A 115,343-nucleotide genomic window follows, 5' to 3' on the forward strand; every position below is an offset into this window, starting at 1 on the left:
GGGATCAGGGACTCGTCCACGCCCCAGACCTTGGCGATGTGGGCGCGCGCAGCGGGGTCGGTGATTTTGCGGTAGCCGGGAAGCTGGTCTGCCTTCTGGCCGTGCTCACGGCCGCCCTGGCCATTGCCTTGGCCGGTGAGTGTGCCGTAGCCGCTGCGGGCCGAGCCGGGCAGGCCCAGGAGGAGGCTGAGGTTGATGGCAGCGGTTGCGGTGTCCGTCCCATCGACGTGCTGTTCCACGCCGCGGCCGCTGAGGATGTAGCTGCCGCCGTTGCGGGCGCCTTGTGCCAGGCGCCGGGCGGTCTCACGGATGAGGGTGGCAGGGACGCCGGTGATGGACTGGACGCGCTCGGGCCAGAAGGCGTTGAGGCTGCGAACCACGGAAGCATAACCCTTGGTGTTTGCCTCGATGTAGCTGGTGTCGGCCAGGCTTTCGTGGACCACAACGTGGCTGATGCCCAAAAGGAGGGCCAAATCTGTGCCGGGCGTTGGCTGCAAATGGATGCCGCCGCCGTCGCCCGTGAAAGCCGCCGTGGCCGAACGCCGGGGGTCCACCACGATCAGCCCGCCGGCGTCGCGCGCGCCCTGAAGGTGCTGGACGAACGGAGGCATGGTCTCGGCGACGTTCGAGCCGAGCATGAGGATCACGGAAGCGGAGTCCAGGTCAGTGACGGGGAAGGGGAGGCCGCGGTCCACGCCGAAGGCGCGGTTGCCTGCGGCCGCTGCCGAAGACATGCAGAAGCGGCCGTTGTAATCGATGCGTGAGGTGCGCAATGCCAGCCGGGCGAACTTGCCCAGCATGTACGCCTTCTCGTTGGTGAGGCCGCCACCGCCGAAAACTCCGACGGCGTCGTTTCCGTACTGCTTCTGGGTGTCCTTCACAGCAGCCGTGATCAGCATGAGCGCCTGGTCCCAGGAGATCGGCCGGTGGACGCCGTCGGATCCTTTGAGCATCGGTTCGGTGACGCGGCCGTTGTGACGCAACAACGACGCCGATGTCCAGCCTTTGCGGCACAGCCCGCCCCGGTTGGTGGGGAAATCGCGCCCTGAAACTTCCAGGGGCACGGCACCTTCACCGGGGACTGTGTTTGCTGCAGGGCTTGCCGGTGCTGCGTCGGACGAGGGCGCGGGCGCTGCCCCGGCGGCCGAGGCAGCCGGGGTCAGCGTCATGGCGCACTGGAGCGCGCAGTAGGGGCAGTGGGTATCGGCGCCGTTGGGCATCTAGATGTGTCCGATCGTGTTGCGCTTCTGGGCGGGGCGGATGTAGCAGACCCAGCAGACGGCGAGCATCAGGACGTAGGCTCCAACAAATCCGTAGAACGCCGGGGTGTAGGAGCCGCTTGATGAGCTCGACGCGTTCAGCACCTGAGGGATCACGAATCCGCCGTAGGCACCGATCGCCGAGATCAGGCCCAGTGAGGAGGACGCCAACCGTGCCGTTGAGGCGCTGGGGGCGCCTGAGCGGGCTGCCCGGCTGGAGGTCGCGAAGATCACCGGGATCATTCGGTAGGTAGCGCCGTTACCGAAGCCGCTCGCCACGAAGAGCACCAGGAACAAGGTCAGGAACAACCAGAAGTTCTTCAGTGGCAGGGTCCAGATCATGGTCAGGGTGATGACAGCCATGGAGGCGAACGAAACGATGGTCATCCGGGCGCCGCCCATGCGGTCTGCCATGCGGCCACCGTAAGGACGGGCCAGCGAACCGACCAGCGGGCCCAGGAATGCCAGGGACAAGGCCACTGCACCGAGGTGGATGGAGGAGAAATCGGGGAAGTAGTCCTTGATCAGTTTCGGGAAGACGCCGGCGAAGCCGATGAACGAACCGAACGTTCCGATGTAAAGGAAGGCCATGATCCACAGGTGCGGTTCTTTGAGGGCCGCTACGGATCCGGCCACATCACCCTTGGCGCTGGTGAGGTTGTTCATGTACTTCCAGGCACCGAATGCCGCGATCAGGATCAGCGGGATCCAGATGATGCCGGCCATCGGCAGGTTCACCGTTCCAGCTGCGAGCAGGGTGATGGCGATGGGAACCACAAGCTGCGCGACGGCGGCACCAAGGTTTCCGCCCGCGGCGTTCAGGCCCAGGGCCCAGCCCTTTTCGCGTGCCGGGTAGAAGAAGGTGATGTTGGCCATCGAGCTGGCGAAGTTACCTCCGCCGAAGCCGGCGAGGGCTGCTACCAGGAGCATGACACCGAACGGCGTTTCCGGAGTGGAAACACAGATCGCCAGGCCACTGGCGGGAATCAGGAGGAGCAGTGCCGAGACGATGGTCCAGTTGCGGCCACCGAACTTCGGCACCATGAAGGTGTAGGGGATTCGCAGCGTGGCGCCTACGAGGCTGGGGATGGAGATGAGCCAGAAGATCTGGTTGGTATCGAACTTGAAACCTGCCGCGGGGAGCTGGACGACAACGATCGACCAGAGCTGCCATACGACAAAGCCGAGGAATTCGGCGAAGATCGACCAGTACAAATTGCGCTTGGCGATGGACCGGCCTTCGGCTTCCCACTGGCCCTTGTCCTCGGCGTCCCAGTTGGCGATCCAGCGGCCGGGGCGGTGTTCAAGGGCGGGAACGGCGGTAGCAGTGGACTGGGCGGGGGCCAGTTCTTCTGCAGTGCGGTCAACAGTCACGGAGTGCCTCCTTTGTGGGGACGTTGTTCTACCAAGGTAGGTTTCACGCGTTTCGCGGACCGTCGCGCTTTGTAAACGTGCTGTGACATTTCCCTATCGGCGGGGTCACCGGCGCGTGAGGCAATGGTGAGGTAATGTGGCCCGGACCACAGAGTGAGACTTTTCCAGTGGTCCGCATTGTGGACTTAGTTGTCCAGTCAATGGACTGCGGGAACTATTATTGAACTCTCGAATAATCCTTCGCCGGCAGGCTCCCAGGGGCATCGGCCGGTGTGAACGAAAGCTGCTACTACATGTCTTCCACCGCACCATCCAAGGAAGGTGAGTTCACTAAGCCCGTGAACTCACGGGGACGGGTGATTGTTGCCAGCCTTATTGGCACGACGATCGAGTTCTACGACTTCTACGTCTACGCCACAGCGGCGGTCCTCGTCTTCCCGCGATTGTTCTTCCCCAGCCTGAACGAGACCACCCAGCTCCTGAGCTCCTTCGCTGTGTTTGGGGTCGCGTTCATCGCGCGCCCTCTGGGCTCGATCATCTTTGGACACTTTGGTGACAAATTTGGACGCAAAGGCACTCTGGTTGCGTCCCTGCTGACAATGGGCATAGCGACCTTCCTGATTGGTTGCCTGCCCACCGCCGCCGTTCCCGGCTGGACCATTCTGGCCCCGGCTCTCCTGGTGGTCATGCGCTTTGCGCAAGGGCTTGCCCTGGGCGGGGAGTGGAGTGGTGCAGCACTGCTGGCCACCGAAAATGCGCCCGCCAACAAGCGCGCCATTTATGGAACGTTCCCGCAACTGGGCGCGCCCATCGGCTTCATCGTGGCCAACATCATCTTCCTGGTCTTCAACTACACCCTTTCCCCGGAAGCGTTCGAAGCCTGGGGCTGGCGGGTGCCATTCCTGCTCAGCGCCGTCATGGTGATCATTGGCCTGTACGTTCGCCTCAAACTCATCGAGACTCCTGCCTTTACCAAGGTGGTCGAGTCCAATGAAGTTGCCAAGTTGCCAATTGGCCGTGTCTTCAAGAGCAGCTGGCGTCAACTCATTCTCGGTACCTTCATCATGTTGGCCACGTACGTGCTCTTCTATCTGATGACCACCTTCACGCTGACTTACGGCACGAAACCGACGCTGGCGGGGGCGCAGGCTGCGGCTGAGAAGGCCGGAAAGCCTTTGTCGGAAGCGGCGGCCGCGGCGTTCGTTCCTGGCCTTGGCTACACGCGGAACGAGTTCCTGTGGATGCTCATTGCGGGCGTGGTGTTCTTCGGCATCTTCACCCTGGTGGCGGGCCCGCTCGCAGAAAAGTTCGGACGCCGCAAGACGCTCCTGACAGTGACCGCGGGCATCTTCGTCTTTGGGTTGCTGTTCGTACCGCTCTTTGGCGCAGGATTCGCAGGCGCCATGGCGCTGCTGATTATCGGCTTCACGCTGATGGGTCTGACATTCGGGCCCATGGGTGCTCTGCTGCCCGAACTGTTCCCCACGAACGTCCGGTATACGGGGTCGGCTGTCAGCTACAACGTCTCCAGCATCCTGGGTGCAGCCGTGGCCCCGTTCATTGCCGTGTGGCTGTGGGAAGTCGGAAAGGGCAGCACCGTCCTGGTGGGCGTCTACCTCAGCGCGATGGCTGTGCTGACACTTATTGCGCTGTTCATCTCCAAGGAAACCAAGGACACGGACTACGAGAACAACGTCGCCTGACCTTCGGGGAATTAACGACGTCGGCCCCGCACCTTCCAGTGCGGGGCCGACGTCGTTAAGTTTGGGTTCTTAGTCCTCGATGGTGGCGATGACAGCGCCGGCAGCGACCGTCTCACCCGCTGTGGCTGCCAGGCCGCGAACAGTGCCGGACTTGTGTGCGGTCAATGGCTGCTCCATCTTCATGGCTTCCAGGACAACGATCAGATCGCCCTCGGCCACGATATCGCCTTCGGCAGCTGCGACCTTGACGATGGTACCCTGCATCGGCGAGGTCAGTGCATCTCCGCCGGCGGCAGCGGCTGCGGCCCCTGCCGAGCGGGAACGCTTCTTGGACTTGCCCGACTTGGTGCCCGAGCCGCTGGAAACAGCGGCGACGCTGGCGCCCAGGCCGGTCGGCAGAACGACCTCAAGCCGCTTGCCGCCAACCTCGACCACGACGCGCTGGCGCTCACCGGCGTCGGGCGTTTCCGTACCCGCGCCGCTGGCCGTCCAGGCGGGGATGTTGTTGACGAATTCGGTTTCGATCCAGCGGGTGTGGACGCTGAACGGTCCCTCCACAGGTGCGAAGGCGGGGTCCGTGACAACGGCGAGGTCGAAGGGGATGACGGTGGGAATGCCTTCCACCACCATCTCCTCAAGGGCGCGGCGCGAGCGCTGGAGGGCTTGCTCGCGGGTGGCGCCGGTGACGATCAGCTTGGACAGCATGGAGTCGAAGTTTCCGCTGATGACGTCGCCCTGCTCAATGCCGGAGTCCACGCGGATGCCGGGGCCCGTGGGGTTCTTCAACGTGCTGACCGTGCCGGGTGCGGGCATGAAGTTGCGGCCCGGGTCTTCGCCGGTGATGCGGAATTCGAAGGAGTGGCCGCGGACCTCGGGGTCCTCGTAGCCAAGAGCCTCCCCACGCGCAATGCGGAACTGTTCGCGGACGAGGTCGATGCCCGTAACTTCCTCGGAAACACAGTGCTCTACCTGGAGACGGGTGTTGACCTCGAGGAAGGAGATAGTGCCGTCCTGGCCCACGAGGAACTCGCAGGTACCGGCACCGAGGTAGTTGGCTTCCTTCAGGATCGCCTTGGAAGATTCGTAGAGCCGCTTGTTCTGTTCCTCGCTCAGGTAGGGAGCCGGGGCTTCCTCGACGAGTTTCTGGTTGCGGCGTTGCAGCGAGCAGTCGCGGGTGGAGACAACCACAACGTTGCCGTAAGCGTCCGCCAGGCACTGGGTCTCGACGTGGCGCGGGGCGTCCAGGAAGCGCTCGATGAAGCACTCGCCCCGGCCGAAAGCTGCTATCGCCTCACGGACTGCGGATTCGTACAGCTCCGGAATCTCTTCCATGGTGCGGGCAACCTTGATGCCGCGTCCACCGCCGCCGAAAGCAGCCTTAATGGCGATGGGCAGGCCGAATTCCTCCGCAAACTTCAGGATCTCGTCCGCTGATTCCACGGGATCGGCTGTTCCGGGGACCAGCGGGGCGCCTACTTTTTCGGCGATGTGACGCGCCTGGACCTTGTCGCCCAAGGCAGAGATCGCCTCGGGGGAGGGGCCGATCCAGGTGATGCCGGCGTCGATCACTTTGGCGGCGAATTCTGCATTTTCGGCGAGGAAACCGTACCCGGGGTGGATCCCATCGGCGCCGGCCTGCTTGGCGACGTCGATGATTTTCTCCATGACCAGGTAGGACTCAGCTGCGGTGTTGCCGCCAAGGGCATACGCTTCGTCGGCGAGGCGGACATGCAGGGCGTCACGGTCCGGGTCTGCGTACACGGCAACGGAGGCGATGCCTTCGTCCCGGGCGGCTCGGATGATGCGGACCGCGATTTCGCCACGGTTGGCAATCAAGACCTTGGTAAGAGGGCTGGAAATGGGCTGCGCCGGGTTAGCTGACAAGTTGTTGACTCCTTCTGTCCTTGAGGAGCCTAGCGTGATTGTGAGGGTTCCGCCCATATTGATGGGGGATTCCGTGTGTGAGGAGAGGTTCCTTTGTAGGGTTGCTACAAATTACTTCTACTGGCTCTTCGCGTCCCACAGCTCCGTGATGCCCACATTCGCATGGACCAGCAGGTCCCGGAGCGTGGAGATGGAAAGCCCGACGACGGCGTGCGGGTCACCGTCCACCTTGCGGATAAAGGCGCCGCCCAGGCCGTCGATGGTGAATGAGCCCGCGCAGTGCAGGGGTTCTCCGGTGGCGATGTAGGCGTCGATGTCGTTGGTGCTCATCTCTGCGAAATGAACCTCGGCGCTGGAGACGGCTCCGACGGTGGCTCCAGTGCCTTCTGTTTCGTCAGCGGACTCGTCGTCTACGTCCGCGGCGGTGTCCCGGCAATCGACCAACCAGTGACCGGTGTGGAGAACTCCCTTGGATCCGCTCATGCGCAGCATCCGCTCGCGGGCAACCTCCGCTGTATAGGGCTTGCCGTGGGATTCGCCGTCGAACTCGAAAACCGAATCGCAGCCGATCACCAGGGCACCCTCGGCTTCGGGGAGCGCGGCCACAGCTTCAGCCTTTGCCCGGGCCAGCAGCAGCGCGGTGTCATGCGCATCCGTCACGCCGTAATGCGCCTGCACCGCGTCCTCGTCCACGTCTGAAACCAGGACGTCATGCTGGATCCCCGCTTCCGTCAGTAACTTGGCGCGGGCAGGGGATTGCGAGGCAAGGATCAATCGGGTCACCGTCCCAGCCTAATACGATGTTCTCTCACGTCCTGCCCGTTTCCGGCGGACGTTCTCGCACTTCCTGCCGGTTTCCGGCGGATGTTCTCTCATATCACCTCGATGTGCCGCCGCCAACCCTCACTCGCCACAGTGCGGCCGAGGTAATCAATGCTCTGGTTCAGCTCGAGGCCAGGCACGACCTGATCCCGTGACGCGGGCACCTGCCAACAATGCACGCAGAAATGCCCGACGTCGGCACCCAAGTTGAGTGCCGACGTCGGGCTTTCTGGGGGATGTGAGAGAACGTCGGTCAGATCGCCGGTGGATGTGAGAGAACGTCGGTCAGATCGCCGATGGATGTGAGAGAGGGTTAGTGGACGAGTGCCTCGGAGCCGGTCTTCGGGCGGTCGGTGCGGTTCAGTTTGGCGCCTTCGACGTCCACGTCCGGCAGGATGCGCTGCAGCCACTTTGGCAACCACCACGACTTCTCGCCGAGCAGGTACATGACGGCGGGAACGATGGTCATGCGGACAACGAACGCATCAATCAGCACACCGAACGCCATTGCGAAGCCCAACGGCCGGACCATGGTGAGGTGGCTGAATATGAAGCCGGAGAATACACTGACCATGATGATCGCGGCCGCCGTGACCACTGCTGCGGCGTGGCTGAAGCCGGTGCGAACAGCGTGTTTGGCGTTCTCACCGTGCATGAAGGATTCACGCATGCCTGATGTGATGAACACCTGATAGTCCATCGCGAGGCCAAACAGCACACCGATCAGGATGATCGGCAGGAAGCTCAGGACGGCGCCCGGGTTGGCGACGTCGAAAATCGCTCCCAGCCAACCCCACTGGTAAACGGCCACGACGGCGCCAAATGCGGCAGCCAGTGACAACAGGAAACCACCCGTGGCGAGCAGAGGTACAACAATCGAGCGGAACACCAGCAGCAACAGGATCAGCGAAAGCCCGACGACGATCGCCAAGTATGGCGGGAGGGCAGCCCCGAGCTTGGCGGAAACGTCGATGTTGCCGGCCGTCTGACCGGTGAGGCCGATGCTGACATCGAGGTCCTGGCGGATTTGGGTGCCCTTGGCGCGGACGTCGGAAACTACCTGGACTGTGCTGGCGCTTGCTGGTCCTTCTTTGGGAATGACCTGGAAGACGGCCGTCTGGCGATCTGCGCTCAGTGCCACCGGCACCGCGGCCGTGACGTTCTCCACGCTGCGCAGCTGATCCGCGACGTCGAACTGCTTGTTCTTGGCATCCGTTTCGCTGAGGCCTTCCGGGAACCCTGCGACGACGACGATCGGCCCCGTGACGCCCTCGCCGAAGCTGTTGCGTGTGAGGTCGTAGGCTTTGAAGGCTTGCGAATCGACCGGCTCGGATCCGCCGTCGGGAAGTGCCAAACGCAGCTGGGAAGCCGGCAGCGCCAAGGCGCCCAACAGCACCACGCTGGCCACGAGGGAAACCCACGGATGCCGTGTGACCAACCCGCCCCAGCCACTGCTGCTGCGCTTCTCTTCCAGGGCCCGGTCCGCGGCTTCGTGGCCCGGCTCGGCATTGTGCTTGGCAGCCTTGGCCCATGCACGCTTGGAAATCAGTCTGCGGCCGATCAAGGCGAGGATGGCGGGGGTCAGCGTCAAAGCCACGACGACGGCGACGGCAACTGTCGCTGCGGCGGCAACCCCCATCACAGCCAGGAACGGCAGCCCCGGGACCACAAGTGCCGCCAGGGCGATGATGACGGTGAGGCCCGCGAACAGCACGGCGTTTCCGGATGTTCCGGTGGCGAGGGCTGCGGATTCCTCGCCGTCCATCCCGGCCAGAAGCTGGTTACGGTGGCGGTTGACGATGAACAGGGAGTAGTCGATGCCCACTGCAAGCCCAAGCATCAGAGCGAGCATCGGGGAAATGGAGCTCATGGTGATCACGCCGGTTAGGGCGAACGTTCCGCCGACGCCTACAGCCACGCCGATCAGGGCCATGACGAGGGGCAGGCCGGCTGCGATGAGTGTGCCCAGCATAAGGATCAGAACGAGAGCTGCCACGGCGACACCGACGATTTCCGCGACTCCGAAGATCTGCGAGACGTCCTCGGTGATTTCCTTGCTGGCATATGCTGTGACACCCGCGGAGGATACGCCCTGAACGATCTCCTGAACTTGCTTGCGGACGGCGGGATCAACAGCGTTGATGGAGGTCTTGAATTGGACCTGGGCGATGGCGGCTTTGTTGTCGCTGGACACAAAGCGCATCCCCTGGGAGGCCTCCAGCTGGCGCTTTCCGGCTGCGAGTTCAGCGAGTTGCGGAGCCAGCTGGGCCTCGATCTGCGCCGGCGGGAGACCTGCCGCGGCCATCTGCGTCTTGCCTTCGGCGGCCTTCGCTTCACCAGCAGCAATCTCGCCCGCGGCCTTGTCCAACTGGTCCTGGGTGGTGAACGGATTCACCGTCCCTTGCACGTCCGGCATGGCTTCGAGCTTGTTGAGCGCAGTGGCTACGGCGTCCTTCTTGGCTTGGTCGAAACCAGAGTCTCCGGCGTCGAAGGCCACGCTCGCCGAGCCGCCGGACGCATCGGGCAGGGCTTCTTTGAGCTTGTCGGCCATTCTCTGCGTTTCGGTGCCGGGGATGCTGAAGTTGTTGGACATGGTGCCGTGGAAGGCTGCGGCCGAACCTCCCACGGCCACCAGGACTGCCAGCCACAGCGAGATGACCAGCCAGCGGCGGCGATAAGAAAACTTGCCCAGGCGGTAGAGGAACGAGGCCATGTCAGAACCGATCTGTGGAGGTGGAGTGGAATGATGCGTTCGCGGCTGACGCCGCTTGCGGGGTGACTTCCGACGACGGCGCGAAGCCGGCTCCCAGGAGGCCCATGGCGTCGATGAGGTGCTGGCGAAGAACCTCAAGCGAATCGGGCGATAGGTCAGGGCCTCGCTCGGCGAACCAGACTGTCATGGCCGCCTTGCCGCATGAGATGACAGATCCGGCAAGGGCATGCAGGTAGAGCTCGCTGGTGTCTGATCCGAGTCTGCTGCGGGCAGCGTCGATAATCTGCCCTGTGCAGTGTTCCCATGCTTCGAGTTCGGAACGGGCCAGGGAGCGGTTGTCCTGAGTGAGGCTGAAAAGTTCGGCCATGGGTGCTACCGACATGGGATCTGCGAGGGCCATCAGCGCGGCCTGCGCGGATTCGAGGATCGATTCCTCCGCCGGGCGCAATCGGAATTGCTCGAGGGCGCGATCCATGAAGCCGTCGGCGACGGACGCGAGGGCAGCTTCGAGGCTCGCGAAGTAGTTGAAGAAGGTCCGTCGGGAAACGCCTGCGCTGGCGGTGATGTCCTCCACCGTGAAATTGCCGGGGCCGTTGCTGCGTAGAAGGTCCAGTGCCGCGGTAGCAATGGAGGCACGAGTTGCTGCCTTGTTGAGCTCGCGGCGGGAAGGGCCGCTGGTTTCGGCGGGCTCCACGGGGGTGGGCTGATTGTTTACTGGGGTCACATACTTACACTAAGTGCAACTTTGCACTCTGCGCAATGTTTTCTGGGAGGGCGCCGAAAAATCTGGTTCGCATTGCACGCAAACTCAATCCGACGCGGGGCGAGCACGGCTTCTCCTGTGCGCAAAATCTGGGGGCTAATAATGTCCGTGCCCACTGGAAGAGTGTGTGTATGCAGCAGAACCGGGAGGGAAAACAATGACAGCAGTCGCGTCGCCACGTGTTCCTGCTCGCTTAATCCCTCCCGTTCCGGCAAGCGTGGTGAGCGGGGACCTCATTGATCAGTTGCGTGTGCTGGAAGACATGAAGTCCGCTATAGCCGGTTTGCAGGCCAAGATTGCTGTGGCGTTCGACCTCGCCCAGCGCCAAGCCCAGGCCGAGATGGATGTCCCCTCCGCTGAGCGTGGTCAGGGTGTGGGTGCGCAGATCGCGTTGGCCCGGCGCGAATCACCCAACAAAGGGTCCCGGCTCCTCGGACTGGCCAAGGCGCTGGTGTCGGAAATGCCGCGCACCATGGCCGCCCTGGAAACCGGGCAACTGAACGAATGGCGCGCCACTCTGTTGGTGAAGGAAACCGCGTGCCTGTCCGTCGAAGACCGGGCAGCCGTCGATGAGGAACTCGCGGCCGACACCGGTACCTTCGACGGCGCGGGAGACAAAACCATCATCGCCGCCGCACGAGCCGCCGCTTACCGGCGGGACCCGCGCTCGGTGACCCAACGAGCAGCCCATGCCGCGTCCGAACGGCACGTCAGCCTCCGCCCAGCCCCTGACACTATGACCATCCTCACCGCACTGCTCCCCGTTGCCCAGGGTGTCGCCGCCTACGCCGCGCTGACCCGGCACGCCGATTCGGCCCGCTCCGGCGGGGACACCCGGAACCGCGGTCAGGTCATGGCGGACACCCTCGTCGAACGCCTCACCGGCACCCCCGGCGGGATCAGCGGGATTGATCTGCAGCTCGTCATGACCGACCGCACCCTCTTCCAAGGCGACAGCGAACCAGCCCGCCTCCAGGGCTACGGAATCGTCCCCGCAGAATGGGCCAGAACGCTCGTTGCCGGAGGCAGCAACCAGACGAACGCAGCACCCGGGGCCGTCCAGACGGACGGGGAGTCGCGAATCAATGGTCAGAGCGGAAGCGGCGGCCAGACAGGGGCCACCGGGCGGGCCAGAATCGGAGGTCAGGCCGGGGCCAGCGAGCAAGAGTCCAAGGAAGATAAGGAGTTCAAAGTCTCGCTCCGCCGCCTCTACACCGCACCGGCCAGTGGTGAACTGCTGGCCATGGACTCCAAAGCCCGGCTCTTCCCACCCGGAATGCGGCGCTTCATCGAAACCCGGGACGACACCTGCCGCACCCCGTACTGCGACGCGCCCATCCGCCACATAGACCACGTGGTTCCCTGGCACAACGGCGGCGCCACGAGCCTGGCCAACGGCGCGGGACTCTGCGAAGCATGCAACCACACGAAAGAAAACCCCGGCTGGAACACAAAAACAATCCTCGGCGGCAGACATGAACTCGAAGTCAACACACCCACCGGACATACATATCAATCCAAGGCCCCACCTTTGCCGGGTCACCCACCACGGTCAACATCGCCGTCCGAAACCTAGGCCAGCAACAGGAAAATTCACCTCCGGCACGACGAATCCCGCACTTGTTCGCTCTATTCACCGTTCAACTGCGAGTAGAGCGTACAAGGGCGGGACGCGTGGCGCGAAGGGAAGTAGGTCAGAACTGGTGCGGGGGTGCCTGCGGCGCAGGGTGAGTCGGCTGTGCTGGCTGTTGCTGACCCTGCTGTGGTGCCTGCTGCCCTTGTCCCGGCTGGGACGCGGTCTTGGTCAAGTACACGGACTGCCCAGTGGCGCCGGGTTCGCCTTCGCCGAGTGGAAGCACATAAACGGCCGTGCCATAGGCGCAGACTTCAGTCCAGTTGGTCCCCATTTCGGAGGTGTCGAAGCGCATGGCGACAATTGCGTTGGCGCCGCGCTGCTGGGCCTCGTTGACCATCCGGGCCATGACTTCTTGCCGGCTTTCGTAGAGTGCCCTGGTCATTTCGGGCAGCTCGCCGCCACCGAGGGAGCGGAAACCGGCCAGCATCTGGGAGCCGATATCGCGGGAACGGACAGTGAGGCCCATGACTTCGCCGAAGACGGCGTCGATGCGGTGGCCGGGTATCTCATTGGAGGTGACGATCAACATGCTCCGAGCCTATCCAGCTTTCGCCGTTAAACCGCGCAATCCCCGGGGGAGAAGTCCCCAAGGGATTGCGCGGTGCGAAAAGCCAGCTGGTGCTATGCCTTGGAATCGGCCAGTTCGCGCGCCTCGTTCTCGGCAGCAGCCGTGTCGTTGGCGAACTCGTCAGCGAACGCGGCGCCATTGCGGGGCGCGTTGTACAGCGATTCGTCCAGGATGCCCTGGCGCTTGGCGACGATAGCGGGGATGAGCGCCTGGCCTGCCACGTTGACGGCCGTGCGGCCCATGTCCAGGATGGGGTCGATCGCCAGCAGGAGTCCGACGCCGGCCAACGGCAGTCCCAACGTGGACAGGGTCAGCGTGAGCATGACGACGGCGCCCGTGGTGCCTGCCGTGGCAGCGGAACCCAGCACGGAGACCAGCACAATGAGGAGGTATTGGCTGAAGTCCAGGTTGATACCGAAGAACTGGGCCACGAAGATCGCTGCGATGGCCGGGTAGATCGCCGCGCAACCGTCCATTTTGGTGGTGGCGCCGAGCGGGACGGCAAAGGAAGCGTAGCCCGAGGGAACGCCGAGGTTACGCTCGGCAACGCGCTGCGTGAGCGGCAGCGTACCGATCGAGGAACGGGAGACGAAGGCCAACTGCACGGCCGGCCATACACCGGAGAAGTACTGCTTGATGGAAAGGCCGTGGACGCGGACCAGAATCGGATACAGGACGAAGAGCACCAGTGCCAGGCCGATGTAGATGGCGGCGGTGAACTTTCCAAGGGAGCCGATGGTGTCCCAGCCGTAGATGGCCACGGCGTTACCGATCAGACCGATGGTGCCCAGTGGGGCGATGCGGATGATCCACCACAGCACCTTCTGGATGACGGCCAATGCGGAGGCGTTGAAGGTCAGGAACGCTTCTGCCTGCTTGCCGACCTTGAGGGCAGCGACACCGACGGCGATCGCGACCACCAGGATCTGGAGCACATTGAAGCTGACGGAGGTGCTGACCGTGGTGGCGGCATTAGCGCCCTCCGTGACAGTGGAGCTCGCGCCGAGTCCGAGGAAGTTCTTCGGGAAAAGCCCGATCAGGAACGCCCACCAGTCACCGGTCTTGCCGGCGTACTCGGCCTTCTGCGTGATCCCGGTAGCTGCACCAGGCTGCAGGAGCACACCCAGGCCGATGCCGATGAGCACCGAAACCAGTGAGGTGATGGCAAACCAAAGCAGCGTGTTCCAGGCGAGGCGGGCCGCATTGGAAACCTCGCGAAGGTTGGCGATGGAGCTCACCACCGCGGTGAAGATCAAAGGAACGACGGCGGTCTGCAGCAACGAGACGTAGCTGGAGCCAATCGTTTGAAGGGTCGCGCCGAGGCCGTTGGGGGCGGTCTTGGTACTGCCGGTGTACTTGGCGATGAGGCCAAGGACAAGGCCGATGATGAGGGCGGCAATGATCTGGACGCCGAAGGATCCTGCCCACTTGGGAAGCTGGAAGCCGCTCTTTCCAGGCGCTGAAGTGATGTTATTTGAGGTGCTCACAAGAACACGCTAGGTGCACCCCAAATAACATAGCGAACGGACGTTTAGAAATATTACGCCGCTATAGGCTCACCCAGCCCACGGAGGATGGCCGGCCTTCGGCCGTGGCACACCGGAAGCTCACCCAAGCAACGCCCGCCGCAGCACGTCCAAACCGACCGAGCCAATGTTTAGTGCCTTGCTGTGGAAGGACTTTAGATCGAACCCTTCGCGGGTTTCAAGCTCGGCCCGGATCTGTTCCCAGAGCCGCTGCCCCACCTTGTACGAGGGTGCTTGCCCGGGCCAGCCGAGGTAGCGGGTGAATTCGAATTGGAGTTGGCCTTCGCTGATGTCCAGGTTGGCCTTGAGGAAGTCAAAGCCCTTTTCTGGCGTCCAGGTGCCGGTACCCCAGCGTTCGGGGACGGTTAGTTCCAGGTGTACGCCGATGTCGAAGACGACGCGGGCTGCACGCATGCGTTGGCCGTCCAGCATGCCCATGTGGTCGCCCGGGTCTTTTAAGTAGCCCAGTTCCAGCGTGAGCTGCTCGGCGTAGAGTGCCCAGCCTTCGCCGTGTCCGGAGACCCAGCAGACGTTGCGGCGCCAGTTGTTGAGGAGTTCGCGGCGGTAGGTGGCGGTGGCGACTTGGAGGTGGTGGCCGGGGACGCCTTCGTGGAAGACGGTGGTTGTTTCGGACCAGGTGGTGAAGGTGTCTTCGCCGGCGGGAACGGACCACCACATGCGGCCGGGCCGGGAGAAGTCGTCGGACGGGCCGGTGTAGTAGATGCCGCCTTCGTCGGTGGGGGCGATCATGCATTCGAGGGTTTTCATGACGTCCGGGATGTCGAAGTGGACGTCTGCGAGCTCGGATACTGCGCGGTCCGAGAGTTCCTGCATCCACGCCTTCAGGGCGTCCGTTCCCTTGATCTGGCGGGCGGGATCGTTGTTGAGGATGCTTTTGGCTTCTTCGATGCTGGCGCCGGGCTTGATCTGCGCGGCTACCTTTTCCTGTTCGCTGATGAGCCGTTCCAGCTCCTGAACGCCCCACGCATACGTTTCTTCCAGATCGACTTCGGCGCCAATAAATGAGCGGGAGGCCAGGGCATACCGTTCCCGCCCTACCGCGTCCTTTTCCGGGGCAACGGGGAGAAGCTCGTCCTGGAGGAAGGTACCCAACGATTCGTAAGCTGATCGGGCAGCGGAGGCACCGGCGTCGAGCTTGGACTGAACGTCTGCTGGAAGCGGTTGCCCACCAAGGGCAGCGGATGAAGCCATCTTGGCGAAGAATCCGTCCTCGGCGGCGTACCGGGCAGTTTGTTCGATGACGATTCGAACCTGGCGCGCGGCCGCTACTTTGCCGTGTTCCTTGGCGGCACGAAGCGAGGAAATGTAGCCCTCGATGGCGCCGGGAACGTTGGCGGCACGGCCGGCAATGTGCTCCCATTGCTCCACGGTGTCCGTGGGCATGAGGTCGAAGATGGCGCGGATGTCCTGCGCCGGCGAGGCGATGTTGTTGAGGTCGGCAGCATCCCAGCCGGTTTCGTGGATCTCCAGCTCCAGGCCGAGCCGCTCGCGCATTGCGTCCAGGGTGACGACGTCGGACTCGTCGGTCGGTTCCAGCGCCGCCAACGATTCCAACGCCTGCCGGGCAGCCTGCGCATGGGCCTCGGCTCCTGCAGGCGAGAAGTCCTGATATTCAGTCTCGTGCCCCGGCAACCCCAACGTGGTGGCGAAGCTGGGGTTGAGTTCGATCAGCTTTTCCGTGTACGCGTCAGCAACGGAATCGATGGCGGTCTTGGGTCGTGCAGGCGTGTTTGCAGTAGTCACCCACAGAGCCTAACCGTGAGTCGGCTCACGTGAAAGGGTTGTTGCACTTTCTCGCGCCACCGCGATGAAGCGAACTATCCGCGGCTGCGCTTCCACGCGCCCGGACCCGGCGTGGGGTCCAGGCGCAACTGCTGACGGCGTACCCAATGACGAACGTTCGGCTTTGCAGGCTCCGTCGTCGGGGGTACTCCGACAGAAGCGACGACGGCGGCAAGGGCCGCGAGCTCCTCGGCGGTGGGTTCTCCCTTGACCACGGAGAACATGGGAGCGACGGGTTCGGGCGCTGAAGGGTTATCGTCTGCCCGATGCTTAGCCGGGCTCATAGCGGGATGTTCCCGTGCTTCTTGGTGGGCAGGCTGGCGCGTTTGTCGCGAAGGGCGCGCAGGCCGCGGATGATCTGGAGACGCGTGTCAGAGGGTGCAATGACGGCGTCCACATAGCCCAGCTGAGCTGCCTGGTAAGGGTTGAGGAGTTCTTCCTCGTAGCCCTGGATAATCTCTGCGCGCTTGGCTTCGACATCGCCGCCGGCCTCGGCAACCGCTGCGAGGTCGCGACGGTAGAGGATGTTCACCGCACCCTGGGCGCCCATGACGCCGATCTGGGCCGTGGGCCACGCGAGGTTCAGGTCTGCGCCGAGCTTCTTGGAGCCCATCACGATGTATGCGCCGCCGTAGGCCTTGCGGGTGATGACGGTGAGCTTGGGCACGGTGGCCTCAGCGTAGGCATACAGGAGTTTGGCGCCTCGACGGATGATTCCCTGGAATTCCTGGTCCTTGCCGGGGAGGAAGCCGGGCACGTCCACCAGCGTGATGATGGGGATGTTGAAAGCGTCGCAGTGCCGGACAAACCGTGCGGCTTTCTCGGATGCGGAGATGTCCAGGGTGCCTGCGAACTGCATCGGCTGGTTCGCAACGATGCCGACGGTGTGACCTTCGACCCGCCCGTAGCCAATGATCACGTTGGGGGCATACAGCGACTGCATTTCAAGGAAGTGGGCGTCGTCCACGATCTGCTCAATGACCTTGCGCATGTCGTACGGCTGATTGGCCGAATCCGGGATCAGTCCATCCAAGGCGAGGTCGTCGTCGTCGAGTTCCAATTCCTGGTCGTGTTCTACAACCGGCGCCTCGGAAAGGTTGTTGGAAGGCAGGAAGTCCAGGAGTTCGCGGACGAATTCAATGGCATCGGCTTCGTCGGAGGCAAGGTAAGTGGACGTACCGGTGGTGGCGTTGTGCTGGCGGGCACCGCCCAGCGTTTCCATATCCACGTCCTCGCCCGTGACGGTCTTGATGACATCGGGGCCGGTGATGAACATGTGGGAAGTCTTGTCCACCATGACCACGTAGTCGGTCAGCGCGGGGGAGTAGGCGGCGCCGCCGGCGCACGGGCCCATGATGAGCGAGATCTGGGGGACGACGCCCGAGGCATGGACGTTGTTGCGGAAGATATCCGCGAACATGGCAAGGGAGGCCACGCCTTCCTGGATGCGCGCGCCGCCGCCGTCGTTGATGCCCACCACGGGGCAGCCGTTGCGGAGGGCGAATTCCTGGACCTTGACGATCTTCTCGCCGTTGACCTGGCTCAAGGAGCCGCCGTAGACGCTGAAGTCCTGGCTGTAGATGGCAACGAGGCGCCCGTCCACTGTGCCGTAACCGGAGACGACGCCGTCGCCCAGGGGCTTCTTTTTCTCCATGCCGAAGGCTGTGGAGCGGTGGACGGCGAGGGCGTCGAACTCAACGAATGATTCGGGATCGACCAGGAGGTCGATGCGTTCGCGGGCAGTGTTCTTACCGCGTGCGTGTTGCTTTTCGATCGCTTCCGGGCCGGAAGGCTGCTCTGCACGGGCCTGGCGGTCGCGGAAGTCTGCAATCTTTCCCGCTGTCGTTGTCAGATCGTGGCTCATCAAGTGTCTCCGGCTCTGTAGCTGATTTTCGCTGGCGCAGTTCTGTTGCGAACAAGTAGCTGACTTAAGTAGCTTCCGTACAAAGAAAAGGCCCCGCTGGCCAGTCTAGTGACGCCATTGCCGCGAACCGCTGTAGAAACCCTACAATTTTCAGCGCCCAAGCCAAAGCTGTCGCTATGTTACCCGTCAGTAACATACTTGGGTTAGAGTGTCTGCATGACTCCAACCCCTTATGTAGCCAGCGGTTCACTCAAGGGCCGCACCATCATCATGTCCGGAGGCAGCCGTGGAATCGGATTGGCCATCGCCACCCGTGCCGCACGCGACGGCGCCAATATCGTCCTGATGGCCAAGACCGGAGAACCCCACCCGAAACTGGAAGGAACCGTCTTCACAGCGGCCGATCAACTGGTTGCGGCAGGTGGCCAGGCGCTGCCGCTCGTGGGCGATGTACGCAATGACGACGACGTCGCCGCGGCGGTGAGTGCCGCCGTCGAGCGCTTTGGGGGAATCGACGTCGTCATCAACAACGCGTCAGCGATTGACCTCTCCCGCACGGATGCAATTGACATGAAGCGTTACGACCTCATGCAGGACATCAACGTCCGTGGAACCTTCCTGCTCTCCAAGCTGTCCCTCCCTGCGCTGCGGGAATCCGGGAACGGGCACATCCTCACGCTGTCGCCACCGCTGAACCTCGATCCAAAATGGGCCGGGATGCATCTGGCCTACACCATGGCCAAGTACGGAATGAGCCTCACTACCCTGGGACTCGCCGAGGAGCTTAAGGACGACGGCGTCTCGGTCAACTCGCTCTGGCCTTGCACCCTGATCGATACCGCGGCGATCCGGAACATGCCTGGCGGGCAGCAGATTGTGAAGGCCGCCCGCGGACCGGAGATCATGGCAGATGCTGCGCACGCTGTGCTGACCGGCGCCAACGGTGTCACGGGTTCGGGTAACTTCTACACCGACGAAGAAGTCCTCAGGGCTGCCGGTGTGAAGGAGTTTGCGCCATACAGCCTCGGCGCGCCTGAGGACCGCCTGGTGCAAGACATCTTCCTCTAAGCGGATTCCCATGTTTCGGGCAAGTTCTGCGGGCCGCAACTGGATAGGATTCAGCTATGGATGCCGAACAGCCTGCCAGCAGCGAACCCCTCGACCCCAGGCCAGGGGAAGACCGGCCGTCATTGGACCGCGAGGCACTGCTCCAGCCTGATTTCCTGTCGGCAACCGGAATTTCCCAAGTGAATATTGTCGAGTCCACGGGATCCACCAATCAGGACCTCGTGCGTGCCGTAACTTCGGAGCCCAAAAAATGGGCCGACCTTGCTGTGTTGACCGCCGAACACCAGACGGCGGCACGCGGACGGCTGGACAGGCACTGGGAATCGCCCGAGCGCTCCGCCGTCTCCGTTTCCATGGTGCTGCGACCCGTCACAGCCGAAGGCATGCCCGTGCCGACGCAGAGTTACTCGTGGCTCTCACTGCTTGCAGCTGTTGCCCTGCGCGAAGCATTGCAGGAAACGGCCGGCATAACTGCAGAGATCAAGTGGCCCAACGACGTCCTGATTAATGGACGGAAGGTCGCCGGAATCCTGGCCCAGATGACGCCACTGGGCGACGGGTCGGTCCCTGCAGTGATCCTGGGCGTTGGCCTCAACGTCTCGCTGGCGGAGGATGAATTGCCGGTACCAACCGCCACATCGCTGGCCTTGGAAGGGGCCACGACGACGGACCGCACCGCGCTGCTGAAGAGCTACCTTTCCCGCTTCAGCAGGCTTTACCGCAGCTTCTGCAACTCAGAAGGCGATCCCGCGGCAGGGTTGGCAGGTGGCCCCTCGCTGCATAAGCGCGTTGAGTCGGCAATGGTCACCTTGGGACGCGAAGTGCGCGCGCACCTGCCCGGCGACCACGAAATAGTGGGACATGCCTCCCGTTTGGACGAGCACGGATCGCTCCTGGTGGTGGACCACGGCGGCCGGGAACATGTTGTGACGGCAGGTGATGTGGTGCATCTGCGCGCCACGGAAAGCGGTTATGCGTAAAGAGTTGCTTCCGGGGGAGCAGGTCATCACCATCACGCGGCAACAGGCCCGCTCGCTGTTCTTGCCAACGCTGGCCTTCATCGTGATTCCTGCCCTGGCGGCGTACGCCTGTGCATGGATCGTCAAAGGAAATCCGCAGCGCCTTGCCCCGTTCATTACAGTGGAATGGACGCCATGGCTTGTGGGTACCTGTGTGGGCCTGGCAGCGCTCGTCCTGGTGGCCTACAGCGTGAAGCGGCTGTTGAAATGGCGTTCAGTCAGGTTCATCCTGACCAGCCGCCGGATAATTGCCAAGTATGGAATGTTTCGCCGCGGTGACTGGCAGGTGTCATTGATGGCGGTTCGCAGCGTGGGGGTCCACCAGAACCTGCTGCAGCGGACATTGCACTCCGGGAATATATCCTTGGATACCGGGCCCTCCGGCGAAGCCGTTTTGACGGACGTACCGGAGGTCGGAAAATTCAGGGGCTTCATTCTTGACGCCATGGATGAACTGCCCAAGGGTGGGGTTTTTGAGGGTGAAGTCCTGTCGGATTTTGATGGGTTGCCGTGGGAATTGAGAGAAGGTGGAAGAGATGAGCGTTGAGGATCAGCAGTCCGGCGAGGACCTGGACGAGGAGTTCGACGCCGTACCCGAACCTTCAGTGGATGAGGACACGGAACCAGCGCCCATCCAGGCGCCCGTGACCACCGGCCCGCCCACCGGCGTGATGTCCGCCGAACGCCTGGCGATTAAAGCGCTTGAGGCGAGGTTGCTTGGTGGCGAACGCAAGCTCCGCCGTCGTGAAGTTGCTGCAGGTGCCGGTGTCTCCATTCTTTCCGCTCGGAAGTTGTGGAGGGCTTTAGGCTTCCCCAACTTCGGCGACGACGACGTCGCTTTCACCGAACGTGACCAAGCAGCTTTGTCCACCATTCTTGACCTTGTCCGCGCGGGGATCCTCACCGAGGAAGCTGCCATATCCGTTACCCGCTCTATCGGCCAGATGACGGACCGTATGGTGGTCTGGCAGATCGAGGCGTTGGTTGAAGACATGGTCCAGGAGCAGGGGATTCCCGATGCCGTGGCCCGCAAGCAACTGGTGGGCCAGCTGCCGGCGCTGGTGGATTCCCTGGAAGAGATCCTGGTCTACTCGTATCGTCGTCAGCTCAATGCCGGTGTTCAGCGGCTTGCCGTTCGTGCCGAGGCCGGCCTGCAAGCGAGCGAAGAAGGCCGCGAAGGGGACGAGGACGATTCTCCTTTGCCTTTGGCGCGTGCCGTGGGGTTCGCCGACCTCGTTTCCTACACAAGCCTCTCCCGGCGGATGAACGAGAAAACCCTGGCCCAAATGGTGCAGCGCTTCGAGAACAAATGCGCCGAGATCATCTCCGTGGGCGGCGGGCGCCTGGTGAAGACCGTGGGCGACGAAGTTCTCTATATTGCCGAGACCCCTGCTGCGGGCGCGGAAATTTCGCTCGCTCTGGCACAAGCCTTCACGGAGGACGAGATCCTGCCCCAGGCCCGGGTGTCCATGGTGTGGGGTCGCATCCTGTCCCGACTCGGCGACATCTATGGCCCCACCGTGAACCTTGCGGCGCGGCTGACCACCCTGGCCCAGCCGGGGACGGTGCTGGTTGATGCGATGACCGCTGCTGCACTCGGACAGGACGAACGCTTCGTGCTGGTCCCGCAAAAGTCCGAGAATGTCCGTGGTTTCGGTGAGATCCACCCCGTGATGCTCGCCCGTGGCCGCGGCAAGGGCTTGGTTCTGGACTAACGTTCTCTCACGTCCTGCGGGTTTTTGCGCGTCCTTCTCTCACGTCCTGCGGGTTTTGCGCGTCCTTCTCTCACGTCCTGCGGGTTTTTGGGCATCCTTCTCTCACGTCCTGCGGGTTTTTGGCGATCGTTCTTTCACGTCCCGCCCTTACCGGTTTAGCCGCGAAAGCTTAAGCCCGACGTCGGGAGTTTGCGGTCCTTGGTTTTCCCGAGGCAAGCCTCATGCCCCGCGAAGAAGAAGACACGATCAAGGCTGCTCAACGGAACTCCCGCGCGTCGGCCAGAAACCGGTTGGACGTGAGAGAGGATCGGCCAGAAACCGGTTGGACGTGAGAGAGGATCGGCCAGAAACCGGTGGGACGTGAGAGAGGATCGGTAGCATTTAGCAAATCGATGGAATAACCTAGAATTCTGATGAGCGGGCGAGGGGAGTTCTCCCCATCGCCACCTGCCCGGGGGAGGCCATAGGCTGTCACAGCCAATGGAGAGTTCAATCTCGGGTTTCCTTGGCTACTCGTGCGGTGCGTGGGATAGTCTTAGGGACTGAAAATTCCGCCGCCGTATGGGGGTACTGCGGAATGCGTGGCTGCCGGCACATGCCGGTTGGCCTGGACGCCGCCTGGGGGCGGCTGTACAACAAGGGAATTTTGGGGCTGTGACATCTTTCTTCGGCAAGCTGGGGCTGAAAAAGCGTCGAAACAAGAAACTCGTATCTGCAACTGCTGTGACTGCGGCCGGCGCCTTGCTGGTAGCGGGCGCAGTTCTCTATCCAGGGTTCAAGACGGCCGAGGTCGATTTGAACGACGGCGGCGTGTGGGTTGTGAGCAAGACCAAGAATGCCGTAGGACGCCTGAATTATCCCTCCCGGGTTCTTGATGGGGCCGTGACACCGGCAACCACCACGTTCGATGTCCTGCAGCATGACGGCAACGTCTTTGTGGACGATGAGTCCGGCTCCACCATCAACCAGGTCTCGGCGGCGAACCTGAAGTTGGGTGGCGACAAGCAACTGCCCTCGTCCTCGCAAGTCAGCTACGGCTCCAGCGTCCTCTCAGTCACGGACCCCGCCCGTGGAAAGGTGTGGGCACTTTCGCCCTCCACCGTGAACGGCTTCGATGAAGAATCCACCGAACCCGTCCTCACTGGCTCGCAGAACATGGTGTCGGCCGTCGGACAGGACAACCGCATTTACACGGCGGACCCGGGCAAGGGCGAAATCACCATCACCACCGTGGACGCCAACGGCGAACGGACTGCCTCGGAAGTAACCAAGGTGGAGGAGCTCAAGGGCGCAGGTGATCTGCAGATTGCTGTTGTGGGCGACAAACCGGTAGTGCTGGATGCCGCGTCCGGAAATCTCTTCCTCCCCGGTGGCCGCAAGCTCCAGCTACAGGACGCCCGGGAAGCCAAGCTCCAGCAGAGCAGCGAAGACAGCGGCTATGTGGCCATCGCTACGCGCAAAGCCCTCCTGAAGCAGCCTTTGGACGGGTCCACGGCGGCAACAGTCAACGTGGATGGAGAGGGAGTTCCCGCCGCGCCCGTCCAGGTCAGCAAATGTGTTCACGCAGCGTGGGCAGGGGCCAACAAATACGTCCGTGATTGCGACAACGACGCAGACGACAAGAAAAACGATGTCCCCAAGGCCAGCGCATCGCCCAGCTACGTCTTCCGCGTGAACCGGGACCTCGTGGTCCTCAACGACATCAACTCCGGCAGCGTGTGGCTGGTCAACCAGAACATGCAGCTCGTGAACAACTGGGACGATGTTGTCCCGCCCAAGAACCAATCCGATGACCAGGACCAGGAATCCGCGGACAACAACACCATCAACGTCCTCCCGGACCGTACCAAGCCGAACCGTCCGCCCGAGACCAAACCCGATGAGTTCGGCGTTCGTCCCGGCCGCACTTCCGTTCTGAGCGTCCTGGACAACGATTCAGATCCCGACGGCGATGTCCTCACCGCCTCGGTTGGCGCCAATGGCCCGAAGTCGGGTGCGCTGGAGAACATTTACGGTGGCTCAGCATTCCAGATCAAGGTCCCTCCCACCGCGAAGCCCGGCACGGAGGTCTTCGACTACAACGCAGCGGACGGCCGTGGCCTGTCGGCTGGTGGCAAGGTGACGCTGCACGTCGTCGCGCCGGAAGAGAACAAGCCCCCACTGTTCAAGCGCGCCGAGCCCACTACTATGCTCGTGGAGCAGGGCAAGTCCGTTAGCCAAAACATCCTTACCGACTGGATGGATCCCGACGGCGACGACCTCGTCCTGCTGGACGCTAAGGCTGACAATGACCAAGACCAGGTCAAGGTCCGCCGCGATGGGTTGCTCACGTACCAGGATTCCGGCGCAGCGCCCGGCAAAAAGAACGTCACCATCACCGTCTGGGACGGCCGTGCCACCACCACGGGCCGGGTCGTCGTCAACGTGCAACCGCCCGGAGCCCTCGCACCGGTGGTTAACGCGGACCACGTCACAGCAGTGGTGGGCCAGGACCTGGTGATCTCCCCGTTGAAGAATGACGTTGACCCCAACGGCGGCGCCTTGCGCGTGGCCCATGTTGAGGCTGCGGGCCCGGCAGAGCTGGGCCCAGTGACCGACGGCGGAACCTTCACCTTCCGCAGCAACACCCCCGGCCCTGTGTATTTGAGCTACATCGCCAGCAACGGACCACAAAGCAGCCAAGGCTTGATCCGCGTGGACGTGGAGTCCGGCAAGGACGCCGGAGCCCCGGTTGCTGTCCATGACGTCGCCCTGTTGCCTGTGGGTGGAAGCGTGTTGGTTGATCCGTTGGCCAATGACTCCGATCCTTCCGGCGGAGTCCTCGTCCTCCAGTCGGTGACCGTGCCCGACGGGTCCTCGGCATCGGTCAGTGTGATCGACCACAGCGTCCTTCGCGTCACTGACGTCCTCGGCGCCAAGGAACCTTTTGTGTTCAGCTACACCATGTCCAACGGCCGCGCCTCGGCCACCGGAACGGTGGGCGTCGTCCCGGTGCCCGCCCCCGCCGTCGTCGAGGCTCCCCAGCCCAAACCCGACGAAGTGAACGTACGCGTCAACGACGTCGTCACGATTCCTGTCCTGGACAACGACACACATCCGCAGGGCGAAAAGCTTTCTGTTGACCCGGTGTTGGCCCAGCCCGTTGCCGAAGAAGACGGCAAGGCATTCATTTCCGAAGACACGCTGCGCTTCATCGCGGGTCCTGCCCCCAAGACCGTGCGCGCCATTTACAACGCCGTGGATCCGCAGGGTCAGAAGAGCGCCGCTGCAGTGACCATCCACATCCTCCCATTGGAAGGCGCCCAGAATTCGCGCCCACAGCCCAAGAACCTGACGGCGCGGGTAGTGGCTGGCGGCAGCGTCCGCATTCCGGTTCCGTTGGATGGCATAGACCCCGACGGCGACTCGGTCCAGCTCACCGGCATCGACAGCACACCCAGCATGGGAACCGCGACGGCGGGTAGCAACTTCATCGATTTCGTCGGGGCAGGCGACGGCGCAGGCACCGATACGTTCCGATACAAGGTGATTGACCGCCAAGGAGCGGTCAACACGGGAACTGTCACAGTCGGGGTTGCGCCGCGCGGTGAAGACAACCAGAAGCCGGCTCCGGTGGATGACGAAGTCAAGGTCCGTCCAGGCCGGCAGATTGCCGTGGATGCTACTGCTAACGACACCGATCCGGATGGTGACCTGATCCGGATCGTGGCCGATGGCATTGAAGCTGACGCCGGCTTGGACGCCCATGTGAGCAAGACCAGTGGCCGCATCCTTATTACAGCGCCCGCTGCAGAAGGCACCGTGAACGTCCGCTATTCCGTGGCCGACGACCGCGACGCCGTGGGCCACGCCAGCATCAGGGTGATCGTCAAGAACGATATCCCCCTGCAGGCCCCGATTGCCCGCGACGACCGCGTGACGTCGGCGCAAACTCTCGGGAAGACAGCCGTGGATGTCCCTGTCTTGAAGAACGACGAAGACCCCGATGGCATGGGGGAGAATCTCAAGATCAGTACCGGGTTGGAGACGGCCCGACCCGGATCTGAGGGCAACGTCATCGTTGACCTCACGGAGCAGCCTCAACTGGTGCCTTACACCGTAGAGGACGTGGACGGACAGAAGTCCACGGCTATTATCTGGGTGCCAGGCATCGGGCAGCAGGTTCCCACGTTGGCCAAGGACGAGGTGGTGGAGTTGGTATCGGGCCAGTCCGTCACCGTAAATTTGGCCGACTGGGTCAAGGTCCGTGATGGACGTTCACCCCGCCTCACTCAGGCGGACCGCATCAAGCTCATCGGGGCCGACGGCAGCGATCCTATTGCCAATGGTGGTACTGCAATCAAGTACACCGCAGGCGCAGAATACGTGGGCCCGGGATCCATCAGCTTTGAAGTCACGGATGGAACAGGTCCTGATGATCCCAACGGCTTGAAGTCCACGCTCAGCATCCGTACCAAGGTGCTTCCGGACCCCAATAAGAACAATCCGCCCACGCTGCTTGGCAGCCAGGTTGAGGTTCCCAAGGGGGACTCGGCGAGCCTGGACCTGGAGAAGCTGACCTCGGATCCTGATGCCGACGACGTCCAGAACATGAGCTACGAGCTGGTGGGCGCTGCGCCCGGTGGTTTCCGGGTGAACGTCGACGGTAAGACACTCAAGGTTTCCGCGAACGATTCCGTGCAGATTGGCCAGAGCGGCACAGTCCAGGTGAAAGCCAAGGACCGCCGCGGGCTGGAAGCACTAGCCACGTACAAGCTCTCCCTGTCCGCATCCAACCGGCCTAAACCTGTTGCCAATGATGACGTGGAACCTGATGCCCAATCTGGCAAACCGGTCACGGTCAATGCGCTGGCGAACGATTCGAACCCGTTCCCGGATACACCTCTGAAGATCGTCTCCGCTGTAACGGAGACTGGCCAGGGGACGGCGGATTCCAGTGGTGGAAACGTGACGGTGACGCCGGCAACGGGCTTCACCGGAACAATGGTTGTGGCATACACAGTGCAGGACAAGACGGGGGAGCTCTCGCGGTACGCCACAGCACGCATCCGGCTCACGGTGAAGGACAAACCGGCGGCCCCGACCACTCCGCTTGCACAGAGCGTCGGCGACCAAACAGCCTTGCTGACCTGGAATGCCCCTGCCGACCGTGGTTCGCCCATCACCAAATACACGGTGTACGGCGAAGGCGGCTTCAAACAGGACTGCCCTGCCAACACCTGCACGCTCACGGGCCTGACCAACAACGTGAAGTACCACTTCGCAGTGACGGCTACCAACGCCATCAACGAGTCCGATCGCTCGCCGCTGTCTGCCGAGGTTCGACCCGACGTCAAACCGGACACCCCCGTGGCGCCGACGCTCAAGTTCGGCGACAAGCAGTTGTCCGTAGCCTGGGTCCCGCCCGCCAGCAAGGGCTCGCCCATCAAGTCCTACGATCTTGAGATCTCCCCGGCTCCTGCGGGCCAGAATCCCCAGATCCAGAACCTCACCGGTGCAAGCTACGTCTGGAAAGGCCTGACGAACGGCGTTGCCTACCAGGTTCGCGTCCTGGCCAGGAACGACGCCAAAGAGCCCTCGGAGTGGAGTCCCTACTCGGCCGCCGAAACTCCGGCAGGGGTACCGGCAACACCGGCTGCTCCCTCCGTGTCCGGCGCAGGATCAGTAGGCAGCCAGAGCCAGTTGAAGGTCAGCTGGGTAGCTCCCAACAACAATGGCGACCCCGTGTCTGCCTACACGCTGACCACCTACCGGGGTGGCGCCGTCGTGGGTTCCCAATCTGTAGCCGCGACATCGCAGAATGTCACCGTGGCAAACGCTGAGGCTGATTACACGTTTACTGTTTCGGCTACCAACAAGGCCGGTGTCAGCGGAGTCAGCCAGCAGTCGGCTGCTATTCGTGCTGCGGGCAAACCCGGCACGGTGGGCAGTGGTTCGGTCGCTGCAACTGGCAGCAGTGGACAGCTCCGGGTGACGTTCACCCCGCTGACCGCCGCGGAACGCAACGGTTCGCAGGACAACGAGATCACCTACCGCTGGCAGACCGCCTACGGTTCGGGTCCGATTGGCCGGGGCGGCGGAGACATCGGTGGCCAGCCGAACGGCACCAACGTGGTGGTCAACATCATCGCCACTTCAGTGAAGAACGGCATGTCCGGCGATGCCAAGGCAATCGGCACGGGGAACCCCTATGGGCCTCCCAACGCGCCGAACGTCAACGGTGGAAAGTCCGCCAAGGGCGATGGTCAGGTGCACTGGACGTGGAACAACCCATCCATGAACGGCCGTCCCTTGGATCACTACGAGGTCAGCCTGGATGGTGGCGGTTGGAACGGCGTGGGGAAGGCCACGAGCTTTGATGCCTCCGGTGGCGGTTGGAACAACACCCGCAACCTGAAGGTCAGGGCTGTGACTGTTGTGGCCGGACCGGCAGGCAGTGCCAACTCCACCAGCGGCGACGACCCCACCCCACCGCCGCCAGCGTCACAGATCCAGGTGGACGCCAGCAGCGTCCGCACCTGCCCAGGCAAACCCAATCTGCCGGACTCCTACACTCCGGGCAGCCCTGCCGGTTGCGGCGTCGGCTGGGTGGAGCGCTCCTGGGGCAAGATCACCATCAATTGCACCAAGGACATTTACGGCAACGGCACCCCCTGGTACCGGCTCCAAGGCAGTGCCAAGGACGGCTGGTTCGTCAAGTCCACCACGGTGGATCTCTACGGACCCCGGCCCGGCGGTTGCTGAATTGCCCACAACACGTCATCCCAACCCGTCATACCCAGAAAAGGATTCAACCCCATGACCATGACAAACGAGCAGGCCGCGTGGTTTGCAGAAACGTTCGACAAGCTCGTTGCCAACGTGGGCCAGGCCGTTCTGGGCAAGGACCACGTGATCCGGCTGACCTTCACGGCGATGCTGGCTGAAGGCCACGTCCTGTTTGAAGATGCACCGGGTACCGGCAAGACCTCGCTTGCCCGTGCCTTGGCTGCGACTGTGCAGGGTTCCCACAACCGCATCCAGTTCACCCCGGACCTCCTGCCTTCGGACGTCACGGGTGTGACCATCTACGATCAGAAGACCCAGAAATTCGAGTTCCACAAGGGCCCGGTCTTCAACAACATCGTCCTGGCCGATGAGATCAACCGCGCCTCGCCGAAGACCCAATCGGCGTTGCTGGAGGTCATGGAGGAATCACGCGTCACTGTGGATGGCACCACGTACGAGGCAGGCCGTCCGTTCATGGTCCTGGCTACTCAGAACCCGATTGAACAGGCCGGTACGTACCGCCTGCCCGAGGCACAGTTGGACCGCTTCCTGATCAAAACATCCATAGGCTACCCGGACCATGCCTCCACCGTGCGGCTCCTGGGTGGGGCCAACTTGAAGGACCGTTCCAAGGACCTCGCTCCCATCATCACCACCCAGGCCGTGGCTGACATGGCGGACCTCGCCGCCACCACCCACGTGGACACTGCAGTGCTGGAATACATTTCACGGCTCTGCGAAGAGACGCGCAACGCTTCCGAGACCCGCCTTGGCGTCTCCGTCCGTGGTGCTTTGGCCATGGTGCGCGCCGCGAAGGTTTGGGCCGCCGGACAGGGACGCAACTTTGTGCTGCCGGACGACATTAAGGAACTCGCTCCCGTGGTCTGGACACACCGCCTGGTCATGGATCCCGAGGCCGAATTCTCGGGCGCGACGCCGGAGGTCGTGCTCACTCGTGTCCTGGCCGAGGTGGCGGCCCCGCAGCAACGCGCGAGCGCATAGGGCTGTGCGAACGCTTAACAAAGTAGCCAGTGCATTGCAGCGCAAACCCGGCATCCAGAAGGCTGGCAAACTCCATCCTTCGGCCGTATGGGCTGAAGCAGTGGGAACAGCAGGTGACGTTGTCGCACCGGCATGGGCCAAGGTGCGGGAACTGTGGCTTCGCTTCGCTTGGCCTGTCCTTTCCGTGGTGAGTGTGCTCGGCTGGGTGGTCCTTGCTGCGGCTATTGGGCTGTGGATCGCCGGCCAGGCCTGGGGTTGGCAAGAGGCGAAGTCTGCCGCGATGGTTGCTTTCCTGCTGTTTCTGTTGGCGGTCGGCTTCATCGTGGGCCGTTCGGCCTACGGCGTGGTCCTGGATCTGGCCCGCACCCGTGTGGCAGTGGGGGACGACGCAGTGGGCAGCATCTCCGTGTCCAACGTTTCGGCCAGGCCGCTGTTGCCCGCGGCGTTGGAGTTGCCGGTGGGCGCTGCGACCGCTGTCTTCCACTTGCCCCGCATGAAGCCTGCCCAGGTACATGAGGACCTTTTCACCATTCCGACGGCACGGCGTGCTGTGATTGTTGTCGGTCCCGTGCGATCCGTGCGTGCTGACCCGCTCCATCTCCTGCGGCGGCGCGTGCTCTGGACTGAGCCAGTGGACCTTTTCGTCCACCCGCGCACCGTACCCTTGGGAGGCTCGGCTGCCGGCTTCATCCGCGACCTTGAAGGCATGCCCACCACGGAACTTTCCAGCGCCGATGTGTCATTTCACGCATTGCGTGACTACGTTCCCGGGGACGATCGCCGTCACATTCACTGGAAGACCACGGCCCGCACCAACAAACTGATGGTCCGGCAGTTCGAGGAAACGCGCCGCGCGCACCTGGCTATTTCGCTCTCCATCAACACCGACGAGTACGATTCCGAACCCGAATTCGAAATGGCCATTTCCGTTGCCGCGTCCATAGGCCGACAAGCCATCCGGGAGCAGCGTGAACTGGACGTCATGACCCAAAAGGGACCGCTCCGCTGTGAAACCGGCCGCAACCTGCTGGACGACATGACCAGGATTGTTGGGGCACCCCTTCGGAAGACCGCCGTCGATCTCGCCCGGAACCTCTCGGATACCGTTCCCAACGCATCGGTGGTGTTCTTCGTGGTCGGGAGCCACGTCACGGCAACGCAGCTTCGCACCGCGGCGGCGTCCGTTCCGCCGGGCGTTCGGAGCCTGGCCGTCCGCGTCCAACCTGGAGCGGCGCCGTCGAGGGCCAACATTGCAGACCTGACGGTCCTCACCGTTGGCGACCTCGATGACCTGGCAATCGTGCTGAGAAAGGCGGCAGCATGAGCACCGCACCAAATCTTCGCGCGCGCCGCAGGGACAGCAGCAGTGGCGCCAGACGTGCCAACGCAGGCTCGGTATTCGCCGACGGCCGGCCCCTGTGGCATTTTGCCGTGGACTGCGGCGCCCTGGTGGTCCTGCTGTTCCTGGGCGTGCTTGGCTTCAGCCTGAGCTTCGGTGGCGACCCGCGTTACATCATCGCCGGCCTGGGCGGCATTTTCCTGGGGCTCGGTATCGCGATCCTGAACGCGCACCTCCCTTTGGGACTGCTGATCACCTCCGCACTGGGTTTCGGTGCGTACATGCTGTTCGGTTCGGCGTTGGCTGTGCCGGACTCAGCCGTCCTCGGGGTCCTGCCGAGCCTCGACTCGCTGCGGACCTTGCTCCTGGGCATCGTCTTTGCGTGGAAGGACATGCTCACGGTCGGCGTGCCGGTGGGAACAGCCAATGGCATGCTCATTGTGCCGTTCCTCAGTTCAATGATCACCGCGCTGGCTGCGGGTTTGTTGACCTGGCGTCTGAAGAGTCCGTACTGGCCGCTGCTGCCGGTCCTGGTCCTTTTCGTCACTGGCATCGCCTTCAGTACCAGCGCGGGCTTCCTTAATGTGGAGCGCGGCATTTCGCTGACTATTGTCTCGATCCTCTGGGCGACGTTCCGCCGTGACGCACTCCGGCAGAGCAGCACCAAGACCGTTTCGGCCAACAGGGCTGAGTCCGACGCCGGTGCTGCCCGCCGCGGGAAGCTTCGCCGCCTGGGGACTGCTGCTGCCGTGGTTGTAGCCGCCGTCGGAATCACGGCAGTCGCTTCGCCTTTGGTGACTGCGAGCGACGACCGGAAGGTACTGCGCAACACGATCGTTCCGCCGTTCGACCCCCGCGACTACATCACGCCGCTTGCCAGCTTTCGGAATTTCGTGAAGGACGAGAAAGACCAGACGCTGTTTACGGTGAAAGGTCTACCCAAGGACGCACGCGTGCGACTGGCGGCGCTGGATGCCTTTAACGGCCTGAACTACACCATGGATCCCAACAGTTCCGGCAACTTCAGCAAGGTGGGAGATGCCCGTTCGCTGAACACGCTGGCCGATACTGGAAGCCCTGTAGCCGGAACCAATTACACGCTGGAAATCAGCATCGAGGATTACCAGGGCTACTTCGTCCCGGGCGGCCGCCACACCACAGGTATGAGCTTCCTGCAGAGCTCCGCGGCGGCGTCCGGCCTGTACTTCAACGCCGGCACCGATACGGCAGTGACCACCAAGGGCCTGGCAAAGGGCGACAACTACACAGTCCAGGTTTCTGATCCGGGAACTCTTGAACATGGCCAGCTGACGCAGTACGACTTCGCCAAGCTCACGTTGCCCGAAGCCCAGGAAGTACCGCCGATTGTCGCCTCGCAGGCCAACGAGCTCTCGGCTGACGCTCCCACGGCCATCGACCGGGTGCGGCAGATCGAAGCCCATTTCCAGAAGAGCGGGGCGTTCAGCAACGGCCTGGTGGCTGACGGCCAGTTGCCTAGCTTGCCTGGTCACAGTGCGGCACGTGTTCGCAGCCTGCTGTCCGCCAAGCAAATGCTGGGCGATGACGAACAGTACGCCGTGGCGATGTCACTCATGCTGCGCCACCTGGGCATCCCTTCGCGCGTTGTCATGGGGTTCTATCCGGATCCCAAGAGCCCGGAAAACGGTGCAGGGGACGTCAAGATCCTGGGCAAGGACGTGCACGCGTGGGTGGAAGTGGCCTTCGATCGCGTCGGCTGGGTATCGTTCGATCCCACTCCGCCCAAGGACAATGTGCCTATCCCGCCGGACCCGGAGAACAAGTCCAAGCCCAAGCCTCAGGTGCTGCAGCCGCCGCCTCCGCCGCAGGAGCCCGCGGACCTCCCACCGGACTCCACCCCGGATGCCCTGGATGCTGATGAGAAGAAAAACAACCCGTGGCTGTTCTGGGGGCCGCTGCTTGCCGCGATCGGCGTGGCAATGATTCCGCTGGGGATTCTCGCCGTGCCGCTGCTGCTGATCCTCCTGCTGAAATCACGACGCCGGAAGGCACGTTTTCGTGACGGCCACCCCGCCCAGCGGGTCGGCGGTGGATGGAACGAGGTGTTGAGCCTTGCCACTGACATGGGCGCCTCGATTGACACCAAGTCCACGCGGCGGGAATCGGCTACTGTCATCGCCGATGCCTTCCCTGTTGCAGGGACGACCACCACGATGTTGGCGCACAGGGCTGACGCCGCGGTTTTCGGGGCGGGGCAACCCAGCGAGGAAGAGGTCAAGGAGTACTGGGAGATCGTGGATTCCTCGCTTGAGGACATCACCGGAAGCGTTGGTTTCTGGAAACGGCAGCAGGCCCGGTTCTCGCCGAGGTCGTTGCTTTCCGATGGCAGGGCCGCGCTGCGCCGGCGGGAACAGACACCCCCGGCCCCCACGAAGGGTGGCATGTTCACCGCGGGCAACCTGTTCAAGAAGAAGGGCAGCATTGATGAGTAGTGAAGCTGAGCTGTGCCCCGCCTGCAAACACCCGGTCCGCCCCGGCGCAGCTTTTTGTACTCATTGCGGATCGCCGCTGACCAATCGTGGAGCCCGGAAGGAACGCAACGTCAACCGTGCCCAGGCTGCGGCCCTTGATTTCGCAACCCGGCAAGGCCTGCCCGATCCCGGTAGTATCTCGGTAGTGCCGGCGTCAATAGCACCGATGCAGCCGGGACGTGAAGCAGCTGCAAACGTACATCCGGGGCCAGGGGGAGGGACCACAATGACTGCACAGCTCGAGCTGGTGCCGGCATCCGCAGGAAAACGACTGGGTGCGGCAGTGCTGGACTGGTTGGGACCTGTTGCCGTCCTGGCAACCACGTTCGCACTTGGCATCGCGGGCATCACCCAAAGCCGGCGGAACGGCTTCATCGTCTATGACACCTCCCTGCTGGTCCTCTTGGGGAGCATCGGCCTCGGTGTCACAGTTCTGTACGTGTTTGTGCTGCTCGGAATCGAAGCCCGGTCCGGAAACACCATCGGTAATCAACTGATGGGCATCCGCAGCTCCGATGCCGATGGCTACTCACCGGGCGCCGGCGTGGTTTTTGTCCGTGGCCTACTCACAGGCGGACTCCTTCTGCTCGGGACAATCCTGGGTGCTGTGCTGTTGGGCCTTGGCTTGCTTGGGTTGGTCCTGTGGATCACCCTCCCTCTCATGGTCCTTGGTGCGGTTTGGGCCGTCCTGGTGGTTGTTTCCAATGCCTGGGACAGGAACGGCAAGCTACGCGGCTGGCATGACAAGGCAGCGAAGTCCTTGGTGTTCGACGTCCACGCGGGCCGCAATCCGGTCGCTACTGGAGGGATCCAGGGGCCCTACAGCTTCGCGCCCGTGGAGCTACCGCCCGTGCAGCCAGTGGTGTCACCCATGCCATCAATGTCCAGGGCAACCGCAATGGCAAACCCGGTTCCAGCCCCAATACCAAAGCCAGCTCCCGTTGCCCATGCCCACCCGGACGACGACGTCGAACGGACGCAGATGCGCCCCGGAACTGCCCGGGCGGAGGCCGTGCTCCGCATCCGTGTTGACGACGGCCAGGACGTCGAGCTGGGTAGTACCGTCCTTGTTGGCCGCAATCCCGCACCCCAGCCTGGGGAAGCTGCGGAGCAGTTGTTGGCCGTCTCGGATCCTGGAAGGTCCATCTCCAAGACCCACTTGCACCTCCGGGTTGATCGAGATGGAGTGTGGGTTACAGACCGCAACTCAACCAATGGCAGCGCTGTCACTACCCCCGATGGCCTCCAGACCCGGCTTCAGCCCGGGGAAGCAGTTTTCGTCAGACCCGGTTCCACCGTTCACTTCGGGGACCGTTCCTTCCACCTAGGACAAGCATGAACTCACAGCCGGCCAGCCCCGCCGACGCCAACGCCGCTGGATCCGCCTTCCAACTCAGCTACGGATACGGCACGGACCGCGGACTGCGTCGCGAGCTGAACGAGGACTCCTTCATAGCTTCGGATCCCGTCTTCGCGGTGGCCGATGGCATGGGAGGCCATGAGGCAGGCGAGATCGCCAGTGGCGTGTGTGTGCGGACCTTGGGCAGTTCCCCTGTCCTCGCGGCAGGGGTCCGTTCGGCTTCGGCGGCGGACTTGCAGGAGTGCCTGTTGAAGGCCGACGCCAGCATCCGCGAAGCCACGGGAGGGCGTGCGGGCACCACGCTCTCCGGCGTCGTGGTGGTGGAACAAATGGGCGTGCCCTATTGGCTGGTCATGAACATCGGGGATTCCCGGACGTATCGCCTCAGCCAAGGGCATTTCGCCCAGATCAGCGTTGACCATTCAGAAGTCCAGGAGCTGGTGGACTCCGGTGACATCACAGCCGAGCAGGCTGCCGTTCATCCCCGCAGGCATGTGGTCACCCGCGCTTTGGGCACTGGCGACGAAACCGAGGCGGACTTCTGGTTGCTGCCCATCCAGGAGGGGGACCGGATCATGGTCTGCTCCGATGGGTTGAACGGCGAACTGGGGGATGACCATCTGTTCCGGATCCTCAGCACGGTGGCCCATCCGCAGGACGCAGTGGATGCCTTGATCCAGGCTGCACTGCGCAGTGGCGGACGGGACAACGTCACGGTGATTGTGGTTGACGCCAAGAACGTCCTTAACGACGCCGGCATCGCCACCACCGCGCCGCGCCCGGAGACCGAATCCGAGGTGGAGGAGGACACCCTCCCCAGGGCCTGGGTGACAGGAACTGATCAGGAGGAGGGCCTGGATGGGAAGCAATAGCAGCTCGCCCCACGCCCGATACCAGCGTGGAGACTGGTTCGGGGTCGTCCGTCAGCGCACTGTGGTGCTGCTCGGCCCGGATACGTCGCCTGCCCTGATCGATTCCGTGTGGGAGCTTCTCGCGTCCGCGCCCGAAGCCCATGAGGTCCTCCACGAGGTGACCGAGGCTTTCGGGGTTTCCCTTAGTCGCATCCCGCCCTTTGGCATCATCGACTCCAAAGACGCCTTGCGCGTGTTCCTTCGCGGCGACCTCGAACTCGTTGTGAAAATGTCCGCGGGGGAAGAGGTGCTCTCTGGACGCGACGTGACTACCTGGACGGAGCGCCGGCTCACCGCGGCTGATTCGTACAGCCTGCGGATAGGCTCAAACCCTGGTAAAACCTCGACGCCGGACGGCGGCTTGCCGCTGGAGGAGGGCGTGGTTCTGCTTGCCTCCCTCGACGTGGTGCTCCAACCCGGCACTGTGAAGGTTCCGGGGCTGGCAGTGGTTTCCGATGAAACAAGGATTGGCTACGCCGATGCCGACCTGGGTCTGACTATTGCGCCCGGGCATTCCGAAGGTCACCTGCAGCCGGAAGAGCCCGAAGGTCATGTTGAGCCGGAGAGTCCCGAACAGCCAGAAAGCGCTGAAGAATCCTCGGGCGTTCCCGTCCACACCAGCACCACGGATCCCATAGTTCCTTCGCTGGAGACCACCACCAACTACGACCACCTGTGGGACAAGACGGTCATGCGCAACATCGAAGACGCAGCTGTGCGCGTGGACGATGAATCTGACGATCACGATGCTCCGGCGGCCCATATCCCTGCGCCACAAACTCGGGCATCAGAATCTCGAGCACCAGAAGTTCGGGCACCAGAAACTCCAGCACCAGAATCTCCGGCGTTAGAAAGACCCACGGCAGCATCGGCATCAAGTCCTGGGCATGTGCCTGCACTGATCGAGTCCGTTCCCTGGCTGCGAAGCCCTGGCGAAGTGCCCGCAGCTGACGAACGGGTCGAATCGATTGCTCCGCCGCCAGCCCCTCCCGCTTCAGAGAATGGCAACAGGCCCGCGCCTCAGGTTCCGGCGGGATGGGAGTCGGCACCGGCGGGTTTGGCGTCGATGCCCGCGCTTCGGCCCAACACGACAACGAACAGCACGCCAACGAACAGCACGCCAACGAACAGCACGCCAACGAACAGCGCGCCAGTGGGCAACCTGCCTTTGGACGGTGTCCCCGCAGAGGGCGATGCTGATCATGACGGGCAGACGATCATGAAGAGCAGCATCGTCAGCCAGGACGCACAAGGTGCTGTGCCCGGGGTTGGACCGAAGGATGCCGCGGCTGGCAATGGTCCCAGCGTTTTAGCACGGGTGTGCTCCCAAGGTCATGCCAACCCGCCTACGTACTCCCAATGCGCCACGTGTGGTTCCGCCCTATCCGGTGACTCCCTCCAGGTCCCGCGTCCCCGCTTGGGCAGGATGCGGTTATCCACGGGTGAACTGATCGACTTGGATCAGTCACTCATCATTGGGAGGCAGCCGTCAGTGTCCCGCGTCCAAGGCGGCACGATGCCCAAGTTGTTGCAGGTGGAGAGCCCCGGCGGGGACATTTCCCGCTCACATGTCGAGGTTCGCTTGGAGGGTTGGCACGTCATGCTGTGCGACCTCAAAGCGACGAACGGAACCGTGCTCATTAGAGAAGGCCAAGCACCCCGACGACTGGCCCAAAACGAGATGGCCATCCTGCTTGATGGCGACATCGCTGAACTGGGTGACGACATTTCATTGCGTTTCGAGGAGATTCTTTGAGTTCCAAGAGGCCCCCCGCGCCGCCTCCACCCATCCCCGGTTTCAAGTACGTCAGCCTGCTGGGCTCCGGTGGCTTCTCTGACGTGTACCTGTACGAGCAGGACAGGCCGCGCCGTAAAGTAGCCGTCAAGGTGCTGCTGTCCGACTTGAAGACCGAGGGCGCACGCCGCCGATTCGAGTCCGAAGCGAACCTGATGGCGCAGTTGTCCTCGCACCCGTACATCGTGACGATTTTCGAAGCGGAAATCACGGAGAGCGGCCATTCCTACCTGGCCATGGAGTACTGCTCCCGGCCCAGCCTCGATGTCCGCTACCGCCGCCAGCGCTTCAGCGTGGATGAGGTCCTTGCCGTCGGCATCCAGGTGGCATCCGCCGTCGAGACCGCACACAGGGCCGGCATCGTGCATCGGGATATTAAGCCCGCCAACATCCTGGTCACCGACTACAACCGTCCCGCCCTTACCGACTTCGGCATTTCGGGGACCATTGGGGCCGATACCGAGGACGATGCCGGAATGTCCATCCCGTGGTCACCGCCGGAGCAATTCCGCGGCGGGGCCGTCGATGGCGTTCCGGTGGACATTTGGGCGCTTGGTGCCACGCTGTACACGCTCCTTGCGGGTCGTTCACCGTTTGTTCTTCCCGGCCAGGACAACTCGCAGCGGGAACTGATCTCCCGCATCACCAATTCGCCCCTGCCAAGGCTCGGCCGTGCCGACGTTCCAGAGTCCCTGGAACTCGTCCTGTCCACGTCAATGGCGAAGTCCCCGGAATCCCGCTATTCGTCGGCCCACGCTTTTGCCTTGGCGTTGCAGCGGATCCAGACTGAGCTGAACCTGTCCGTGACGCCCTTCGAGGTGCTTGAAGAACCGGGTCACGGGGACGAGCAACACCCTGACGACAACTTCGAGGAAACACGCGTCCGCAGCATCGCCTCGATCGATCCGGACGCGTCGGGAACTGCTACCACTGGCTCGGCTCCCACGTTTCCGGCACGGACCTTCCCGTCTACGGTTCCCGGCGCCACCCAGGCTCCAGCACAGCCTGGCCAGGCCCACGCCCAGTCAAACCCGGCCCAGCAAACCCCGCCGCAGTTCCACGTGCCAATCAGGGAATACCGACAGGCCGGGGAACCGGCGGTGGCGGAGTCGACGGTTCTCCGCGGCTGGCAGCCTTCGCGTCCGCAGGACGACGTAGGCGCAACGGTCCGGCGCTCGAAGGCACCTGCCGGCGCATCGCCGGCGTCCCAAGACGATGCGCCCGCTCTGGACCATGGCAAGCGCAATCTCTGGCTGGCGGCGACCGGTGCCACGGTTTTGGTGGTCGCCATTGTGGTTGGCGTGGTCCTGGGTGCCCAGGCGCAGCCGAAAGTGGCGCCCACGGAGACGTCAAGCAAGCAGCCCGTTGACGCCCTGGGCGATGGCGGGGTTCCTGACGTGGAAGGCTTGGTCGGCAAGCGCAGGGCGGACGAGCCCGACTTCGCCGATTTCGAGTGGAAGAACCCGCAGCCCAAGAAGGGCGACACGTACAAGTGGCGATACAAGACAGCCGTCCTCGACGGTGAATACAGCAGTTCCGAAGTGGAACCCCATGCACTGGCCTATGGCACGGAATCGCCTCTTTGCATCCAAGTGCTGATAGTACGTGCTGACGGCAGTGCCTCGTCCGGAGGACAGGGATCCATTGCCTGCGTGGATTAGCAGGAGTCACATGAAGCTCATTTACGGCCATCTGAGGAGGCACAGATCATGGGGGATCTAGCAATAGATTTCTGTGGCGAATGGTACGAACCATCCGACGAAGACGTCTTTGACATCGGTCGCGAAGGGGACCTGGAAGTCGACGACAACCCATACCTGCATCGGCGCTTTTTGCAAATTGCACGCTATGACGGCATGTGGTGGCTGAGCAACGTCGGCAGCATGCTCTCTGCAACCGTCGCGGACGGATCGGGCGGTATGCAGGCCTGGTTGGCTCCGGGCGCACGGATTCCGCTCGTTTTCAGCCACACCAACGTGATCTTCACCGCCGGGCCTACCACTTATGAGTTCGCCGTGCATCTGAAGACGCCGTCCTTCCGGCATGAAGCCAGGGACGAGGACCAAGCGGGGGACACCACCATTGGCCCTGTGGTCTTTACCGACTCGCAGAAAGCACTGATCGTCGCCCTCGCCGAGCCCATGCTGCGGCGGGACGGCACCGGCTTCAGCGCCATCCCGTCGTCGGCGGAGGCGGCCAAGAGGCTCGGGTGGGCCCTGACCCGCTTCAACCGCAAGCTGGACAACGTCTGCGACAAATTGGACCGCGTGGGCGTCGTGGGCCTGCGTGGTGGCGTGGGCAAACTCGCTACCAACCGCCGAGCCCGCCTGGTGGAGCACGCCGTGACCTCACACCTGGTGACAGCCGCGGATCTGTACCTTCTGGAAACCATGTCGGGAGCAGACGAAGCATGAAGTTCCGCTTGACCTTGCGGCGAGACCCCGCGGAAGCAAAGGACCTCGCCGTTACGGTGGATGGTCGCGCCACCGTGGCGGACATCGCCACCGAACTTTGGGCCGCCGACCCCGCACGCAAGGGGACCGAACCGCCGTCGAACCTGTCCATCAGCGTGGACGAAGCGTTCGTGGGCGGAGGGCTTTCAGGCCATGTCCTCAGGCCCTCGGATAATCTGCTCGAGTCCGGGCTGCGGCCAGGCTCCAAGGTTTCGCTCGCGCAGGTGAGCGAGCAGTTCGCCTCGAACGGCAACGGCGGTACCAACGGCCAAAACCGCGGACCAGCAGCGGCGACCCTGCGCGTTATGTCAGGGCCCGACGTCGGACGCGAATTTTCGCTGCCATTCGGCACCAGCTACATTGGCCGGGACAGGGACGCCGACGTCCGTCTCTCGGATCCGCTGACGTCCAAGCGCCACGCGCGCATCACCGTTGGCGAGACCGTGGAGATCGTGGACACGAACTCGGCCAACGGACTCCTCATGGAGGGCTTGCCGGTCACCCGGGCGACGCTTGAATCCTCGGATACGGTGACCCTGGGCGATACCACCGTGGGAGTTTTGTCATTGTCGCGGAACCATGGAGGCGGCCCGTCATCGCCGCTGGTCGACTTCAACCGCTCGCCTCGTGTGCTGCCGAGGTTCGAGTCTCCCAAGCGTGTGCCGCCAGCTGGCCCCAAACGTCCCGAACACCAACCATTCCCGTACATCATGTTGATCGCCCCGCTGCTGATGGGTGGCGTTCTTTTCGCATTCACCCAGAACCTGCTCTCGGTGCTTTTCATGGCCATGATGCCGCTGTTCATCGTTGGCCACTACGTGGATCACAAGATGCAGAGCAAGCGCCAGGTGAAGGAAGGCCATAAGCAGTTCCAGGCTTCCATGCTTGCGTTCCGCGAGGACATTGACAGGCAACAGAACATTGAACGGGCAGTGCGGCTTCAGGAAGCGCCGTCGGTCAGCGATACCGTGGATGCCATCTACAAACTCGGCCCGCTCCTGTGGACCAACCGGCCTGAGCATCAGCATTTCCTTGGAGTCCGGTTCGGACTCGGATCTGCGCCGTCGCGGATTGAGTTCGAAGAACCCGGTGCCAACGAAACCGAACCCCGGTACATGAGGGAAATCCAGGAATGCCTGCAGCAGGTCCGCGTCATTGATGGCGTGCCGATCGTGTCCCAGCTGCGCACTTCTGGTTCATTCGGCGTAGCAGGGGATCGCAGCGTGGTGGACGACGTCGCCCGGGGCATGGTGCTTCAGCTGGTGGGACTCCATTCGCCCGCGGAGGTCGTGTTAACTGCACTGACCTCGGCCCGCTCGCGTGAGCGTTGGGACTGGTTGCAGTGGCTCCCGCACGTTGGTTCCGGCCACAGCCCTCTATCCGGCGATCATCTGGCCGCAGGCCCCGCTGCTGGCGCCTCGCTGTTGTCGCGCCTGGAGGACCTGGTGGAGCAGCGCGAGGCCCAGGCCTCAGAGCCCGGTCCGCAGCCGCGTCCCGCGCTCAAGGACGAGCACGAAGAGATTCACGGCCCTGTGATCCCTGCCGTCCTGGTAGTTGTTGAGGACGATGCACCTGTAGACCGGGGGCGGCTGACGCGGCTGGTGGAACGCGGGCCGGACTTCGGCGTGCACGTTATGTGGGTGGCAGCGAATGTGCAGTCCCTGCCTGCTGCGTGCCGCGACTTCCTCTCTGTCGACGGCGATCACGGCACCACCACCGGCCAGGTCCGTCTTGGCCGCCACACCTACCCGGTGAGTTGCGAAAGCCTCGACGCCGATCTCGCCACGCAGCTGGCGCGCATGATGTCGCCGCTGGTAGACGTCGGAAATCCGCTCGAGGACGATTCGGACCTCCCGCGTGCCGTTTCCTACGCCACCTTGATCGGCAAGGAACTCATGGACAACCCGCAGGCCGTGGCCGAACGCTGGCAGGAGAACAACTCGGTCCATGCCACGGCGGTGCCCAACCGCAAGGACAACGGTAGCCTGCGTGCTTTGGTGGGCTCCAAGGGGGTTGAACCTTTCTATCTGGACCTCAAGAACGAAGGACCGCACGCGCTGGTGGGCGGAACCACTGGCGCAGGTAAGTCAGAGTTCCTTCAGTCATGGGTGATGGGAATGGCAGCGGCGTACAGCCCGGACCGAGTCAGCTTCCTGTTTGTGGACTACAAGGGTGGCGCTGCCTTTGCGGACTGCCTGCACCTGCCACACACCGTGGGGCTCGTCACCGACTTGTCTCCGCACCTGGTACGCAGGGCCCTGACCTCATTGCGTGCCGAACTTCACTATCGTGAACGCCTCCTGAACCGTAAAAAGGCCAAGGACCTTCTGGCGCTGCAGCGGGAAGCGGACCCCGAGGCGCCGCCGTACCTCATCATCATCGTGGACGAATTCGCGGCCTTGGCCACCGAGGTCCCGGAGTTCGTTGACGGCGTGGTGGACGTTGCTGCCCGTGGACGTTCCCTGGGGTTGCACCTGATCCTCGCCACGCAGCGCCCTGCGGGCGTCATTAAGGACAACCTGCGAGCAAACACGAACCTCCGCGTTGCGTTGCGCATGGCAGATGAAGTGGATGCGGTGGACATTCTTGGCGTCCCCACGGCCGCCTACTTCGATCCCTCCATTCCGGGCCGTGGCGCAGCCAAGACCGGGCCAGGGCGTATCCAAGGGTTCCAAACTGGATACGCCGGTGGCTGGACCACAGAGAAGCCGCAGCGCCCCCGGATCGACATCGTGGAGATGGCCTTCGGATCCGGTCCCTCCTGGGAGCCACCGCCTGCCGCAGCTGTGGAGGAAGAACCCGCAGGCCCCAACGACATCGCCAGAATGACCGGCAACATCATCCGGGCGGCGGACTTCCTTGCGATCGAACCACCACGGAAGCCGTGGCTGAACGAACTAGCCATGACCTACGATTTCTCCAAGCTGCCAAACCCCCGCACGGACGAGCGACTCCTGCTGGGCGTGGCCGACGACCCCGCACACCAAGACCAGCCCACCGTGTTCTACGAACCGGACAAGGACGGCAACATGGCCGTCTACGGTACTGGTGGTTCGGGCAAGTCAGCGGCGCTGCGCGGAATCGCCATCGCCGCTGCCGTCACGCCGCGTGGTGGGCCCGTCCACGTGTACGGCATCGACTGTGGTTCCTCAGGTTTGAAGATGCTGGACGGACTTCCGCACGTGGGGGAGGTCATCAACGGCGACGACGTCGAGCGGGTTGGCCGCCTGCTGCGCTGGCTCAAGGAGGTCGCCGATGACCGCGCGACGCGGTTCGCCGAGGTCAGGGCTTCCACGATTGTTGAATACCGGCAACTCGCCAACCGTCCGGACGAAAAGCGTATCTTCATCCTGGTGGACGGCATGTCCGCCTTCCGTGAAGGCTATGAGTACAGCAACCTGTCCGCACTGTGGGACATCTTCCTCCAGCTGGCAACCGATGGACGTCCCCTGGGTATCCACTTGGTAGTGAGCGGTGAACGAACCAACTCTGTTCCGGCGTCGCTCCTTGCCTCGATCCAAAAGCGTTTGGTCCTGCGTCTGAGCTCCGAAGACGACTACATGACACTCGATGTGCCCAAGGACGTCCTCAACGCAGCCTCGCCTCCGGGCCGCGGTTTGCTCGATGGGCTGGAAGTCCAACTGGCAGTGTTGGGTGGCAACTCGAACCTGGCGTTGCAGGCGCGCGAAGTGTCCAAACTCAGCCAGGCCATGGTGCGCCAGGGCCTGGAACAGGCACCACAAATCCAGCGCCTTCCGGAACTTGTGGACTTGGATATCCTGCCCACCGGTGTACCGGACAATCCTGTTATTGGTGTGGACGACGAGACCTTGGGTTCGGCCACCATCGCTGCCAAGGGTTCGCTCCTGCTGGCGGGGCCTCCAGGAGCCGGACGCACAGTTGCCTTGGTCACGTTGGCGTACGCGCTGCGGCGGTCCAACCCGCGGACAGATCTTATCTACATCGGCTCCCGCCGCTCTGCGGTTGCCTCGCTGAACATCTGGAGCAGGTCCCTGGTGGGGCCGGACGAGGTCTCGGACGTAGTGGATGACCTCATCGACAAAGCCACGGACAACCCGGGCAGCATGGCCATCTTCATCGAGGGACTGACTGAGTTCACGGACACGTTGGCAGAATCGGGCGTGGGACGGTTGGTCACGGCTGCCATCAAGGCCGATCAGTGGGTGGTGGGTGAGTCCGAAACGTCTACCTGGTCCCAGGCGTGGTCCTTGGCCCAGCCCTTCAAATCGGGCAGGCGTGGACTGTTGCTCAACCCTGGAGATGTGGAAGGGGACACCCTCCTGAACACCTCGTTGGGCCGGATCAGCAAGGACTTCATCCCTGGACGCGGTTACATCGTGGGACGCGGAAAGGTACGCAAGCTGCAGATCGCCATGCCGCCCGAGAACCGCAGCTAGGAATTGGCTGGCATGGGCTCACATCCGGACGGGTCAATAATGTCCGTGGGTTACGGCAAGATAGACCTGTGAGCACACCAGAGAATCCAGATCCGGTCCGCACCACAACCCAGGATGCCGCTGCGGCCTTGGTCGCAGAAGAGGGAACACCTCCGTCGGAGAGCCTGCGGGATGAGTATGAGCAGCTTGCGGACCTCGTGCGCAAGTACCGGTACGCCTATTACCAAGAGGACGCCCCCACGGTTTCCGACGCCGAGTTCGATGAACTCTACCGTCGCCTGGAGGAAATCGAGGCGCTGCACCCGGAACTCGTCTCCAACGACTCACCGACCCAGGAAGTCGGTGGTGAAGTCTCTGCCGCCTTCACCGCCGTCGCGCATCTACAGCGGATGTACAGCCTGGACGACGTCTTTTCCCTCGAGGAACTCGAAGCCTGGGTACGCAAGGCTGAAGCGTCGGTGGCCCGACTCGGGGACAGCGTCCCGCCCATTGCCTGGCTGACTGAACTGAAAATCGATGGACTCGCCGTCAACCTGCTGTACAGGGACGGAAAATTGGTCCGCGCGGCCACCCGCGGTGATGGCACAACCGGTGAGGACATCACTCACAACGTCCTCACCATCAAGGAGATCCCGCGCCAACTCAGCGGCTCGGGTTATCCCTCGGAAGTTGAAATCCGTGGGGAAGTATTCATTCCTTCCAAGGCCTTTGTTGAGTTCAATGAGGCCCTGGTTGCCGCTGGCAAAGCGCCCCTCGCCAATCCGCGCAATGCGGCCGCGGGCTCGCTCCGCCAGAAGGACCCTGCTGAAACAGCGAAGCGGCCACTGAGCATGTTCGTTCACGGCATCGGCGCCCGGGAAGGCTTGGATGCCAAGAGCCAATCCGAAACCTACAAGCTGCTGGCCGACTGGGGGTTGCCTGTCAGCCCTTACTTCAAGGTCCTGGATTCCTTTGAGGGCGTCCTGGAATTCATCGCGCATTACGGCGAGCACCGGCACGACCTCCTTCACGAAATCGATGGCATCGTGGTCAAAATAGACGACTTCGCCACACAACGTGCCCTCGGCTACACCTCCCGCGTCCCCAGATGGGCCGCCGCCTACAAGTACCCGCCGGAGGAAGTCCACACCAAACTGTTGGACATCCTCGTCAACGTCGGCCGCACGGGGCGGGTCACGCCGTTCGGCCTCATGGAGCCGGTGAAGGTTGCGGGTTCCACCGTGGGGATGGCCACTCTGCACAACCAGGATGTGGTCAAGGCCAAGGGCGTGATGATCGGGGACATCGTCATTCTCCGCAAGGCCGGGGATGTCATTCCCGAGATCGTTGGGCCTGTACTGGCGCTGCGTGACCAACAGGATCCACCCGTCCGCGAATTCGTGATGCCCACCGAGTGCCCATCCTGCGGTACCTCGCTGGCACCGGCGAAAGAAAGCGATGTGGACATCCGTTGCCCCAACGCCAAGTCCTGCCCGTCACAGCTGCGTGAGCGTGTTTTCCATCTGGCTGGCCGCGGTGCGTTTGATATCGAGGCCTTGGGCTGGGAAGCGGCAATCGCCTTGACCCAGCCGGCAGAGCCGGAGACTCCTCCATTGACCAGCGAAGCCGGGCTGTTCTCGTTGAAGCGTGAGGATCTGGCCAATGTCATGATCCGCCGGGAGAAGAGGTCCAAGGGCGTTGGCACGGGCCAGTATGAGCTTGTTCCGTACTTCTACTCAAGGGGGACGGCCAAGTCGCCTTCAAAGCCGACGGCAACCACGGAAAAACTCTTTGCCGAGCTGGAGAAAGCGAAGAAGCAGCCCCTGTGGCGTGTCCTCGTGGCATTGTCCATTCGCCATGTGGGACCCACCGCCTCCCGGGCCCTCGCAACGGCCTTTGGCAGCATGGACGCGATCCGAAATGCGACCGAAGATCAGCTTGCGCATGTGGACGGCGTTGGACCTACCATCGCGGCGGCACTGAAGGAATGGTTCGCCGTGGACTGGCACAACGAGATCGTGGACAGCTGGGCAGCTGCCGGTGTGCGGATGGAAGACGAACGCGATACCAGCATGCCGCGAACCCTTGAGGGCCTCACTATCGTGGTCACGGGGACGCTGCCCAACTTCAGCCGGGACGAGGCCAAGGAAGCCATCATCATCCGTGGCGGGAAGGCCTCCGGATCCGTGTCCAAGAACACCAGCTACCTCGTGGCGGGAGAAAGTGCCGGGACCAAGCTGGATAAAGCCGAGCAGCTCGGTGTTCCGATATTGGATGAGGACGGCTTCCGCGAGCTGTTGGCGAATGGCCCGGCAAAAGCCGACACTGACGTTGACCCCGAGACCCAGTCCGACGCCGAAACCGACGCCGAAGCCGCCGAGACAGTGAAAGCAGAAGCAGAATGACCGACGCCATCGAGCTGCTCGCGGTAGCGAAACGCGCTGCTGCTGCGGGCGCGGCTGTCCTGTCCCGGAGATCTGCCGCAGGCACAGGCGGCTTGGGGTTGGGAATATCCAACAAAGGCGATGCCGGCGACTGGGTGACCGAGTTCGATATCGCGGCCGAGAACGCAGTCCGCGAGGCAATCCTGGCGGCACGGCCCAACGACGCCATCACGGGCGAGGAGCACGGTACAACGCGGCCCGAGCAAGCCTCGGGTTACCGCTGGTCCATTGATCCCCTTGATGGCACCACCAACTTCATCCGCAACATCGTCTATTACGCCACGTCAGTGGCCGTGGCAGATGCCGACGGCGTCTGGCTGGCGGGAGTAGTTCACGCGCCCGCTCTGGGCCGGGTCTATTCGGCGGCCCGGGGCGAGGGCGCCTGGCTGGAAGTCGCGGGGGAGACTACCCGCTTGGATGGCCCCGTTCCCGGACGTACCGGCCTCATCCTTGCCACAGGATTCAGTTACGATCCCGATACCCGCGCCAATCAAGCGGAAGGCCTCGCCGAACTGATGAACGGCTTCGCGGATGTTCGGAGGCTGGGTTCCGCGGCCTTGGATCTGTGCCTGGTGGCAGATGGCACCTATGACGCCTTTGGGGAGCGCGGATTGAACGAGCATGATTTCTCTGCCGGCGCCCTGATCGCTGAAGAAGCGGGCTGTTGGGTGCGCAGGCCACGGCTTGAGAGCCCACTCGACGGCGGTCCAACCATCGAGGATCGCTTGGCCGCGTGGACGTGCGCAGGGGCCTTGGAGCTATCCGGCAAATTTCCCCTGTGACCCTCCTGTACCTATGACCCTCCTGCACCCATGACCCTCCTGCACCCATGACCAGCATGCCCTCGCCGTGATCGGGACCCTTGCGATCGCCAATTACCGCTCCATTCGCGATCTCGCGGTGGAGCTGCATGGCCTGGACGTGGTCACAGGAGCCAACGGCAGCGGCAAATCCTCCCTGTACCGCGCACTGCGCTTGCTGGCCGAATGCGCCGGGGGCGATTCCGGAAACGTGGTGGGATCCTTGGCCAGGGATGGCGGACTGGCGTCCACACTCTGGGCCGGTCCTGAATCAATCAGCGAAGCAATGCGGCGTGGCGAAGTTCCGGTCCAAGGCACGGTGCGCAGGGACTCCGTCAACCTGAAGCTGGGCTATTCCGGGGACGACTTCGGCTACCTCGTGGACCTGGGGATGCCCGTGTCCAGTGGAGCCGGATTCGACCAGGAAACAGGCAGGCCCCGTCCTTCTGCCTTTAGCTTGGATCCCGAGATCAAGCGCGAGCAGATCTTTTCCGGACCAGTGGCAAGGCCAGGTTCCCTGTTGGTGGATCGCAAAGGAAGCCTTGCGAAGCTCCGGGGACCTGACGGGGACTGGACTGAACTTTCGCGGCGGCTGGACACCTTCCAGAGCATGCTGACGGAAGTATCGGACCAGGACCGGGCTCCAGAAGTACTGCGGGTCCGGGTCTCCGTGCGTTCCTGGCGGTTCTACGATCACTTCCGGACAGATGCCGAAGCCCCCGCCCGGCAGGCGCAACTCGGCACACGCACCCCCGTGCTGCACCACAGCGGAAAGGACCTGGCTGCGGCACTGCAGACCCTGCGCGAAGTGGGATTTGAGCGGCAGCTGGATGCCGCCGTCGATCACGCCTTTCCGGGAAGCCGCCTCGGGATTGCCGTGAGCGACGGTCGTTTCAGTGTGGAGTTGCGGCAGCCTGGCATGCTGCGGCCCATGAAGGCAGCCGAACTCTCGGATGGAACTTTGCGGTTCCTGCTATTGACCGCCGCATTGCTCACTCCGCGCCCACCGGAATTGATGGTCCTCAACGAACCCGAGACGAGCCTCCACGTCGATCTGATGCCGGCACTGGCTGGACTCATCGTCCAAGCCAGTGCCAACAGCCAGATGATCGTGGTGACACACTCCGAAGCCCTGCTCAGGGCGCTCCGGGAAAGTGGAGCGGCCCACGAGCACGAGCTTTACAAGGACCTGGGCGAGACCAGAATCAAGGGACTGGGTTCGTTGGAAGGCCCGTTGTGGAGTTGGCCCAAGCGGTAACAGCTACAGCCGGGTTTTACCGTAAGGTCATCAGAACGCCGAGCCGATGGAGGTGAGCTGCTGAGCCGCAGAACCTGCAAATCGGTTCGCGGGCCGTGCAAGTCCGTAGTGTCCGCGCAGCGTCGAAGCCGTGTATTCGGTGCGGAAGAGGCCGCGCTGCTGGAGGATGGGCACCACCTGGTCCACGAAGATCTCCAAACCAGAGGGGAGAACCGGCGGCATGATGTTGAAACCGTCGGCTGCGCCTGCTTGGAACCAGTCCTGGATGGCGTCGGCTACCTGCTCAGGCGTCCCCGAGAACGTGCGATGGCCACGCCCGCCACCCAAGCGACCGATCAGCTGCCGGACCGTGAGCTGCTCGCGGCGGGCAAGCTCCACGATCAGCGTGTAGCGGCTCTTTGCACCCTCGATGTCATCTTCGGAGGGAAGGTCTGCCGGCAGCTGCTGGTCCAGGGGCAGGTCCTGTGGTGCCACCCGCAGGGTCTTTGCCAACTGCTCCCGGGCATATTCAGGCTTGATCAGCTCATCGAGTTCGCGCTCGAGCTGCAGCGCTTCTGCCTCCGTGGAACCAATCACCGGGACGATGCCCGGCAGGATCTTGATCCCTTCGGGGTCCCGTCCAGCGGCCAAGGTGCGGGCCTTGAGATCGGCGTAGAAGGCCTGCGCATCCTCCACCGTCTGATGCGCGGTGAAGACTGCCTCGGCGTACTGGGCGGCGAGCTTCTTGCCGTCCTCCGAGGATCCGGCCTGCACGATCAGCGGGTGGCCCTGTGGGGAACGGGGGACGTTCAGCGGACCGCGGACCCGGAAGTGCTTGCCCTCATGCTCAATGGCGCGGATCTTGTGGGCATCTCCCCACACACCCTCGGCCTTGTCGGCGAGCACTGCGTTATCCTCCCAGCTATCCCACAGTTTCTGGGCTACCTCGATGAACTCGGCCGCCCGCTCGTAGCGGACCGCGTGTGCTGGCTGGTCTTCGACGCCGAAGTTTCGCGCGGCATCCGGTCCCGCCGTTGTGACGACGTTCCAACCGGCGCGGCCTCCGCTCACCCAGTCCACCGAAGCGAAGCGGCGTGCCAGGTTGAAGGGGTCGTTGTAAGTGGTGGAGGCAGTGGCGATCAGACCGATCTTCTGTGTTGCGGCGGCGATGGCGGTCAGCAGGACCGTGGGTTCCAGCTTGCCGGCCGGGCGACGGCCCACCTCGCCGAAGAGGACAGGGGAGTCCGCGAAGAAGATGGAGTCCAGCTTTCCGCGTTCGGCCGTGCGGGCCAGGTGCTGGTAGTGCTGGACTTTGGTGGAGGCGAAAGGATCGCTTTCAGGGAGACGCCACGAGGCTTCGTGGTGGCCGGTGCTCATCAGGAAGGCGTTGAGGTGGAGTTGGCGTTGTGGCGTGGACATGGATTTCTCCTTGGTTTTGCTGGGGCTTTAGGCTCGGGTGAGGGGTGCGTGTGGCAACTCAAACACGGTCGCAGCGCGCTTCGCCAGCTCTTCGACACGTGCCCGCAACACCGGGAAACCGGGCTTCACGGCACGCCATGGGACTCAATCAAGCGCCACAGAAGGCAACAGAAAAGCAGCCCAGCGATACCCGGCCTCATCAACATGGCGCAACAATCCGCCGTCGGGCATTCCAGGGCGGACTGATAGTTCGGTCACGGAAAGGGCTGTTTGGCGTTTGGTGCGGTGACCGCGCCACTACCATTGATAAGTGCATTCGTCGATTACTGTCCGCCCAGCCCTGCCCGAAGACTACGACGACGTTGCCCGCATCACGCAGGATTCATACGTCACCGCGGGGTACTACGGCAGCGCGGACCACCCGTACCTGCAGCAACTCCAGGACGTGGCAGCGCGCGCGGAGCACGCCGAGATCTTCGTTGCTGAACGGAACGGCCAGGTGATCGGTTCCGTCACGGCAGCACCAGCGGGTGGCGGTTTCTCGGACATCGGCCTGGACGACGAACTGGAACTGCGCACCCTTGTGGTAGATCCGGCAGTGCAGCGTTCCGGCGCCGGACGGGCTTTGGTGCAGGCCGTCGTCGAGCAAGCCAAAACGATGGACGGCATCGGTGCGGTCTCCCTCACCACGGGAGCCACCTGGGAGAGTGCCAATGCCCTCTACGCCCGGACCGGATTTGCCCGCGCTCCGCACCGCGACTGGTTCGTCCCCGGCACCGACATAAAGCTGTTCGTTTACAGGCTGGACCTCCCACAGTCATAAAGTTTCCTTTCGTAAACCCCGCCAGGTTTGTACAACCGGGACGGGCACAGCGATCAGGAAAGGCGCGGCATGCGCAAGACATATGGCACGGGTTCCGTCTGGGAACAGACCCTGGGATACTCCCGCGCGGTCCAGGTGGACAACACACTCTTCATTTCTGCCACGGCGGCCAGTGGGCCTGATGGCATCGTCGGCGATGACTTCTACTCGCAGACCAAATACATCCTTGAGAAGCTTGGAACGGTCCTGGAAGAAGCCGGGTTCTCTTATGAGGACGTCGTCCAGTCCAAGCTGTACCTGACGGACATCAGCAAGTGGGAAGACGCAGGACGCGCCCACGGTGAGGTTTTCGGGGAGATCCGCCCCACCCTGGCCCTGGTGCACGTGCTGCCGTTCCTGGATTCCAAGATGCTGGTAGAGATCGAGCTCGTGGCGCAGAAGTCCGCGTAGCTCACCCAACTGCGATCCGGATGGCTAGCCCGGAATGCCGTAGCGGTGTTCCGGGCGGCCCGTGCTTCCGTAGCGTAATTGGATTTCGACGGCGCCATCGTCGGCAAGCGAAGATAGGTACCTCTGCGCGGTCGCCCGGGAAACGCCCACCCGGTCTGCGACCTCGGCGGCTGAGTACTGTTCGCCGGGAAGCAGTGATTCCAGGACCGCGGCTTCCGTTGCCGAGCGTGGTTTTTGCGTGGGCGTCACGTCACCTGGGATCAGTGCCCGTTTGGCGCGCTCAATGGTGGTCTGGTCTACACCCGTTTGCTGCCCAAGGATCCGGCGATACCGTGCATAGGACCTCAGCTGCTGGGACAAGGATTCCGCGGTGAAGGGTTTCAACAAGTACCCCAGGGCGCCGCGCCGAATCGCAACCCTGATGGATGGGGCATCAGAGGCCGCCGTCAGCATGATCGCATCGATGTCCAACTGGCCCAGCAAATCGAGCCCTGAACCATCTGGCAAGTAGACGTCCAGCAATACCAAATCAGGACGCAGGCTGTGGATCGCCTGCAGAGCCTGGGACACCGAACCTGCCGGAGCGAGCGCCATGAAGCCAGCCACCGAGTCCACGTAGGCTGCATGCAGTCTGGCAACGTGGAAATCATCGTCCACGATGAGCACCCTCAAATCCTCAGCCACTGCTGTCCTCCCGCATTGTCGTACCGGCTTCCGTGCCAGGTGCCGTGCCGGTTGAGGCTTCAGCGCCTGTGGCCGCTCGCCCCATCACGCCCGGTATTGTCGCCATGAAGACGGCTCCGGGGCCGCCTTTCCTGCCGGTCTCCAGGACACGGACGTCCCCACCTCTGTGCCGGGCCAACTGCCGCACCAAAGCCAAGCCCAAACCTTGTCCGGCCCCTGGGCGTACCGGTTGTTCCGACGTCGTGAATCCTTCAGCGAAGACTTCCTCGGGTTCCAGGGCACCCAAACCGTCTCCGGAATCGCCGACGATGATATGCAGGGTTCCGCTGTCCTGGCCGGCATCGTCAAGCAACTCAAGTTCTACCCAGCGCTCCGAAGCGGAACCGGCGACGGCGGCACTCACGGCGTTGTCGATCAGGTTGCCGAGCACTGTGGTAACGTCCTGCGGATCGGCCACGTGTCCCCGGACCAGCGTTTCCGGCCCGATCCGCAGTGCCACTCCTCGTTCGGAAGCCTCTACACTCTTGGCGCCGACAAAAGCCTGCAAGTATGTGTCCTGAAGGAGTTCCGCCTGCTCTACAGGGAACTTCAGCGGCCCTGTGGCGGAGATCCGGGCCAGGTATTCCTTGGCTTGCTCGTGTTGGCCGATGCTCATGAAGCCGGCAATGGTGTGGAGCTGGTTGGCGAATTCGTGGCGCTGGGCGCGCAGGGCGGTGGACATGGTTCCCACCGCGTCCAACTGTCGGGTCAGTTGCTGCAGTTCGGTGCGGTCGCGGAGCATGACTACCCAGCCGAGGTCTTCCTTGCGGTGCCAGGCTTTTCGGGCGCTGGCCACCAGGACTCGTCCTCCTGCTACCAGTTCCACGGCTTCGGCGTCACGGGCTGCCGGTTGGGTGAGCTGCTTGAGTTGCCCGGGAACGTTGGCTGTGGCCCAGTCCTGACCGGTGGCGTCGGGCAGGTCCAGGAGCCTTGCGGCAGCCGCGTTGAACACGGAGATACGTCCATCGGCGGCGATCCCGATTACGCCCTCGTCCACGCCTTGGAGCACTGCCACTTGGTCGTGGACGAGCGTGCTGATCTCCTCAGGTTCCAAACCCAACGTGAGGCGTTGCAGGCGGCGCCGGAGCAGGAATGAAGCGAGGACGCCAGCCAGGAGTGCGCCGCCCGCAGTCAGGGCAATGGGCACAATGTCCCGTGCCAGGCTCTTGCTGAGGGACTCCATGGAGTAGCCCACGCTGACTTCACCCACGATGGTGCCAGCGGTTGCAGCGCCGCCGGATGAGGGTGCGTAAACCGGAACTTTGGCACCCGCCGATGGACCCAAAGTGCCGGTGTTGCGGGTGGTGATTTCCTGGCCGGCCAATGCTACGGAGGGATCGGTGCTCACGCGTTCACCGAGCCGTGCAAGTTCCGGGTGGGCCAGGCGAAGCCCGGTTTCGTCCGTGATGACCACGAAGAGCGCCCCAGTGCGGATCCGGGCTGCTTCTGCCGCTGCCTGCAAGGGCCCGGCGGCGAGGACGCTGGCTGGCGGGGTTCCTTCTTCCTTGCTGATGGCCTGGACGTCTTCCCTGATATCGGGATCCGCCGCAACTGTGCGCGCGAGCGTGAGTGCTTGGTTTTCGGCTTCGTCGCCGATCCGTTCGTAGACCAGCCACGCGTGGACGGCGCCGCTCAGGAGCACTACAAGCAGAACTACCCCCAGTTGGAGAAGGAGCGTCTGGGTGGAGAAACGCATACTGACCCTGGTAAAGCGCGGCACCGTGACTCCTTTCCTCCAGCTCCATTGAAGCACTGAGCACAATGCGCAAAACGCTCGCAATGATCAGTATTCCCAACAATTCCCGGAAACCCCAGCCCGTGACGGGCGCCACTATAACGTCTGTAGTGCGCATCACACCGAAGTGGTGCCATTCACAGTAGTAAGGAGCCGGCCGTGCTGGTTTTGCTTGGATTCGCAATGATTGCGGTATTCATGGTCCTGATCATGACCAAAAAGTTGACGCCCGTCTTGGCGCTGATCATCGTCCCCACCATCTTTGGTCTCTTCGCGGGGGCCGGCTTGGGCATAGGCCCCATGGTCATGGACTCGATGAAGTCCATGACCTCCACGGCCGCGCTCCTCATGTTCGCCATCATCTACTTCGGCCTGATGATCGACGTCGGGCTGTTCGACCCCTTGGTGAAGTTCATTCTGCGCAAGCTCGGCAATGATCCCGCCAAGGTAGTCCTGGGCACAGCTATCCTCGCCGCGGCAGTCTCCCTGGACGGTGACGGCTCAACCACCTTCATCCTCACCACCGCCGCCATGCTGCCGGTCTACCTGCGCCTGAAGATGAGCCCCGTGGTCCTCACCTGCGTGGCGGGTCTCGCCAACGGCACCATGAACATCCTGCCGTGGGGCGGCCCCACAGCCCGTGCCGCTACCGCACTGAAGCTGGATGTCAACGATGTCTTCGTCCCCATGGTCCCGTCCCTCATCGTTGGCCTCATCGTCGTGCTCGTCTTCTCCTGGCTGCTCGGTCTGCAGGAACGTAACCGCCTCCGCACCACTGCTCCCGAAATCTGGGGCGACGTCGCCAATCCTGCTGACGCGTTCGACGGCGGCAATGGCCGCGGCGGTTCGGCCGCCACTGGTGCTGGTGGTTCAGGCTTCAGCAAGGGCCGCTTCGGCTTTGGCCGCACCGCACCCAAGCCGGTAACGGGCGGAGGGGCCGGCGTCGCAGTTCTTGAACGTACTGAAGAGCTGGTGGACGACCACGACACCGCCATGGCTGATACCGCGCTGGATCCCAACCGCGCCACGCTCCGCCCCAAACTGTTCTGGTTCAACCTTGGGCTCACGGTCGCCGTCATGGTCACCCTGGTAGCGAACATTGTCCCGCTCCCGTTCGTCTTTATGGTGGGCGCGGCTATCGCACTGCTGGTCAACTTCCCCAAGGTCAAGGACCAGGGCGCCCAGCTGATCGCCCACGCACCGTCAATCGTCGCCGTCGTCAGCATGGTCATGGCCGCTGCAGTCCTCACCGGTGTCCTCAACGGCACAGGCATGGTCAAGGCAATGTCCGAATGGCTCGTCCAGATCATCCCCGCGGACATGGGTCCGTTCATGGCAGTCATCACCGGCGTGCTGAGCATCCCGATGACCTTCTTCATGAGCAACGACGCGTTCTACTTCGGCGCACTGCCGGTCCTTAGCGAAACCGCAGCCCACTATGGCGTTGGCGCAGCAGACATGGCCCGCGCTTCCATCACCGGCCAGCCGTTCCACCTCCAGAGCCCCCTGGTTCCTGCGATCCTGCTGCTCGTGTCCCTGGCAAAGGTAGACCTGGGCGACCACCACAAGAAGGTCCTCTGGCGCACAGCAGTCATCTCGATCGTCATGCTCGCGGTCGGTGTGCTGACCGGAGCAATCGGCATCGGCTGACCTGCTCCAATAGGGCCTCTGTGATCCGGGGGCCGCTACGCAAGACAGACAGCATCCGGACGGCGGCCCGAAACAGCCGCCCTCCGGTGCAAAAGAACCCAGACATCCTCCGCGTGCTGCTCCTTCGTCGCTTTGACGCACGCTTCCGGATGCCTGGGTTCGTTTGCGAGGGGCACCCGCTTCAGCCCACACGTAGGAGCCACTGCCAAACCCACCCAGCCCCCACCCCAATAAACAAACGAGACAGCAAAGCCCGAATGGTCCGCTTTGCTGTCTCGCTTGTTGTTGGGGTGACTCGGCGCTGGGTGGGTTCGGCGTTAGGGGAGGGAGGCACATCAGCGGTGGGCGGGACCTCCCGTAGGCTGCGTCTAAGCGAGGAACGAGCGAGCAGCCGAGGGAGCGTCGCGCGGGCCGCCGAAAGGCGCCGGGTCAGCTGCTGCTCACCCATTCGGCGTCGGTATCGTCCCGCACAGCCAAGTAGACTGGTTCGGAAAACCATTTGAACTTTGCAGGGGAGATCCATGGCTGCGATCAACCGTGACGACGTCGCGCATCTTGCGCGTCTGGCTCACATTGAAATGAGTGCCGAAGAGCTGGACAGGATGGCGGTTGAGCTTGCCGTCATCGTGGATTCGGTGAAGTCCGTCAGCGAAGCCGCCGGGGAGGATGTCCCGGCCACGTCCCACCCGATTCCGTTGACCAACGTGTTCCGTGAGGACATCGTGGGCCACACGTTTACGGCTGAGCAGGCATTGTCCGGCGCTCCGGATGCTTACGAGAACCGTTTCAAGGTCCCGGCAATCCTGGATGAGGACTAATTACCATGACTGAGCTGAAGAACGAACTCATTCGCCACTCCGCTGCCGATCTTGCTGCGAAGCTTGCTGCCCGCGAGGTCTCCGCTGTTGAAGTGACGCAGGCGCACCTTGACCGTATTGCTGACGTGGACGGCCAGATCAACGCGTTCCTGCACGTTAATACTGAGGAAGCCCTGGCTGTTGCGGCCGAGGTTGACGCTGCGCGTGCCGCTGGTGGCGCCGCTGCCGGGGAACTTCATGCCCTGGCCGGTGTGCCGATCGCAGTGAAGGACTTGATCGTGACGATTGGCCAGCCGACGACGGCTGGCTCGAAGATCCTTGAGGGCTGGCACAGCCCCTATGACGCCACCGTGGTGAAGAAGCTGCGCGCGGCCAAGATGCCCATTTTGGGCAAGACCAACCTTGACGAGTTCGCCATGGGTTCCTCCACGGAGCATTCGGCGTACGGACCCACCCGCAACCCCTGGGACCTGGACCGCATTCCTGGTGGTTCAGGCGGTGGCTCGGCAGCCGCCGTCGCTGCTTTTGAAGCGCCACTGGCGCTGGGTACGGACACCGGTGGATCGATCCGCCAGCCCGGTGCTGTCACCGGAACCGTCGGCGTCAAGCCCACGTATGGTGCAGTTTCCCGCTACGGCGCGATTGCCATGGCATCCTCCCTGGACCAGATTGGCCCGGTGTCCCGCACGGTGCTGGACGCGGCTCTGTTGCAGGAAGTCATCGGCGGTCATGATCCGTTCGATTCCACGTCCCTGACCGATCCGTTCGACAACCTGGCCGCTGCTGCTCGCGTGGGCAATGTTGCTGGCATGAAGATCGGCATCATCAAGGAGCTGCACGGCGAGGGCTACCAGGCCGGCGTCGAGAACCGCTTCAACGAGTCCCTTCAGCTGCTGAAGGATGCAGGCGCGGAAATTGTTGAGGTTTCCTGCCCCAACCTGAAGTACGCCCTGGGCGCTTACTACCTGATCATGCCGTCCGAGGCGTCCAGCAACCTGGCCAAGTTCGACGGCGTTCGGTATGGCTTGCGCGCCCTGCCCAAGGACGCCCCGATGACCATCGAGCGTGTCATGGGTGCAACCCGTGCCGCTGGCTTTGGTGATGAGGTCAAGCGCCGCATCATCCTGGGCACCTACGCCCTGAGCGCTGGCTATTACGACGCCTACTACGGTTCGGCGCAGAAGGTCCGCACGCTCATTCAGCGCGACTTCGACGCCGCGTTCTCGAAGGCGGATGTCCTCATTTCGCCTACGGCTCCCACCACAGCGTTCAAACTGGGGGAGAAAGCGAACGATCCCCTGGCAATGTACCTGAACGACGTCGCCACCATTCCCGCCAATATGGCTGGTATCCCGGGCTTGTCGCTGCCCGGTGGCCTGGCTGACGAGGACGGCTTGCCCGTTGGCGTGCAACTCCTGGCCCCTGCCCGCCAGGATGCCCGCCTGTACCGCGTCGGTGCTGTGCTGGAGGCCATCCTGGAAGAAAAGTGGGGCGGCCCGCTTCTTGCCCAGGCTCCTGAATTGAAGACACCCGCTCTCGGTGCCGCATCCAACTCCGCGGGAGGTTCAAACTAATGTCCGTCGACGCAACCCTGAGCTTCGAAGAGGCCATGGAGAAGTACGATCCTGTTCTGGGTTTCGAGGTCCACGTGGAGCTCAACACCAAGACCAAGATGTTCTCCTCCGCACCGAACGTCTTCGGCGACGAGCCGAACACCAACGTCAACGAGGTGGATCTCGGCATGCCCGGCGTCCTCCCGGTGCTGAACAAGACGGCTGTGGAGTCCTCCATCAAGATCGGCCTTGCCTTGAACTGCAAGATCGCCGAGTACTGCCGTTTCGCCCGGAAGAACTACTTCTACCCGGACACCCCGAAGAACTTCCAGACCTCGCAGTATGACGAGCCCATCGCCTACGACGGTTACCTCGACATCGAGCTTGAGGACGGCACGATCTTCCGCGTTGAGATCGAGCGTGCCCACATGGAAGAGGACGCCGGAAAGCTCACCCACATGGGTGGTTCGGCGGGCCGCATCCAAGGCGCCGACTACTCGCTGGTGGACTACAACCGTTCGGGTGTTCCGTTGGTGGAAATCGTCACCAAGCCGATCCAGGGTGCCGGAAGCCGCGCCCCGGAGCTGGCCAAGGCCTACGTTGCCGCGGTCCGCGAAATCGTGAAGAACCTTGGTGTTTCGGACGCCAAGATGGAACGCGGCAACGTCCGCTGCGACGCCAACGTTTCCCTGCGCCCGCACGGCCAGGAACGCTTCGGCATCCGCTCGGAGACGAAGAACGTTAACTCCCTGCGCGCGGTCGAGCACGCCGTTCGTTACGAGATCCAGCGCCACGCTGCAGTCCTGGACTCCGGCCAGCCGGTGATCCAGGAGACGCGCCACTGGCACGAGGACACGCGTTCGACGACGTCGGGCCGCGCCAAGTCCGACGCCGACGATTACCGCTACTTCCCGGAGCCGGACCTGGTTCCCGTCGTCGCCTCCCGTGAGTGGGTGGAGGAGCTTCGCGCCACCCTTCCGGAGCCGCCGGCCGAACGCCGCAAGCGGCTCAAGGAAGCCTGGGGCTACTCGGATCTGGAGTTCCGCGATGTGGTCAACGCCGGCGTTATGGACTCCATCGAGGAGACCATCGCAGCCGGTGCCAGCGCAGATGTTGCCCGGAAGTGGTGGATGGGTGAGATTGTTGGCCGCGCCAAGGTTGCCGACGTCGATCCTTCCGCTCTCGGTGTCACACCGCAGGTCATCGTCGAGCTGAACAAGCTGGTCGAGGACGGCAAGATCAACAACAAGATGGCTACAAACGTCCTGGACGGCGTTCTTGCCGGCGAAGGTACACCGGCCGAGATCGTTGAAAAGCGCGGCCTCGCGGTGGTTTCCGACGACGGTCCGCTGCTGGAAGCCATCGACGCCGCCCTCGCGGCACAGCCTGACGTCGCGGAGAAGATCCGTGGCGGCAAGGTCCAGGCCATCGGCGCGATTGTGGGCGGTGTCATGAAGGCAACGCGTGGCCAGGCTGATGCTGGCCGCGTTCGCGAACTCATCCTGGAAAAGCTCGGCGTCGAAGGCTAAATTCGGCGGCGAATTGCCCGAGTAGCTCGCAGTTGTGGTTGTTTTGAAAGCTCAGAACAACCGCAACTGCGAGCTACTTTTTTCTGTAAGGGGCGCAGAATGGATGCATGGCCACCATTACACCGGGCCTTCGTAAGGCCCTTATCGCCAGCGGCGTTGCCGTCGCCCTGACCGGCGGCGGGGCTGCCGCAGTGTGGGCAGGCACCCAGCCCAGCCCATCGCCGTCGAGCGCTACTGCCTCACCAAGTCCCTCGGCATCTGACGGCGCCAAGCGCGCTGAGGGGCGGGCCCAGGGGATCCATGGCGAGCACGTTGTGAAAGAGCAGGACGGCACCTTCCGCACTGTGGTCACACAGACGGGCAAGATCGCGTCGGTGAGCGATTCTGAGATCACCGTCAAGAGCGAGGATGGCTTTACACAGAGCTACGCAATCGACTCCGGGACCCACATCTCACGCATACCTACGGACCTCTCACAACTGCGCAACGGCAAGGGGAAGCCCACGCTGCCTTCAGCTACCGCGGCGGATCTCAAGGCCGGAGACACGGTACGGATAGCAGGGACCAAGGACGGTAACACCGTGACGGCACAGCGCATTGTGGCCGGTGAGCTTCCGGCTGTCCTCAAGGGGCATGGTCCCAGGGGGCACGGACACAAGGAGCTTTGACCGCGGAGTGGGCACCGCCTTCAATGCCCACCTGGCGCGGACGCGATGTTGGTCCAGGCCAAAATCAGTTATGCTTGAATCAAGTTTTTAAATATTGATTCAAGGTCGGGGATTAGCGTGGGAGTAAATATCGGGGAGAGGATAGCTCGGCGGCGGGTTGAGGCGGACCTCAGTCAGCGCCATCTTGAAGGTCTCACCGGGATTTCTCAGAGCACGCTGCAGCGTATCGAGAGCGGTAATCGTGTTGCCCGCATGGACGAGATCATCTCCATTGCCTGGGCTCTAGGCTGCCCGGTGGAAGCGATTCTGGACGAGACGCCGGTCCGGGACCGGGTGCTGGTAGCAAGCCGTGCCAGCACATCCACTGCAGACGCTGCGGCTGTCAAGGCGCGGCTGACACAATTCCTGGAAATAGACGCCTACCTAGCCATGCACGGCATCGGCGCGTGATGGCGGAAAAAGAATCCATTCCTGCAAGCGTCGGCCACAGCGAGCGGCCGGCATATCTCGCGGCCAGGAAGATCCGTGACCAGCATGGGTTGGGCAGCGGGCCAATCGCTGATCTCCACGGGCTGATCGGCCTTGTCTCACCCGGAGCGGACGTTGCAATCCTGGACATGCCCGAGGGGATGGACGGCATGGTGGCGACGGACCCTGTGCGCGCAAAGACGGTCATTGGAGTGGCCACCACTTCTGTTCCCGAACGCCAGCGATCATCACTCGGACACGAACTCGGTCACATCATTTTTGCAGACTACGAAACCGGCTTGCGGCATGACCCGTCTGAGCGGACGCCCCAAGAAATGCGGGCTGACACCTTCGCCAGACACCTACTGGCTCCTCTTCAGGGCGTTGTAGCATTCCTTGAAGACTTGCGTGCCGTTCAAGGCCAGTTAACCCTTCGTCACGTTTCCTCCGTCGTACACCACTTCCAAGTGTCGCCTGCCATTGCCCTGATCCAAATGCAGGCCTGTGGATGGATCACAACTGCGCAAAAGACGGATTGGTGGAGTGAAACTGCCAAAGGACTGGCGCTGCGATTCGGGTGGATCGGTGACTATAGGGCCATGGCTGCGGAAAGTCAGACACCCCGGCCACCGCAGCGGCTCATCGAAAACGCCACCGAGGCCTACATCCGGAATCTGATCTCCGTGCAGGGCCTTGCAGCACTTAGTGGGGTGGATCCCGAACGGCAGCTCCAGGAACTCGAAGAATCAGGGATCAGGCCTGAAACTATCGAAGTGGCATGGGCCGATCTGGACGCGTTCGGACCGGCCTGACCCATGCCCACACAGATAACGATCCTGGACGCAGGACCGTGCATCACTTTCTGCGCCGCTTCCAAGCAGGCCCTACTGGTCGCGGTCCTGCAACGTGGCTCAAACCAGCTCCACGTTCCGGATGTTGTGGATGATGAGGTCGGCAACCGCGGCTCAAACCGACGGGATTTCCCGCCCGGAACAGTAAGCAACTGGCGGTTACTGACCGAACATGAGCACGTGGGAATCCTTGACTCATCGGTATCTTCTGATGATGCTGGAGCCCTATCGGATGCCGTCAAGAAACTATCGGGAACACCGCTGGCGGAACGGCTTACGAACACTAAGGACCTAGGCGAAATCCTGGTCATCGCTCACGCCATGGTCCGCAAAGATCGGGGTGAGGAGGTGTACGTAGTCATTGACGAACATAGGGGGCAAAAGCTGGCCACCCAGTTCGGTATCAAGGTGATCGACACCGCATGGATACTGGGCAGCGCCGTTGCTCGGGGGCTGATCGCTGACCGTGGGGAGATGAGGAAGACCTACGATAACCTCCGGAAGTATGACGCAGGTCTGATCCACATTGAGCAGACCTATCTCCTCACAAAGGGGCTGTGGGCACGGAAGCCGGAGCCGGTGCCCTCAGGAGAGGCGGAAGCTGCAGCAGAGGCCGCACTGGACCAGTTAGCTGCCGCCAATGACAGAACGTAACCAGCTGGTCGGCGTTCTCCGATTAGGGTGTAACTGTGAATCAACCGTTGGACGAGGGTCCGTTCTTTCATGGCACAAAGGCCAACCTTCGGGAAGGTGATCTCCTGAGCGCGGGCTTCAGGTCGAATTACCGTCCCGAGGTGGTGATGAACCACATCTACTTCACCGCGCTCCGGGATGGCGCGGGACTGGCTGCCGAACTCGCGGCCGGTGACGGTGCCCCGCGTGTTTACGCGGTCGAGCCGACCGGGCCATTCGAGGACGACCCCAACGTGACCGACAAGAAATTCCCAGGCAACCCCACGCGGTCATACCGCAGCACAGCCCCGCTCAGGGTCATCGGCGAAGTCACCGATTGGACACGCCTGGAGCCCGAGGCGCTGCGAGCGTGGAAGGAACGCCTGGCGGCAATTCTTGCTGACGAGCGCGGCGAAATCATCAACTGACGAATGTCCTCAACGATCCGGAACCTTAGAGGGCTACGGTCCTGAATCCGAGGTTGGCGCTGGCCGAGTCAGGCGTGTTGGAACTCCGCGCGGCCAGCCGGTAACGGTTGCAGTAGGAGTCGTGGCAGAGGTATGAGCCTCCCCGCATGACCCTTCCGCGCCCAATCGTTGGGCCTTGCGGGTCTTCTACGGTGCCGGCGGTCAGGCACGTCTTGTAGTACTTGGGCAGGAACCAATCGCTGCACCACTCCCACACATTGCCGCTGGTCTGGTACAGCCCATACCCGTTGGGGGCGAATGACCTGGCTGGCGCTGTGGTGAGGTAGCCGTCCTCGACGTCGTTGCGTACCGGGAACTCGCCCTGCCAGATGTTGCAGTTGTGCCGGGCATTGCCTTCGGCGCTGTCATTGTGAAGTTCGTTGCCCCATGGATAGCGCTGCCCGGCCGCACCGCCGCGGGCTGCATACTCCCATTCCGCTTCGGTGGGCAGTCGTCGGCCCGCCCACGCGCAGTAGGCCAAGGCGTCGTTGAAGGACACGTGCGTCACTGGATGGTCCGGGATGTCCGTCCAGTGGGAGAGGGGCCCGGCCGGGTGGGCCCAGTCTGCGCCGCGGACGTTGAGCCACCAAGGGACGTTGTTGACCCTGTTCAGGATGTCGTGCGGCTCGGCCTTGACTGCCAGATGGAACACTGCCGAGGTCCCGAACTCTTCAGATTCCGTACGGTGCCCTGTGGCATCCACGAATGCCGCGAACTCCGTGTTGGTGACCGTGGTAGCGCTGATGGTGAATCCGGAAACGGACACTTCGTGGACTGGCGTCTCGCCGTCGCCGTCGTAGCCTTCGCCGAAAGGATCGCCCATGGCGAAGGTCCCGGACGGGATCTCGACGTCTCCATTACCCGCCGTCGCGGCATCCTTGCCGGAACGTACGACGCCGGCCGTCGGGTTCCGATGTTCGCCCACCGCACGCAGGGGGAGCGTCAGCCCCGGCTTCGAATGTTCCCGGGCGCCGGCGCCAGGGCTGCAGCAGTCTGCCATATTCAACCTTTCCTCTGCGGTTCTCCATCAATCTTAGTGGGATCGGCCACACCCCCAACAATGATCAAAGCTGATTTCTATCGTCAGTTTCAATCATGATCTTGCAAACGTGAAGGTGGTCGCTTATGGTTTGTTAAACGGTTAACGAGCGTGTTTTGAATCACACTCTCCCGGCACCATTGATGACTCTGGCCCAGCACTGAGGAGACAGTATGAACTCGACGACGCAACAAGCTCCGGCTTTGCCGGAAGCGCGCCGCGTTCGGGAGGCATTGCCCGGAAAATCCGGCATGGGGAGGCGCAAGGGCAACAGGGCGCCCCAACAAAGCTTCCGTTCAAGGCTGAGGCGGGATCAGCAGATGCTCCTGATGATGGTCCCGGGTGTTGCTTTCCTGCTGCTCTTCTTCTACATCCCGATCCTGGGCAACGTCATCGCGTTCCAGGACTACCAGCCCTACCTCGGCATCGGGGACAGCCTCTTTGTTGGCTGGCAGAACTTCGTGGACCTGTTCGGCAACCCCGACTTCATCCATGCATTCTGGAACACGCTCTACCTTGCGGCGTGGCAGCTGGTTTTCCTTTTCCCGGTGCCGCTGGTGCTGGCACTGATTGTGGACTCACTGATCAGCACACGGATCCGGAGGATTTTCCAGAGCATCGCCTATCTGCCGCACTTCTTGTCCTGGGTCCTGGTGATCGCATTCTTCCAGCAGATGTTGGGCGGTGCGGGCTTCGTCAACAACCTGCTTCGCGATATGGGTATGGATCCGATTCCGTTCATGACCAATCCGGAAACCTTCCCCGTCATGGTGGTCGTCCAGATGATCTGGAAGGACGCCGGCTGGGCCATGATCATCTTCCTCGCCGCCCTGGCAAGTATCGATGCCTCGCTGTATGAAGCAGCCGCTGCTGACGGTGCTGGGCGTTGGCGCAGGATGTGGCACATCACCTTGCCTGGGCTAAGGCCCGTGATCGTGCTCCTTCTGATCCTTCGCATCGGCGACATCCTTTCCGTTGGCTTCGAGCAGTTCATCCTGCAACGCGACGCCGTGGGTGCAGGGGCAGCGGAAGTGCTGGACACCTTTACCTACTACACCGGTGTGGTCGGTGGCGGCTGGAGTTCAGGTGCCGCGGCAGGCCTGGCGAAGGGTGTGGTCAGTGCCCTGCTGATCTACGGCGCCAACAAACTTGCCCACCGCTTGGGCGAAGACGGAATTTTTGCAAAGCAAGCACGCTGAGCCCACGCGGCTGCTGCAGAAGCTGCTGCACAAGGAGAACCCCATGGCAACGACACTTTTCACGAGGAACCCCCGGGAACTGAGCTACAACCCCAAACGACCCGTATGGAAGGAACGCCCTTTTCCTCTCTACCAGACGGTAAAAGCCGTCGTCCTCGTCCTTTTCAGCCTGTCCATCCTGACGCCGCTGCTCCTCGTGGTATCCACGTCCCTGGCGGACTCCAAACAACTCGTGCAGGCCGGTGGATTCGTGCTCTGGCCGGAGCGTCCCACGTTGGAGGCTTACGCCACGATCTTCAAAGGCCCCATGGTCCTGCAGTCCCTCGGGGTGAGCATGCTCATCACCGCCGTAGGCACCCTGCTTGCGTTGTTCGTGACCATCACCATGGCGTACGCCACCAGCCGATCAGTCCTTTTCGGCCGCCCCGTGGTGCTCGCGGTATTGTTCACGCTCTTGTTCGCGCCGGGCCTCATCCCGTCCTTCCTCATGATTCGTCAGCTCGGGCTGCTGGACTCGCTGTGGTCGCTGATCCTCCCGGGTATATTCGGCGCCTTCAACTTCGTGGTGATGCGCTCCTTCTTCATGAACATCCCGGGTGAACTGATCGAAAGCGCCCGGATCGATGGTGCCAACGATTGGCAGATCCTGTGGCGGATCGTCATGCCGCTGTCCAAGGCCGTCATCGCCGTCGTGGGTTTGTTTTATGCCGTTGGTTTCTGGAACTCGTTCTTCAACGCACTGCTCTACATCAATGACCACAGCAAATGGCCCATCCAGTTGCTGCTCCGGAACTTCGTAGTCCAGGGCAGCGGGGCGGCAGACCAGCTCGGAATCACCACCACACCTCCGCCGCAATCCATCCAGATGGCTGTAGTGGTGGTGGCGCTGGTTCCCATCCTGATGGTTTACCCGTTCCTCCAAAAGCACTTTGCCAAGGGCGTCATCACCGGCGCCGTGAAGGGCTAGTCGTTTACGCGGCATCCCTGACCACTAACAGCATCAACTACCAGTAAAGAACCAGAAAGGGTTACGCCATGACGAGCACTACCTCAGGACAGGCTGGATTCAGCCGTCGCGGCTTCCTTGGCCTCGCGGGCCTGGCCGTCACCGCCGTCGGCCTGTCTGCTTGCGGGGGTGGTGGAGCTGCGAGCAACGGAGGCGCAGCTGCCTCCGCTTCGGTCAAGCTGCCCACCTACAAGGAATTCACCGGAGTGAGTCCGGATCTTGCCGGTAACGCCAAAGGCCTGCAGGCCGGCTACTTCAAACTGCCCACCGCCGTGCAGTCCGTGAAGACTCCGCCGCTTAAGGGCAAGGTGACCGGCCTGACGGAAACCTTCGAGACCATGAGTCCCGGCCTGAAGGACAACCCCTTCTGGCAGCGCCTCAACGCCAAACTCGGCGGCGACCTGGAACTGCAGATCGCCGAGGACATCGGAGATGGTTATCCGGCCAAGTTCGCCACTGTCCTGGCCAGCAATGAACTGCCGGACCTGATGTGGGTGCCGCCGAACCAGGGAATTCCCAATGTTGGCCCCATGCTCGAGGCGAAGTTCCAGGACCTGACGCCCTACCTCTCCGGTGACGCAGTGCTCGAGTTCCCCAACCTGGGCGCGCTGAAGCCCGATTCCTGGAAGACCGCCGTCGTGAACGGCAAGATCTGGGGAGCACCCATCCCGAGCACCCCGTTCGGCCAGGTGTACCTGGGCAACCACGACGCATGGGCACAAGTAGGTGGTTTTGAGGCTTCGAGCGCGGACGAGTTCCTGGACAAGGCGAAGGAACTGACCCGTCCTGGCGATCAGAAATATGCTCTGGAGCCCGCGTATATCAATGCTCTGCACATGGTTACCGAGTGGTTTGGCGCCCCGAACAGCTGGGCCATCAACAAGGACCGTACGCTGACGCACTTATACGAAACTGATGAGTACATGGCCGGCGTGGAGTTCACCGCCAAGATGTTCGCAGCCGGCGTTTTCTACCCGGATTCCAAGGCCACGGACATTCGTTCCCGCGTTGCCAATGGCAGTGTTGCGGCACAGGTGGTGGTGGGTCCCCATGACCTCCGCAGCTACCGGGCGCTGAACAAGACCGCCAAGTTTGACATCCTCATTCCGTTCAGCGCCGACGGGAAGGTCAAGCCAACCTACGACATGGGCTACGGGACGGTGGGTTTCACGCCGTTCAAGAAGGCTGGGGAGGACAAGATCCGTGAGCTGCTGGCCCTCATCAACTACCTGTCGGCACCGTTTGGCACGGTGGAGTACATGCAGAAGAACTTCGGCGAGCTCGGCCAGGATTACACCCTGGATGGTTCGGGCAACCCGGTGCGTACGGAGACGGGAACCACGAATGCGCCTGGCTTGGTCTCGGCGTTGAACATCATGTCCAGCCCGGAGAACGTCATTTTCAATCCGGGATTCGACGACGACACCCGGTATGTCAGCGAGCAGGAAGAAAAATTGCTGGAGCTCGCATGGCGCAACCCCACCAATGGTTCCTACTCCGATACGAACGCCAAGGTGGGGGCGAAGATCACCAAACAGCTCCGCGACAAGGTGGTGGACATCATCACCGGACGGGCCAAGATCGATGAACTCAAGGACGCGGTCAAGCGCTGGAAGAGCGAAGGCGGTGACAAGATGCGCGACGAATTCCAGGCCGCGTTGGATCCCGAAGCTCCCGTGTTCAGGAGCTAGCCTCAAAAAACCAGAAGAAACACCAACAAGCAGGGGGAAATCATGGCAAAAGCGAGTAACACGGGCGTCCGGCCCACCATTCGCATGGTGGCCGAACTCGCGGGTGTTTCCACGGCCACGGTTTCCTATGTGTTGTCCGGTCGCCGGGGTGATGCGGGACCGGGAGTTTCGGACCCGACGGCGGAGAAGGTCAAGGCAGTTGCGGAGCGGCTTGGCTACCGCCCCAACCAGGCTGCCCGGGCTATCCGGACAGGGCAGACGAACACCGTCATCCTGTCATTGACCATGCTGTCCGATCCTTGGTCGTTATCCGTCATCGAGGCGGTGCAAAAGGCGGCAGCTCCCTTGGGGATCACGCCGATGATCCTTGGCGACGCCGACTGGGTGAAGGTCCTTGGCACTCATAACGCCGATGCCGTCTTCGTGGATGCAGTCCGGCCCGAACAACGGGGCGCACTTCGGAAACTCGCGGAGCATGGGACCACGCTCGTGGCTTTTGACGAAGAGCTTGAACCTGAGGGCTTTGACGTCATCAGGTCTATTGCAGGGCCAGGTTGCCGCATGGCCGTGGAGCACCTCCTCCACGGCCATCGGAGGATCGCTTGCGTCACCCCGGCCACGGCTGCCGGCGCCTCGGGCGGCACCCGCTACCGGGCCTACTCAGAGGCCCTGGTGGAAGCCGGCATCCCGGAAAACGAGGATTATGTGGGCCTCTTCGATGGCACGTCCGCCGGTGCGTATGCTGCCACAACGCGGCTGCTCAGCCTGCCGGAGCGGCCTAGTGCCATCTACGCCACCACGGACTTCGCCGCCGTCGCTGCCATCAATGCGGCTCAACGGCTCGGGCTCGCCGTTGGTGTTGACGTGGACATCATTGGCGTGGGCAACACTGTGGAGGGGGAGCGGATGTCGCCGTCGCTCAGCACGGTGGGCCCCGTGGATTTCTTCGGCAAAATGGCCCGGCTTCTCTTGCAGCGGGCGACGGCACCCGCTGGCCCGGAGGCCAAGGGCGAGCCGGCGGTCCTGGACTTCCCGTGGCACCTGTTCGTGCGCGAATCCGCACCCCACCGCAGCTCAGCAACCAGACTTTTTTAAACGAACCAGCAGAAGGAAATTGCACCTCATGGAAAAGGATTTGAAGGTCGGCATCGTGGGTTTCGGCCTGCGCTCCGGGCTGTGGAGACACGCCCATAAACCGGGTCACGGCTCTGAAGTCACCATCGTCTGTGACGTGAGCGAGAGGGGACGGGCGGACGCCGCGGCGAGCATCCCCTCGGCCCGCATCACCAGCGACCTCGAAGAAGTGCTCGCCAGCGACCTGGACGCTGTCCTGGTGTTGACCCCCGATAACCAGCATGCCGCCGTCGCGGTTCGTACGCTCAAGGCCGGCATTGCGACCTTCTGTGAGAAGCCCCTGGATATCACCGTGGAGGCAGCGGACCTGATTTTGAAGACGGCCTATGAGACCGGAACGCGCTTGTACGTTGGACACAATATGCGGCACATGCCGGTTGTAGTACAGATGCGCCAAATCATTCAGGAGGGCAAGATCGGCGAGGTCAAGGCCATCTGGTGCCGGCACTTTGTCGGCGATGGCGGGGACTACTACTTCAAGGACTGGCATGCCCAGCGCGCCAATGTCACCTCCCTGCTCCTCCAAAAAGGGGCGCACGACATCGACGTGATCCACTGGCTGGCCGGCGGGTACACCAAGCGGGTTGCCGCCGTCGGTGATCTCGCGGTCTATGGCGATGTCACCAACCGCAGCAACAACGCGGGCAAGCGCATGGGCGAATGGTACTCGGTGGACAATTGGCCGCCCACGGAGCAGAGAGGCCTGGCTGAGGTGATCGACGTCGAGGACATTTCCATGATGAACATGGTCCTGGACAACGGCGTTCTGGCTTCGTACCAGCAGTGCCACTTCACCCCCGATTACTGGCGCAACTACACCATCATTGGCACCAGGGGCAGAATCGAGAACTTCGGCGACGGCCCCGGGAACACCATCAACGTCTGGACCAGCCGGACCTCGGGCTATGCGGCGCCGGACGAGGTACACACAATCCAGGACGGTGACGGCGGCCATGGGGGCGCAGACCCGCGCCTTATCGAGGAGTTCCTTCGCTTCGCTTCCCGAGGCGGCCAAACGCAGACCAGTCCCGTAGCTGCACGGCAGGCAGTGGTGGCCGGCGTACTCGCCACCGAATCGCTGCGCGGCGACGGCTGCGCGCGGGAGGTCCCTGCACTGCCCGCCGGGCTTGTGGCCTACTTCGACGCCGGACAACCGGCCTTGGCCCGTGGCTAGCTAGCGGGGGCTGGATAGCTCGATAAGTTCGGTCATGACGGTTTGAAGTGACTCGCAAACCGTCATGACTGATTTCCGTTTCAGCGTTTCGGGCCTGGCCAGGATGTCGATCTTACGCACCGCGTTCACGCCGGATAGGGGCCGCAGCACAACGCCGGCATCCAGGACGCGCCGCGCCGTGAACCTTGGCAGGAGTCCGATCGCGCCGCCAGCCGCCACAAGTGCGGCAACAGTTGAGTAGTCGTTGATGCGGTGCAGCACTTCGGCGGGCCGTCCACTCACGGCAACGACGGCGGCGAGCACGTCCGCAGGGGAGTAGCCGTCGCGGCTGGTCACCCAGGTTTCATCCACGACGTCGGAGGGCTTGAGTTCGCGCCGGGATGCCAGCGGGTGGTTCGCGGGTAGGGCGACGTCCAAGGGTTCGTCCGCCAGTGGGATCACGGCCACTTTGTCTTCCGGCCACGGCGGGCTGTTATCCATCCTGTGTGCCAGCACGAGGTCGTAGCGGGCAACCAACCCCGGGAAATCTTCCTGGGCCACATCCTCATCCGAGAGTCGGAGCCTAGGCGACTTCCCGCCGTCGGACGCCAACAGCGCTGCCAACGGCGCAAACAGCGCCTGACCCGCACTGTGGAAGGCACTGACACTGACAGGCGCGTCCGGAGCGTCGTGATAGGCGCCGATCGCTGCCCGCGCATCCGCCATGGCGTTCACGACGGCGGCCCCGGCCTCGGCGAGGACCTGTCCAGCGTCGGTCAGCACCAGGGCGCGGCCTTCCTTGCGTGTCAGCGGAACGTCCACCGATTTCTGCAGGAGCGCGAGCTGTTGCGAAACGGCCGATGGGGTGACCATAAGAGTCTCGGCCACAGCTTTGACACTGCCCAGGTCGCCGAGTTCACGCAGCATCTGCAACTGATGGATTTCCATTAGCAAATCCTAAATCGTTGATTGAGAAGAATCTAGTTGTGCTAAATCGTCAGCGGCGCTCTAATGGAGTCAGCAGCAGCGAAGCAGCCCCAGCAGTGAGGAATCCCATGAAGGCTCTCTACAAATCCGGACCACATGCAGGGTTCGAACTCGTTGACCGTCCAGAGCCCGAAGCGGGACCCAGCGACGTCAAGATCCGGGTCATGACCACGGGCATCTGCGGTACCGACCTCCACATCCAGAGCTGGGATGCCTGGGCCCAAAGCATCATCGAAACGCCGCTCATTGCGGGCCACGAGTTCTACGGTGAAGTAGTGGAAGTGGGCGAGGACGTCCGAGACGTCAAAGTTGGAGACCGGGTGTCCGGTGAAGGCCACGTGGTTTGCGGAATCTGCCGCAACTGCCGTGCTGGACGCCGCCAGATGTGCATCCACACCGTCTCCGTTGGAGTGCAGCGCGATGGTGCGTTCGCCGAATTTGTGGTCATTCCGGAGACCAACGTGTGGGTCCACCACGACGAATCCGTCACGCCGGAGCTCGGTGCCATCTTCGATCCCTTCGGCAACGCTGTCCACACAGCCCTGAGCTTCCCCTTGGTGGGCGAAGACGTCCTCATTACCGGCGCAGGACCCATCGGGCTGATGGCCATTGCCGTCGCCCGCCATGCTGGCGCCCGCAAGATCGCCATCACTGACGTATCTGCTCCCCGACTGGAACTGGCCCGCCAAATGGGCGTTGACCTCGCCGTCGACGTTTCCAAAATGCGCGTCCGCGACGCACAGCGGGAGCTGGGTATGCGCGAAGGATTCGATATCGGCTTGGAAATGTCCGGACACCCCACGGCACTGCCTGAGATGATCGACAACATGAACCACGGCGGGCGGATCGCCATGCTGGGCCTTCCCAGCCAGTCCATCGACATCGACTGGGGCAAAGTGGTCACCCACATGCTCACGCTTAAGGGCATCTATGGCCGCGAAATGTTCGAGACGTGGTACGCGATGAGCGCCATGCTTTCTTCCAACCCTGTGCTGCACCGGAACATCTCCGCAGTGGTCACCGACAAGCTGTCGGCGACCGACTGGGAGAAGGGCTTCGACATCGCCCGCGCCGGAACCGGCGGCAAAGTAGTCCTCGACTGGACCGAACTCTAACCCCGCTGCCGCCACAGAACCTTTCCCGACGTATTCAGGAGCACCCCATGTACTCAGCCATCAAAGACCAACTCCAAGGCGAACTCGACGAGATCCGCAGCGCCGGCCTCTTCAAGACAGAACGCCACATCGATTCCCCGCAGGCCAGCCACATCGCCGCCGGCCAACTCGGCCAGCCAGCTAACACAGTGCTGAACTTCTGCGCCAACAACTACCTGGGCCTGGCCGACCACCCGGACATCATTGCCGCAGCCAAGGCCGCCATGGACGAACGCGGCTTCGGCATGGCCTCTGTGCGCTTCATTTGTGGCACCCAGGATCTTCACCTTGAACTCGAGGCCCGTGTCTCGGCCTTTTTGGGCACCGAAGATACGATTCTGTTCTCCAGCTGCTTCGACGCCAACGGGGGTGTCTTCGAATCCCTTTTCGGCCCCGAAGACGCCATCGTCTCGGACTCGCTCAACCACGCATCGATCATCGACGGCATCCGCCTGAGCAAGGCCAAGCGCTTCCGCTACGCCAACCAGGACATGGCTGACCTTGAGGCGAAGCTCGTTGAGGCCGAGGGTTCCCGCCGGAAGATCATCGTCACCGATGGTGTGTTCTCCATGGACGGCTACCTTGCCCCGCTCGAAGCCATCTGCGACCTCGCCGAGAAGCACGACGCCCTCGTGATGGTGGACGACTCCCACGCCGTCGGCTTCATGGGACCCACGGGTGCCGGTACTCCCGAGCACGCAGGTGTTTCCCGGCGCGTGGACATTTACACCGGTACGTTCGGCAAGGCCCTCGGCGGGGCATCCGGCGGCTACGTTTCAGGCCGCGGCGAAATCGTCGCGATGCTGCGCCAGAAGGCCCGTCCGTACCTGTTCTCCAACTCCCTGGCGCCGGCCATCGTGGCCGCCACCATCAAGGCGATCGAGCTGGTCCAGGAATCCGGCGAACTCCGCACCCGCCTGTTCGAAAACGCAGCCCTGTTCCGCCGCCGCATGAGCGAGGAAGGCTTCGAACTCCTCGAGGGGGAGCACGCCATCATCCCCGTGATGTTCGGTGACGCCGTGATTGCCGCAAAGGTTGCGGATGAGATGCTCGGTCACGGTGTCTTCGTGACCGCCTTCAGCTACCCAGTAGTGCCGAAGGGCGCGGCCCGCATCCGCGTCCAGCTTTCCGCCGCGCACAGCGCGGACGACGTCGAAGCTTGCGTTCAGGCGTTCGTGAAGAGTCGCGCAGCGGTCGCCTAAGCAACGCTCTCTCACATCCTGCCGCGTCAGGCCTGATCTTCTCTCACATCCTGCTGCTTTCCACCGGATGTTCCATCACTTTCTTGACGCAAGGGAGAGAACATCGGGGCGTTGGGGGTTGGACGTGAAGGAACATCCGGCCGTTGGGGGTTGGATGTGGGAGAGGATCGATCTGTGCACCCTTCATGCCGTCTGACAGGATGGAGCCATGGCTTCGAATTATGACGTGGTAATCGTTGGCGGCGGCATTGCGGGTCTTTCTTTGGCGTCCGCGCTCGCAGGCCGGTGCACGGTTGCGCTGGTGGAGGCTGAGCAATCGTTGGCCTTCCACACCTCCTCACGCTCAGCCCGCCAACTGATTCCGAGTTACGGGCCGCCCATAGTGCAGGAACTTACGGTCCGGACCCTGGAGCTGATGAGGGCGCGCGACGCCGATCTTCCCGAGCCCGTCCTTACCCCACGCAGGTTCATGCTGGTGGGCGATGAGGAAACAGTCCGGGCAGAAGCCAGCGGCAACATGCACACAATCACCCACGCTGAAGCCATGCAGCTCTGCCCGGTCCTGAAGCCGGACTCGTTCACGGCTGCGGGGTTGGACGATGGCTCGTTTGGTTGCAATGCGCCGGCCTTGTTGGAAGATCACCGGAAGAGGGCTCAGGCGGCGGGAGCCGACATCATCACCGGTGCGCGTGTCCACTCGGCCCAGCGGCTCGGAAGTGGCTGGCAGGTGGGTGCCGGAACGGAAGGTTTCCAGTCCGCCGTCGTGGTTAATGCCGCGGGTGCGTGGGCGGATGAGTTGGCCGTCATCAGCGGCGTGGAGAAGTTGGGACTGCAGCCTTATCGGCGGACCGCGGCGATTGTGAACGTCGAGCAATCGCTGACGCCGCAAACGCCCATGGTGGCTGCAGCCGATCACTCGTTCTACTTCCGCGCCGAGGGCAACCAGGTGCTCATCTCGCCGTCGGAAACCGTGCCCAGCGGGGCCGAAGACGCTAAACCTTATGCCGGTGATGTGGACAAACTCATCAGCAGGCTCAACTCACTGACAACCTTGGGCATCCGTTCAGTGGATCGTGCATGGACGGGGTTGCGGACAGAAGCTGCGGACGGAATCCCGGTGGTTGGCTTCGACGCCGAAGCGAAGGGCTTTTTCTGGCTGGCCGGGCAGGGCGGCTACGGATTCCAGACGTCCTCAGCCATCGCCGAGCTGGCGGCCGGCCTGATCCTGGGCGAGGTAAAAGAGGACAGTCCGGAATCCCGGACAGCCGAACAGCTTGCGGCCGTTCGCTGGTCCATCCGGCGCTGAACAATAGGGACATGAGCGGAATCAGCAGTCCAGGACAAAACAGCACTCTTATCACCAACATCGGCGAGCTGATGACCCAGGACCTGGAGCATCGTGTCCTCAAAGACGCCGCGATCGTGTTCGAAGGCGAGCGCATTGCCTGGATCGGGTCCAACAACGACGCTCCTGTGGCGGATACAAAGATCGACGCCGAAGGCCGCGCCGTCCTGCCTGGCTGGGTCGACTCGCACTCCCACCTCGTTTTCGCCGGTGATCGCACAGCCGAGTTTGAGGCCCGCATGGCCGGGCAGAGTTACAGTGCCGGCGGCATTGCTGTCACTACGGGGGCTACCCGCAGCGTGAGTGACGATGAACTGACGACTCTGGTGAGGGACCGTGTCACTGAAGCCGTCTCGCAGGGGACTACCTACCTTGAGAGCAAGACCGGCTACGGCCTGGACGTGGAGAACGAAGCCCGCAGTGCACGCATCGCCGCGGCTCTGGTGGACGAGGTCACCTACCTCGGCGCGCACCTGGTGCCGGCCGGGTCCGATCCGGAGGAGTACACGGACCTGGTCTGCGGTGAAATGCTCGACGCCGTCCTGCCGCATGTGCGCTGGGCGGACGTGTTCTGCGAGCGCGGTGCGTTCACGGAAGAGCAGTCCCGCAGGGTCCTTACGGCTGCCCGGGACGCGGGGTTGGGGCTGCGCGTGCATGGCAACCAGCTGGGCGAGGGGCCAGGCGTTGCGTTGGCCGTGGAGTTCGGGGCCGCCAGCGTGGACCACGTGAACTATCTTTCGCAGATGGACATTGACGCGCTGGCGGGAACCTGGAAGGGCTGGGACCCGGCTACGGGCAGTGGCGCCCGTGGAACCGTCGCAACGTGCTTACCCGCTTGTGACTTGTCCACGCGACAGCCGCTCGCACCGGGCCGGGAGCTGATCGATGCCGGCGTCCAGATCGCCCTGGCCGCCAACTGCAACCCCGGCACCTCCTACACGAGTTCCATCGCATTCTGTGTGACCACCGCGGTCCTGCAGATGCACCTCAGTGTCCACGAGGCCGTTCGGGCGGCGACGTACGGCGGCGCCCTTGCATTGGGCCGCGAGTCCGGGAACGACGTCGACGGCGAACGGGCGGTGGGTTCGCTCGCCGTCGGTCATCGCGCGGACCTTCACATGCTGAAGGCGCCCTCGGCCACGCACTTGGCGTACCGGCCGGGGATTCCGCTGACGCACTCGGTGTGGCGGGCGGGCGTCCGCGCCGTATAACAAAGACCCCTGCACAGCTGACAGACTGTGGACATGGCAAGGGGAATTCTTCGCATACGCTCAGGAGGGCTGGGCCGGGCCAGGACCACGGTGGGTTTTGTCCTGGCGGTACTCATCCCTGTTCTAGCCACGGCGGTGTTGTCCTTTGCCCCGGATCTGAACTTTGCCACCCATGTCTTGGTGCATTTGACCGGGGTGATGGCGGTGGCGTTCATCGGTGGTCTCTGGCCTGCGGTGCTGGCCGCGATTCTGGACTCGTTGCTGCTGAATTATTTCGAGACCGAACCGGTCGGGACTTTCAGAATCAGCGACCCGCAGATTCTGTTTGCCGTGCTCGTGTTCCTGGGTGCGGGGATTGCTGTGTCACTGGTGGTAGGGCTCTCGGCCAAGCGGGCCCAGGAGGCTATTCATGCCCGTGCCGAGGCGGCGACACTCTTGGATTTGGCCAGGAACGCCCTGGTGGAGGACGACACCATTGCGGCATTTCTGGATAAGGTTCGTGAGACCTTCCAGGTGGGCTCGGTGGGATTATTTACCCGAACCTCCGGCACCAGAGACTCCGGCACAGGAACCTCAGCCACAAGGGACGGCTGGGAACTCCAGGCGCACTCAGGTGAAGCGCCGCCACAGCCTCCGGGTTCGGCTGATTCAGGGGCCGGGGCCTATGAAATGGCAGATTCCGATACGGCCCTTGTGGTCTCTGGCAGGCCACTCACTGCCGGCGAGCGGCGGTTGCTGGCGGCCCACGCGACCCACCTGCTATTACTAAGGCAACGTTATGCACTCCAGCTCAGGCTGAAGACGACCACGAAACTGGCTGAGGGCAACAGCATCCGGACGTCCATTCTGAACGCTGTCAGCCATGACTTGCGGACACCATTGGCCGGAATCAAGCTGGCGGTGACCGCTTTGCAGCGCCAGAAGCGACGGCTTCCCGAAGAGATACAGGACGAGATGCTCCATACCATCGACTCCTACGCGGACCGCCTTGACTCCTTGGTGGACAATCTGTTGGACATGTCCCGGATCTCCAGCGGATCCACTGCCCCGCTCACGTCCTCGGTGACGTGGCGTGATGCCATCGAAGACGCGCTGCGGGGAGTGCCGGAAGGAGCTATCCGGATCGATCTCGCTCCGAACATTCCAGCCATTGATGCCGACCTGGGCATGCTGGAACGCGTCATTGCCAATATCGTCGAGAATGCCCTGAAATATGCCGCAGGCTCGGATATCGTCATCGTGGGACCCGCCGGTGGATCGGGGGTGGCCACGATTGAAGGACGCCCCTGCGGAGAACTGCGGATCGTGGACCATGGCCAGGGTGTGGCCGCCTCGGACGTGATCGCCATGTTTGAGCCGTTCCAGCGGCTGGACGACGCGCCGGCTGGCTTGGGCATCGGACTGGGACTGGCCGTCGCGAAGGGCTTTACCGAAGCGATGTGCGGCCAACTGGCTGCTGAACCGACGCCGGGAGGGGGACTGACGGTTGCCATCCGCCTTCCTCTTTCCACCGGCGACGGGAATGCGCATCACGCAGGCAGCGCGGAACGAGGTGAGGCATGAGGACCGTGCTCGTCGTAGACGATGAACCCCAACTGCTGCGCGCTTTGCAGGTAAATCTGCGCGCCGAGGGATACGAGGTGCTCACCGCAATGGACGGCACCACGGCCCTGCAGTACGCCGAGGGCAACCATCCGGAAATTATCGTTTTGGATCTTGGACTGCCGGACATCAACGGCGTTGACGTCATCACCAGGATCCGTCGTTCCAGCAGCACTCCAATCATTGTCCTGTCCGCCAGGCAAGGGTCCGTGGACAAAGTCCGTGCCCTCGACGCCGGTGCGGATGACTACGTCACGAAACCTTTTGGCCTGGACGAACTCCTGGCACGGTTGCGCGTCGCTGAACGCCGTCTCGGGACGTCCGACGGCGGCGATCAAGTCGTGATCGTCGACGTCGGGGACTTCGCAGTGGACCTTGAAAAGAAGAAAGTGACCCGCGACGGCGCATCAGTGCGGCTCACCCCGCGGGAATGGGCCATTCTGCAACTGCTGGTCTGTAACCCGGGACGGCTCATCACCCAGCAGCAGATGCTGGCCAGGATCTGGGGCCCGGGATACGACGGAGAAACGCATTACCTCCGGGTCTACATGGGACAGTTGCGCCGCAAACTTGAAGCCGACCCTGCCCGGCCCAGGCATCTGCTCACCGAAGCCGGGATGGGTTATCGCTTCGAGCCGTAACCGGCGGCGCGGAAGGGGTGTAAATGATTCGTAAATAGAAACCCCTTTCCCGGTTTGATGCTTTCCCTTGGTGTTAGCTTCGGCTGTGACCGCGGCGCATTGTGCCGCGCGGAAAGGAAATAATGACCACGTTGAGCAGGCCCCCTGCTGACCCTTCGGCGCCCAAGCCAGCCGGAAAAGCCGCGCTGAAAAACTGGCTGCTGTTCGGGCTCCAGGACAGCAAAGGCACCCATCAGGGCCCCGGCGGAATAACCGCGGCCAACGAGAAGAAGCATCCGTGGTGGCAGGTCATGTGCCTGACCGGCGTCGATTACTTCTCCACCCTGGGTTACCAGCCGGCAATCGCAGCACTGGCCGCCGGCGTGATCTCACCATTGGCGACCCTGGTGCTCATTGCCGTCACCTTGTTGGGCGCCCTGCCCGTCTACCGCCGCGTGGCCCGGGAAAGCCACCGTGGCGAAGGCTCAATCGCGATGCTTGAACGGCTCCTGCCACGCTGGGGCGGCAAGCTCTTCGTCCTCATCCTGCTCGGGTTCGCCGCAACCGACTTCATGATCACCATGACCCTCTCTGCCGCTGACGCAAGTGCACACCTGATTCAGAACCCTGTCGCCCCCGCTTGGTTGCAGGGCCAGAACATCCTCGTTACGCTCTTCCTCCTGGCGCTGCTGGCTGCCGTCTTCCTCCGCGGCTTCAAGGAAGCCATCGGAGTCGCTGTTGTCCTCGTCGTCCTTTACCTGGGCCTCAATGCCATAGTCGTGGTCGTGACCCTCACCCAGGTGTTCACGCACCCGGTCGCCATGGGCGGGTGGTGGAACGCGCTCTGGACCTCGCACGGGGACCCGATCATGGTCGTGGGAATCGCTCTGCTCGTCTTTCCCAAGCTTGCCCTCGGACTCTCAGGCTTCGAAACAGGCGTCGCCGTCATGCCCCAGGTCCGGGGAGACGAGGCTGACACCGAGGAAAACCCGGCGGGCCGCATCCGCGGAACGCGCAGAATGCTCACAACCGCAGCTGTCATCATGAGCGGATTCCTTTTCACCACCAGTTTCATCACCGTCGTCCTGATCCCGGAACAGGAATTCCAACCCGGCGGACAAGCCAACGGCCGCGCCCTGGCGTTCCTCGCCCACGAATATCTCGGCGTCGGATTCGGCAGCATCTACGACATCAGCACCATCGCCATCCTGTGGTTCGCCGGGGCCTCCGCCATGGCAGGACTGCTGAACCTCGTCCCGCGATACCTGCCCCGCTACGGAATGGCTCCGGGCTGGGCCAAGGCCGTCCGCCCACTGGTGCTTGTCTTCACTCTCGTCGGTTTCCTCATCACCTTCCTCTTTGAAGCCGACGTCGACGCCCAGGGCGGCGCGTACGCCACCGGCGTTCTGGTGCTGATGACCTCGGCAGCCGTTGCGGTCACGCTCTCTGCACGCCGACGCAGGCAGCGTAAACGCACCATCGGCTTCGGCATCATCTCCCTGGTCTTCACCTACACCACCATCGCCAATATCTTCGAACGCCCCGAAGGCATCAGGATCGCGGCAATCTTCATCCTGGGAATCATCGTGATTTCCCTGCTCTCCCGCATCCGACGCTCCTTCGAACTCCACGCCACCCGCGTCCACTTGGACCGCCAGGCCCTGGAATTCATGTCCGACACCCTCGAAGGACCCATCGCGATCATCGCCCACGAACCGCTCCGGCTCACCGCCGAAGCGTACCGGGACAAGCTCACCTCAGCGATCGAGGTCAGCCATCTGCCCCTGGAACAACAAGCCATCTTCCTCGAAGTGATCGTCGACGATTCCTCGGACTTCGAAACGGAACTGCAAGTACACGGTGTGATGCGGCACGGGTACCGGATCCTGGAGGTCCACGGTCCCGTCGTACCGAACACCATCGCGTCTGTCCTGCTCCACATCCGGGACGTCACGGGGCTCATGCCACACATCTACTTCCGATGGACGGAAGGAAATCCTTTCACCAACCTCCTGCGCTTCCTGTTCCTGGGCGAAGGTGAAATCGCTCCCGTCACCAGGGAAGTGCTTCGGGAGGCGGTGCCTGATGTCACCCAACGCCCGTGGGTCCACGTCGGCTGATAAAGGAGGTGTTCGCGGATGGGCGCGCATCAAGACGATACCGACGGCGGCGTAAGGTTCGCTGCGCTGCCGGACTCAGTGGAGGGTTACGGAGGCCGGGGTGTAGACGGCGCTGCATATTGCCCTCCGGGGGGCTACCTCTTCAAGGACAAAGCCGGAGATACCTGGTGGATTATTTTCCAGGTATCTCCTGACCCGGGTTCTCACGGACCCAAGGTCCGTGGAGATGTCCTGGGCTGCAGCGAAGCCTACGACGAGCTTGTTCACGTCCGGGTGCTGGCCTCCGACGTGCTCCGCGAAGATGCTGACTCTGCCTTCCGTCAGCAATCACCCTCCAGCTACGAAGAGGCGGCAAGGGTTGCCGCAAGCATCCCGCGAGGCGTAAAGGAACCGTAAAGGTTTCCCGATTTTCCTGTGCCAACATTTTCTCCGGTGCTACGCTCCCGGAGATCACGTTGGCAGACAGGAAGACGAGGCAGTGACAACATCGGCCCGGAAGGACATTCCGGACAGCATCCCAACTCCTGAACGCAAACAGCACTCAGGAAATCCGCTGGTGCGATGGTTGTTGGAACACCGCGTCCATCAGCCCGTCGGTCCTGAATCCGTTGAGGATCACGCCACGCAACAAAGCTGGTGGAAGGTCATGTGCCTGACGGGCGTCGACTACTTCTCAACGCTGTCCTACCTGCCCGGCATAGCAGCCTTGGCGGCGGGTGCCCTGTCCCCGCTGGCAACACTGTTAATCGTCGCCCTGACTTTGCTGGGCATGCTGCCGATGTACAGAAGGGTGGCAAAGGAAAGCCCCCACGGACAGGGATCCGTGGCCATGCTGGAGAACCTGCTGCCTTTCTGGCGCGGCAAAATTTTCGTACTCGTCCTTCTCGGCTTTGTCGCGACATCGTGGATTATCACCATCACCCTGTCCGCGGCCGACGCAACAGTTCACCTCCTCGAGAACCCTTTCCTTCCGCCTTTCCTTGAAGGCCAAGCAGTCCCAGTGACGGTGGTTCTCCTGCTGATCCTGGGCGGAGTGTTCCTGATGGGCTTCAGTGAGGCCGTCGCCGTGGCGATCCCGCTCGTGGCGGTGTTTTTGGGACTGAACGCCATCATCATCGGCGTTGGGATCGTGGACATCGCAGCCTCGCCGGCGCTCTTGTCCTCGTGGTCCGAAGCGCTGACTGCCGCGTCGGGAGGCGGCCTGGGCGGACTGATCCTGCCTGCCCTTATCGCCTTCCCCCTCCTCGTCCTGGGCCTTTCGGGATTCGAGACCGGCGTCAGCATGATGCCCCTGGTCTCAGCGAAGGGTAAGACTCCCGAGGAACGGCTGGCTGCCCGTATCAGGAACACCCGCAAACTCCTCACGACCGCTGCCGTGATCATGAGCGTCTATCTGATTGGCAGCAGTTTCGTCACGACCGTCCTGATACCGGCAGAAGCATTCCAGGAAGGCGGGGCAGCCAATGGCCGTGCCCTTGCCTACTTGGCACATCAAAGGCTCGGTGAAGGATTCGGATCTGTATACGACATCAGCAGTATCCTCATCCTCTGGTTCGCCGGGGCATCGGCAATGGCGGGGCTGGTCAATATCGTCCCGCGCTATCTTCCGTCCTACGGCATGGCGCCGGACTGGACCCGGGCGGTGCGTCCCGTCGTCCTCGTCTACACAGCCCTAAGCGTACTTATCACCATCGGCTTCAAAGCAGACGTGAACGCCCAGGCAGGGGCCTATGCCACGGGGATCCTCGCCATGATGGTCTCTGGATCGGCTGCCGTGACCATCTCCGCGCTCCGGCGAAAACAACGCCCCGCAGCAATCGGCTTTACAGTCCTGACGCTCATTTTGCTTTACGCCCTGATTGCGAACGTTATTGAGAAACCTGATGGACTCACCATCTCCGGCTTCTTCATCCTGGGCATCATCGTTGTGTCCCTCGTTTCCCGGGTTAGCCGGACGACCGAGTTGCGCGTGGACCGCATCGAATTCGACGAGAATGCGCGTCGTTTTATCGCAGATTCCCTCGACTACGACGGCCGGCTCAACCTCATCGCCAACCGCCCCGAGGCACGGGATGCTGCCGAATACGCGGCCAAGGAAACCGACCAGCGCGAAATGAACCCGGTCCCTGGCTCCGCCGACGTCATCTTCCTGGAAATCGATGTCAGTGACCCCTCCAGCTTCAGCGACACACTCACTGTTACCGGCGTCGAAGTTGCCGGTCACCGCATCCTGCGAGCCCAAAGCCCCGCCGCACCGAACGCGATTGCTGCGATCCTCCTGGCTCTGCGCAACGCCACTGGCGTCCGTCCCCACGCCTATTTCGAATGGTCCGAAGGCAATCCACTGGCACACCTGATGCGATACCTGCTGCTGGGCCGCGGCGACACTGCCCCCGTCGTCCGGGAAATCATCCGCGAAAACGAACCCGACCCGAACCTTCGCCCAGGCATCCATGTCGGCTAACCCGAAGCCGTCGGCTAACCCAAAGCTCCGCTCCCGCACGCCTGGACCACCCCCACCCGGGAACGGCAACGCACGGACGTTGTGGAAGCACCGGGACCCACAGACGCGACGTGAAAACGTCCTTAGGCGCGCCCTCTCACACCCAGTCCGATCAGTACCCCTTGCTTTCCTGGCAGTCATCCTCCTCGGCGCAGCACTGCTCATGCTGCCCGTCTCCCGCAACGGCACTGAGCCTGCCACGCTCATGACGGCCCTGTTCACCGCCGTGTCCGCGACGTGTGTCACGGGCCTGGTTACCGTTGACACGGCAACCTACTGGACACCTTTCGGGCATGTCGTGATTCTGGCACTCATCCAGGTTGGCGGGTTCGGCATCATGACCCTCGCGACCCTGCTGGCGCTGCTCGTCCGCAAAAGCATCGGCTTGCGCGGGCAGCTTGTGGTTCAGTCAGAAACGCACACCCTCAACCTCGGCGATGTCCGCTCCGTGCTCTTTCGCGTTGCAAGGATCATGGTCGTTTTTGAAGCGGTAACGGCTGCAATCCTGGCTGTCAGGTTCTGGCTCGCCTACGACTCCAACCCAGCCGTTGCGCTGTGGCATGGCGTCTTCCACGCAGTATCCGCCTTCAACAACGCTGGGTTCGCGCTCTACAGTGACAACCTCATCAGTTTCCGCGAAGACCCTTACATCCTGGTCCCCATCTGCCTGGCCATCATTTCCGGTGGTCTCGGCTTTCCCGTACTCATCCATTTGCTCAACGGCGGGGGACTACGGGTCCGGAACTGGACGGTACATTTGCGCCTCACAGTCTTCGGTACGGTCTTCCTGCTCATAGCCGGCTTCGTATTGTTCGCCGCGTTCGAATGGAACAGGGCCGAAACCCTGGGTCCGCTGTCCATCCCGGGAAAGATCGTCGGTTCCCTGACCGGAAGCGTGTTCCCGCGCACCGCGGGATTCAACAGCATCGACTATGGAGTGGCTTCACCGGAGACGCTCATGGTCAGCGACATTCTGATGTTCATCGGAGGGGGAAGCGCCGGAACTGCCGGTGGAATCAAGATCACGACTTTCCTCCTCCTTGCTTTCGCCATCTGGAATGAAGTCCGGGGACGGGACGATGTGACCATAGCCCACCGGTCCATCAGCCCTGCCTCGGTACGGCAGGCCCTTTCGGTAGCGCTGCTTGGCATTGGTGCTGTCATTACCGGAACCATGCTGCTGCTCATGTTCACCGACTACAGCCTTGAGAAGGTCCTGTTTGAATCCATCTCGGCTTTCGCCACAGTCGGCATGAGCACAGGAATCACGTACAACCTCCCTCCTTCGGCTGAGTGGGTGCTCATGGTTCTGATGTTTACGGGGCGCATCGGCACCGTGACGGTCGCTTCGGCACTCGCCCTATCTTCACGCCCGCGCCTGTTCAACCTGCCCGAAGAGCGGCCCATCATCGGCTGACCGGAACAGGTTTAGCCTTCCCTGCTGCTCGTAGCCGTTTCCCCTGCCAGCACTTCGCCATCGTCCTGACTACTGGGCTGCCCAATTACCGGATCCACTCCTGCAGATGATCCTTGTGAGATCGAAACTGATCGTTTAGTGTTTCTATAGATCATAAAACGTCATTGGCTGAGCAGGAGCGAAACACACGATGAGCGAGAACACACTGGGCGCCTTCATGGAAGAAGAGCTGGTATCACAGCCCGACGTCTGGCAGCGGGCCATCGACCAGGCCCGTGCTGAGAAGTTGCTTCCCGCCGACGGCCAGCGGATCGCCGTCATCGGCTGTGGCACGTCCTGGTTCATGGCCCAAAGTTATGCTGCTGCCCGTGAATCCGCGGGCAAAGGCGTGACGGATGCCTTCGCGGCGTCGGAGGCTTTCCTGAACAGCAACAGCGCGGATCGCCAGTACGACGCCGTTGTGGCCATTACGCGGTCCGGTACCACCACTGAGGTGCTGGAGATCCTGGCCGGGCTGAAGGGCATCGTCCCCACTGTTGCCATCATTGGCGATACGTCCTCGCCAATCGTCCAGCTCGCCGACGCCGTGATCGGACTCCCGTATGCAGATGAGCGATCCGTGGTGCAGACCCGCTTCGCGACCTCGGCACTGGTTTACTTGCTCACCAGCCTTGGGATTGACGTCAAGCAGGCTATCGAGGACGCACGGGATGCAGTGACAGGTCCCGTGGCACAGGAACTTCTGGATGCTGAGCAATTCACGTTCCTCGGTACCGGATGGACTGTCGGCCTGGCCCACGAGGCAGGACTTAAGATGCGCGAAGCCGTTCAGGGCTGGACCGAGTCCTACCCGGCCATGGAATACCGCCATGGTCCCATCTCCATCGCGGCGCCAGGACGCGTGACCTGGTTGTTTGGCGCACAGCCCGAGGGCCTTGATAAGGACATGGCCGCCACGGGTGCTCTGTACATCCACACGGACAAGCACCCGCTGGCTGAACTGGCCCGCGTTCACAAAGTGACCCTGGAACGTGCGCGCGTCCGTGGCCTCAACCCGGACCTGCCCCGGAACCTGACGCGCTCCGTCATTCTCGACGCCTCCGCCTAGGCACTCATCATGGTTCTCGGGCATGCAGAATCAGCAGTCCTGGCCTTCGATGTTGGCGGTACCGACGTGAAAGCCGGACTCGTGGATGCCTTTGGAAATGTCCTGGGCATGCGCCGGGTCCCCACGCCCCTGGATCCATCGCACCCAGGGGAAGCCGTACTGGACAAGCTGATGGAGCTCGCCCGCCAGCTTGCTTCTGAGTTTCCGGATATCCCGGCCAAAGCAGCGGGCGTCATCGTCCCTGGCATTGTGGATTCCGTGGGAGGAATCGGGATCTACTCCGCGAACCTCGGGTGGCGCAATTTCCCGTTCACCACCGAGGCGGAGAAGAGGCTGGGGCTTCCCGTGGCGTTCGATCACGACGTCCGCTCGGCCGCTGCGGTGGAACACACCTTTGGCGGATCCAAGGAGTTCAATGACGTCGTGGTCATGGTGGTGGGCACGGGAATCGCCGCCGCCGTTTTCTCCGGTGGTGTGGCCGTCACGGCCGGTGGTTTCGCCGGTGAACTCGGCCACGCCCAGGTACCGGACCCCGACGCCGGAACTGAAGCAGCCGGAACTCAAGCAGCCGGAACTCAAGCACCAGGGGCCACCATCCTCGAGGCCGTGGGTTCGGCAGGCGCCATCGCCAAGCGATACAGCAGGAAGTCGGGCAACATCGTGGACGGTGCCCGGGACGTCCTGCTCCGCTCCCAAAATGGAGATGCCATGGCTGCCCGTGTGTGGGCGGATGCGGTGGACGCCCTCGCCTTCACCATCTGCCAGTGCGTGAACATCATCGGCACTGAAGCGGTAGTGATCGGGGGAGGCCTGGCCGAAGCAGGCGAGGACCTCCTGGAACCGCTCCGCGCTCGGGTTGACCAGATCCTGGACTTCCAACGACGTCCGCGCCTCATCCAAGCCCAGCTTGGCCAGGACGCCGGGCTCCTTGGCGCGGCATTGAACGCACGTGCGCTCCTGGACGGTGCGCGATGACCGGCCCAGCAGCGGCCGGAACGTCCCGAAACGCCGCAACCCGCATTGTCACCGTGACCCCCAATCCAGCCATCGACATGACCTACACCGTCCACGGAATCACCGAAGGCGCCAGCCACAGGGTCCCCACACCCATCAGCCGTGCCGGGGGTAAAGGACTCAACGTTGCCAGGGTGGTCCACCAAGTGGGGCATCCGGTGCTGGCCATTGCTCCTACGGGAGGAGCCGCTGGACAGACCCTGGCTGCCGAACTTTGGACCAGCGGCGTGCCCCACGCGCTGGTGTCTGTCGCCGCCGAGACCCGCCGCAGCATCGCGCTCGTGGACACCGTCGCGGGCGAGACCTCCATCTTCAACGAGGAAGGCCAGGCGCTCCTGCCGGACGACTGGCGCTCACTGACCGCCGCCGTCGTCAAAGCCGTACGCGGCGATGCCGGAGAAACTGCGGCAGCTGTGCTGGTGGGTTCCGGCAGCCTGCCACCGGATGCACCTGCCGATTTCTACTCGTCCCTCGTAAAGCTGGCGCACGACGCCGGCATCCCGGCCATCATTGACACCTCCGGACCCGGAATCATCACCGCAGCCCAGGCCGGTGCCGATGTCCTGAAACCGAATCACCACGAACTCGCGGAAGCCACGGGGCAGTCGAGCCTGGAAGCCGCTGCGCTCTCGCTGATTGCCATGGGTGCCCGCACCGTCCTCGTCAGCGCCGGCGCGGACGGAATGCTCGCCTTCGACCACGCAGCACCGGGCGGGTACTGGAGTGCCAGCCTCCCCGAGCCCCTGAGCGGCAACCCCACAGGGGCGGGCGACGCCGGTGTGGCGGCTGCCGCCGTCGCCCTCGCCGAAGGCGTTACCGAACCCCGCGAGATTCTCCGCCGGGCTACTGCCTGGTCCGCCGCCGCTGTGCTCATGCCTGCGGCGGGCGAGATCTCGCCGCGGTATCAGGAACTTGAAGAACAACTGATCGTGACATGGAAGGAGACCCTGTGACGCTTGTCAGCACGCGGGAATTGATGGGCAAGGCCGCGGCCAGCGGTACGGGCCAAGGCGCGTTCAACGTCATCCACGTGGAAACAGCGGAGGGGCTGGTGGCGGGTGCCGAGACAGCGGGTGTTCCGCTGATCCTGCAGATTTCGGAGAACTGCGCAAAGTATCACGGTGGACTCGAACCGATCGCTCTGGCGGCTATGGCGATCGCCCGCGACGCATCGGTGCCCGTTGCGGTTCACCTGGACCATGCCGAATCCGAGGACCTCGCCATCGCGGCCGTGGACCTCGGTTTTGGCTCCGTAATGTTCGACGGCGCGCACTTGCCCTATGAGTGGAACGTCGAAGTCACGCAACGGGTAGCCCGCTACGCCCACGAGCGAGGCGTTTACATGGAGGCTGAACTCGGCAAAGTGGGAGGCAAGGACGGTGCCCATGCACCCGGTGTCCGGACCGACCCCGACGAGGCCCAGGCGTTTGTTGAAGCAACGGGTGTGGATGCGCTCGCAGTGGCCGTTGGCTCCTCCCACGCCATGACCGAACGCAGCGCAGCACTGGACCTGCACCTGATTACGCGGCTGAAGTCGGCGGTCGGAAAACCGCTGGTCCTGCATGGCTCTTCAGGCGTCACAGACGAGATGCTCGTAGCTGCGATCGGCGCAGGTATGACTAAGATCAACGTATCCACACATTTGAACGGGTTCTTCACCCGCGCCGTCCGTGAGTACCTCGATGCCAACCCTGCAGTGGTGGATTCCCGGAAGTACATCAAGGCCGGCCGGGACGCGCTGGTGCTGGAATCCGCACGTATGCTCACGCTGTTCGCCAAAGCGAAATAGCCAGACCCCGCGAAAGGCTCGTCATGACCCGCACCGATCGGCTGACCGCCATCCTTGACCTCCTGGCCGAATCCGGCCATGTGGAAGTCGAGGACATCGTGACGCGGCTTGGCGTGTCACCGGCCACGGCGCGCCGGGACCTGGACAGCCTCGCAAAACAACGGCTGCTCAGCCGTACACGGGGTGGCGCTACCACCGGATCCGTATCTTACGACCTCCCGGGCCGATACAACCGTGACGACCACGCCTTGGCCAAGCAGGAGATCGCCCTGGCCGCCTCCGCCCTGATCCGACCCGGAGCGGTGATCGGCCTGAGCGGGGGAACCACCAATACGGCTCTGGCGCAGTTGCTGTCCACCCGTGAGGACCTCAACGCGCCGTCCAACAGGCCCACTCTCACGGTGGTAACCAACGCAATTAACATAGCCTCGCAGCTCGCCGTTCGTCCGAACATCAAGATCATGGTTACCGGGGGAATCCTCAATCCGCGCTCCTACGAGCTCGTGGGCCCCTACACCGACGTGATCATGCAGAAGGTTGCCCTGGACATCGCGTTCATCGGGGTCAACGGCGTTGACCCCGATCTCGGCCCCACCATCACCGATGAAGGCGAAGCCATGGTGAACACCGTCATGGCGCGCCGGGCCACTGAATCCTACGTGGTTGCTGACTCCTCCAAGGTGGGCCGTCGCTCCTTTGCCGCCATGGCCGGGTATGACTTCCGGCACCTCATCACGGACGCCGGGATCAGCGCCGCGGACAAGGCTGCGTTCGAAGCCAAGGGCACGGAAGTCATCGTCGCCCCCGGCAACTAAGTGGTTCGTGCTAGAAGCGCATTCTCGGCGCGTGAAGCACTGAATCGTCAACATCCCTTGGCACCCACTGGCTGAACGGTTCGTCCAGACTGTACTGGCCGTCGTCGGTCCTTATCAGTGTGCGTAGTTCGGCGTTGTCCGGGTTGTTCAGTGACTCGAAATACTCAACAGTCCAGTGGAACCAGCGCATGCAGAATAGCCTCATGGTCAGTCCGTGTGTGACCATCAGGGTATTTGGGGCGTACGTCGGCTTTTGCCAGTGGCGGTAAAGGGTCTCCATGAACGAGGACACGCGGTCGTAGACGTCCGAGCCTGACTCGCCCTCGCGGAACCTGTAGAAGAAGTGGCCGTAAAGGTTGCGAAGCTCCTTCTGGTCCTCGATCTCCCCGGCGATCTGGAAGTTGGCCCAGTCCTGCTCGCGTAGCCTGGGTTCTTCGATCACGCGCTCGATCAGCGGGCCGAGGTCCAACGCCTCAAGAGTCTGGTATGCCCGCAAGTAGGGGGACACGTAGACGCAGACCTGCTCGCCGTCGAGCTTCCGCCTGAGGGCCTCGCCGGCTATCCGTGCCTGCTCAACTCCTAGTTCGGTGAGCGGGATGCGGTAGTCCGGCACACGGTTGTAGATTGACGTGTCGGCATTCGCGGCGGACTGGCCGTGCCGGATCATGAAGATTCTCCCTGGGGCACTCATCCCACCAAGCATAGGGTCTGCCTGCGGGTGAAACCCGAACGTGCGCAGTTCACGGCAAAGTGGCAGGAACTGCGGGCAAGATAGGTACATGCTCCTTGCTTCCCGCCGCCGCCTGCGCGCCGAAGTACTCATCGTACTTGGCCTGTCGTTGGGCCAATCAGCTGTGTACTCCGTGGTGCAACTTCTGGACAAGATGACACGCGCGCCGTTGTCCGAGGCAACTTCGACGCTTAACAGGTCCCAAAGCACCCGCGAGTATTTCGATCTCACGTACCAACTGCTGGACATTATCTTCGCTTTGGTTCCGGTGGTCCTGGTGTTCTACTTCCTGTCATCGCATTCACAGGGTGGCCGGGAAGGTGCCAGTGGCTCAGGCTTTGCCCGATTGGGATTCAATTTCGCGCGCCCGGGCAAGGACCTTTTGCAGGGGCTGGGCCTCGCAGCCGCCATTGGCATCCCTTCACTTGGCTTGTACGCTGCTGGCCGTGCCCTCGGAATCACCACCGCCATTGTGCCCAGCGGCCTGGAGGCTTACTGGTGGACTGTGCCTGTGCTGATTCTCTCCGCCGTTCGCCATGCGATCGTTGAGGAAGTGATCGTCGTCGGCTACCTCCTGGACCGCTTCGGAAAATTCGGCTGGAGCACCCCGTTGGCCATTGTGGTAAGCGCGGCGCTTCGTGGCAGCTACCACTTGTACCAAGGTTTCGGACCGTTCATCGGCACCTTCGCCATGGGATTGGTCTTCGCCTGGATCTATACCAAGACGAAGCGGGTGATGCCTTTGGTGATTGCGCATGCGCTGCTGGACATCGTCGCGTTCGTTGGCTTCAGCCTCTTCGGCAAGGCGATAGGCCTTGGTTAGGCGGGCGGTTAAAGAAATTCGGCCGCCATCGGTGGGTGACGTCGTTGGCACCCGCTGATGGCGGCCGAAGCTTGACCGGACACACAGGACCGGGGAGGGGAGCAGGCCCCCAAGGGAAGTGACGGGTCAGATGGTGACGGCGCCGGAGGCTGTTTCGAAAGTGACGGACATGATGCCAGGCGTACCGTGCGGGGCCATCCACTGGACAGCGACGTCCTCGAGCGGCTTCTCAACGGGTTCGCCCAGCCATTCGGTAACGCGTTCCGCCGAGCCCGCAATGGTGAGGCTGGACATCTTGACGTCACTGTCATAGACCTTGGACGGGTGCAGTGAGGGGTCGCCCTCCCACTTGAGCAGGTACGGCACCTGGGGATCGGCGATCAAGCCGAGAATGCCGATCTGCTGCCACACGAGTTCGCGGCCATCCGGGAACTTGCGGTTGCCCGGAACTGCGGAACGGCCAAGGCGGTTTTCGAAGGGGGCGAGGTCGTCAACGGCGACGCACCAGCCCATCCAACCGCCGCCGGCCGCCGAGCGTGCACGGACTGCCTGGCCAAAGGGTGCCTTGTCAGAAGCAGGATGGTCCAGGACCTCTACGACTTCCAGGTATTTGTTATCCGCCAAGGGAATGATCATGTTCCGGGTACCGAAGCGCGGGTGCACTCCGCCCCGGACTGCGTCCACTCCCAGAGCTGCGGAAATTCGTTCGGTAGTGGCCAAAAGGCCATCTCGTTCACAAGCGTAAGAGACGTGATCCATGCGCATGGCTTCATCTTGGCACTTTGTGATCGGGGTCTCAGCTAAGGGAAGCCTAACTAACATGGGACCTTGCTGTATGCCATTCGACTGCGTCATGCCGGGTCGCCCAAGGACCGAAAAATACTGCCTTCGTCACAAAGCTGTCCAAGTACCCGGGCGCTTCCTAGACTGGCCCCAGCCCACGCCTACAGCGATCAACGGCAAACCCGCGCGCCACTAAGAGGAGAATTCAATGTCCCAAGGATGGTCTTTCGAAACCCGCCAGATCCACGCAGGGCAGGAGCCTGACTCTGCCACGGGAGCGAGGTCGCTTCCGATCTACCAGACCACGTCCTTCGTTTTCCCCAGCGCAGAGAGCGCAGCCAACCGCTTTGCCTTGGCCGAGCTCGCCCCGATCTACACCCGTATCGGCAACCCGACACAGGATGCCGTTGAGCAGCGGATCGCCAGCCTCGAAGGTGGACTGGGCGCATTGCTCCTCAGTTCTGGACAGGCCGCGGAAACCTTCGCCATCCTGAACATTGCCGAGGCCGGCGACCATGTCGTCGCCAGCCCCAGCCTTTACGGTGGCACCTATAACCTCCTGGCCCACACGCTGAAGAAGTTCGGTATCTCCGTGACGTTCGTGGAGGACCCCGACAACCTGGACCAGTGGCGCGACGCCGTGCAGCCCAACACCAAACTGTTCTTCGGCGAGGTGGTGTCCAATCCGCGCCAGGACGTGCTGGACATCGAAGGGATTTCACGCACCGCGCATGAAGCTGGCGTGCCGCTGATCGTGGATAACACGCTATCCACCCCGTACCTCATCCGTCCCATCGAATGGGGTGCGGACATTGTGGTGCACTCGGCAACCAAGTATCTGGGCGGCCACGGTGCGGCGATCGCCGGCGTGATCGTGGACTCCGGAAACTTTGATTTCGGCAAGGACCCGGAACGCTTCCCTGGATTCAATACTCCGGACCCCAGCTACAACGGACTCGTTTACGCCCGGGACCTTGGCAAGGACGGCGCGCTCGGAGCCAACCTCTCCTACATTCTCAAGGCACGCGTGCAGTTGCTGCGCGATCTGGGTTCGGCCGTTTCCCCGTTCAACGCCTTCCTCATCGCCCAAGGGCTGGAAACCCTGAGCCTCCGCGTCGAGCGTCACGTCTCGAACGCCACCAAAGTGGCTGAATGGCTGGAAGCCCACGACGACGTCGAATCGGTTGCCTTCGCGGGTCTGCCGTCCAGCCCTTGGTATGACCGCGGCCGGAAGTACGGGCCGAGGGGTACCGGCGCGGTGGTGGCGTTCAACATCAAGGGTGGCGTCGAGGCCGGCAAGCGATTCGTCGATGGCCTGGAGCTGCACTCCCATGTTGCCAACATCGGTGACGTCCGCTCGCTGGTTATCCACCCGGCGTCGACTACCCACAGCCAGCTCACGGTCGAACAGCAACTGGTTGCGGGCGTGTATCCCGGCCTTGTCCGCCTGTCGGTGGGAATCGAGCACGTGGACGACATCATTGCTGACTTGGAGGCTGGTTTCCGGGCTGCCAAGGGCGCTTAGCGGGGCGGCCGCCCGCCGACGAAAATTCGCCGGGCGGCCCTTCTCGCTGCGTGTTCCTGAACGAAGGGACCCCAAACCGTCACACAGCTGTCACATTCTTCGCCAAAACAGCGGTATTTTTCCTAGACTCTACGTATTAGGTCATGAGTGCCAGTGACAGCCCCGGCTTGCTGGCCGGCAACCCTCCTCCGCGGTGGGGTGCCCCGGGTGAAGACCTGGCCTGTCGCACGCAAGGCGGCAGGCAAGCGCGAGGTTAGGTGTCAAAGGAATGACCATTACTGCTACAGCACCCCCAAAACCGGGCAAAGAAGACGGGACGGTCAAGTACGCCGGCGTAGGTTCGCTGGAACTTGAAGCCGGCGGCTTTCTCCCGGATGTTGTGTTGGCCTACGAAACCTGGGGGCAGTTGAACGCGGATGCGTCCAATGCTGTCCTCGTTCAGCACGCACTGACGGGAAGCACCCACGTGGCCCGCGGCGCCACTGATGAGGAAGGTTGGTGGGAACAACTCGTTGGCCCCGGCGCGACGATCGACACCAACCGGTTCTTCGTTATTTCCATCAACATTGTGGGCGGCTGTTACGGCAGCACAGGCCCGTCGTCGGAGGCGCCGGACGGACGGCCTTGGGGATCCCGGTTCCCCCTGATCACTTTGCGCGACAGCACGGTGGCTGAAGCCCGTCTCGCGGATGCGTTGGGGATCAAGTCATGGCACGCCGTCCTTGGCGGTTCCATGGGTGGGGCGCGGGCACTTGAGTGGGCTGTGACCTTCCCTGAGCGTGTCCAGCGGTGCGCAGTTATTTCCGTCGGGGCCTACAGCACAGCCGAGCAAATCGCTTTCGCCCAGTCCCAGACACTCGCCATCCGCCAGGACCCGAACTTCAAGAACGGCGATTACTACGGTGGACCAACTCCTGAGGCGGGCCTTGCCCTGGCCCGCCGGATAGCCCACATCACGTACCGATCAGCACTGGAGCTTGATTTCCGCTTCGGGCGGGAAGCCCAGCACCAGGAGACGCCCCTGGCCGCCCCGGTCCTGGGGGAGCGCGGCCGCTACCAGGTGGAAAGCTACCTCGACCACCAAGGCAGCAAGCTGGTGCGCCGGTTCGATGCGAACAGCTACATTGCCATCACTGAGGCACTCATGTCCCACGACATCACCCGGGGCCGCGGCACCTTGCAGGAAGCCTTGGCCGGCGCCACTGCTGAATTCTTTGTGGCTGCCGTCGACTCCGACCGCCTCTATTTCCCGGCCCAGTCATTGGAACTGGCACAAAACCTGCCAGGCAATGTGCCCGTCCACGTGATCGAGGCTCCCATCGGGCACGATGGCTTCCTCACCGAAATCGGGCAACTGTCAGCCCAACTGCGCGAGGCCTTCTTCGCGTAAGCCGGCTCAGCCGTTCATGATCTCGCCGCGCTGCTTCATGTAGTCCTCCATGGCGATTTCGCCGTTGCTGAACTTGAGGTCCAGCTCGGCCAGCTTGCGTGCGCGGAAGCCTTGCTGCTCAGAGCCGCTGTTGCTGGGAAACGTAGGTGAAGAAGCGTTCGACGGCGGTCCTGCCGGCGGCGGTGCATCGGCAGGGCGGACGTGGATTGGCTCGCCCGGATAGCCCGGGTAGTTCTGGGCAGGGTAGTTCTGCTGCGGGTAACCCGGTCCCGGAAGATTCTGAGGGGGATAGCCGGGGCCAGGGTAGTTCTGGGGCGGGTAGTTCTGGCCGGGGAAGTTGCGGTCTTGGAAATTACGGTCCTGGAGCCGCCGCGCCCGGGACCTGTTGTAAAGGCGGATCCCCATGGGAATCAGCCACGAGCAGACGATGATCCAGAAGATCAGATTGTTCACGGTGCAGGCCTCCTAGGTCTTAACCCAGCTTAGTCCCGCACTTTCACACCAGCTTTGCCTTCATGCCCAGGAACCTTCCGTAGCGTTCCGCCTCGGCCTCCAACGCTTGTTGTTCCGCTGTTGTGAAGGGTCGATTTACTCTGACGTCGAGTTCGCAGATCCCACCGGAGAAGCCGTGGCGCCACCATCCGGACAGCCTGCCCTCCAGCAACACGACGTGAATGGGAGCATCGCCCTCCGGGAAATAGGGAGCCCTTCCGCCGAGGTAGTGCCTCGACTGGGAATAGCCCATCACGTACTCGTCGTAGCACTGGATGAGATCGACCCGGGGGAGCCGCGGCCCATCGTCAGCTGGCTGAGTCGCTGAAATGGGTTCGACGTCTTCTGCTGGCAAGCAGAAGTCCAGGCCGTCAATCGCCACAGTTGCCAAGGCGCCCGGAAGGGACTCTTCAGCTACCTGCAAGCCAAGCCGCACATCCTTCATGGTCAGTCCGGACCAGGCGGCACAGTCCTTGATGGTGGCAGGCCCCCGGCTGGTGAAGTATCGCAGCGCCAGCTGACCCAAAGCCCATTCGCGGTCGTCCCCAATCAAGGGCACGTTGCCCGTGGCGGACACACGTTCCTGGAACAAGGCGTATGTCTGTTTCAGTGCACCTCCTGCAGAACGGACCGGCGCACCGCTCACCAAGATTTTGCTGATCTCTGCGTGCATGAGGTGGTAAACGAGGCCAAGTCCTTTCCCGGGGAAACCCGCCTGTTCCAGTACCGCGGCTAATTCTTCGCGGGTTTTGTGGGCTCCACCGGCCACGGCTTCGGCAAGGATGTCTCCGCTCCTGGCAGCGGCGTGCTCATCAAGTCCGGTCTGCCTGTACATGCCTTTGTTGCCTTGATGAAGGCGATCCGCAGATAACCCCATCAACCAGCCGAGGTCCTCACGATGCACAAAATGCCACGTTGGCCGCAGGATATGTGTCCGGAGGATCCTGCCGTCAGCCACCGCCTGCTCCACCTCATCGGCAGTGGTACCCGGCGTTCGCTGGGCGAGGCTCCACCTTGCATAGGGAAATTCCTGCGACTGCACGGCAAGGAGGTTTCGCAGCACGTTATCAATGCTTTCACCGTAGGGAGCCCGCAACTGTTGTCGCCGAAGCCTGAAATCCACAACATTTTCTGGCGTCAGTGAAATGTCAGCGTGCATCGCGGAGCTCTTTCCGCGCGTCAGTCCTGCAAGTGCCCATCACCTTAGCGACCCTCACCTTAGCGACCCTCACCTTAGCGCCCCTCACCTTAGCCTCGCGGCAGCATGGTGCCGTTAGGACCGAAGACCGGTCCCGCCGTCGGGCGCTTTGGGGTAATGCCATCGCCGGAGGATCGATGCCGCAACCTGCGGATAACCCAGGGAACAAAGTACTCGCGGGCCCACACCAGATCCGAGGAACGGGCCTCACGCCAGGTGCGAACCGGCAGGGGCTTAGGCACCAGGGGTTCGAGGGTGTGCTGGACGTTCAGCGCTTCCAGGACCATCATCGCGATGGTGTGGTGTCCCAGCGGTGAGAAGTGCAGGCGGTCTTCGTCCCACATCCGGGGATCGGCCAACTGCCTCAGGGACCACATATCGGCGATGATGGCGTCGTGCCGTGCAGCCACTGTCCTGAGGTTTTCGTTGTAGATGGCCACCTTGCCACGGATGCGGCCCAAAACGGAGGACGCGGTGTCCGGTCCGTTGAACAACACCACGGTGGCACCACTGGAGGCCAGTTCCTGAACGGCAGCATCCAGCTTCTCCGCCAAAAGGTCCGGGTCGCCGCCGGGCCGGATGAGGTCGTTGCCGCCTGCCGAAATCGAGACGAGGTCCGGCTGGAGTTCCAAGCAAGGACCAACTTGTTCATCCACGATCTGCTGCAGTAACCGCCCACGGATGGCAAGGTTGGCGTAGGCAAAATCTTCGTGGCCGCGGCCCAGTTCTTCCGCTACACGGTCAGCCCACCCGCGGAAGCCGCCGGGATTCTGCGGCTCGGGATCGCCGATGCCTTCCGTGAACGAATCCCCCAGTGCCACGTAACGGCTCCAAGGGTGAGTTTGGACCGGGTCGCCCGGCTTCACCAATGAATTGACGTCACTCACGCTTTCCATCCTGCCTTGAACCTGCAAACCTACGCCACCGTAGGTTGTTACCGATCGGTAACTGCAAGAATAGACCCATGACTGAAGCCGTTGCATTCCCCGCGCCCGTTGTCCTGTGGTCCCATGACGAAGCTGAGCGGGAGGGCAAACCGCTTCTGCTGCTGTTGCACGGCTACGGCTCCAATGAGGACGATCTCTTCAGCCTTGCCGGCCTGCTGCCCGAGGGATTTGTGGTGGCTTCCTTGCGGGCGCCAATGCCCATGGGCCCCGGCTTCACGTGGTTCCCGCTCACCGCATCAATTGAGTACTCCCTGGAAGCAGTAAAGCTTGCCGCTGAGTATGCCCTTGAATGGTTGGACACGGTCAAAGCCAATCATTCTTCGGTGACACTGCTTGGCTTCTCCATGGGCATGGCAATGGCGACCACCATGCTCCGCTACCGTCCCGCGGACTTCGCTGCCGTCGTCGGGCTTTCAGGTTTTGTGGTGGACGCTGGCGATGACCCTGCCTTCCGCGATGCGGAACTGGACGGCACCTTGCCGATGTTCTGGGGCCGCGACCAGCAGGACCCCGTTATTACTCCGGACAAGATCGAGTACACCATGGGATGGGTGCGCAACCATGTGGACCTCACCAAGGTGCTCTACACCGGCATGTGGCATGGCATCAACCAGCAGGAGATCGGCCACGTGGGCGAATTCCTGACCCACAAGGTGCTCTCCACCGCGTAGAAAAGCAACGCGGGGTCACATATGGCCCCTTGGAAGCCTCACAATGGGCCATAAGTGACCCCGCGTTGCTTCAGGCGGTGGTGATCCGGACGGTCTGGCCGTTGACGGTAACGGTATCTCCGGCGTGGAGTTGGCGGCCGCGGCGGTCGTCGATTTCGTCGTTGACCTTGACCAAGCCGTTCTTGATGAGCTCCGTAGCTTCAACGCCGTCCTCCACGAGGTTGGCGAGCTTCAGCAGCTGGCCGAGGCGGATCATGTCGTCGCGGATGGGGATCTCTTCGATTTCCGGGTTGCTCATACAGCAATGATGCCTGAAGTAGTGTGGGGTCAGTGCCGCAGCCTTCTCTCCGTTCAACCCTTCCGCTCGCCATTGGCCTCCCTGTTGCAGTAGCAACTGGCTTGGTCATTCCGCTTCAAGGAAGGATCAACGGGGCGCTCGGAGCCCGGTTGAACGATGGCATCGCTGCCGCCGTGGTGAGCTTCACCACAGGCCTCGTGCTCATCGCTGCCATTTCCGTTGCCACGCCCAAAGGCAGGGCAGGCCTTCGGCGCATCGTCCCGGCAGTCCGCAACCGGAGCTTTCCCCGCTTCTACGTCATGGCCGGCGGGATCGGCGCTCTCTTCGTCTTTGCCCAGTCCTTCACCATCGGCCTGTTGGGTGTGGCCTTGTTCACCGTTGCTGCGGTTACGGGACAGACCCTCAGCGGACTCCTCGTGGACCGCATGGGCATCGGTCCCGGCGGCAAACGGTCCATTACCGGAGTGCGGATCCTGGGCAGTGTGCTGACGGTCGCCGCCGTTGCCTGGGCTGTGTCCCCTCGGTTCGGGGGCAATACCGATATCGCCTCGCTGGTGTTGCCCGTCCTGCTGCCTCTGGCGGCGGGCTTCCTCATGAGTTTCCAGCAAGCCATGAACGGAACCGCCACTGTTCACTACGGGACGCCTGTGGCCGCCACGTTGGTCAACTTCATTGCCGGTGCCGTCATTCTCTGGATCGCTTGGCTTATCAAGCTTTCCGTGGCAGGCGCGGGCAACCCGCTTCCGGGTGAATGGTGGTTCTACCTGGGCGGCCCCATGGGCTGCCTTTTCATTGGGCTTGCAGCGCTTTTGGTCCGAAGCCTTGGCGTGCTGGTCACCGGTCTGGGCATGATTGCCGGCCAGTTGGTGGGTTCCTTAGTACTCGACGTCGTGATCCCCAGTCCCGGCGCGGTGGTCGCCTTGCCCACGGTGTTGGGTACGGTGCTGACGCTCGCCGCGATCATCGTGGCCACGTTGCCCTGGCCCCGGGGAGCATTCGTACGAAAGGTCCCGGGCAAAGGCCGGTAGGCTAGGACACGCAGCTTTCTGCACAGTTATTATCCGCACCAATTCCCCAGCCCACCCCGCCGGACAACCTCGTCCGGAATCCGGGGCAACCACCGCGGACCGCACCCAGCGGCCCTGTAGAACAAATGGAGTACCCATGGCAGCAAAATCCGTCCTTGACCAGGTCATTTCCCTCTCCAAGCGGAGGGGCTTTGTCTTCCAGGCCGGTGAAATCTATGGTGGCTCCCGTTCGGCGTGGGATTACGGACCCCTTGGTGCGGAACTGAAGGAAAACATCAAGCGCCAGTGGTGGCAGAGCATGGTCCGCGGCCGCGAAGACGTCGTAGGCCTGGACTCCTCGGTCATCCTTCCCCGCCAGGTCTGGGAAGCCTCCGGCCACGTTGAGGTCTTCTCGGACCCCCTGGTGGAATGCCTGTCCTGCCACAAGCGCTACCGTGCTGACCACCTCGAGGAAGAGTACGAGGAAAAGAAGGGCCGTCCCGCCGAAAACGGCCTGAAGGACATTGCCTGCGCCAACTGTGGCACCCGTGGCCAGTGGACCGAACCGCAGGAATTCTCCGGCCTCCTGAAGACCTTCCTTGGCCCGGTGGCCAACGATGAAGGCATGCACTACCTGCGCCCGGAAACGGCCCAGGGCATCTTCGTGAACTTCAACAACGTCCTCACGACGTCCCGGAAGAAGCCGCCGTTCGGCATTGGCCAGATCGGCAAGTCCTTCCGCAACGAAATCACACCGGGCAACTTCATCTTCCGTACCCGTGAGTTCGAACAGATGGAGATGGAATTCTTCGTCGAGCCCGGCACCGATGAGGAATGGCACCAATACTGGATGAAGGAACGCATGTCCTGGTACACCAGCCTGGGCATCCGGGAAGAAAACCTCCGGTTCTTCGAGCACCCGCTTGAGAAGCTGAGCCACTACTCCAAGGGCACCACGGACATCGAGTACCGCTTCGGTTTCCAAGGCTCCGAGTGGGGCGAGCTCGAGGGCATCGCGAACCGCACGGACTTCGACCTCTCCACGCACGCCAAGGCCTCCGGTACGGACCTGAGCTACTTCAACCAGGCCACCAACGAGCGCTACACCCCGTACGTGATCGAGCCCGCTGCCGGTTTGACCCGCTCCTTCATGGCCTTCCTGATTGACGCCTACACCGAAGACGAGGCACCCAACGCCAAGGGCGGCGTCGACGTCCGTACCGTCCTGAAGCTGGATCCGCGGCTTGCCCCGGTCAAGGCAGCTGTCCTGCCGCTGAGCCGCAACGAGGACCTGTCCCCGATGGCAAAGGCGCTGGGCACCCAGCTGCGCAAGAACTGGAACATCGACTTCGACGACGCCGGCGCCATCGGCCGCCGCTACCGTCGCCAGGATGAGATCGGTACTCCGTTCTGCATCACCGTGGACTTCGATACCCTCGAAGACCAGGCCGTGACCATCCGTGAGCGCGACACCATGAGCCAGGAGCGCGTGTCGCTGGACAAGGTTGAGGCTTACCTGGCAGCACGACTGATCGGCGCCTAACTGTGGCTTTGGAATACCGCGAGTGGAAGGAAGGCGACGACCTCGCCCTCCTGGAAATTTGGGGCGGCCCTGAGACGCTGCCCGCAGAACAGTTCCGTGCTGCTTTGGCGCCTTCGAGCAACGAGCCTTGGCGCCGCTGCATCGTCGCCGAGGACGTCGTTGACGGCGTTCGCATCCCCGTCGCCGCAGGCGTAGTTCACGAAGCTTCGCTGCACCCGGAACGTCTCTGGGCTTACATCGAGGTTGCCAAGGACCATCGCCGGAACGGCGTTGGGGCCACCCTGCTGACCATGCTGCGCCGCGAAGCCGGGAACTCGCCGTCGGGCGTTTCCAAGCTCCGAAGCAAAGTGGAGCCGGGCACGCCGGGCGCCGCTTTCGCAGAGGCGGCCGGTCTTGGACCCATCCAGCGTTCCCAGTTGGTGGTGGTGGAGCCCGAGCCGCTGAAGCTCCCGCGGTTCGGCGATGGTTCCGAGGAAGCTGCGTCTGAGCGCGTGGAGGACCTCGCCACCGGATCCGTGGAACTCAGCGAAGTGGTGGGCAGCTACTACTCGGCCGTCCATCACTGGGACAGCCCGGGTGAGCTCAGCATTGCCACGGTGCAGCGGCTCTTCCTGCACGATCTCACGGGGGCGCATGGGGCCATCGTGCTGCGTGCACCGAAGGCAAGCGCCTTTGGTGGGGGAGTGCCGGCCAGCCGAAAAGGCAAGATCCAGGCCTTCGCCATCAGCTACGCCCAGGGCAACTCCGAAGAACCCTCGGATGTCTTCCTGGGTCACGATCCGAAGCTGTCCGTCGACGACGCAGAGGCTGCTGTTCGGGACCTGCTGGCGCTCATCGCCTACCAGCACCCGGTGCTGTTGGAAGTGGACGAATCGATGACGGCCCTGCGCGGTGTCCTGGCTCCCTTGCTGGACTCGGGCAAGGCCCACGTTCGCGGTGCTGACACCCTGATCGTGAGCGACTGACCACGTATTTCGCACGTCCGGATCCCGCTTTGCCCATTGCCGATGGGCAGGGCGGGATTCTGGCTTTAAGCTCAGCCGCATTCATGGTGGAAAAGCCTTGACGCGGCCATGGCGCAGGAGTAGGAAGGCGACGTAAGCCACGCGCCGGCACACTCGGAGGGAAGCGGCGTCTGTGGACCAGCTCCGGTCTCCTCTGAATCGGCGGTAACAACAAATGAACGGTACGGCCTTGGACGGGCTGCGGGATCAGCTGCGTGGACAGCTCATCACTCCTGAAGACCCTGAATATGATTCGGCACGGGCAGTCTTTAACGCCATGGTCGACAAACGTCCGGCGGGAATCGTCCGGGTGGCCCAGGTAGCGGATGTGATCGCGGGGGTGAACTTCGCACGGGAGAATTCCATGCCTCTGGCCATTCGGGGCGGCGGACACAGTGCCCCTGGATTTGGAACAGCGGATGACGCCCTGGTGCTGGACTTCGTCAACCGAACGGGGGTCCGGGTGGACCCGGAGACCGCCACTGCGCGGGCCGAAGGTGGAACCACATGGGCTGACTTCAACCACGCAACCCACGCCTTCGGACTGGCGACCACTGGCGGGATCGTCGGTTCCACGGGAGTGGCCGGACTTACCCTGGGAGGCGGCATAGGTTATCTGGCCCGCAAGTACGGTCTCTCCTGTGACAACCTCATTTCCGCCGATGTGGTCACGGCGGATGGAAAGTTCCTGGTGGCCAGCGAAGACCAAAACGAGGACCTGTTCTGGGCGCTCCGGGGTGGTGGCGGCAACTTTGGCGTGGTGACCTCGTTCGAGTTCAAACTCCATCCCGTTGATATGGTCCATGCCGGAGTCATTCTCTACAGCGCAGAACATACGGACACCGTTGCCCGGTTCTACCGTGATTACATCGCGAACGCGCCGGAAGAGTTTGGCGCCTTTCTGGGCTTCCACCAAGGCCCGCCAGTCCCGTTCCTTCCCGAAGAGTGGCACGGCAAGCCTGTCTGTGTGGTGGTGGGGATGTGGACAGGGGACATGGGAGAAGGCGAAGCACGGTGGCAGCCCTTCCTGGACGCCGCTCCTGTTGCCGGCTCGCTGGTAGCTCCTATGCCTTACCCAGCCCTGAACGTGGCTTTCGACGCCCTGAACCAGAAAGGAATGCAGGGCTACTGGAAAGCGAACTTCCTCCCCGAGCTCAGTGATGGCGCCATCCAAGCTCACGCTGAACACGGCGCGACGGTCACCAGCGTCAATACGGCCGTGCACGTTTACCCGATCGACGGCGCCGTCTCACGCGTGGGTGTCCACGACACAGCTTTTGCGCACCGGGACATGAAGTTCGCGCCGGTCATTGCCGCGCAATGGATGGAACCTACGGACAACGAAGCCAACATCGCCTGGGCGCGAGGCTATGCGGCGGCCCTTGCACCGCACTCGGCGCTGGGCGGGTACATCAACTTCATGGACACCGAAGACCAGAACCGGGTCACTGACAATTATGGCCCCAACTGGGATCGTCTGGTGGAGGTCAAGAGCAAGTACGATCCCGGCAACCTTTTCCATGTGAACCAGAACATCAAACCCGCCTGAGGGAAGGGTTTGCATGTGGCCCGGCTAGGCTTGAAGCCATGAGGTTTTGCAGCTGATGGGTCACGGACACTCCCACGGTCACGGTCATTCTGAAAGTTCCGAGCCAACCCCGCAGGCAATTGCATCCCGGAAGCGCGCCAACTGGCTCCTGGCTGCCGTGCTGGTTCCGCTTGGTGTGCTCACTGTTATCGCCATGATGGTGATGTGGCCCTCAGGCAGCCGGGACGGAATCTCCTTCGCGAGTCCGTACCAGGCTGCCCCGGGAGTGACCTTTGACACCGGAAAGATCCAGAGCGTGGTGCAGGAAAGCTGCACCCAAACCGGACAATCCACGCAGGGACAAACAGATACCGGTCAAACGGGCCAACCCGGTGCGGGCCAACCCGGTGCAGGCCAGCCCGGCGGATCCGATTGCACCTTTGCCTTCACCCAGCCGGACAAGGGCGGGGAACCAGTCAAGGTAGTGATCAACCCCGACGTCGCCAAGTCCCACGGGGTGGATGTGGGGGACTCGATCCGCTATCTGAATCTCTCCGGTGTCCAGGGCGCATCGCAAGGCAACGGCTCGCCGTCGTACGTTTTTGTGGATTTCGTGCGGACCCTGCCCATTGCCCTGCTGGCCGTGCTCTATGCGGTGGTAGTGATCGCTGTGGCGCGCTGGCGCGGCTTCCGGGCGCTCCTTGGTTTGGTTGGCGCTTATGCCGTGCTGGTCGGCTTCATCCTGCCGGGACTTGTGGAGGGGAAGCCGCCCCTCATGCTGGCTTTGGTGGGCTCCACGGTGATCATGATCGGGGTCCTGTACTTCGCCCACGGATTCTCGGCGAGGACGTCCACGGCACTGCTCGGAACCATCTTCGGGTTGGGCATTACAGCGCTCTTGGCGGCGTGGGCCACCGATGCTGCCAACCTTGCGGGCGTCGGTGACCATAACGCTGCCACGCTGATTAATATGTCGGACAAGATTTCAATCTCCGGCATCATCTTGTGCGGCCTGATCATCTCAGGCCTCGGCGTCCTCAACGACGTCACCATTACCCAATCCGCTGCCGTGTGGGAACTTTACGAACTGGCCCCGAACACCAGTGCCCGCAAGCTGTTTTCGTCGGCAATGCGGATTGGCCGGGACCACATCGCCTCCACTGTTTACACGATTGCCTTCGCCTACGCTGGCGCCGCCCTCCCGATCCTCATCATCGTGATGCTTTACGACCGCCCACTTGCAGAGGCCTTGACCAGTGCGGAGTTGTCCGAAGAAGTCATCCGCACACTGGTGGGCTCCATCGGCCTGGTGCTCGCCATCCCGGTTACCACGCTGATTGCCGTCCTGGTGGTCAAGGCCACAGGCGTGAAGGGTGCCACCCCGGCGCCGGCTCTGTCCGTGAATCCGGACGACGTGGACGATACTGGTACCCTCGCTGCCGCGGCCGCCGTCGTGGGTTCTGGCCGAATGGAAAGGCCCGACGACGGCGGGTCCTCCCGCGCGGTCGGCAAGCCTGCCCGTCCGGGGAGTCGCCGTGCCCAGCGTGAGGCGGAGCGCCGCGGAGACGAAGCCGGTGCGGGCGGCTCCGTCTCACGCCCGGTGCAATGACATTTGTCATCCCTGATCGGTGACACCCTCCACGGGTGCAGGTGGGCAATCCCGGCTTGAATGGATGGTGGAACAAGACCGCCAATCAGGGAGAACAATGGGAATCACGGGAGTGCCGGCAGTCCACGCCGTCGGACTGCACAAGAGCTTCGGGGAGGTCCGTGCCGTCCGTGGCTTGGATCTGACCGTGCAACAAGGGGAAGTGGTGGCATTCCTGGGGCCCAATGGTGCAGGCAAGACCACCACCATCGACATGATCCTCGGTCTTAGCACCCCCGACCAAGGTGAGGTTTCGATTTTCGGCCACTCGCCCCGCGGCGCCATCGCCCGAGGGCAAGTGGCCGCCGTCATGCAGACCGGCGGATTGCTTCGGGACATCACTGTTCGGGAAACCGTGCAGTTAACCGCAGCAATGTTTGACTCCTCCCGACCTGTGGAGGAGGCGCTGACTCGTGCCGGCATCCTGGATATCGCCAACCGCAAGGTGGAGAAATGCTCGGGCGGCCAGCAGCAGCGCCTGCGGTTTGCCATGGCCCTGGTGTCGGATCCCGGACTGCTGATCCTGGACGAACCGACCACGGGCATGGACGTCGCTGGCCGCCGCGATTTTTGGGCCGCTATCAGGGCGGACGCCTCGCGGGGCCGCACCGTAATCTTCGCCACCCACTACCTTGAGGAAGCGGACGCTTACGCGGATCGGATCGTCTTGGTCCGTCAAGGCACCGTAGTTGCCGATGGCACGGCGGCCCAGATCAAGAACCTTGCCTCCGGCCGCACTGTCAAGGCTTCCTTGCCAGCCGCTGACCGGCATCTTCTGGCGGGACTCCCACCAGCGGACACCGTTGACTACGACGGCGGAAGGCTCACCGTACGCACGGGGGACTCGGACGCGGTAGTCCGCTACCTGCTGAACAGCACTGCAGCACACGATCTGGAAGTCGTGGCCAACAACCTTGAGGAGGCCTTCGTGGCGCTCACAGGGGATGGAACAGAATCAGAAACCACTGAACCCGCACTCGAAGGAGACCGGGCATGAGTACGGCAACAGCAATGCAGGACCGCAAGCCCTCCGCGGGCGGTATCAACCGGACGTTCCTGTGGATCGAGATCAAGCGGATGCTCCGCAACCGCAGGACAGTCGTCTTCACAGTCGTCATGCCCGCGATCTTCTTCTTCATCTTCGGCCTGTCCAACAAGAACCAGCAGTTGCCCAACGGCCACAGCTATGGTCAGTACATCCTGATCAGCCTGACCGTGTACGCAGCCATGACTGCCGCCACCGGAGCCGGCAGCCAAGTGGCAGTGGAGCGTGCACAAGGGTGGAGCAGGCAGCTCCGGCTCACTCCGCTTCTTCCAGGTGCCTATATTGCTGTCAAGGCTGCGGCAGCCCTGACGTTGTCGCTCGTCGCTGTGATCGCCCAATTCGTCATCGGCGCTTTGGCCGGGGTCACCATGGACCTCCAGACATGGGTGACAGCTGGATTGGTTGCCTGGCTGGGTTCGTTGGTTTTCGCAGCGCTGGGCTTGTTCGTGGGGTATCTCATGCCAAGCCAGAATGTCATGCAGATCCTTGGCCCGGCGCTGGCCATCCTGGCCATGCTTGGCGGCCTCTTCATGCCGATTGAGATCATGGGCGACACCTTTGGTGCTATTGCCAAGTTCACGCCCGCATATGGGATCGGGCAATTGGCCAGGAGTCCGATCACTGGCGACTTCGATGCAATGTGGATCGTAAATGTGGTCATCTGGCTCGCGATCTTCGTTGGCGGAGCTGCGCTCGCATTTCGTCGCGACACCAAGCGCGTCTGATCCGGTCCACTTTGACTAGGGTGGGGGTCATGAGCTCCGAGAAGACCGGTGGCATGTTCCGTGGGCCTGGACCCAGAAGATGGTTTGCAGGCGCAGGCTTATCCATTCTTCTCTGGGCTTGGCCCACGTGGAACCTGGTGTGGTCCGTCAACGAGCCGCTTCCCTGGAAGCTGGCAGCCTCCACGTCATTGATTGCCTTCTTCGCCGCCTACGCCGTTCTGCCGATGTACAGCCGGCGCCGCGGCAGCCGGACAGGCCTGGTGTGCGTCGGCATTCTCTTCGCCTTGAACGGGCTGGTGATTTTCCTGGTCGGCCGGGAGGCACTCTGGACGTGGCCGTTCCTCGCCTGTGCGATTGCCATGACAGTGTTGCCACCGCGCGTTGACTTCGCCCTGATCGTGGCGCTTGCGGCAGTCTCCTTGGCTACCGGGCTGTCCACAGACACACCGGAGCAGGCCTTTTCCCAGCCGGCACTCATCTTGTCGCTGGGCCTCATGATGTCTTCCTTTGCACGGATGATCCGGCAGACGTCCCGGTTGCGTGCGGCACAAAGCGAACTGGCGGATGCGGCCGTTGCCGCCGAGCGGAGCCGGGTTGCACGCGACATGCATGACATCCTGGGACACTCACTGACGGTGATCGCCGTCAAGGCTGAATTGGCCGGCCGGTTGATGGAAGGAGCCGCTGGGCCGTCCTTGGACAGGGCAGCGGCGGAAATCAGCGACGTGCAGGACCTTGCCCGCGGCGCCCTCGGGGATGTGAGGGCCACTGTCGCCGGTTATCGCGGCGTCAATGTCCTCGCCGAACTCGCAGCTGCCAGGAGCGCGCTGGAATCGGCAGGGATCGAGGCCGAGTTGCCCGGGACAGTTGAGCAAGTTCCTGCCCGGCATCGCGAGCTCTTCGGCTGGGTATTGAGGGAAGGCATCACCAACGTTGTGCGGCATTCCGGCGCCGCGCGTTGCCGCGTCCTGCTGACAGCGTCCGGCGTCCTGGTGGAGGACGACGGCGTGGGGCCGGGTCCCGAAGCACGCCCCGGCAGCGGACTGGCCGGAATACGGGAGAGGGCGGCCATGGCAGGCGGAAGCGCCAGCATCGGCACCAGTGACCTTGGAGGGTTCAGATTGGCAGTTGACGTATGAGTATCCGATTGGTGATCGCTGACGATCAGGCACTGGTGCGTGGGGCTTTGGTGGCATTGCTGGGGTTGGAGCCAGACATTGAGGTGGTTGCAGAATTGGGCGATGGCACGGGCGTCGCCGCTGCTGTGGTGGAGCATTCCGCGGACGTCGCGATGCTGGATGTCGAGATGCCGGGCCTGGATGGAATCAGCGCAGCAGCTGCCGTACGCCGGGCGGCGCCTTCGTGCCGGGTACTGATGGTTACCACCTTTGGGCGGCCTGGCTACCTAAAACGCGCCATGCAGGCCGGAGCATCGGGGTTTGTCGTCAAAGATACCCCGGCTCGACAACTGGCCGATGCGGTGCGCCGTGTTCACCGGGGGCTTCGAGTGGTGGATCCGGCACTCGCTGCGGAATCGCTGACGTCCGGCGACACCCCCCTGACGGAGCGTGAGACGGAAGTGTTGAGGGCTGCCGCTGCCGGTGGAACTGTTGCGGACATTGCCAGGACAACGATCCTTTCCGAAGGGACGGTGCGGAACTACCTCTCCGCGGCGATGGCCAAGACCGGCGGAAGGACACGAGCCGAGGCGGTACGAATCGCTGCCGATAACGGTTGGCTCCTGTAGGGAATTACGGAACAGACGCGGGAACGTGCTGTGCCGAATAGTCGCCCGAGAGCCGATTTGCCCTGATTTGCGACAATGGATGGGTGACTGTAGTAGCAACGCCCCCTGCCCCAAAGCTTGAGCTTCCGCCTTTGCAGCTCGGTGGGATCACCGTGGACACTCCCGTGATCCTTGCCCCCATGGCGGGCATCACCAATTCAGCCTTCCGCAGGCTCTGCCGTGAATACGGTGGTGGCCTGTATGTGGCCGAGATGGTGACCTCGCGCGCGCTGGTGGAACGGACTCCGGAATCATTGCGCATCATCTCGCACGACGAGGATGAGAAAGTGCGTTCCGTGCAGCTCTACGGCGTTGACCCCGTGACGGTGGGCGCGGCAGTCCGCATGCTCGTCGAGGAAGACCGCGCAGACCACATCGATCTTAACTTCGGCTGCCCTGTGCCCAAGGTCACCCGCCGCGGTGGCGGTTCCGCGCTGCCTTGGAAGATTGATCTCTTCACGTCGATCGTGCAGACCGCGGTTAAGGAAGCTTCCAAGGGTGGCATCCCGCTCACCATCAAAATGCGCAAGGGAATCGATGAGGACCACCTGACGTACCTCGACGCCGGTCGGATCGCCCGCGATGCCGGAGTGGCCGCCGTCGCCCTTCACGGCCGCACCGCCGCCCAGTTCTATTCCGGCCAAGCTGACTGGTCCGCCATCGCCCGCCTTCGTGAGGCGCTGCCTGACATTCCGGTGCTGGGAAATGGTGATATCTGGTCCGCCGAGGACGCTGTCCGCATGGTCCGGGAAACCGGCGTGGATGGCGTAGTGGTAGGCCGTGGTTGCCAGGGCCGTCCGTGGCTGTTCGGTGATCTGCAGGCGGCGTTCGAAGGCAGCGACCAGCGCCACCGTCCGGGCCTGCGGGAGGTCGCCGAAGGCGTGTACCGGCATGCAGAGCTCATGGTGGAAACCTTCGGCAACGACGAGTACAAGGCGTTGCGGGAAATCCGAAAGCACATGGCTTGGTACTTCAAGGGATACGTGGTGGGCGGGGAACTTCGCGCCAAGCTGGCCACGGTTCCAACCCTTGAGGTCCTGCGCGGACTCCTCGAAGAGCTTGACATGGATTTGCCGTATCCAGGCATCGATTCCGAGGGTCCGCGCGGCCGTGCCGGATCACCGAAAAAGCCGGCGCTGCCCAAGGATTGGCTCGTGAGCCGTCAGCTGAACGCGGAACAGAGTGCCGAAATCTCCGCAGCAGAGCTGGACGTGTCAGGCGGCTAGCTTCACACGTGTAAGACTGGCTCAAGAGGCACCACTACAACGGCGCTTGAAGGAGGCAGATACCCATGGGAACCGAAGCGATGCTGGGCCGCACCGGAACGCCACACGACTACGTGCTGGCAATTCCGGGCTACACCGAAGCGGATTCTGCTCGGTGGGTGGAAGAGTCGCGAAAGACCACGTACCGTTCCGATTTTGAACGCGACCGCGCACGGGTCCTGCATTCCTCGGCCCTGCGACGGCTGGGCGCAAAAACCCAGGTTGTTGCTCCGGATACGGACGATTTCGTTCGCACCCGTCTGACGCACAGCCTGGAGGTTGCGCAGGTAGGCCGTGAACTTGGCCGTTCGCTGGGCTGCGATCCGGACGTTGTGGATACCGCATGCCTTAGCCATGACCTCGGTCACCCACCTTTTGGCCACAACGGTGAATCTGCCCTGAATGAGGTGGCACACACCATTGGTGGCTTCGAAGGCAACGCGCAGACGTTGAGGTTGTTAACGCGCCTGGAACCGAAAGTCCTTGCTGAGGACGGCAGGCCCGCCGGGCTCAACCTGACCCGCGCCAGCCTTGATGCTGCGTCCAAGTACCCGTGGTCCGCCGTCGACGCCCCCGTCATCCATGGCCACCGCACCAGCAAGTTTGGTGCGTATGAGGACGATCTTCCCGTGTTCGAATGGCTGCGTGAGGGCGCTCCGGGCAACCGCTCCTGCATTGAGGCCCAGGTGATGGACCTCGCGGACGATATTTCCTATTCGGTCCATGACGTCGAGGACGCAATTGTTGCCGGCCACTTCCAATTGAAGTGGATGGAAAATCCGGACCACCGCGCCCGCGTCGTGGGCTACACCAAGCAGTGGTACCTCCCACACAACGATCCTGCTGACATTGATGCTGCCCTTGCCCGGCTTGAGGCCACCACGGTGTGGGTCCGTGAGGCCGATGGCAGCCGAAAGTCCATGGCGGCGCTGAAGGATATGACCAGCCAGCTCATCGGACGGTTCTGCCAAAGCGCCATGGAAACCACCAGGGACCATTTTGGCCCCTCCAACCTGACCCGCTATGGCGCCGAGCTGATGGTCCCGGAGGACACAGTGACCGAAATCGCGGTCCTGAAGGGCCTGGCCACCACGTTCGTCATTTCCACGGACCACCGCCAGCCCGTTTATGAACGCCAGCGCGAAGTCCTGCACGCCCTGGTGGGCGTGCTGAACGCCACAGGCGACCGCCACCTCGAACCGATGTTCGCCGCTGACTGGCGTGACGCTGCCGACGACGGTGCGCGGCTGCGGGTAGTAATTGACCAAGTTGCATCGCTGACGGATGGTTCAGCGCTGGCCATGTACGAGCGCCTGGTGGGGAGCCTGCCGTCGCTCTGGTAACGCTTCCGTCGGTCCGTTAACGGCGGGGCTTCTTGGGGCAAGCGGCTAGGATGGTCACGTGGCTGGCCTCATCAAACGTGAAGATATCGACGAAGTACGCCAGCGCACGGATATCAAGGAAGTCGTTGACGGTTACGTCACCCTGAAGAGTGCTGGCTTGGGCAGCTTCAAGGGCCTGTGCCCCTTCCATGACGAACGCTCACCATCCTTCACTGTCCGCCCCCAAGTGGGCAGATATCACTGCTTCGGCTGCGGCGAAGACGGGGATGCCATCTCCTTCGTCCAGAAAATGGACCACAGTTCCTTCCACGAGGCAGTGGAAAAGCTGGCCGCCAGGATCGGCTACGAGCTGCGTTACGAGGACGGCGGCACCGGTCCGAACCGTGAGGAAGTGGGCAAGCGCCAGCGCCTCCTGGATGCCCATAAGATCGCCGACGAGTTTTTCCGTGCCCAACTGCTGACGCCCGGAGCCGCCGAGGGCCGCAACTTCCTCGACGGCAGGGGCTTTGACCGCGCGGCCGCCGAGCACTTCGGCGTGGGCTATGCGCCGCAGGGCTGGGACTCGCTCCTCAAGCACCTGCGCGGCCGTGGGTTCACGGATGCCGAACTCAAACTTACGGGCATGTTTTCCGAAGGAAACCGGGGCATCTATGATCGCTTCCGTGGCAGGCTCATTTGGCCTATCCGGGACATTGCCGGGGACACCATCGGCTTCGGAGCCCGGAAGCTCTACGAGGACGATCAGGGTCCAAAGTACCTGAACACTCCTGAAACCACTCTCTACAAAAAGTCCCAGGTCCTCTATGGGATCGACATCGCCAAGCGCAACATCGCCAAGGACCGGCAGCTGGTGGTGGTTGAGGGGTACACCGACGTCATGGCCTGTCACCTGGCAGGAGTCACGACGGCGGTCGCCACCTGCGGCACGGCGTTCGGCACCGAACACATCAAGATCGCCCGCCGCCTGCTTTCGGACGACGGCACCGGGGGAGAAGTGGTCTTCACCTTCGACGGGGACGCCGCCGGCCAGAAGGCCGCCCTCCGCGCCTTCGAGGAAGACCAACGATTCGTCGCACAAACATACGTCGCGGTAGAGCCCACTGGCGCTGATCCCTGTGATCTTCGTCAACTCAAGGGCGATGCCGCAGTACGTGAACTCATCGACAGCAGGAAGCCGCTCTTCGAGTTCGCCATTCGGGCCTCGCTCCGCAGGCACAACCTGGACACGGTCGAAGGTCGCGTCGCGGCGCTTCGGGAAGCGGCGCCCGTTGTGGCACAAATCCGCGACTCCGCCATCCGCCCCGCCTACATCCGCGAACTCGCTGGCTGGTTGGGTATGCCGATTGAGGAAGTCAGCCGCTACGTTGGGGCCGCAGCCAAGCGCGCGGCATCCGGCGCTGCTTCATCTGGCGCTGCTCAGTCCGGCGCTGTGGAGCAATCCACGACGGCGGCAGTATCGTCGAACGGTCAGGCGTCGAACGGTCAGGCCTTCAACCGTCCCGACCCGCGGGACCCCGTGGCAGGCATGGAGCGCCAAGCGTTGGAAGTGGTCCTCCAAGAGCCCTCAGTCCTGGGCGACGGGGCATGGGAGCGCTTTGAGGCGTCCCACTTTGCTACTCCTGCCTACGCGGCTGTGCACGCAGCCGTGCGTGCCACAGGGCTGGGCCACGCTGCTGATCCCGTGGCATGGGTGGAGCACATCCGGCAGGAAGTCCCGGAGCCTCTGCGCCCCTTGGTTTCTGAGTTGGCAGTAACTCCTTTGCCGGCCAGCACCCCGGAAGCTATGCAACGATATTGCCGGGACATTTTGGCAAGGCTTTTCGAGCTGCAGATCACGCGCATTAAAGCGGACAAGATGGGCCAACTGCAGCGCCTTGATGCAACTGCATTTCCCGAGGAATTCCAGCGCCTGAACCGGGAACTGATGGTGTTGGAAATGCAGCGTCGAGCCCTGCGTTCAGACTCCTGAGAGTCCCTGCCGAGGGCCGCCGCAAGCGCTCTGGACGCTCGATTTCGTTTTCCGGCGGGGCCCTGTTAAGCTAGTAACCGCTTCATTCCTCCGTAGCTCAATTGGCAGAGCATTCGACTGTTAATCGAAGGGTTACTGGTTCAAGTCCAGTCGGAGGAGCGCACAATACCCCCGTTCCGGAGTTTCGGAACGGGGGTATTTTTATACCCCTAAGGGGTATCTCCGCCCGATTCGCATTCGCATAAAACCTTTGCTAAAGTCATAACCGCTTCATTCCTCCGTAGCTCAATTGGCAGAGCATTCGACTGTTAATCGAAGGGTTACTGGTTCAAGTCCAGTCGGAGGAGCGCAAGGACCCCGCACCGGTTTCACACTGGTGCGGGGTCCACTTTTTTACACGAAATCCATCTCCACCTGAAGGAACCGTGCGGCTTCGGCCACGGCTGCCAGGAATGCTTCCTGTTCGGTCGGGGGTGTCCGGGGTTCACGAGGATGCCACTCGTGGGGAGCGGAGTAAACGCGGGTGAAACCTCCGCCCGGTGGCGCATAGAAGATTCCAAAGCGCTGGACCGGCCACTCGGGTGACGTCTCCGGGGCAACCAGCAACGCGGCGTCCACGTCGGGGTTGTACCACTGGGCGATGGGCCGGCGGCGATCATCCGTGAAAAGGCCAGCAGCGTAGAGCGCCGCGGACTGGGGACTGGTCACAGAGCACAGGCGATCCCACCAGAGCGGCAGGATGCGTTCATCCCGACGCTGCCAGGGTGCCGGAAGCGGCTGCAGCTCTTGCCAATGTGGCACATCTCAACTTTATCGCCGGGGACGGGCCGGCAACAGGCCCTGCCTAGCCGGACAAACCGAGTCTCGGATAGAGCACCTCGAAGCCCTTGGTCAGGCCGGCGTTCAATGCGATGCCTACATGCCCGCCGTTTGGCACCTCGTAATAGGTCACCGTCATTCCGGAAGCTTTGGCAGCTGCGGAGACAGCCTTCGCAGCTGCAACATACGTCACGTCATCCGAGCCCACGGTGAAAACGGCAGTGGTGTCCGGAAATTGCTTACCTTTCATGATGTTGATGGGCTTCTGTGCGTCATAGGCTGCCTGGTTGCCACCAAAGATCTCTGCCAGGTTGCCTGCAGGGTCCTCCGCCCCGGGAAACTCCTCACCGGAGATGTCCACCACATTGCCCCACATCTTCGGGTATTTGAGCGCAAACGAGATGGCGCACTGCCCGCCGTTGGAGTATCCGGCGATGGTCCAATGGTCGCGGTCCGGGAGGATGTTCAGGTTTGCTTTGGCCCAGTTCACCACGTCAACGTTGATGTACTTCTCCACGTTTCCGTATTTGGCTGTGTCCAGGCACAGAGTGTCGTCTTGATCCGGTCCGATCTGGTCGGCCACGATCGCGATGGGTGCAAGGCCATTGTTCTTCGCAGCAAATTCATCCAACGCGGCCGAAACGTACTGGGGGTCGGGGAGGCCCGGCTGGCCCATCATGAGGACAAACAAGGGCAAGCGGGGAGGGTTCTCCGTCAGGGCAGCAGGCGGCAAGTAGATCCCGGCAGGGCGGGCATTGAAACCCGAGGCGGTGGCCGGAATGACCTGCGTTCCCACCTCACCCTTTGTTGGCATGTTGGCTGGCGGTTTCCAGTTCTGCCAGAGGGGTCCGGAAGGGAGGGGAGCGTCCGGGTCCGGTTTGCTCAGTTGGATGGCTTCCTCAGTGGAGATCCCCAGCGCTGAGCCCAGGGTCCTGTTGAGCCCGAACTCCATGTTGACGCCCAGCGCAGTGACCAGGAGGAACACAGGAATCGATATCGCCGCCACCACCTTCCGCCACCGGGGACTGTGGCGAAAACTAACCACGGCGAGCCCAAGGGCAGCGAAGCCGGTGATCACCCAGAACCACACGCGAGGTGTCAGCCCCACGTGGAAGACGTCCAGGACATCTTCCACGATCCAGACCGTAAACCAACCCAGCGCCGCTGTTACCACAATGCCAACCACTGCAGTGAGGACCCAGCGCGAAGACGGCCTGAGGAACAGCAACAGGAAAAGCCCGACGCCGATGACCACGGCTATCGTCATGACCACCGGGCCGCTGATCTCGATTTCCAGGAGGCCCTTCATGACTGCCGCATCCGTCCGGTGGCGGTCATGCGGCCGGCTCCCGGGCAACCATTTGCCGTAGCAAACCGGCACTCTGTGCGCGAGACAAACCCGGCAAGTACGCCGAGCCAACGGCAAGACCTATGGAAGGCAGGGCCAGCGGGTCCCGGTAATACATGTACAGAGTGCGGTGCTCGGGCTGGAACCGCGATTTGAAAGCTGCCAGGGACTTGAAGCCGTACATGGGTTCCAGTGCATTGCCCAGCATTGCCAGGACCCGGTCCAAGGCACTGTGGTCACCGTCGTCCGTCGCGGCCCCTGTATTGGCCAGCGGGGAGCCTGACAGCGAGATGTGGGGAACGTCGTCCTTGAAGTGCGTAACGGCGGAGGCGATCAGGAATTCCATGACCCCTTTGAATCCAGTGGTTCGGCGGCGCATGAAGTCCAAGGTCCAACCCGACACCACGCCGTCGGTAAAGACCGGCAGCCAGCTCGTAACCCCATGGACGAGGCCGTCGTCGTCCACGGCTACGCAACACATGACTTCGGGATCCTTCAGTTCATCCAGTCCGCCCAACGTGAAGCCCATCTCGGGAAGGGCCTTGTCCGCCACCCACTCTTCCGAGATTTCGGCCAGTTGTGCCCGGATCCCCGGTGGCATCTCCGCGTAGTGGTACCAGTGGTCCTTGATGGACAGCTTCTCAGCCCTGTTCAGCGCGGTCCTGACGTTCTGCCATTCCTTGCCTTTGAACGTCATCGCCTGGATGTTCAGCAGGGTTTCTTCCGCCACTTCCAGTTTGCGGAAGCCGCGGGGGAGGAGGGCCTCGTCGAGCTCCGCCGTGGCCGAG

General features: G+C 62.7%; 91 protein-coding genes, 2 tRNA genes and 1 riboswitch (2 of these 94 only partly in view). Of the genes, 68 read left to right on the forward strand and 25 right to left on the reverse strand.

Going from position 1 to position 115,343, the window contains the following annotated elements; all coding sequences use genetic code 11:
• Both VUN82_07215 and VUN82_07220 read right to left on the reverse strand, forming a co-directional pair.
• Positions 1-1,220, reverse strand: the 5' portion of a protein-coding gene (locus tag VUN82_07215) for a molybdopterin oxidoreductase family protein (protein ID XAS73616.1). The gene continues 1,024 nt to the left of window position 1, outside the view; only the first 1,220 of its 2,244 coding nucleotides appear in the window; its start codon is at positions 1,218-1,220; its stop codon lies beyond the left edge, outside the window.
• Positions 1,221-2,633: an MFS transporter gene (locus VUN82_07220; protein ID XAS73617.1), complete on the reverse strand. Its 1,413-nt coding sequence runs from the start codon at positions 2,631-2,633 to the stop codon at positions 1,221-1,223. It abuts the gene before it with no gap.
• Positions 2,634-2,926: 293 nt separating this feature from the next.
• Between VUN82_07220 and VUN82_07225 the strand changes: the two genes are divergently transcribed.
• Positions 2,927-4,336 carry an MFS transporter gene (locus VUN82_07225; GenBank protein ID XAS73618.1) on the forward strand — a complete coding sequence of 470 codons (1,410 nt, stop codon included), beginning with the start codon at positions 2,927-2,929 and terminating at the stop codon, positions 4,334-4,336.
• A 69-nt stretch (positions 4,337-4,405) separates the two neighbouring features.
• Here the strand turns inward: VUN82_07225 and VUN82_07230 are convergent, their stop codons facing one another.
• The 4 genes from VUN82_07230 to VUN82_07245 all read right to left on the reverse strand — a co-directional run bounded on the left by VUN82_07230 (position 4,406) and on the right by VUN82_07245 (position 10,479).
• Positions 4,406-6,277, reverse strand: coding sequence for a biotin carboxylase N-terminal domain-containing protein (locus VUN82_07230; GenBank protein ID XAS73619.1), 1,872 nt, complete (start codon positions 6,275-6,277; stop codon positions 4,406-4,408).
• Positions 6,278-6,337: 60 nt separating this feature from the next.
• Entirely contained in the window at positions 6,338-7,003 is a 666-nt protein-coding gene (locus VUN82_07235) for a nucleoside triphosphate pyrophosphatase (protein XAS73620.1), read from the reverse strand.
• Between the two features lie 352 nt (positions 7,004-7,355).
• Positions 7,356-9,755, reverse strand: a complete 2,400-nt coding sequence (locus tag VUN82_07240) for an MMPL family transporter (protein XAS73621.1) — start codon at positions 9,753-9,755, stop codon at positions 7,356-7,358.
• 1 nt (position 9,756) lies between these two features.
• Positions 9,757-10,479, reverse strand: coding sequence for a TetR/AcrR family transcriptional regulator (locus VUN82_07245; GenBank protein XAS73622.1), 723 nt, complete (start codon positions 10,477-10,479; stop codon positions 9,757-9,759).
• 196 nt (positions 10,480-10,675) lie between these two features.
• Between VUN82_07245 and VUN82_07250 the strand changes: the two genes are divergently transcribed.
• Positions 10,676-12,094 (forward strand): DUF222 domain-containing protein, encoded by a 1,419-nt coding sequence (locus tag VUN82_07250; protein ID XAS73623.1) that lies wholly within the window; start codon positions 10,676-10,678, stop codon positions 12,092-12,094.
• Between the two features lie 118 nt (positions 12,095-12,212).
• Here VUN82_07250 and VUN82_07255 read toward each other — a convergent pair whose 3' ends face one another.
• The 5 genes from VUN82_07255 to VUN82_07275 form a co-directional block, all read right to left on the reverse strand.
• Positions 12,213-12,683 carry a YbjQ family protein gene (locus tag VUN82_07255; GenBank protein ID XAS73624.1) on the reverse strand — a complete coding sequence of 157 codons (471 nt, stop codon included), beginning with the start codon at positions 12,681-12,683 and terminating at the stop codon, positions 12,213-12,215.
• Positions 12,684-12,775: 92 nt separating this feature from the next.
• Positions 12,776-14,209: a dicarboxylate/amino acid:cation symporter gene (locus VUN82_07260; GenBank protein XAS73625.1), complete on the reverse strand. Its 1,434-nt coding sequence runs from the start codon at positions 14,207-14,209 to the stop codon at positions 12,776-12,778.
• A gap of 120 nt (positions 14,210-14,329) precedes the next feature.
• On the reverse strand, positions 14,330-16,012 hold the full coding sequence (locus VUN82_07265) for a DUF885 domain-containing protein (protein XAS73626.1): 1,683 nt from the start codon (positions 16,010-16,012) through the stop codon (positions 14,330-14,332).
• Positions 16,013-16,086: 74 nt separating this feature from the next.
• Positions 16,087-16,335, reverse strand: coding sequence for an acyl-CoA carboxylase epsilon subunit (locus VUN82_07270; protein XAS73627.1), 249 nt, complete (start codon positions 16,333-16,335; stop codon positions 16,087-16,089).
• Positions 16,332-17,915 (reverse strand): acyl-CoA carboxylase subunit beta, encoded by a 1,584-nt coding sequence (locus VUN82_07275; protein XAS73628.1) that lies wholly within the window; start codon positions 17,913-17,915, stop codon positions 16,332-16,334. The genes VUN82_07270 and VUN82_07275 overlap by 4 nt, the downstream gene beginning before the upstream one ends.
• A gap of 216 nt (positions 17,916-18,131) precedes the next feature.
• On the opposite strand from VUN82_07275, the gene VUN82_07280 reads away from it, so the two are divergent.
• From VUN82_07280 to VUN82_07360, 17 genes are all read left to right on the forward strand, one after another.
• Entirely contained in the window at positions 18,132-18,983 is an 852-nt protein-coding gene (locus VUN82_07280) for an NAD(P)-dependent oxidoreductase (protein ID XAS73629.1), read from the forward strand.
• Between the two features lie 56 nt (positions 18,984-19,039).
• The gene (locus VUN82_07285; GenBank protein XAS73630.1) at positions 19,040-19,963 is read left to right on the forward strand and encodes a biotin--[acetyl-CoA-carboxylase] ligase; all 924 of its coding nucleotides are present in this window, start codon (positions 19,040-19,042) and stop codon (positions 19,961-19,963) included.
• Positions 19,956-20,549, forward strand: a complete 594-nt coding sequence (locus tag VUN82_07290) for a PH domain-containing protein (GenBank protein XAS73631.1) — start codon at positions 19,956-19,958, stop codon at positions 20,547-20,549. The genes VUN82_07285 and VUN82_07290 overlap by 8 nt, the downstream gene beginning before the upstream one ends.
• The gene (locus tag VUN82_07295; protein XAS73632.1) at positions 20,539-21,717 is read left to right on the forward strand and encodes an adenylate/guanylate cyclase domain-containing protein; all 1,179 of its coding nucleotides are present in this window, start codon (positions 20,539-20,541) and stop codon (positions 21,715-21,717) included. The genes VUN82_07290 and VUN82_07295 overlap by 11 nt, the downstream gene beginning before the upstream one ends.
• A gap of 654 nt (positions 21,718-22,371) precedes the next feature.
• Positions 22,372-28,461: an Ig-like domain-containing protein gene (locus VUN82_07300; GenBank protein XAS73633.1), complete on the forward strand. Its 6,090-nt coding sequence runs from the start codon at positions 22,372-22,374 to the stop codon at positions 28,459-28,461.
• Between the two features lie 54 nt (positions 28,462-28,515).
• Positions 28,516-29,487, forward strand: coding sequence for a MoxR family ATPase (locus VUN82_07305; GenBank protein ID XAS73634.1), 972 nt, complete (start codon positions 28,516-28,518; stop codon positions 29,485-29,487).
• Between the two features lie 34 nt (positions 29,488-29,521).
• Positions 29,522-30,811, forward strand: a complete 1,290-nt coding sequence (locus tag VUN82_07310; protein ID XAS74641.1) for a DUF58 domain-containing protein — start codon at positions 29,522-29,524, stop codon at positions 30,809-30,811.
• Complete coding sequence (locus tag VUN82_07315; protein ID XAS73635.1) at positions 30,808-33,297, forward strand: transglutaminase domain-containing protein; 2,490 nt, start codon at positions 30,808-30,810, stop codon at positions 33,295-33,297. Before VUN82_07310 ends, VUN82_07315 begins: the two co-directional genes overlap by 4 nt.
• A complete protein-coding gene (locus tag VUN82_07320) occupies positions 33,290-34,675 on the forward strand; it encodes an RDD family protein (GenBank protein ID XAS73636.1) in 1,386 nt (461 codons plus the stop codon). Before VUN82_07315 ends, VUN82_07320 begins: the two co-directional genes overlap by 8 nt.
• Positions 34,672-35,568, forward strand: a complete 897-nt coding sequence (locus VUN82_07325; GenBank protein ID XAS73637.1) for a protein phosphatase 2C domain-containing protein — start codon at positions 34,672-34,674, stop codon at positions 35,566-35,568. The genes VUN82_07320 and VUN82_07325 overlap by 4 nt, the downstream gene beginning before the upstream one ends.
• Positions 35,555-37,363: a hypothetical protein gene (locus tag VUN82_07330; GenBank protein ID XAS73638.1), complete on the forward strand. Its 1,809-nt coding sequence runs from the start codon at positions 35,555-35,557 to the stop codon at positions 37,361-37,363. The genes VUN82_07325 and VUN82_07330 overlap by 14 nt, the downstream gene beginning before the upstream one ends.
• Positions 37,360-39,063 carry a protein kinase gene (locus VUN82_07335; GenBank protein XAS73639.1) on the forward strand — a complete coding sequence of 568 codons (1,704 nt, stop codon included), beginning with the start codon at positions 37,360-37,362 and terminating at the stop codon, positions 39,061-39,063. The genes VUN82_07330 and VUN82_07335 overlap by 4 nt, the downstream gene beginning before the upstream one ends.
• A gap of 48 nt (positions 39,064-39,111) precedes the next feature.
• The gene (locus VUN82_07340; GenBank protein ID XAS73640.1) at positions 39,112-39,816 is read left to right on the forward strand and encodes a hypothetical protein; all 705 of its coding nucleotides are present in this window, start codon (positions 39,112-39,114) and stop codon (positions 39,814-39,816) included.
• Positions 39,813-44,273 (forward strand): FtsK/SpoIIIE domain-containing protein, encoded by a 4,461-nt coding sequence (locus tag VUN82_07345; GenBank protein XAS73641.1) that lies wholly within the window; start codon positions 39,813-39,815, stop codon positions 44,271-44,273. Before VUN82_07340 ends, VUN82_07345 begins: the two co-directional genes overlap by 4 nt.
• A 68-nt stretch (positions 44,274-44,341) precedes the next feature.
• Entirely contained in the window at positions 44,342-46,657 is a 2,316-nt protein-coding gene (gene ligA / locus VUN82_07350; GenBank protein ID XAS73642.1) for an NAD-dependent DNA ligase LigA, read from the forward strand.
• A complete protein-coding gene (locus VUN82_07355) occupies positions 46,654-47,478 on the forward strand; it encodes an inositol monophosphatase family protein (protein ID XAS73643.1) in 825 nt (274 codons plus the stop codon). The genes ligA and VUN82_07355 overlap by 4 nt, the downstream gene beginning before the upstream one ends.
• 67 nt (positions 47,479-47,545) lie before the next feature.
• Positions 47,546-48,754 (forward strand): AAA family ATPase, encoded by a 1,209-nt coding sequence (locus VUN82_07360; protein XAS73644.1) that lies wholly within the window; start codon positions 47,546-47,548, stop codon positions 48,752-48,754.
• A gap of 30 nt (positions 48,755-48,784) precedes the next feature.
• Here the strand turns inward: VUN82_07360 and VUN82_07365 are convergent, their stop codons facing one another.
• A complete protein-coding gene (locus VUN82_07365; protein ID XAS73645.1) occupies positions 48,785-50,152 on the reverse strand; it encodes an LLM class flavin-dependent oxidoreductase in 1,368 nt (455 codons plus the stop codon).
• A 310-nt stretch (positions 50,153-50,462) separates the two neighbouring features.
• Between VUN82_07365 and VUN82_07370 the strand changes: the two genes are divergently transcribed.
• Both VUN82_07370 and VUN82_07375 read left to right on the forward strand, forming a co-directional pair.
• Positions 50,463-50,975, forward strand: a complete 513-nt coding sequence (locus tag VUN82_07370) for a GNAT family N-acetyltransferase (protein XAS73646.1) — start codon at positions 50,463-50,465, stop codon at positions 50,973-50,975.
• Positions 50,976-51,044: 69 nt separating this feature from the next.
• Positions 51,045-51,425, forward strand: coding sequence for a RidA family protein (locus tag VUN82_07375; GenBank protein XAS73647.1), 381 nt, complete (start codon positions 51,045-51,047; stop codon positions 51,423-51,425).
• Between the two features lie 24 nt (positions 51,426-51,449).
• Here VUN82_07375 and VUN82_07380 read toward each other — a convergent pair whose 3' ends face one another.
• The gene (locus VUN82_07380; protein XAS73648.1) at positions 51,450-52,109 is read right to left on the reverse strand and encodes a response regulator; all 660 of its coding nucleotides are present in this window, start codon (positions 52,107-52,109) and stop codon (positions 51,450-51,452) included.
• A complete protein-coding gene (locus VUN82_07385; GenBank protein ID XAS74642.1) occupies positions 52,102-53,844 on the reverse strand; it encodes an ATP-binding protein in 1,743 nt (580 codons plus the stop codon). Before VUN82_07385 ends, VUN82_07380 begins: the two co-directional genes overlap by 8 nt.
• A 198-nt stretch (positions 53,845-54,042) precedes the next feature.
• On the opposite strand from VUN82_07385, the gene VUN82_07390 reads away from it, so the two are divergent.
• The 9 genes from VUN82_07390 (at position 54,043) to arr (ending at position 62,520) form a co-directional block, all read left to right on the forward strand.
• Entirely contained in the window at positions 54,043-55,533 is a 1,491-nt protein-coding gene (locus VUN82_07390) for a CitMHS family transporter (GenBank protein ID XAS73649.1), read from the forward strand.
• 521 nt (positions 55,534-56,054) lie between these two features.
• A complete protein-coding gene (gatC, locus tag VUN82_07395) occupies positions 56,055-56,351 on the forward strand; it encodes an Asp-tRNA(Asn)/Glu-tRNA(Gln) amidotransferase subunit GatC (GenBank protein ID XAS73650.1) in 297 nt (98 codons plus the stop codon).
• 5 nt (positions 56,352-56,356) lie between these two features.
• Positions 56,357-57,925: an Asp-tRNA(Asn)/Glu-tRNA(Gln) amidotransferase subunit GatA gene (gene gatA / locus VUN82_07400; protein ID XAS73651.1), complete on the forward strand. Its 1,569-nt coding sequence runs from the start codon at positions 56,357-56,359 to the stop codon at positions 57,923-57,925.
• Complete coding sequence (gene gatB / locus VUN82_07405) at positions 57,925-59,433, forward strand: Asp-tRNA(Asn)/Glu-tRNA(Gln) amidotransferase subunit GatB (GenBank protein ID XAS73652.1); 1,509 nt, start codon at positions 57,925-57,927, stop codon at positions 59,431-59,433. Before gatA ends, gatB begins: the two co-directional genes overlap by 1 nt.
• Positions 59,434-59,540: 107 nt before the next feature.
• Complete coding sequence (locus tag VUN82_07410) at positions 59,541-60,101, forward strand: DUF5666 domain-containing protein (GenBank protein XAS73653.1); 561 nt, start codon at positions 59,541-59,543, stop codon at positions 60,099-60,101.
• Between the two features lie 117 nt (positions 60,102-60,218).
• Positions 60,219-60,551 carry a helix-turn-helix transcriptional regulator gene (locus VUN82_07415; GenBank protein ID XAS73654.1) on the forward strand — a complete coding sequence of 111 codons (333 nt, stop codon included), beginning with the start codon at positions 60,219-60,221 and terminating at the stop codon, positions 60,549-60,551.
• A complete protein-coding gene (locus VUN82_07420; protein XAS73655.1) occupies positions 60,551-61,381 on the forward strand; it encodes an ImmA/IrrE family metallo-endopeptidase in 831 nt (276 codons plus the stop codon). Before VUN82_07415 ends, VUN82_07420 begins: the two co-directional genes overlap by 1 nt.
• A gap of 3 nt (positions 61,382-61,384) precedes the next feature.
• Positions 61,385-62,074 (forward strand): hypothetical protein, encoded by a 690-nt coding sequence (locus VUN82_07425; protein XAS73656.1) that lies wholly within the window; start codon positions 61,385-61,387, stop codon positions 62,072-62,074.
• 35 nt (positions 62,075-62,109) lie between these two features.
• On the forward strand, positions 62,110-62,520 hold the full coding sequence (gene arr / locus VUN82_07430; protein XAS73657.1) for an NAD(+)--rifampin ADP-ribosyltransferase: 411 nt from the start codon (positions 62,110-62,112) through the stop codon (positions 62,518-62,520).
• A 25-nt stretch (positions 62,521-62,545) separates the two neighbouring features.
• Here arr and VUN82_07435 read toward each other — a convergent pair whose 3' ends face one another.
• Positions 62,546-63,559, reverse strand: coding sequence for a formylglycine-generating enzyme family protein (locus VUN82_07435; GenBank protein ID XAS73658.1), 1,014 nt, complete (start codon positions 63,557-63,559; stop codon positions 62,546-62,548).
• Positions 63,560-63,771: 212 nt separating this feature from the next.
• Here VUN82_07435 and VUN82_07440 point away from each other — a divergent pair, with 212 nt between their 5' ends.
• From VUN82_07440 to VUN82_07460, 5 genes are all read left to right on the forward strand, one after another.
• Positions 63,772-64,797, forward strand: a complete 1,026-nt coding sequence (locus tag VUN82_07440) for an ABC transporter permease subunit (protein ID XAS73659.1) — start codon at positions 63,772-63,774, stop codon at positions 64,795-64,797.
• A 43-nt stretch (positions 64,798-64,840) separates the two neighbouring features.
• Entirely contained in the window at positions 64,841-65,764 is a 924-nt protein-coding gene (locus VUN82_07445; GenBank protein ID XAS73660.1) for a carbohydrate ABC transporter permease, read from the forward strand.
• A 68-nt stretch (positions 65,765-65,832) separates the two neighbouring features.
• The gene (locus VUN82_07450) at positions 65,833-67,494 is read left to right on the forward strand and encodes a sugar ABC transporter substrate-binding protein (protein ID XAS73661.1); all 1,662 of its coding nucleotides are present in this window, start codon (positions 65,833-65,835) and stop codon (positions 67,492-67,494) included.
• A gap of 42 nt (positions 67,495-67,536) precedes the next feature.
• Positions 67,537-68,589 (forward strand): LacI family DNA-binding transcriptional regulator, encoded by a 1,053-nt coding sequence (locus VUN82_07455; GenBank protein XAS73662.1) that lies wholly within the window; start codon positions 67,537-67,539, stop codon positions 68,587-68,589.
• A 28-nt stretch (positions 68,590-68,617) separates the two neighbouring features.
• Positions 68,618-69,802, forward strand: a complete 1,185-nt coding sequence (locus VUN82_07460; protein ID XAS73663.1) for a Gfo/Idh/MocA family oxidoreductase — start codon at positions 68,618-68,620, stop codon at positions 69,800-69,802.
• On the opposite strand, the gene VUN82_07465 is transcribed toward VUN82_07460, so the two are convergent.
• Entirely contained in the window at positions 69,803-70,729 is a 927-nt protein-coding gene (locus VUN82_07465) for a LysR family transcriptional regulator (protein ID XAS73664.1), read from the reverse strand.
• Between the two features lie 107 nt (positions 70,730-70,836).
• Between VUN82_07465 and tdh the strand changes: the two genes are divergently transcribed.
• The 15 genes from tdh to VUN82_07540 all read left to right on the forward strand — a co-directional run bounded on the left by tdh (position 70,837) and on the right by VUN82_07540 (position 88,668).
• The gene (tdh, locus tag VUN82_07470) at positions 70,837-71,883 is read left to right on the forward strand and encodes an L-threonine 3-dehydrogenase (protein ID XAS73665.1); all 1,047 of its coding nucleotides are present in this window, start codon (positions 70,837-70,839) and stop codon (positions 71,881-71,883) included.
• A 47-nt stretch (positions 71,884-71,930) separates the two neighbouring features.
• Entirely contained in the window at positions 71,931-73,124 is a 1,194-nt protein-coding gene (locus VUN82_07475) for a glycine C-acetyltransferase (GenBank protein ID XAS73666.1), read from the forward strand.
• A gap of 208 nt (positions 73,125-73,332) precedes the next feature.
• Positions 73,333-74,430: an FAD-dependent oxidoreductase gene (locus VUN82_07480; protein XAS73667.1), complete on the forward strand. Its 1,098-nt coding sequence runs from the start codon at positions 73,333-73,335 to the stop codon at positions 74,428-74,430.
• A gap of 11 nt (positions 74,431-74,441) precedes the next feature.
• Complete coding sequence (gene hutI, locus VUN82_07485) at positions 74,442-75,680, forward strand: imidazolonepropionase (protein XAS73668.1); 1,239 nt, start codon at positions 74,442-74,444, stop codon at positions 75,678-75,680.
• Positions 75,681-75,713: 33 nt separating this feature from the next.
• Positions 75,714-77,243: a DUF4118 domain-containing protein gene (locus tag VUN82_07490; protein XAS73669.1), complete on the forward strand. Its 1,530-nt coding sequence runs from the start codon at positions 75,714-75,716 to the stop codon at positions 77,241-77,243.
• A complete protein-coding gene (locus VUN82_07495; protein ID XAS73670.1) occupies positions 77,240-77,923 on the forward strand; it encodes a response regulator in 684 nt (227 codons plus the stop codon). Before VUN82_07490 ends, VUN82_07495 begins: the two co-directional genes overlap by 4 nt.
• Positions 77,924-78,045: 122 nt before the next feature.
• The gene (locus VUN82_07500) at positions 78,046-80,022 is read left to right on the forward strand and encodes an amino acid transporter (protein XAS73671.1); all 1,977 of its coding nucleotides are present in this window, start codon (positions 78,046-78,048) and stop codon (positions 80,020-80,022) included.
• An 18-nt stretch (positions 80,023-80,040) separates the two neighbouring features.
• On the forward strand, positions 80,041-80,418 hold the full coding sequence (locus tag VUN82_07505) for a hypothetical protein (protein ID XAS73672.1): 378 nt from the start codon (positions 80,041-80,043) through the stop codon (positions 80,416-80,418).
• 82 nt (positions 80,419-80,500) lie between these two features.
• Positions 80,501-82,486 (forward strand): amino acid transporter, encoded by a 1,986-nt coding sequence (locus tag VUN82_07510; GenBank protein XAS73673.1) that lies wholly within the window; start codon positions 80,501-80,503, stop codon positions 82,484-82,486.
• Positions 82,487-82,565: 79 nt separating this feature from the next.
• Positions 82,566-83,942 (forward strand): potassium transporter TrkG, encoded by a 1,377-nt coding sequence (locus VUN82_07515; GenBank protein ID XAS73674.1) that lies wholly within the window; start codon positions 82,566-82,568, stop codon positions 83,940-83,942.
• Positions 83,943-84,132: 190 nt separating this feature from the next.
• Positions 84,133-85,050 (forward strand): SIS domain-containing protein, encoded by a 918-nt coding sequence (locus VUN82_07520; protein ID XAS73675.1) that lies wholly within the window; start codon positions 84,133-84,135, stop codon positions 85,048-85,050.
• 9 nt (positions 85,051-85,059) lie between these two features.
• Complete coding sequence (locus VUN82_07525) at positions 85,060-86,025, forward strand: ROK family protein (GenBank protein ID XAS73676.1); 966 nt, start codon at positions 85,060-85,062, stop codon at positions 86,023-86,025.
• Positions 86,022-87,017, forward strand: a complete 996-nt coding sequence (locus tag VUN82_07530) for a hexose kinase (GenBank protein XAS73677.1) — start codon at positions 86,022-86,024, stop codon at positions 87,015-87,017. Before VUN82_07525 ends, VUN82_07530 begins: the two co-directional genes overlap by 4 nt.
• The gene (locus VUN82_07535; GenBank protein XAS73678.1) at positions 86,999-87,853 is read left to right on the forward strand and encodes a class II fructose-bisphosphate aldolase; all 855 of its coding nucleotides are present in this window, start codon (positions 86,999-87,001) and stop codon (positions 87,851-87,853) included. Before VUN82_07530 ends, VUN82_07535 begins: the two co-directional genes overlap by 19 nt.
• A gap of 23 nt (positions 87,854-87,876) precedes the next feature.
• Positions 87,877-88,668, forward strand: coding sequence for a DeoR/GlpR family DNA-binding transcription regulator (locus VUN82_07540; protein XAS73679.1), 792 nt, complete (start codon positions 87,877-87,879; stop codon positions 88,666-88,668).
• Between the two features lie 10 nt (positions 88,669-88,678).
• On the opposite strand, the gene VUN82_07545 is transcribed toward VUN82_07540, so the two are convergent.
• Positions 88,679-89,335: a histidine phosphatase family protein gene (locus tag VUN82_07545; GenBank protein XAS73680.1), complete on the reverse strand. Its 657-nt coding sequence runs from the start codon at positions 89,333-89,335 to the stop codon at positions 88,679-88,681.
• A 112-nt stretch (positions 89,336-89,447) separates the two neighbouring features.
• Here VUN82_07545 and VUN82_07550 point away from each other — a divergent pair, with 112 nt between their 5' ends.
• Complete coding sequence (locus VUN82_07550; GenBank protein XAS73681.1) at positions 89,448-90,221, forward strand: type II CAAX endopeptidase family protein; 774 nt, start codon at positions 89,448-89,450, stop codon at positions 90,219-90,221.
• A gap of 126 nt (positions 90,222-90,347) precedes the next feature.
• On the opposite strand, the gene VUN82_07555 is transcribed toward VUN82_07550, so the two are convergent.
• Positions 90,348-90,986 carry a VOC family protein gene (locus VUN82_07555; GenBank protein XAS73682.1) on the reverse strand — a complete coding sequence of 213 codons (639 nt, stop codon included), beginning with the start codon at positions 90,984-90,986 and terminating at the stop codon, positions 90,348-90,350.
• Between the two features lie 226 nt (positions 90,987-91,212).
• On the opposite strand from VUN82_07555, the gene VUN82_07560 reads away from it, so the two are divergent.
• Both VUN82_07560 and VUN82_07565 read left to right on the forward strand, forming a co-directional pair.
• Positions 91,213-92,529, forward strand: coding sequence for a bifunctional o-acetylhomoserine/o-acetylserine sulfhydrylase (locus VUN82_07560; protein ID XAS73683.1), 1,317 nt, complete (start codon positions 91,213-91,215; stop codon positions 92,527-92,529).
• Positions 92,530-92,668: 139 nt separating this feature from the next.
• Positions 92,669-92,783, forward strand: a riboswitch (SAM riboswitch).
• A 14-nt stretch (positions 92,784-92,797) separates the two neighbouring features.
• Positions 92,798-93,919 (forward strand): homoserine O-acetyltransferase, encoded by a 1,122-nt coding sequence (locus VUN82_07565; GenBank protein ID XAS73684.1) that lies wholly within the window; start codon positions 92,798-92,800, stop codon positions 93,917-93,919.
• Positions 93,920-93,925: 6 nt separating this feature from the next.
• Here the strand turns inward: VUN82_07565 and VUN82_07570 are convergent, their stop codons facing one another.
• The 3 genes from VUN82_07570 to VUN82_07580 form a co-directional block, all read right to left on the reverse strand.
• A complete protein-coding gene (locus tag VUN82_07570) occupies positions 93,926-94,372 on the reverse strand; it encodes a hypothetical protein (protein XAS73685.1) in 447 nt (148 codons plus the stop codon).
• Between the two features lie 43 nt (positions 94,373-94,415).
• Positions 94,416-95,570 (reverse strand): winged helix DNA-binding domain-containing protein, encoded by a 1,155-nt coding sequence (locus VUN82_07575; protein ID XAS73686.1) that lies wholly within the window; start codon positions 95,568-95,570, stop codon positions 94,416-94,418.
• Positions 95,571-95,659: 89 nt separating this feature from the next.
• Positions 95,660-96,505 (reverse strand): SGNH/GDSL hydrolase family protein, encoded by an 846-nt coding sequence (locus VUN82_07580; GenBank protein ID XAS73687.1) that lies wholly within the window; start codon positions 96,503-96,505, stop codon positions 95,660-95,662.
• A 68-nt stretch (positions 96,506-96,573) separates the two neighbouring features.
• On the opposite strand from VUN82_07580, the gene VUN82_07585 reads away from it, so the two are divergent.
• A complete protein-coding gene (locus VUN82_07585; GenBank protein XAS73688.1) occupies positions 96,574-97,227 on the forward strand; it encodes a phospholipase in 654 nt (217 codons plus the stop codon).
• Positions 97,228-97,297: 70 nt separating this feature from the next.
• Here VUN82_07585 and VUN82_07590 read toward each other — a convergent pair whose 3' ends face one another.
• A complete protein-coding gene (locus tag VUN82_07590) occupies positions 97,298-97,525 on the reverse strand; it encodes an RNA-binding S4 domain-containing protein (GenBank protein XAS73689.1) in 228 nt (75 codons plus the stop codon).
• Positions 97,526-97,548: 23 nt separating this feature from the next.
• Between VUN82_07590 and VUN82_07595 the strand changes: the two genes are divergently transcribed.
• The 14 genes from VUN82_07595 to VUN82_07660 all read left to right on the forward strand — a co-directional run bounded on the left by VUN82_07595 (position 97,549) and on the right by VUN82_07660 (position 112,735).
• Entirely contained in the window at positions 97,549-98,553 is a 1,005-nt protein-coding gene (locus tag VUN82_07595; protein XAS73690.1) for a DMT family transporter, read from the forward strand.
• A gap of 136 nt (positions 98,554-98,689) precedes the next feature.
• Positions 98,690-100,075, forward strand: coding sequence for a glycine--tRNA ligase (locus VUN82_07600; GenBank protein XAS73691.1), 1,386 nt, complete (start codon positions 98,690-98,692; stop codon positions 100,073-100,075).
• A gap of 2 nt (positions 100,076-100,077) precedes the next feature.
• Positions 100,078-101,040 (forward strand): GNAT family N-acetyltransferase, encoded by a 963-nt coding sequence (locus tag VUN82_07605; protein ID XAS73692.1) that lies wholly within the window; start codon positions 100,078-100,080, stop codon positions 101,038-101,040.
• 214 nt (positions 101,041-101,254) lie between these two features.
• The gene (locus VUN82_07610; protein ID XAS73693.1) at positions 101,255-102,628 is read left to right on the forward strand and encodes an FAD-binding oxidoreductase; all 1,374 of its coding nucleotides are present in this window, start codon (positions 101,255-101,257) and stop codon (positions 102,626-102,628) included.
• Positions 102,629-102,683: 55 nt separating this feature from the next.
• Positions 102,684-104,216 carry a YibE/F family protein gene (locus VUN82_07615; GenBank protein ID XAS73694.1) on the forward strand — a complete coding sequence of 511 codons (1,533 nt, stop codon included), beginning with the start codon at positions 102,684-102,686 and terminating at the stop codon, positions 104,214-104,216.
• A gap of 97 nt (positions 104,217-104,313) precedes the next feature.
• Positions 104,314-105,252: an ABC transporter ATP-binding protein gene (locus VUN82_07620; protein ID XAS73695.1), complete on the forward strand. Its 939-nt coding sequence runs from the start codon at positions 104,314-104,316 to the stop codon at positions 105,250-105,252.
• Positions 105,249-106,025, forward strand: a complete 777-nt coding sequence (locus tag VUN82_07625; GenBank protein XAS73696.1) for an ABC transporter permease — start codon at positions 105,249-105,251, stop codon at positions 106,023-106,025. Before VUN82_07620 ends, VUN82_07625 begins: the two co-directional genes overlap by 4 nt.
• A gap of 29 nt (positions 106,026-106,054) precedes the next feature.
• Entirely contained in the window at positions 106,055-107,164 is a 1,110-nt protein-coding gene (locus VUN82_07630; protein ID XAS73697.1) for a histidine kinase, read from the forward strand.
• Positions 107,161-107,772, forward strand: coding sequence for a response regulator transcription factor (locus VUN82_07635; GenBank protein XAS73698.1), 612 nt, complete (start codon positions 107,161-107,163; stop codon positions 107,770-107,772). The genes VUN82_07630 and VUN82_07635 overlap by 4 nt, the downstream gene beginning before the upstream one ends.
• 83 nt (positions 107,773-107,855) lie before the next feature.
• Positions 107,856-109,037: a tRNA dihydrouridine synthase DusB gene (dusB, locus tag VUN82_07640; GenBank protein XAS73699.1), complete on the forward strand. Its 1,182-nt coding sequence runs from the start codon at positions 107,856-107,858 to the stop codon at positions 109,035-109,037.
• Between the two features lie 65 nt (positions 109,038-109,102).
• Positions 109,103-110,419 (forward strand): deoxyguanosinetriphosphate triphosphohydrolase, encoded by a 1,317-nt coding sequence (locus tag VUN82_07645; protein XAS73700.1) that lies wholly within the window; start codon positions 109,103-109,105, stop codon positions 110,417-110,419.
• Between the two features lie 58 nt (positions 110,420-110,477).
• The gene (dnaG, locus tag VUN82_07650) at positions 110,478-112,388 is read left to right on the forward strand and encodes a DNA primase (GenBank protein XAS73701.1); all 1,911 of its coding nucleotides are present in this window, start codon (positions 110,478-110,480) and stop codon (positions 112,386-112,388) included.
• A gap of 86 nt (positions 112,389-112,474) precedes the next feature.
• Positions 112,475-112,547, forward strand: a tRNA-Asn gene (locus VUN82_07655).
• 115 nt (positions 112,548-112,662) lie between these two features.
• Positions 112,663-112,735: transfer RNA gene (locus VUN82_07660), tRNA-Asn, on the forward strand.
• A gap of 46 nt (positions 112,736-112,781) precedes the next feature.
• Here the strand turns inward: VUN82_07660 and VUN82_07665 are convergent.
• The 3 genes in view from VUN82_07665 to VUN82_07675 are tightly spaced (at most 43 nt apart) and all read right to left on the reverse strand, a layout consistent with a single transcriptional unit that may run on beyond the window.
• The gene (locus VUN82_07665; GenBank protein XAS73702.1) at positions 112,782-113,189 is read right to left on the reverse strand and encodes a hypothetical protein; all 408 of its coding nucleotides are present in this window, start codon (positions 113,187-113,189) and stop codon (positions 112,782-112,784) included.
• A gap of 43 nt (positions 113,190-113,232) precedes the next feature.
• On the reverse strand, positions 113,233-114,516 hold the full coding sequence (locus VUN82_07670; GenBank protein XAS73703.1) for an alpha/beta hydrolase-fold protein: 1,284 nt from the start codon (positions 114,514-114,516) through the stop codon (positions 113,233-113,235).
• A gap of 25 nt (positions 114,517-114,541) precedes the next feature.
• A protein-coding gene (locus VUN82_07675; protein ID XAS73704.1) for a DUF2156 domain-containing protein crosses the window boundary here: on the reverse strand, positions 114,542-115,343 show its 3' portion. Its footprint extends 1,697 nt past the window's final position; 802 of the gene's 2,499 nt are visible here — the last part of the coding sequence; its start codon lies off the right edge, out of view; it ends in the stop codon at positions 114,542-114,544.

It is taken from the genome of Micrococcaceae bacterium Sec5.1 (genome assembly GCA_039636795.1).
In the GTDB taxonomy this organism is placed as follows: Bacteria; Actinomycetota; Actinomycetes; order Actinomycetales; family Micrococcaceae; genus Arthrobacter.

Bases quoted from the DNA above. Each gene is read 5' to 3' on its own strand.
- VUN82_07225 (XAS73618.1), top strand. From the start codon at position 2,927: ATGTCTTCCACCGCACCATCCAAGGAAGGTGAGTTCACTAAGCCCGTG.
- VUN82_07230 (XAS73619.1), bottom strand. From the start codon at position 6,277: ATGGGCGGAACCCTCACAATCACGCTAGGCTCCTCAAGGACAGAAGGA.
- VUN82_07240 (XAS73621.1), bottom strand. From the start codon at position 9,755: ATGGCCTCGTTCCTCTACCGCCTGGGCAAGTTTTCTTATCGCCGCCGC.
- VUN82_07250 (XAS73623.1), top strand. From the start codon at position 10,676: ATGACAGCAGTCGCGTCGCCACGTGTTCCTGCTCGCTTAATCCCTCCC.
- VUN82_07255 (XAS73624.1), bottom strand. From the start codon at position 12,683: ATGTTGATCGTCACCTCCAATGAGATACCCGGCCACCGCATCGACGCC.
- VUN82_07270 (XAS73627.1), bottom strand. From the start codon at position 16,335: ATGAGCCCGGCTAAGCATCGGGCAGACGATAACCCTTCAGCGCCCGAA.
- VUN82_07275 (XAS73628.1), bottom strand. From the start codon at position 17,915: ATGAGCCACGATCTGACAACGACAGCGGGAAAGATTGCAGACTTCCGC.
- VUN82_07280 (XAS73629.1), top strand. From the start codon at position 18,132: ATGACTCCAACCCCTTATGTAGCCAGCGGTTCACTCAAGGGCCGCACC.
- VUN82_07285 (XAS73630.1), top strand. From the start codon at position 19,040: ATGGATGCCGAACAGCCTGCCAGCAGCGAACCCCTCGACCCCAGGCCA.
- VUN82_07290 (XAS73631.1), top strand. From the start codon at position 19,956: ATGCGTAAAGAGTTGCTTCCGGGGGAGCAGGTCATCACCATCACGCGG.
- VUN82_07295 (XAS73632.1), top strand. From the start codon at position 20,539: ATGAGCGTTGAGGATCAGCAGTCCGGCGAGGACCTGGACGAGGAGTTC.
- VUN82_07305 (XAS73634.1), top strand. From the start codon at position 28,516: ATGACCATGACAAACGAGCAGGCCGCGTGGTTTGCAGAAACGTTCGAC.
- VUN82_07315 (XAS73635.1), top strand. From the start codon at position 30,808: ATGAGCACCGCACCAAATCTTCGCGCGCGCCGCAGGGACAGCAGCAGT.
- VUN82_07320 (XAS73636.1), top strand. From the start codon at position 33,290: ATGAGTAGTGAAGCTGAGCTGTGCCCCGCCTGCAAACACCCGGTCCGC.
- VUN82_07325 (XAS73637.1), top strand. From the start codon at position 34,672: ATGAACTCACAGCCGGCCAGCCCCGCCGACGCCAACGCCGCTGGATCC.
- VUN82_07330 (XAS73638.1), top strand. From the start codon at position 35,555: ATGGGAAGCAATAGCAGCTCGCCCCACGCCCGATACCAGCGTGGAGAC.
- VUN82_07340 (XAS73640.1), top strand. From the start codon at position 39,112: ATGGGGGATCTAGCAATAGATTTCTGTGGCGAATGGTACGAACCATCC.
- VUN82_07345 (XAS73641.1), top strand. From the start codon at position 39,813: ATGAAGTTCCGCTTGACCTTGCGGCGAGACCCCGCGGAAGCAAAGGAC.
- VUN82_07355 (XAS73643.1), top strand. From the start codon at position 46,654: ATGACCGACGCCATCGAGCTGCTCGCGGTAGCGAAACGCGCTGCTGCT.
- VUN82_07365 (XAS73645.1), bottom strand. From the start codon at position 50,152: ATGTCCACGCCACAACGCCAACTCCACCTCAACGCCTTCCTGATGAGC.
- VUN82_07375 (XAS73647.1), top strand. From the start codon at position 51,045: ATGCGCAAGACATATGGCACGGGTTCCGTCTGGGAACAGACCCTGGGA.
- VUN82_07385 (XAS74642.1), bottom strand. From the start codon at position 53,844: ATGCGTTTCTCCACCCAGACGCTCCTTCTCCAACTGGGGGTAGTTCTG.
- gatC (XAS73650.1), top strand. From the start codon at position 56,055: ATGGCTGCGATCAACCGTGACGACGTCGCGCATCTTGCGCGTCTGGCT.
- gatA (XAS73651.1), top strand. From the start codon at position 56,357: ATGACTGAGCTGAAGAACGAACTCATTCGCCACTCCGCTGCCGATCTT.
- gatB (XAS73652.1), top strand. From the start codon at position 57,925: ATGTCCGTCGACGCAACCCTGAGCTTCGAAGAGGCCATGGAGAAGTAC.
- VUN82_07410 (XAS73653.1), top strand. From the start codon at position 59,541: ATGGCCACCATTACACCGGGCCTTCGTAAGGCCCTTATCGCCAGCGGC.
- VUN82_07420 (XAS73655.1), top strand. From the start codon at position 60,551: ATGGCGGAAAAAGAATCCATTCCTGCAAGCGTCGGCCACAGCGAGCGG.
- VUN82_07425 (XAS73656.1), top strand. From the start codon at position 61,385: ATGCCCACACAGATAACGATCCTGGACGCAGGACCGTGCATCACTTTC.
- VUN82_07435 (XAS73658.1), bottom strand. From the start codon at position 63,559: ATGGCAGACTGCTGCAGCCCTGGCGCCGGCGCCCGGGAACATTCGAAG.
- VUN82_07440 (XAS73659.1), top strand. From the start codon at position 63,772: ATGAACTCGACGACGCAACAAGCTCCGGCTTTGCCGGAAGCGCGCCGC.
- VUN82_07445 (XAS73660.1), top strand. From the start codon at position 64,841: ATGGCAACGACACTTTTCACGAGGAACCCCCGGGAACTGAGCTACAAC.
- VUN82_07450 (XAS73661.1), top strand. From the start codon at position 65,833: ATGACGAGCACTACCTCAGGACAGGCTGGATTCAGCCGTCGCGGCTTC.
- VUN82_07455 (XAS73662.1), top strand. From the start codon at position 67,537: ATGGCAAAAGCGAGTAACACGGGCGTCCGGCCCACCATTCGCATGGTG.
- VUN82_07460 (XAS73663.1), top strand. From the start codon at position 68,618: ATGGAAAAGGATTTGAAGGTCGGCATCGTGGGTTTCGGCCTGCGCTCC.
- VUN82_07465 (XAS73664.1), bottom strand. From the start codon at position 70,729: ATGGAAATCCATCAGTTGCAGATGCTGCGTGAACTCGGCGACCTGGGC.
- tdh (XAS73665.1), top strand. From the start codon at position 70,837: ATGAAGGCTCTCTACAAATCCGGACCACATGCAGGGTTCGAACTCGTT.
- VUN82_07475 (XAS73666.1), top strand. From the start codon at position 71,931: ATGTACTCAGCCATCAAAGACCAACTCCAAGGCGAACTCGACGAGATC.
- VUN82_07480 (XAS73667.1), top strand. From the start codon at position 73,333: ATGGCTTCGAATTATGACGTGGTAATCGTTGGCGGCGGCATTGCGGGT.
- hutI (XAS73668.1), top strand. From the start codon at position 74,442: ATGAGCGGAATCAGCAGTCCAGGACAAAACAGCACTCTTATCACCAAC.
- VUN82_07490 (XAS73669.1), top strand. From the start codon at position 75,714: ATGGCAAGGGGAATTCTTCGCATACGCTCAGGAGGGCTGGGCCGGGCC.
- VUN82_07495 (XAS73670.1), top strand. From the start codon at position 77,240: ATGAGGACCGTGCTCGTCGTAGACGATGAACCCCAACTGCTGCGCGCT.
- VUN82_07500 (XAS73671.1), top strand. From the start codon at position 78,046: ATGACCACGTTGAGCAGGCCCCCTGCTGACCCTTCGGCGCCCAAGCCA.
- VUN82_07505 (XAS73672.1), top strand. From the start codon at position 80,041: ATGGGCGCGCATCAAGACGATACCGACGGCGGCGTAAGGTTCGCTGCG.
- VUN82_07520 (XAS73675.1), top strand. From the start codon at position 84,133: ATGAGCGAGAACACACTGGGCGCCTTCATGGAAGAAGAGCTGGTATCA.
- VUN82_07525 (XAS73676.1), top strand. From the start codon at position 85,060: ATGGTTCTCGGGCATGCAGAATCAGCAGTCCTGGCCTTCGATGTTGGC.
- VUN82_07530 (XAS73677.1), top strand. From the start codon at position 86,022: ATGACCGGCCCAGCAGCGGCCGGAACGTCCCGAAACGCCGCAACCCGC.
- VUN82_07535 (XAS73678.1), top strand. From the start codon at position 86,999: ATGGAAGGAGACCCTGTGACGCTTGTCAGCACGCGGGAATTGATGGGC.
- VUN82_07540 (XAS73679.1), top strand. From the start codon at position 87,877: ATGACCCGCACCGATCGGCTGACCGCCATCCTTGACCTCCTGGCCGAA.
- VUN82_07545 (XAS73680.1), bottom strand. From the start codon at position 89,335: ATGATCCGGCACGGCCAGTCCGCCGCGAATGCCGACACGTCAATCTAC.
- VUN82_07550 (XAS73681.1), top strand. From the start codon at position 89,448: ATGCTCCTTGCTTCCCGCCGCCGCCTGCGCGCCGAAGTACTCATCGTA.
- VUN82_07555 (XAS73682.1), bottom strand. From the start codon at position 90,986: ATGCGCATGGATCACGTCTCTTACGCTTGTGAACGAGATGGCCTTTTG.
- VUN82_07560 (XAS73683.1), top strand. From the start codon at position 91,213: ATGTCCCAAGGATGGTCTTTCGAAACCCGCCAGATCCACGCAGGGCAG.
- VUN82_07565 (XAS73684.1), top strand. From the start codon at position 92,798: ATGACCATTACTGCTACAGCACCCCCAAAACCGGGCAAAGAAGACGGG.
- VUN82_07575 (XAS73686.1), bottom strand. From the start codon at position 95,570: ATGCACGCTGACATTTCACTGACGCCAGAAAATGTTGTGGATTTCAGG.
- VUN82_07580 (XAS73687.1), bottom strand. From the start codon at position 96,505: ATGGAAAGCGTGAGTGACGTCAATTCATTGGTGAAGCCGGGCGACCCG.
- VUN82_07585 (XAS73688.1), top strand. From the start codon at position 96,574: ATGACTGAAGCCGTTGCATTCCCCGCGCCCGTTGTCCTGTGGTCCCAT.
- VUN82_07590 (XAS73689.1), bottom strand. From the start codon at position 97,525: ATGAGCAACCCGGAAATCGAAGAGATCCCCATCCGCGACGACATGATC.
- VUN82_07600 (XAS73691.1), top strand. From the start codon at position 98,690: ATGGCAGCAAAATCCGTCCTTGACCAGGTCATTTCCCTCTCCAAGCGG.
- VUN82_07610 (XAS73693.1), top strand. From the start codon at position 101,255: ATGAACGGTACGGCCTTGGACGGGCTGCGGGATCAGCTGCGTGGACAG.
- VUN82_07615 (XAS73694.1), top strand. From the start codon at position 102,684: ATGGGTCACGGACACTCCCACGGTCACGGTCATTCTGAAAGTTCCGAG.
- VUN82_07620 (XAS73695.1), top strand. From the start codon at position 104,314: ATGGGAATCACGGGAGTGCCGGCAGTCCACGCCGTCGGACTGCACAAG.
- VUN82_07625 (XAS73696.1), top strand. From the start codon at position 105,249: ATGAGTACGGCAACAGCAATGCAGGACCGCAAGCCCTCCGCGGGCGGT.
- VUN82_07630 (XAS73697.1), top strand. From the start codon at position 106,055: ATGAGCTCCGAGAAGACCGGTGGCATGTTCCGTGGGCCTGGACCCAGA.
- VUN82_07635 (XAS73698.1), top strand. From the start codon at position 107,161: ATGAGTATCCGATTGGTGATCGCTGACGATCAGGCACTGGTGCGTGGG.
- VUN82_07645 (XAS73700.1), top strand. From the start codon at position 109,103: ATGGGAACCGAAGCGATGCTGGGCCGCACCGGAACGCCACACGACTAC.
- VUN82_07670 (XAS73703.1), bottom strand. From the start codon at position 114,516: ATGAAGGGCCTCCTGGAAATCGAGATCAGCGGCCCGGTGGTCATGACG.